Here is a 115,343-nt window from a genome sequence, read left to right on the forward strand (position 1 = left end):
AGGATTTAAACTGTACTTTCATAGCTTTATTGGTGGAACCTCAAGTTAACAAAATTTGAGGACAATAAAAAAAATCCCCGACAAAAAACATGTCGGGGATTATACCAAAGACCTTTTTAGACAGCCTCTTTTTATTCCTCTACAAAATTTTCGCTTTTAGGGATCTGGTTGACCAACTTAACAATATTTTCAGGTAATGTTGTTAGCTTTCGGGTTTGTAAATCAAACCAAGCACCATCAACATTTACGGTTGCGCTTTTGGTTCCATCGGATTTATAAACAAAATGAGTGATCGAAAAGCGATTATTTGAAATGGTATGTTTAGTCATTTCAACAGCTACAGAAATTTCTTCATCCATTTTAATTTCTCTGTGAAAAATAGTTTCTTCCTTAAAAAGAATAGGAGCAATACCATATTTTGCACATTCGTTAACCGATAAACCTATATGAATCATTAGATTGTTACGAGCTTGTGTGCATAAATCGCTGTAAGCAGAATGACGTAAATGTCGGTTTGCATCAATCATGCTCCATAAAACCTGACCTTTAAAGAAAATATTTTTCATAATTTTACAAAAGTTTCAAACAAATTTACAAAAAAATCGAGCAAGATGTTTTTTTGGCACGATTAATGAAATGAAGATTAATATAAAAGATATTTTTAAACATTTAACAACAATACATCATGAAAAAGATAGCACTACTTTTAACAGCATTCATAGGTATATCAGCATTACAAAGCTGTACTATTGAAGAATATTATAATGAAGAAAACTATGAAGGATATTCACAGGTTTTCGAACTACCAAACGAAACTTTAAGCACATTAGAAGATGCTTATACCTATTCTGCAACTTGGAACTTTACTACCCCAATTTTTGACGGTGATAATGTGTTAGTTTACAGATGGCAAGGAAACTCTTGGACGCTGGTTCCGGTTTCGTATAATTTAGGAGGAAGCGATATGGTAAAATACGATTATGATTTTACTCGTTACGATGTAAAAGTATATTTTTCGGCTAATTTCCCTGTAGCAGAATTGTCAAATGCAGAATATAACGACTTTGTATATCGCCAAACGTTCAGAGTGGTTGTAGTACCAGGTAATTTTCAGCAAAAAATGAATTTCAGTGATTATAATGCTACAATTTCAGCATTAGGTTTGGAGAATGCCCCTGTAAAAATACTACAAACAAAAAAATAATTAAATGTTTTAAAAACACCCCCTAAATTTTAGGGGGTGTTTTTATTTTTAATCAATTTTTTATTTAATTTTGCATGGTATAACTACACAATACAAAAAAATATGGCAACTTTTCGTTTCGAAGCTTTAAAAGCAGCAAGCAACCGTCCGCCGGTAGCGGTTTCTGAAATCGGTAAAAAATCAGAAATTTTTGGAAGCAATGTTTTCAATGACAAAGCAATGCGCCAGCATTTAACTCCAGAAGCATACAAAGCAGTACGATCTGCAATGGATCAAGGTATAAAAATTGATCGTAAAATGGCAGATTATATCGCTTTAGGTATGAAAGAATGGGCAATGACTAAAGGTGTAACACACTATACACACTGGTTTCAGCCTTTAACAGGAACTACTGCAGAGAAACATGATGCCTTTTTTGAAACTTCTTTTGATGGTTCAGATCCGGTAGAGAAATTCGGTGGTTCGCAATTGGTTCAGCAAGAGCCTGATGCATCGTCTTTTCCAAACGGAGGAATCAGAAACACATTCGAAGCTCGTGGTTATACTGCCTGGGATCCTACATCGCCTGCATTTATTTTTGGAACAACATTATGTATTCCAACCGTATTTGTATCCTACACAGGTGAAGCATTAGATAACAAAGCACCTTTATTAAGAGCCTTGTCTGCAATTGATGAAGCTGCGACTGAAGTTGCTAAATTCTTCGACAAAAATGTTAAAAAAGTAACTCCGACTTTAGGTTGGGAACAAGAATATTTCTTAATTGATGATGCATTGGCAGCATCTCGCCCTGATATTTTACAAACCGGTAGAACATTGTTAGGACACGTTTCGGCTAAAGGTCAGCAATTAGAAGATCACTATTTTGGATCGATTCCTACAAGAGTTTTAAACTACATGCGCGATTTAGAAAACGAATGTATGTTGTTGGGAATTCCGGTAAAAACGCGTCATAACGAAGTTGCTCCAAATCAGTTTGAATTAGCTCCGATTTTCGAAGAAACCAATTTAGCGGTAGATCACAACTCATTATTAATGGATGTAATGCAGAAAGTTGGCGAGCGTCACCACTTTAAAGTGTTATTCCACGAAAAACCTTTTAAAGGCGTAAACGGATCGGGTAAACACAACAACTGGTCGTTAGCTACCGATACCGGCGTAAACTTATTGGCACCAGGCAAAACACCAAACAGCAACTTACAGTTTTTAACATTCTTTATAAACACCATTAAAGCAGTTTCAAACTACGAAGAATTATTGCGTGCATCTATCGCATCGGCATCAAACGATCACCGTTTAGGAGCAAACGAAGCACCGCCTGCAATTATATCGATCTTCATTGGTCAGCAATTGACAAAAGTGTTGGAAGAATTAGAAGGTGTATCAACAGGAAAATTATCGCCTGAAGAAAAAACCGATTTAAAATTGAACGTTGTTGGTAAAATTCCAGACGTATTGTTAGATAATACTGATCGTAACCGTACATCTCCATTCGCGTTTACAGGAAATAAATTCGAATTCCGTGCAGTTGGCTCAACAGCTAATTGTGCTACTTCAATGACTACTTTAAATTCGATTGTTGCAAAACAGTTGATCGATTTTAGAAAAGAAGTGGAAGCTTTGGTTGAAAAAGACGGATTGAAAAAAGACGAAGCGATCTTCAACGTATTACGTGAATACATCAAAGAAACCAAAGACATTTTGTTTGAAGGCGACGGATACAGCAAAGAATGGGAAGAAGAAGCGGCACGTCGCGGATTATCGAACCATAAAACAACTCCGGCTGCATTAAAGGCAAAAGTTTCTAAAAAAGCTTTTGATTTATTTGCTGAATTAAACGTGATGAATCATACCGAAGTAGAATCGCGCTACGAAATTGAATTGGAAGATTACATCAAGAAAGTTCAGATCGAAGGTCGTGTATTGGGTGATATCGTTCGTAACCACATTATTCCTACAGCGTTTAAGTATCAAAATTTATTAATTGAAAACATTAAAGGTTTAAAAGATATTTTTGGCGACAGTTATGAGGAATTGGCAGCAGAACAAATTTTGATTTTGAAGAAAACGTCTATGCACGTGAACGAATTAAACGCAAAATTACACGCAATGATGGATGCTCGTAAAGAGGCAAATTCATTAAATTCTGTTGAAAAAATGGCACATGCTTATTGCGATAACGTGAAACCATATTTTGACGAAATTCGTTACCACGCTGATAAATTAGAGTTAATGGTTGATAATGAATTATGGACGTTGACTAAATACCGCGAATTATTGTTTACAAGATAATTTCATCGGCACTTCGAGTAGCAATGCGTATCGAGAAGTTTTATAAATTATAAGTTCTCGACAAGCTCGAACTGACGAAAATCTGATAGTTTCTGTAGATACATTGTCAAGAATTATCATTACATACAGAAAAACCTCCGTTTTGAATCATCAATTCAGAGGTTTTCTCATTTATTGGATTAGATTTATTGAAATTATCTGTTGAAATTAAATACAAAGGTATTTCCGCCGCCGGTGTAGGCTCTACGTTCCCACAAACCAAACTGATCGCGTGTTAAAATGGTTCGTAAATCTCGGCGTAATCTGCGTTCGTAATCACGTGGTCCGTAATTGTTGGCAACCATAAAGTTTAACGAAACCTGTAATTGAGATCTTTGTGCACGTGATAATCTTAAAAAATCATATCGGCTCATTTCACGATCTACATGATAATGGTAATCTCTGCGGTCATCGTATCTTACAACTCTTCTTTGGTTGTGACGGTAATGGCGGTCGTCATCTCTGTGATGTTTGTGTGTATAATGTTTTTTGTGGTGTTTTTTATGTTTGTGGTGACCTCTATGATGTCCCGGCTGTGCACTTGCAATTGTTGTAATGGCTAAAAGTGCTAAAGTGAATAACGTTTTCATAACAAGTTTGTTTAAAAAGATTGATAATTGTTTTGTTAGTAAGCAATTTTCAAAGTGTGTGCCAAAAAATGTTAAGAAATAAAAAAGACGCTACTTTAACAATAACGTCCTTAAATATTGAATTTTGAGTTGTGTTAACTCTGTTTTTTTACATATTTCGTAAGAATTACGATTTGCTGACCATCAATTTTTCCTTCGATTTGTTCGGTGTTATCATGAACCAAACGAATATTTCTTACCGCAGTACCAATTTTTGCATTTAAAGTAGATCCTTTCACATCTAAATCTTTAATTAAAGTAACGGTATCGCCACCAATTAAAATATTTCCGTTGCAGTCTTTGTGTAAATCAATACTTCCGTCGCCTTCATGATCTCCGGTTTGTTTTGCCCAATCTAACGTTTCATCATCTAAATACATCATATGCAATAAATCGGCAGCCCAGCTTTCGTTTCTAAAACGATTCAACATTCGCCAGCTTACAACCTGTACCGGAAGATTTTCGTTCCACATAGAAGTTGACAAACATTGCCAATGGTTTGCATTTAATTCTTCTTTCTTTTCGATTTGATTTAAACAGGTTTCGCAAGCTAATATTTCTCGATCTGATAAATTACTTGCTGTTGGCGGAACATCGTAAATTGATAAATTCTCTGTTGCTGCACATAATTCACATTGATTGCCGCTGCGTGTCGTTAATTTGTCTAATGTTTTCATGGAGTATAAGTTATAAATTTTGGCAAATATATTAATTCTGTTTATTATTTTGTATAAACTGAATCAAATCAATCAATCGGGAAGAATATCCAATTTCGTTATCGTACCAGCCCACAATTTTTACCATTCTTCCTAAAACAGTTGTCAGTTGAGCGTCAAACAAACAAGAATGAGTATTGCCTAAAACATCTACAGAAACAATTGGGTCTTCTGTATATTCAATGATTCCTTTTAACTGATTTTCAGCTGCATTTTTAAAAGCTTGATTTATTTCTTCGACCGAAACATCGCGGTTTACATAACAGGTAATATCGGTTAACGATCCATCGGGAACAGGAACACGAATGCCGCCGCCACCGATTTTTCCTTCAAATTCCGGAAAGATTTTGGTTAATGCTTTTGCTGCACCGGTTGTAGTAGGAATGATTGATTGTGCTGCTCCACGAGCTCTGCGTAAATCTTTATGAGGTTGATCGTGCAGACTTTGATCTGTTGTGTAAGAATGAACGGTGGTGATAAAAGCTTTGTCTAGCCCGCACAATTCATCGATTATTTTAACCATTGGCGCTGCGTTGTTGGTAGTACAGCTTGCGTTAGAAACAATTAATTCCGAACCATTCAGAATAGATTCGTTAACACCAAGGACAACAGTTTTAATTTCGTTATCATCTGGCGGAACAGATAGAATTACTCTTTTTGCTCCATTTTTTATATGATTTTGAAGTAATTCTGCTGTTTTGTGTTTTCCGGTAGCTTCAATTACAAAATCAAGATCAAAAGGTTTCCAGTTTAGTTTTGTAATATCTTTTTCGTGCAGAAATGCAATTTTAGTATCATTAACTATCAAATGATCTTCATTATGCGATACGTTTTCAGATAATTTCCCATGCACACTATCGTACTTTAACAAATGCGCCATTGTTGCGGTATCGGCTAAATCGTTAATGGCAACAACTTCAATCTGCGGATGATTAATCAATAAACGGAAAAGGTTTCGACCAATACGACCAAATCCGTTAATAGCGATTTTTATTTTCATAATTTATTATAGAAAACAAGTAGGTCGTTCTTAAGAACGACCCGATATTATAAAATATGTTTTTGTGCTTTATAAGAAGATCTAACCAAGGCACCGCTTTCTACGTGGCGGAAACCAAGATTTAAACCTATTTCTTCATATTTTTTGAATTGATCTGGCGTAATGAATTCCTTTACAGGCAAATGTTTTTTACTTGGTTGTAAATACTGACCAATTGTTAAAACATCTAAACCAACATTTCGCAAATCGTGCATGGTTTGTATAACTTCTTCTTCGGTTTCGCCCAAACCAAGCATAATACCTGACTTCGTTCTTTTAGCTCCGTTTGCTTTTAAATAGCGTAAAACTTCTAAACTACGATCATATTTTGCCTGAATACGCACTTCGCGTGTTAATCTGCGAACGGTTTCCATATTATGCGAAATCACTTCGGGAGCAACTTCTAAAATTCGGTCGATATTTCTTTCGATACCTTGAAAATCAGGAATTAATGTCTCCATGGTAGTTCCCGGACTCATTCTGCGAACCGCTTTAATAGTTTCAGCCCAAATAATTGAACCGCCGTCTTTTAAATCGTCACGATCAACAGAAGTTAATACCGCATGTTTAATGTTCATTAACTTAATAGAACGGGCAACTTTTTCAGGTTCATCCCAATCTACCGTTTCTGGGCGTCCGGTTTTTACACCGCAAAATCCGCAAGAACGCGTACAGATGTTTCCTAAAATCATAAAGGTAGCCGTACCTTCGCCCCAGCATTCACCCATGTTTGGGCAGCTTCCAGAGGTACAAATTGTGTGAAGTTTGTATTTATCTACTAAACCTCTTAATTCTGTATATTTTTTGCCGGTTGGTAATTTTACACGTAACCATTTTGGTTTACCAGTAGCCGGTTTGTTTGCTTCTAAAACCGATTCCATATATTGTTCAATCTAATTAGCAAAGATAATTAAAAAGTGTGGTATAAAATTGCAAAATGTTCAATTTGTACGATTGTTCTTGTTTCAAAATTGTAATTCCTGTAATTTCGCTTTTCATCAACCATAAAATTGTAATCATGAATTCTAAATCGACTTTATCACGAATTTTATCAAACGAAAAAGCTCCGGGAATTTTACTGATTTTATGTACGATCTTTTCATTAATTGTAGCGAATTCTACGTTTGGTGATGCGTACCATCACTTTTGGACAACCATGTTACCTTTGGGAAATATTGAATTTTGGATTAATGATGGTTTAATGGCGATCTTTTTTCTGTTTGTTGGTTTAGAGCTAAAAAAGGAAATTTACACAGGCGAATTATCAAACTTAAAAGCGGCATTGCTGCCTGTATTTGCTGCAATTGGTGGGGTTTTGGTTCCGGCTGCAATCTATATGTATTTTAATCACGATACATCAACGGCGCATGGTTGGGGAATTCCAATGGCTACCGATATTGCTTTTGCTTTGGGAATTTTATCGTTATTAGGAAGTAGAGTTCCGTTAGGATTAAAAGTTTTTTTAACCGCTTTGGCAGTGATCGATGATTTAATGGCAATTTTGGTAATCGGCTTTTTTTATACGTCGAATTTTGATGGAACTAACCTGCTGATTTCATTAGGAATTTTAACCTTACTTTTTGTTTTAGGAAAACGCAATGTAAATTATTTGTGGCTTTATCTAATATTGGGCGCTTTTGCGTGGTATTTCATGCTACAATCGGGTGTTCATGCAACAATAGCCGGAGTTTTACTGGCATTTACCATTCCGTTTAGTAAAGTAAAAACGCAATCTTCATTATCAACAGATTTAGAACATAGCTTGGCAAAACCGGTGTCATTTATCATATTACCATTGTTTGCTTTGGCAAATACCGCGGTTTTGATTGATACAACTGCAATTAACGGATTGCTGCACAACAACGCATTAGGAATTTATGGCGGATTAATTTTAGGCAAACCTTTAGGTATTACCTTATTTTCATTCTTTGTAATTTCATTAGGTTGGTGCAAATTGCCAAATGCCGTTAACTGGAAACATTTGTTTGCGGTAGCCTGTTTAGGTGGTATTGGTTTTACTATGTCGATTTTTATAACAAATCTTGCTTTCTCAAATCAGGAAGATATCGTAATATCAAAACTCGCTATTTTAATATCTTCTACAATTGCCGCTTTGTTAGGATATATTTTGTTGCAGTTTACTTTAAAGAATAGTGAAATTGAAAAGAAGGTTTGATAAATTAATGTTTGCTTGTTTGTGTACTTGTTAAAAAATGTTAATTTTATCGAAATTTTAAATTATAACCAAATGAAAAAACTTTTACTTCTTGCTTTTTTAGCAAGTAGTCTTATGACTCTGCAAAGTTGTGGAGGAGATGATAGTGTTACCCAAAACGGAGGTGGCAATAATAACGGCGGTATCAATGGCGGAGGCGGTAACAATGGCGGAGGCGGTAACAACGGCGGTGGTAATAACGGCGGTGGTAATAACGGCGGTGGCGGAAATACTACAACAGCTAATTTGCCTATTTTTATTGACGGTGATTTAAATGGAGATACTACAATTGAGTATGATTCTAAAGATAGATTCAGTAAAATAACTGTCGAAAAAAATAATGTTAATGTTTCAATTACTGAATTTAAATATGATAATGATGTTTTATCAGAAATAAAAAAATCTTCTGGAACAATATCAAACCCGGTAACTGAATATCATACATTTACTTATTCAAATAACAGTGTTAGAATTAATATTAATGGTAAAGATGATTTTGAAATATCAATTGACAATCAAGGTTTGGCACTTCAGACAGCTTTAATTTCGTTGAATCCTCCTTATATTACAAGTTATTTATACGATAGTAATAAAAATGTTATATCATCTATTGCACCTCGCTATAAACAAGATATGACTTATGATAATTCAAATGGTATCTTTAAAAATGTTAATATGCCGCAATGGGCTATTTTTTATACATTAACTATGTCTGTTAATCTCATTTCATTACCTGTTAGCATTTATAATAACTTGACAGAAATATCATACGTGCCGGAACCTTATGTTTTTCAATATACTTACAATAGCGACAATTATCCAATTACTTTCGATTCAACTTATTATGGACAAAAGGGAAATATAACTTATAGTAAATAATAAAACTCTAAAAAAGGTTCCAGAATGGTCGGTGTTTTAAAGATTGATATTCTTTAATAGTTAATTATAGATACTATTTTAATATCCTCTACCATTGCCGCTTTATTAGGATGAAATATTTTGTTGCAGTTTACTTTAAAGAATAATAAAAATTAAAAAGTAGGTTTTGTAAATTAATATCTACTTGTTTGTTTAGTTGTTAAAAAAGTGTAATTTTATTGAGATTTTAAACTTTAACCAATGAAGAAACTTTTACTTGTTGCTTTTTTAGCAAGTAGTCTTATGAGTCTGCAAAGTTGCGGAGGAGATGATAGTGTTACGCCAAATGGTGGAGGCAATAATAATGGCGGTAATAACGGCGGCGGAGGAAACAACGGGGGTGGTAATAATGGAGGAGGAAATAACGGCGGAGGCTGTAATACTACTACAGCTAATTTGCCTATAGAAATAGAATTAAATTACGGAAAACTTATTTATGAATATGATTCTACAGATCGTTTTCATAAAGTTACTTTCGAAAGCAAGGGTTCTACAGACATTATCACTGAATTTACATACAGCAATGATGTTTTGACTGAATTGAAACAAACAATAGGACCCGCTAATGATCTTAAAGTTGTAACTCATAGTTTTACTTATTCAAATAATATAGTAAATGTGACTATTGATGATGATTATTCATACAATATCAGACAAATATTCACTGATAATCAAGGAATATCTTTAAAAACCATTTATACTAGTTCTAGGTTTAATACCACTTATAATGAAGAGTACTCATATGATAATAATAAAAATATGATTTCTTTTAAGATAGATAAAACTACTCAAGGAATGAAATATGACACTTCTAATGGTATTTTTAAAAATGTAAAGATGCCTCAATGGTCACTTTTTTACAGTTTATTCCATATTAATAAAGTACTCGCGTTGACTATCAATAATAATCCAATTGAAATATCATTAGGTCCTGATCCATATATATTTCAGTATACCTATAATATTGATAATTATCCAATTACGTATAACTCTAATTACTATGGGGAAACGGCTAAAGTAATATACAGTAAATAGAAAATTATACAAACCACTTGCTTAATTGAGATGTTTTATTTTAGAAGAATACAATCAAAGTCAAAATATTACTTAAACAATTCATAATACAATAATTTAAAAGCTAACAAACCGTTAGCTTTTTTTTATCACATCTTATTTTATCTTTGCACAACTTATTTTTTTAAAAATGATTACAGTAAACGATATTGCCGTAGAATTTGGCGGAACAACACTTTTCAGCGAAGTAACTTTCGCCATTAATGAAACCGATAAAATTGCCCTTATGGGTAAAAATGGTGCGGGAAAATCTACCTTACTTAAAATTGTGGCGGGTGCAAACAAGCCAACGCGCGGAAATATTTCGGCGCCGGGCGATGCCGTTATTGCCTATCTTCCGCAACATTTATTAACCGAAGACAACTGTACGGTTCTTGAAGAAACTTCTAAAGCGTTTTCGTCGGTTTTAAATATGAAGAAAGAAATCGACGATATTAACGAGCAATTAACCGTTCGTACAGATTACGAAAGCGACGAATACATGAAATTGATCGAAAGAGTTTCAGAATTATCTGAAAAATATTATTCGATCGAAGAAGTGAATTACGAAGCTGAAGTAGAGAAGATTTTAAAAGGACTTGGGTTTGAAAGAGAAGATTTCAATCGCCCAACCAAAGAATTTTCGGGTGGATGGAGAATGCGTATCGAATTGGCAAAAATCCTATTGACAAAACCAGATCTTATTTTGTTAGATGAGCCAACCAATCACTTGGATATGGACAGTATTGAATGGCTTGAGGATTTCTTGATCAATCAGGCAAAAGCCGTAATGGTAATTTCACACGATAGAGCGTTTGTTGACAATATTACCAATAGAACTATCGAAGTAACAATGGGACGTATTTACGATTACAAAGCAAAATATTCTCATTATTTGGAATTGCGAAAAGAACGACGCATTCACCAACAAAAAGCTTATGAAGAACAACAAAAATTCATTGCAGACAATCAGGCATTTATCGATCGTTTCCGTGGAACGTTCTCTAAAACCGAACAAGTGCAATCGCGCGTGCGTATGTTAGAAAAAATTGTTCCTATCGAAGTAGATGAAATCGATAATTCTGCTTTAAAATTAAAGTTTCCACCATCGGTTCGCTCAGGCCAATATCCGGTAATCGTGAAAGATCTTGAAAAGTCGTACGGTGATAAACTAATTTTCAAAGATGCCAATTTGGTAATCGAGCGCGGACAAAAAGTAGCTTTCGTTGGTAAAAATGGTGAAGGTAAATCAACAATGATTAAAGCCATTATGAAAGAAATCGAGATTAATGGTGGTTCGGTCGAAGTTGGTCATAACGCTCAAATTGGCTATTTTGCACAAAACCAAGCCGCATTGTTAGATGAAAATGCAACTATTTTTGAAACAATAGACAGAATTGCAGTTGGCGATGTTCGTACACAAATAAAAAACATATTGGGGGCGTTCATGTTTCAAGGCGATGATATTCACAAGAAGGTAAAAGTACTTTCGGGTGGCGAAAAAACACGTTTGGCAATGATTAAATTGCTGTTAGAACCTGTTAATCTGTTGATTTTAGATGAGCCGTCCAACCACTTAGACATGAAAACCAAAGACATTATTAAAGATGCTTTACGCGATTTTGATGGAACTTTGATTCTCGTTTCGCACGATCGTGATTTCTTAGACGGATTGGCAGAAAAAGTTTTCGAGTTTGGAAACAAACGCGTCAAAGAACATTTCGAAGATATTAAAGGTTTCCTTGCAAACAAAAAAATGGATTCTTTAAAAGAAATAGAAAAATAACAGGTTGTAAATCGCACAAGAAATCCTCTCATTTTTTTGAGAGGATTTTTTGTCTTAATAAACTTCGGCTGATTCAACTTTTGTACCATCTTCACGAGTTATAGAAACTCTAACCGATGTAATTTTAAAGTTTTCATCTTCGATTTCTTTAACCGTTTTATTAACATCTTTGAAAATATCGTTCAAAGTTTTGTAATCGTCGTTTAATAGTTTTTGGTCTGATTTTTTGTTTGAAACAACGATGGTCTCCTTTCTTTTAGTTAACAGTTTTTCTCTTAGTTCTTCTAACTCTTTTCTGCGTTGTTGAGCTTTTTCTGAAATTTCGTTTCTTTTCTTTAAAAATTGCTGACGACTTTTTTCTCTTTCTTTTCTATTTTGTATAACTTCATTTCTTTCGGCAATAGCCTCATTTCTTTGCTTCATTGCCAATTCTCTTGCTTTTAAGGCTTGCGTTTTTTGTTGTAACGACACTTCTTTTTTAGCTTTTGTAGTAATTAACAGAACTCCATTTTTTGCTTTATCTCCGTATTTTTCAATTGCTTTTTTATCTTTTAAAACATCAATACGTTCACTATCACTGGGGTGAATTTCCCTGAAATCGCCAGAATTTTTTCTTTACCATCAACAATATAAAAAATGTTTTTTGAAGCATTGCCCTGTAAGTATACCCGTGTAGGATTATGAGCTACAATATTTCCTTCTTCTGTTACAATCATTCCATTATCTGTTTCAATTACATTATCGGGATGATCAACTTCAATATTATCTTCATTAATAGATATAGTTGTAAAGGATATTGTTTTATTTTTATCGTATTTCTTGTCTGTATCTGTAGCTTTTTTAAAGGTGTAATGTGTTTTATCTGAAGTCAACTCTTTCGTTGAAATATTTAGTGTGGTAATTGCTTTTTTTCCAGTATGATCAATATTTATATTCATGGATTTTATTGTTGTATTGTCGAATTTTTTAAGATCTTTTTTAGACATTAATTCGCCATCAACTACAATAGGAAACTTCGTTGCTACTTCATCAAAAACCTTTCTATCGGTTTGTAGCGTTTCTGTGGTAAATGATAAAGTTTTGTCATCTTGCTTTTTATTAAATTTGCCCACAACAATTCTTTGTTGGATATTACTTTCTTTCGAAACCGTTTCAATATAATATTTGCCAGTATTATTTTTATAAACATAAAGACGGAATGGTTCAATCGGTTTGCTAGACTGTTTTTTTTCATTCAAAAAATATTGAGTATCATCTTTACAAGAAATTTTAATAGATGTTAATTCACCATCTTTATTACGCTTTAAATTATCAATAGTAACATCTAAATTACATTTTTCACGAAGCATTTTCACAGTTTTTTTGTAATATTCGTCATCGTATTTACTGTGAATCATTACATAAAAAGAATCTTCTACTTCGTCGTTTTCAAAAACTTCCTGTACTTCAAGTGTTTCTGTAACTTGTGCAACAGTTTCAATTTGAAATAGGGCAAAAAACGCTACCAAAGCCGGTGTTGCTAATAAAAATTTAAGTTTTTTCATATTGGTTGATTTTTTAGAGTTTATTTGTAAAATGCGGTTTTTAATTTCGCTTGCATTGTATGAATTCACAAATTGAATGGCGTGTTGCGTTTGAAACTGCAAAAGATTTTTTTGATATAAAACACTTTCGCTGGTTTCAACCATTTTTTGATCTACGATAAATTCCAAATTAGTGTTTATAGCGCTGCATTACTTTTACCAACGGATTGAACCAGAAAACCGCAGCAACCAATTCAATTAAAATAAGATCAAATGTATGTTTTTGGTTTAAGTGGATGCTTTCGTGGTCTAAAATCAGTTGATGATTTTGCCATTTAAAAAAGTTCTCCGGTACAACAATCCATTGATAAAAAGAGTAAACAGTTTTGTTATCTGCAGTAATTTTGATGTTTGATGCACCTAAACTCGGCAGCTTTTTTATGGAACGATACAGTTTTGTAACCGCATATATTTTTCGAATTATTAATAGGATACTTATAAAAAGAATCAGATAAACTGCAACTTGTTGCAAATCGATGGTTTCTAAAAACGACGGTTCTTTAACCACTTCATTAATAATCACATTTTCACTATCATTTACATAAAATTCAACCGGAACTGGATCAACAAAAACAGTTTTTGTAAAAGTGATGAGCGGAGCAGTAATCGAAACAATGATCGATCCTATAAAATACCAACGGTTTAACTGATAAAATGTTTCCCGTTTTAGAAAGATCAGATAAAAAACTCCGAAAAAGATCAGCAGTAAATTCGCTTTTAAAATATAATCAAAAAACGGATGCATAGACTATTTTTTTTGATTGTTTTCAATAATTTTTATCAGCTCGTCAATTTCGGTCTGTGATAATTCTTCTTCCTTCACAAAATAATTGACCAGATTTGAAACCGAATTGCCAAAATATTTTTTAATAGAATCTTTTACAAAAACACCTCGATAATCTTCTAAACTGATTGTTGGATAATATTGATGGGACTTCCCGTAGCTTTTATGTGCCAAAAAACCTTTTTCTTCCAATAAGCGCACAATGGTCGAAAGTGTATTATAATGCGGCTTGGGTTCGGGCATTTCGTCTAAAATATCATTTACAAAAACTTTTTTTAGTTGCCATATAACCTGCATTATTTCTTCTTCTTTATTCGTTAGCCTTTCCATATTCAAAATTAATATTACAAATATAAACTAAAAATTTAGTTATACAACTAATTATTTAGTTTGTGAACTATTTTTTTAGTTTATTTTCTTTGGTTATAAAAAAAGCCCTATAAAAATTAGGGCTTTTGTATATCACTTCTCATAAAATTTAAATCCAATTCCATGTAGATTTTCAATGGAAACAGAGTCATCATCTGCAAAGATTTTACGAAGTCTTGAAATAAAAACATCTAAACTTCGTCCCATAAAATAATCATCGTCGCCCCAAAGCGCTTTTAGTATTTCTTCACGTTTTACGACTGAATTTTTATGATCAATAAAATATTTAAGCAATTCTGATTCGCGTTGGGTGAGCGTTATGATTTCTGATGCGTTTGAAAGCCTGTAATTTTTTGAATCAAAAATATATTTTCCGACTTTAGGAAGATACGTTTCAGAATTATTTTTCTGTGTGCGTTTTAAGAAAATTTCAATCTTCAAAATTAATTCTTCAATGCTGAAAGGTTTTATCAAATAATCATCTGCGCCAATCTTCAAGCCTTTTATTCTATCTTCTTTAAGTGTTTTGGCTGAAATAAAAATGATGGGAATTTCAGAATTTAAATTTCGGATTTCTTGTGCCAATTCAAATCCATCTAATTTCGGCATCATGATATCAAACAAACAAATATCAAACGGTTGTGATTTAAAGATTTCCAAAGCCGATTTTCCGTCAACACAATATACCACTTCATAATTTGGTTGTAAACTGTCCTGCGTTAAAAATGCAATTGTTTCGTCATCTTCGGCATATAAAATTCTGTATTTCATTTTTTAAGAATTTGGAAAAATTATTGAAATTGTTAAACCTTTATCGGAATTATTTCTGGCAGAAATTTTCCAGTGATGTTGTTGAATTATCTTTTTTACATAAAATAACCCCAAACCAAATCCGTTCACTTCATTACTTTTTTTGTTGGAAATCCGATAAAATTTATCAAAAATAAAGGCAAGATTTTTCTGCGGAATTCCAATTCCATTGTCTGTAAAATCTAACTTTAATTCTTTGTTGTTCCTAATTGAAGTAATTTTTATTTCAGGATTATCTTCGCTGTATTTGATCGAATTATCCAATAAATTATGAATCACATTAGTGAAATGAAATTCATCTGCAAAAATTGTTTCATCAGGATTTACGTCAATTTCAATTTTTAAATTTTCATGTTTCAATTTCAGCGGTTCTGCAATTTCACTTAAAAATGGAAATAATTTAATTTTTACTGGACTAATTTCCAGTGCCGATTCATCGTTTCGGGCAATATTTAAGATTTTTTCAATGTGATTATTGAGTTTTTTTCCTTGTGTGGTAATAATTGATGTGTAAGTTTCTAGTTTTGAATCATTTTTAATTGAATCCTGATTGCTCAAATAATTTGAAGCTAATAAGATAGATGAGAGCGGCGTTTTAAATTCATGTGTCATATTGTTGATAAAATCACGCTGAAGCTCCGAATATTTTTTATGTTGAATAATGGTATAAATTGAATAAACATAAACCAACAATATCACAATCAACGCAAAAGATAGTAGAAACCAAAACTGCAAAGAGCTAATAAGATATGATGTTTCCTGTGGAAATCGAATTGCAAAATAATAAACCAGATTATTTGATTTCGGGAATTCAATTGTTTTCTTTGGAGCCAAATCATCATCAATCGAAATGTATTTTCCGTATATCATATCGTCACTCTCGCAATTGTAAATTGCATATTCATAATCTGTTATGATATTGAATTTTAAAAATTCAGTTTTGAGGTAATGTTCTAAAACTTTTGGCTCTATATTATCATTTACATTTACAACATAATAGTCATTTGAAACTCTTTGAATTAAATCTTTTGCCAAAAATTCGTGCCCGTTACTTTTATACAACTCTCGCGCGACTTCAAGCAAGGCAATGTGGATTTTCTGCGAAAATTTCTTTTCTTCTAGTGTAAATGCTTTGTAAGTCCAAATTAATTGCGCAATCAGAATCCCAATTGTTGCAATTAATCCTAGAACAATAATGATATTTAGTTTTTTAATTTTCAATTAAATTTCTTCTGTAAAAATGATTTCCTAAAACAATATTAATTAAAAACAGTTGAGTTTGTTTACGATTAACAACTCATTAACAAAAGATTGAAAACTGTTAACAACACTTAAATTTCAGAGAGCATACTTTTGTTTTATAACAAATCAAAATTAGTTTAATCTTAAAAATTATTTATTATGAAAATTTTAAAAACTTCTTTAATTGCACTTTCATTGGTAGTAATTCCAGCTTCAGCTTCAGTTTTAAATGTAAGTAACATCATAGAAAATTTTGCGGATGCAGTTATTTCATGGAAATCTGAAACAATTGATGTTGGTGAAATTCCACAAGGAACACCAAAAACCATTAAATTTGAATTCACAAATGCTACTTCAAAACCAGTTTTAATAACAAATGTAAAAGCATCTTGTGGTTGTACAGCAACTGATTATAGTAAAGAATCAATCGCACCGGGTAAAACAGGATATGTGAATGCAATTTACAACGCTGCAAGTGCGGGTGCATTTACAAAAAGTGTGACTGTAACTACAAGCGATAATGATGCAGCTAAACAATTAACGTTTAAAGGAACGGTTGTTACAAAATAATTAACTTACTCGTAGAGGTTCTAGTTTACAGAAAAAAGACGCTTATAAAGCGTCTTTTTCATTGTTCATAAATTAAATTTATTGGTTTGATTCAATGATATAAAATCACGAATTTTTATTGGTTTATCAAAATAAACAAATCACTCAAAATTGTACATTTGCAAAAAGCTTTTTTTATGAGTGCTGAGTTGAATTTAGGTATCGATTATTTTAACGACAGTCCGTTTTATTCGGTCATTTCTTTTCATAAGGTTATTGATGCTTTGAAAGAAATCGCCAAAGAAACCGAAACACCTTATCGTGCCATTTATGCGCAATCATTACTTGAAGAAGTTGCTAAAGTACCTGAATTATATGACGGCATTACCTCTAAAAAACTTATTTACGACAATTTACCCTTGATTCATAACTTGCTGGCAGATTTGTTTCCTACGGCTTTAACGCACAATGAGATAAAAGCGGTGAGTTTGCCTTTTCAAAATTTCAATTTTAATTTCACGCAGCGCTTTCAAAAAATAATTAATGAAGCAGGAGAGGAGTTCGAAATTAATTTTCGCGATTTTAATAATGAGCAATATTATATTTTTAGCTGCTGTTTGATTTTAAATAGTTGTTACGGCGAAAATATTGATGTATCTCGACCTTTATTTTATGATATTCCAGATAAAAACGGCATCGTAAAGCACTATCGAATTACGTTTAATGCCGATTTTACAGAATTGATTCCTACCGAAAAATCATTAAAAATTACGTCAGACGATATTAAACTGCTAAAGCGCAGTTACAACGATATTACTGTTTGGAAAGAAAAATTCCCAGTACACAGCTGGATTTTGAAAGGTTTTGGAATTATTACGCTGACCGATGTTACCACTGAAAATACTTTAACCAACATAAAAACCAATCTGCTAAAAAATAAGCAAGATGCCATTGATGTTTTAAACGCACAAGAAATATTCAGGTCTATTTTTAAACTAAAGACTATTAATTTTGGAATTTTTTTTATTAACGATCTTACCACAGATTTTTTTGAATTCCCAATTATTTTTGATTTTAAAAGCGTGTTTAAAGTACCCGAAAACGAATCAAAAAGCATTAAAGCGGCTGCTACAAAGTTCTTAAAACAATTGAATAATTCAACAGAATATTACTGTGTGAGCGATATTTTAGAACTTTACAGCAACAAAGAATGGATACCATATTTAGATTTTTTGCAAACCAAAAATGTACGCAGTTTTATATTGGCACCTGTAAAAAAAACCGATGGTTTTCAGGCATACATAGAAATTACAAGCGAAATTCCTTTTGAATTACACACTGTAAACGCTAATAAGCTAAACGATGTGATGCCGCTTATTAATGATACATTTGAAAAGTATCAGACTGATGTAAAAAACGAACTGGATGCCATTATTCAGCGAGAATATACCACATTTCACCCAAGCGTTAACTGGAAGTTTGAAGAACAGGCAAAAAACTATTATTTTGCCAAAACACATAATACCGAAACGGTTTTAAAGGAAATTGAATTCGAAAATATTTTTCCATTGTATGGCGAAACCGATATTCAGTCTTCGACAAAGTTCAGAAACAAAGCTATGTTGACTGATTTGCGCAGGCAGTTAAAAGAAATTCTGAATGTGCTGGAATTTATCAAACCGAAAGAAGAAACTTTGTTGTTTCAGCAGCGCATCAATGAAATTGTTTTCTTTCAAAATCAGTTAAAAGTACATCAGTTTGTAGCCGAAGCACAGATCCATCGATACATAATTGATACCATTCACCCGTTGTTTAAACAATTAAGCGAGAAAGAAGCATATCAAACAATTATTCAAAAATACAACGAGCAGTTAGATGAAAAGCATCAACGTTTTTGGCATCAACGTAAAAAATACGATTTAGCCATACAAACCGTTAACAAGCAGTTGACCGATGTTTTAGATACCGAACAAATTGCGGTACAAACCGTGTATCCGCATTATTTTGAACGTTTTAGAAGCGATGGTGTGGAACACAATTTGTTTATAGGCAACAGCATTACACCAACCCAGATTTACGATTCTATGTATTTGTATAATCTGCGTTTATGGCAGCTGCAGGTTATGTGTAAAGTGGTAATGATGCATCAAAATTTAAAACCGAATTTAAGTTTTGATATGGATTTAACCAGCTTGATTTTAGTTTATAACGAACCTATTTCGATTAAATTTAGAATGGATGAAAAGCGTTTTGATGTTGAAAGTAACGACGATATCCGTTTTGAATTGATGAAAAAACGTTTGGCGAAGGCAATGGTTAAAAATACCGACGAACGTTTGGTACAAGCCAATAAAGTGACTATTGTTTATTTGAATGAAACCGATAAAAATGATTATTTAAATTATATCGATTTTTTAAAGGATCAGAATTATTTTACTGGCGAAACAGAATATTTAACGGTTGAAGATTTGCAGGATATTACCGATTTAAAAGCGTTGCGCATAACCATTAATACCGATTTTACTATCGATAATTTTAAAATATTCTCTTACACAGATTTTATCAATTATCTGACTAAATTCGTATAAAAGCGATACAAAAAGCGGCTACCGAAATAATAATTCCGTACATAAAAACCGTGTATGAAACGCTCAACATTCTGTATTTTTTGTTCAATACCAAACCTAAATAATACAAATCTTTTATCAAGGTATCATACAAATAATCACGGTCTTTCATTAAATCGTTCATGGCATCATTAAAATCGTTTAATGGTAATTGATGAAAGTTCCCGAAAAACAAAAGATTCACTTTTCTTTGTTCAATCTCCTTTTTAGTAACTGTATTTGAACTCACTTTTGGTTTGGTTGCTAAAATGGTATAAACAATAGTTATAACACTAAATATCAATAAAATAAATGTTGGGATGATTAAATGTGCATTACGCGGACTGTCTAATTTCGGAATAATCGCTGTTAATGAAATTGATATCAATATAGAGTTTACCGATAGTAAAATATTGGCTTTACTGTCTGCAATAGCACTTAATTGCGTATGATTGTTTAAAGTTGTACGAAAAAGTGTATCGATTCCTCTTTCCGGGCGATCTAATTTTTCCAGCTTTTTCTCCTTTATTTCTTTATTTTTACCTTTTTTATTGCCTTTTAATTTTTCTAAATTTTCACGCAACTTAAGAATATTTTTCTCCTTTTTAGGTTGCCAGTTCGCTTTGGCATAATCTGTAAAGTAGTATTGATTTTTAGTTAAAACCGTTAAGTTTTCTTTACACCAGTCAATATCTGTGAGTTGTTTGGTACAAGTAGTCTCAATTTCTTGCTTCAATAAATCGCCCAATTCCTGATAATTATCTAACGTAAAATGATAAAAATCGGCATCCTTCATGCACATCTCCAATAAATTTGTTGGAAAATGAGAACATTTTGTTGCTAAAATCAAACTGCAAACCTGATCAATATCTACATTTTCAAAAGCATTGTCTTTAATAAAATCTTTGAAAATGTCGCAACTTCTTTCTTCATGATTTACAGGACCGTTTATATAACCCGCATCATGAAACCAAGCTGCAAGCCTTAAATGTGTAGCATTTGGCTCTAAAATATGTTCGCCATTTATCAGTTCATTTACCGCAGTTACAACGCGTAAAGTATGTAAATAATCATGATAAATATATTCAGAAGATAGTTTATCTTTGAACAGGTTGAAAATATATGCTTCGGCTTTTAATAAAAGTTCCATTGATGAATTTTTTACAAATTAAAATTATGAAATTTAACTTACATATTGCAAAGATTTCTGTTTTTGCTTTTGCCATTTATTTGTTAAATGCCTGTGCATCTTTTCATGAACAAATTGGAAAGGATTTTTCTCGCGATATGATTACTAACGAAGGTAAAGGCAAATTATTGCATGAAATTGTGGTTGTGGGCGATGCCGGAAATGCCAATGAACCGCAGGGTCAACAATTACTGCAAATAGTTGAAGGTTATTTAAAACAGAACGATAACAACAAAACCTTACTTTTTATAGGCGATAATATTTATCCGTTGGGAATGCCGAAAGTTGGCGATAAAGATCGATTATTAGCGGAAGAAAAACTGAATGCACAGATAAATTTGGCACAATTTGTAAACGGAAAAACTATTTTTCTGGCTGGAAATCACGATTGGTATCATGGTTTGGATGGTTTGTTGGAACAAAAAGCTTATGTTGAAAGTAAGTTGGGAAAGAAGTCGTTTCTGCCTAAAAAACACGATGCAATTGATGTAGTTGAGGTAAATGATAAATTATCAATTATAACGGTTGATAGTGAGTGGTTTATACAGAATTGGGATAAATATCCGAACATAAACGAAGAAAGCATTGTTAAAAATCGAGAGGATTTTTTTGAGGAATTCCGCAGTTTAATTAATAAAAATCAAAATAAAGTTACGGTTGTCGCTATTCATCATCCAATGATTACGAACGGCAATCATGGCGGGTATTTTTCTCCACGAAATCATCTCTTTCCATATAAAAAAGTTCCGTTGCCAATTTTGGGTAGTGTAGGCAATTATTTGCGAAAAACATCAGGAGCAAGTCCGGCTGATATGCAGCACACTTATTACCGAATGATGGTTGATCGATTAAAAACCCTTACAAAAGATAAAGAACAGGTGGTTTTCGTTTCGGGTCACGAGCATAATTTGCAATATATTGAAAATGATGGAATTAAACAATTAATCAGCGGAGCAGGATCTAAAACCGAAGAAACCAGAAGTGTTCAACCAACCAGCTACACCATTGGCAGCTTGGGATTTGCAACATTAAAAGTTTACGAAGACAATCATGTGGATGTTTTTATTCATAAAATGACCGACTCTGGCGAAGAAATTGTTTTCAAGAAAACCATTATGTGTCCTGATGATTATAGCGGGAATTATCCTGAAGTTACCAAAACAACCACAATGGCATCGGTTTATCCGCCAGAAGAAACAAAAAAATCAAAAACCTACCGCTATTTATTCGGCAACCATTACCGCAGTATTTACGGTACAAAGGTGAATACACCCGTGGCAAATTTAGAAACATTGTACGGTGGTTTAAAGCCGATTATATCAGGTGGTGGCAATCAGTCGTTATCGTTGTGGTTAGAAGATAAAGAAGGCAAGCAGTATGTAATGAGAGGTTTGCGTAAAAGCTCGAAACAGTTTTTGCAATCCGCAATTTTTAAAGATACGTACATTCAAGATAAGTTGGAAGATACTTTTGTGCTGACATTTATCGATGATTATTACACCACTTCGCATCCGTACACTGCATTTATTTTAGGGCAATTGTCTGATGCTGTTGATCTGTATCATACCAACCCAAAACTATTTTACGTTCCCAAGCAGAATGCTCTCGGAAAATATAATGCTACTTATGGAAATGAGTTGTATATGATCGAAGAACGTCCACACAAATCGCAGGCAAACATTCCTTCGCTGGGAACTGGCGATGATATTATTGGAACACAAGAATTATTAGCCAATTTAGAAAAAGACGAAAAATATAAGGTTGATGAGAAAATGTATCTGCGTGCCCGAATTTTCGATTTTTTAATTGGCGATTGGGATCGTCATTCCGATCAATGGCGTTGGGTTGAGAAGAAAGTAGGGAAGGATGTTATTTACCAGCCCATACCAAGAGATCGCGACCAAGCATTTGCAAAAATCGACGGAAAATTACTGATGCTTGCAAATAAGCTGAATCCGTTGCGACACATGCAGCATTTTAAAGGCAATTACGGGAAACCACGGTGGATCACAAAATCGGCATTTCCGTTAGATAAAGTTTTTCTTCAAAACACCAGTTTGCAAGATTGGCAGCATGCGGCAGAAGATGTTGTAAACGGTTTGAACGATCAGGTTATTGAAGATGCTTTTAACAGTTTACCAAAAGAAATTCGTAACCAGTACAGCGATGATATTATCGAAATTCTAAAAGAACGCCGATCTAAATTAGTCGATTTTTCAGGCAAGTATTACAAAGAATTGTTCAAATACGGTATTGTGGTCGGGACCAATAAAAAAGATACGTTCATTGTAAATACATCGAAAAATGAAGTTGTTGTTAACCATTACCGCAATAAAAATTCGGGCGATACGCTAATGGCAACCTATAAATATATGCCAAAAACAACCAAAGAAATCTGGGTTTACGGGTTAGATGATGATGATAACATCAAAGTTGTTGGCGATAAATCTAAAATTCGTTTAAAATTAATCGGCGGAAAAAATAACGATGTTTACAATGTAGCATCAAAAACAAGTACAAAAATTTTCGATTACGCATCAAAACCAATTACAATCGAAGAAAAAGGCAATGCAAGCGTTGTTTTGCGCGATCAGTACAATTTAAATCAGTACGATTACCGCAAAGCACCTTTAAATGTATTGGCTATTTTACCAGATGCAGGTTATAACCGTGATAACGGTGTCATGTTGGGCTTAAACGGAACTTACACCATTAAAAAGTTCAACCAAAATCCGTATTCGCAAAAGCATCAGTTGCGTGTGAAGTTCAATTTTGCGACATCGGGCGTTTTTGCTGCATACAAAGGTAGTTTTAAAGATTATTCGAACACCGGATATTGGAATGTGGAGGCTTTGGCAACTTCATCAAACTTTACAAGAAACTTTTTTGGGGTTGATAATTTAGCTACGTACGATAAAAGTGCTTTCAGAGATAATTATTACCGAGTTAGAACGTCGCAAATGGAGTTTAAACCGGCGTATGAATGGAAAGGTCGCAACGGAAGTTCGTTTTTGATCGGAGCAACGTATGAATCAACAAAAATTGAAAAAACGAATAATCGTTTAATTGATGAACAGTTGTTTACACGTTTAAATGATTCATACAATACCAGCGATTTTGTGGGTGCCCGATTGAAATATCAGTTTGAAAATTACGATAATACCCAAGAACCAACTGTTGGTTTAGGATTTATGCTTTTGTTTGGGAATCGTTTTTTTGCAGATGATTTTAATAAAACGCATCAATATTTGAATTCTAAATTAAATTTTGTAGTACCAATTTCTAACGATAAAAAATTAACATGGTCATCAACTTATTTGTTAGAAAAGATTTTTGGCGACGATTATCATTTTTATCAGGCGGCTACATTAGGGGCAAACAATGGCTTGCGTGGTTACCGTCAGCAGCGTTTTATGGGCGATACCTCGTTTGTAACAAGTCAGGATATCCGTTATAAAATGAAACACATAACTAACGGAGTTTTACCTTTAAGTTATGGTTTTTATGCAGGATACGATGTTGGTAAGGTTTGGAATAAATGGGATCCCAACAATCAATGGTATCACAGCTACGGTGGTGGTTTGTGGTTAAATGCGTTGGATTCGTTTACGGCTTACGGCGGTATTTTTACCAGTAAAGAAAATAGTTTGGTAAGTTTTGGTATTGGATTTACTTTTTAGTTTCAAATATTAATTTGTAAGTTTTTTACTTGATAAAGTTTTTAAAACTTTCGTCAGTTCGAGCTTGTCGAGAACTTATTCATATAGAAAACTTCTCGATACGCTTCACTACGTTACGCTGCTCGAAGTGATGACTTTTCTAAATAATAATCAGATGAGCAGATAATATTAGTTTAAATCCAACATAAAAACTTTTCCGCCTTTTTTACCTTTTTCGCTTTCATCTGCCATAAAAAGTTCTTTATCGCTTTTAAAAGTAATGGCTTCTTTTTGCGAATTATGACCTAATTCTTTTATTGTAATATTTTCTTGTTTAAAAGAATTATCGTTCACAAACGGAATCAACAACACCTTATCGTGCGTTAACAAAGCAATTTGGTTTCCGTTTTTATTAAGCGCTGCACCGGTAATTGCACAACTTTTATACTGACCGCAAGTTTCTAAAGTCGCAATTTTTTCGGCTTTAAAATTTCCATTTTTGTTAGGCACTTTGTAAACGTAAAAAGTTCCATCAAAACCTTTTGATCTGTTTTTTGTGAACAGATAAAAAGCATCATTTGTGGCTACAAAAGCTTCGCAATCGTACAATAAATTACTTTTTTTAGGTGGAAAATCGGTTTGATCTTCGTAATAAAAAGTCGTTTCTTGCGATATATTAATTGAATTAGAAGTTAAATCAGATCCATCAACTTTTAAAATTCGCAGGTCTTTACGTTTGTTGTCGTTATTGCCAAAATTGCCAATATAAATGTTGCCATTGGTATCTTGCGATAAATCTTCCCAATCGGTATTTTCCTGATTATTCACAGTAACCGTATTTTCAAAAGTTCCATCAACCGAATAAACATACAATTCCGACGGATTTCCTTTATCCTGTAACATCCATAATTTCTGGGTTGGTTGGTGAAAAATCATTCCCGAAACTTCGGTATGCTTTTTATCTAAGGTAAAAACTTCTTTAAAATTGTTTTCTTGCGATTTTGTAGAACACGCATACAATAAAGAAAAACTAAAAAACACGATATATTTTTTCATTGCGAAATTTTAGGGTAAAATTAAAAAAAGACTGAGAAAGTCTTTTTTATTTGGTTAGATAATTTGATAAACGATGTCTGTTGAAGTTCCAGAGCGATCATTTTTATTGTTTTTAATTGAAAATTTTCTTGTTTCCTTTCCTTCTTTTTTATCGGTTGAAAATGAAATACTAAAAGGCAATAATCTTAAATTATCAGTTCCAAAAGTCAATGTTTCCCATTTTCCGTTATTTTGGTACAAAAGTTCGGTATATTCCAGTTGATTTCTATTGTATTTTTGATTTACAAATGAAATGCTGATTCCGTAATCTTGTGCTGTTTTTTCAATTTCTTTTAAATCGTTTAATGTAGAATTTCCCGAAACTGTTATTAAACCTGTATGAGAACCTGTGAATTCAATCGATCTAACAGCGTAAATTCTTTGTTCTGGTTTCTCTAATGTTACTTTTGTTTCTTGCGCGTTTGCAAATAATCCGGTTAACCCAATAACGCAACAAATAAGTTTCTTCATGTTTTTATGTTTTTAGGATATAACGTAAAATGAACTTGTTTTATTTTGACTGATTTTCGTTTTTTGGTTCGGAATCACTTTTTAATTGCTCTGAAGTTTTATCAGCTTCTTCTCTAAAATTTTTAAAAAGCTCATGAAATCTCTGTTGCGAAGCCATCATTTCTTCGTACATTTTTTTCATTTCGTTGTTTAAATTCAAAAAATCAGATTGTAAACTTTGGGTATTTTCAGACAACGAATCAAATGCTGTAAAAGCATCACTTCCAAAAAAGTTTAATGGACTTCTTTCAGAATTTCCTTTCACACTAACATAATGTTTTCCGTTGTCACCTGTAAGATTAATCGAAAACGGATCAATTGGTCGGTTAACATTATCAATAGATTTCATAAACGACTGATTTCCGTTCACAAGCTGCATGCGGATCGATACAATCTTTTCATCTACAATCTTTACATTCTCAAAATTTACCGTTACGTTGTAATCATCTTTCAGCATTTGTTCGATCTTTTTAAGATCATCCAACGTTGTATCGGCATTAATTTCAACAGAAAAGGTGGTTTGAACAGCTTCCTGATTATTTGCCGGTTTGCTTTCTTGTGCAAAACTGTTAAATCCTAAAAAACCAAAAAGAGCAATAAAACAAAGACTTTTAAAATTGTTCATGATAATTAATATTTAAAAGTTAAACAAAATAAATAGTAATTTTGAAAAAAAATAATATGCGAAAATTACTGATTTTTTTCCTTTTGTGCAGCAATTTAACTTTTTCTCAACATAATGAAAAAGAAGTTCTTGAATATCAAAAAGAACTGAATGAATCCTATTTAAATATTGAAACGACTCCTTTAAAAGAGGATGAGTTGAAAGATTTTAAAGGATTGAATTTCTATCCTTACAACGAAAAATTTGTGGTTAAAGCTACTTTGGAACGATTGAAAAATCAGCCGGTTTTTAAAATGCCGACTTCGGGTAAAAATCAGGCAAACTACAAGCGTTACGGTATTTTACATTTTACGATTAACGATCAGAAATTTCAGTTAGAAGTCTATCAAAACATCGATCTGATAAAAATGAAAGGTTACAAAAAGCATTTGTTTTTGCCTTTTATTGATGAAACCAGCGGAAATGAAACTTACGGAGCCGGACGTTATCTGGATATTGAAATTCCTAAAGGAAAAGAAATTGTATTAGATTTTAACAAAGCGTATCATCCTTACTGCGCTTATACTATTGGTTATTCTTGCCCAATTACGCCCGATGTTAATTTTTTGAAAACTGAAATTTTAGCCGGAGTAAAATTCTAAATTATGTATTACAATATTCATACACATACGTTTTCAAACAATAGCGAAATTGTAGAATTGGTCAATCAATATCCAAATGAAATAAATACGGAATTACCCAATTTTACTGCCGGTATTCATCCTTGGTACTTGAACGAAAATACTTTTTTAGATGATTTAACTGCGATTGAAAATACAATTCAACATCCAAATTTTAAAGCGGTAGGCGAGTGCGGTTTAGACAAACGGATTGAAACTTCGATAGAAATTCAAAAAAAGATTTTAATTCCGCAGTTGCTTTTAGCCGAAAAATATAAAAAACCGGTAATTTTGCACTGCGTTGCGGCTTATCAGGAAATCATTGAAATCAAGAAAGAACTAAAGCTAACCATTCCAATGGTTATTCACGGTTTTTCAAAGAATAGTCAGGTTGCCGAAAGTTTGATTAAGAACGGATTTTATTTATCGTTTGGAAAATATCTGTTGCAAAATCCGGAATTGGAAAATGTACTAAAGACCATTCCGTTAACTCAACTTTTTTTAGAAACCGATATGATCGATCAAACGATTTTTGAAGTGTACAGCAAAGCAGAACGTGTTTTAAATAGAAATTTAGAACCTATAATTAACGAAAATTATAACAGAGTTTTTAACCAGTAAAAGGGAATCGATTTTTCGATCGAAGAAATTTACACAATTTATCATTAAATGGCTGTTTGGCAGGAAAGAGCAGAATTATTATTTAAACCAGAAGGAATTGAGATTTTAAAAAATGCAAACGTTTTAATTGTCGGTTTAGGCGGAGTAGGATCGTTTGCAGCCGAATTTATTGTACGTGCAGGTGTTGGTAATGTAACGATTGTTGATGGCGATACGGTTGATATTACGAACGTTAACAGACAATTGCCCGCGTTGCATTCAACCGTTGGACAACCAAAAGTTGAAATAGTTGGCGATAGATTAATGGATATAAATCCGGAATTAAATTTAACGCGAGTTCAGGAATTTTTATCGCCCGAACGTGCTACCGAAATTGTTACAAAAGATTTTGATTACGTTTTAGATTGTATCGACAGTATTACTCCAAAATTAAATCTAATTGTTGCTTCAAAAAAAGCAGGAGTTAAGGTGATTTCAAATATGGGTGCGGGTGGTAAAATGCTTGCAAGCAAAGTGGTTGTGAAAGACATTAGTAAAACCGATGTTTGTCCGCTTGCCAAAGTAATTAGAAAAAGGCTGAAGAAAATGGGAATAAGCAGCGGAGTTAAAGCCGTTTTCTCTTTAGAAAAACCAGACGAAAGCAGTTTAAAAATGACCGATGGATCGAACTTTAAAAAATCGTTTTTTGGAACAAACAGTTGGATGCCCGGTTTATTTGGGCTTCACAGTGCCGAAACAGTAATTAGATATTTGTTGAATAGATAAAAAAATTCCTACATTTTGCAGGAATTTTTTTGTTATTTAATCTGAGCTTTTTTCAATTCAAGCTCTTGTTTGTTTACTTTTAGTTTAAGTTCAGAAACTTTTGTTTCCATTTTAACTAATTTTGATTTCTCTTTAATTTCCTTTTCGAAATCCATTTTGTTTTTCAACTTTTTACGCTCAAATTCATTTTTAGATTCTTCCAATTTCATTTCAGCTTTGCGTAAATTGTTTTCAGCTTTTTTAAGGTTGCTTTCTGCTTTAGCAATATTTTTTTCTTTTTTAGCAGCTTGTTTCTCTACTTTTATTTTTTGCTTTTGCTCTTTTTCAAACTCTTTTTGTTTTTTCTGTGCAGCTTTAGCTTCTTTTTCTGCTTTTTTCTTTGCACGTTTAGCTGCATCTGCTTCTTGTTTTGCTAATTTTTCTTCTGCTTGTTGGCGGGCTTTTTCTGCCTTTAAAATTTCAGCATCGAAATTAGTTGCAGTTGTAACAGCAGTTGCGGTAGCAGTAGCTGCTGTTGTATTAACAGCCGTTTCTACAGCCGGTAAAGCATTAAGGGTATCGTTAGCAACTGTTTGTGTGGTTGCGTTTACTTGTGCCTGCATTGTAAAATTTATGCCCATTACAACACAAGTGAATAAAACAATTTTTTTCATCTTGTACATATTTTTTGTAAAATTAAAATTTTATTCTGATTAGACAAAATGTATGCCAGCTAGCTTACCATTCGTTTACTTTATTGGCATCTAACTTTAAAAAGATGAACAATAAAAGGGTGAAAGCAATTAAACTTGATCCACCGTAACTGAAGAACGGTAAAGGAACCCCGATGGTTGGGAAAATACCTATAAGCATGGATACGTTTACAAAGAAATGCATAAACAAAATAGCGGCTACGCAATATCCGTAAATCCGGGCGAAATTATTTTTTTGTTTTTCCGATAAATAAACAATTCGTAGTACTAACGTTATAAAACAGGTAATTACAACTATTGATCCGGCAAAACCCCATTCTTCGCCCACGGTTGTAAAAATATAATCGGTATGTTGTTCAGGTACAAATCCGCCTTTTGTTTGTGTTCCTTCTAAAAATCCTTTTCCGATCCATCCTCCAGATCCAATGGCAATCATTGACTGATTTAAATTGTATCCTTCTTTCTTCATATTCACATCATCGCCTAACAATACATTAATACGGTCTTTTTGATGTGATTCTAGAACATTGTCAAAAACATAATCAACAGAAAAAACAAAACCACTCATGATAACTGCTAAAATGGCATAGATAAAAGGATTTCGACTAATGTTTTTATTATAGAAAAAATGTATTACGCACCCAGCAACTATTAGAAGAATAAGAAAAACAGGTTGAATGACTAACGCTAAAATGAACAATAGCATGGCTAAAAAACCTGTCCATAAATACCAACCCGGAAAACCTTCGCGATATAACACCAAAAATAAAACAGCAAAAATCATTGCTGATCCGGCATCGGGTTGCAGCATGATAAAAGCAACAGGTAAAAAAATGATTCCCATTGCAATGGCTTGCTCTTTTAGTGTTTGAAAGGTAGTTTGACTTTCGGTAATGTATTTAGAAAGAAACAAAGCAGTGCCTATTTTAGCAAATTCCGACGGTTGTAAACTGATTCCGCCAAACTGATACCAGTTGGTTTGACCTTTAATGGTTTTACCGAAAACGAATAATCCCATCAATAGAACAATGCCAATAACATAATAAATAAGGGAATATTTTTCATAGACTTTGGTGTCTAACGAAAGCAGTACGATGATCATAGGGATGGTTAATCCTATAAACAATAGCTGTTTTCCGTAAATCTGACCTAAATCAAAAATAGATGTTTCTTCTAAAGGTAAAGACGCCGAGTAAATGTTCATCCAGCCAAAAATAACAAGCACGGCATACAAAAATATGCTTAGCCAATCTACATTGGCAATGACGCTTTGGTTTTCTAAATGTTTAGTTTTTACCATTTTGCTTGGCTTTTAATTTTAACTGACGTTCTTTTTCTAAACGTATTAAACGGTCTTTTTCTTCTCTTTGTTTATCCGAAATATCTTTTAAAATATAATTTGCAGATAAATCACCTTCTAACATACGTTTTTCTAAATCGTTTCGGGTAATTTCTTTCTTCAGATATTTTTCGATCATTAACGAAGCAATAGGTCCTGCCCAACTTGCTCCCCAGCTACCGTTTTCAATAAAAACCGCTATAACAATTTTAGGATTTTCTTTAGGTGCAAAAGCCAGGAATACCGAGTGATCTTGTAGTTTTACTTTCTCACCATCAACTGTCGCAAAGTTTTCTACCGTTCCCGTTTTACCGCAAATATTAATGTCTGGAATTTGTAATCGGCTTGCAGTTCCTGTTTTATAAACTTCAGCCAAACCTTCAATTACAGGTCTGAAATGTTGTTTATCTATCGTAGTTTGTTTTTTCTGAATGAACGATTTATCAATCTGTTTATTCTCGATTTTTTTGATAATGTGGGGCGTATAATAATAACCTTCGTTTGCAACGGCACACATCACATTTGCCAATTGTATAGGCGTCATTACAACTTCGCCCTGACCAATTGAATTTGAAACAATTGTAGAACTTTTCCAGTTCCAGCCTTTGTATTGTTTGTTATAATAATCTGATGTTGGAATTCTACCTTTTTGACCAGATGGCAGATCATAACCCATATACTGATCTAATCCAAAGCTTTTTAAATGATTATACCAGGCATCGACGCCTTGTGATGATGTTGGATATTTATTGATAATGCGCATATAGGTTTGTGCAAAATAGGTGTTACAAGATTTAGCAATAGCAGGGTGAAGATTCCATGTTCCAGCGTCGTGACATTTCATAAATCTGCCTCCAACATAAAAACCATGGCTACATGAAAATCCCGTTTGTGTATCAATCACTTCTTCTTGCAAACCGATTAATCCAGTTAAAATTTTAAAAGGAGATCCTGGAGGAAACTGTCCTTGTAATACTTTATCAAAGAAAGGTTTTCCCGGAATAGTGTCAATTTTGGTGTAATTTTTTGAACGATCACGACCAACCAACATCCCCGGATCGTAAGACGGAGCTGTAACCAATGCCAAAATTTCACCTGTTTTAGGTTCAATAGCTACAATTCCACCGCGTTTACGAATCATTAATTCCTCACCGTATTTCTGTAAATCTTTATCAATTGTAATAGTAACATCGTTCCCTTTTACGGCAACGGTATCATAAATTCCTTCTTTAAAAGGTCCTATTTCTTTGTTAAATTTATCTTTTTGAATGTAATGAACACCTCGAATTCCGCGTAAATCTTCTTCGTAAGCTTGTTCAACACCGCGCATACCAATCAATTCACCCGATTTGTAGTATGGACGTTTTTTTAATTCCATTTCGTTGATCTGACGAATGTATCCAAAAACATTCGCTCCAAAATCAACCTGATAATCACGTAAATTTCTCTTTTGAATATAAAATCCTTTAAAATGACGGATTTTTTCCTGAAAAGCAGCAAATTCGGTTTTGGTTAACTGTGCCAAAAACACCGAAGGCAATCTTGGGGAATATACTTTTGCTTTTTCTAATTTTTTAATATAATCGTCTTTCGTAATTTCAAGGATAGAGCATATTTCAAGCGTATCAATATTTTTTGCTTCGTTAGGAATAACCATGATATCGTAACTTGGCTGGTTTGCTACCATAAGTTGCCCGGTACGATCATAAATATAACCGCGTTCAGGATATTCGTACACTATTTTTAGTGCATTCATATCTGCCTTTTTCAAAAAAGAATCATCGACAATCTGTAAATAAAAAAGCCTTGCCACAATGATTATTGCAGCGGTAATTACAATTATGGGAAACAAAAGTTTTCTCATTTTCGAGGCGATTTAATTAATCCGATGATTAAAAATATTAGGATAATTGTAAAGGCAGACGATGTTACAATGCGTAATAAAATCTCCAGAATAAAGTTAAAGTTAAAAACTTCTAAACTAATTAATAGTGTATGATGAATTAAAACGCTGGTTACAACATAGGTTACCAATTCTGATGAAAATTTATCGGTAATGCGCATCATGTGAAATTCGTAACTGTAACCAAATGCCATTTTTAACAGGTTTTCTCGGACAAATGCCAACGTTATGCAGGCTGTAGTGTGCACACCACCCGAATTATTAAAGATATCCAGAATTAATCCCAACAAAAAGCTAAAAATCAAAAACAAATGTCGGTTTGTGTTTAAAGGATACAAAAGGATAAATAAAATGTACGGATACGGCGTTACAAATCCAAAAAAATGGATGTTATTGAATACTGTTACCTGAAAAAATACAAGAACAATAAAACGGAATGTATTTAAAATTGTGGTATTATTCATCGCTTACTGTTTGTTCTTCTAATTCTGTAATTTCTTTAATGTGAACGTGTTCTATTAAATAAACCGAACTAATATTCGTCATATCATTAAACAAGCGCACGCTGATGGTATAGAAATTTGAATTTTTAGAGGTAAATACTTTATCAACCAAACCAACCGGAACATTTTCAGGAAAAATAGTAGAAATTCCACCCGTTACAATAGAATCGCCTTTACGCAATGCTGCCAATTTTGGAATATCCATTAACTGAACATAACCTGCATTTTTTCCGTCCCAAGTAATAGTTCCAAAGTGATTAGTATTGCTCACTTTTGCACCAATTTTAGTATGCGTATTTAAGATACTTTGTACGGTAGCGTAATTTTTTGAAACATTTTCCACAATACCAATAACTCCTTTAGAGTTAATTACACCCATATCTTTTTTAATGCCGTTAACTTTACCGCCTTTAATGGTTAAATAATTTTCTTTCTTAAAATACGAATTTTTAATGATTTTTGCATTAAACAATTTATAATCTTGAGCAAAACGTATTTCCGGATTCACAGCAAAAGTACTATCAATAATCAATTGACTATTGTACAAGATTTGTTTCATTTTGGCATTTTCTTCTGCCAAACGGTTATTTTCGTCTTTTAGATGTAAATATTCGGTAATGCTATTGGTTTTTTCATAAATAGTACCAGACACAAAATTGGCACTGTGCAGCATTTGACTTTGATGATACGAGTGCGTTTGTACGGTGAGATACAATGAAACTACTAAAAGCAGCAAAAACAGTAGCTTAGTACTGTTTTTTGTAATAAAATATATGATTTGCTGCATATAAAATGTGCGGTTTTATTTTATTAAGATGCTTTTGAATTTTTCGATATTTTTAATTACGATTCCTGTACCGCGAACAACTGCACGTAAAGGATCTTCTGCAATATAAACCGGTAAATCTGTTTTTTGAGAAATACGTTTATCTAAACCTCTTAACATAGATCCACCACCTGCTAAATAAATACCGGTGTTGTAAATATCGGCAGCTAATTCCGGTGGCGTTTGCGATAATGTTTCCATTACGGCATCTTCAATACGCTGAATTGATTTATCTAATGCTTTCGCGATTTCTCTGTAAGATACGTTTACCTGTTTTGGTTTACCTGTTAACAAGTCACGACCTTGAACCATTAATTCTTCTGGTCCCTGATCTAAATCTTCGATAGCAGCACCAATTTCAATTTTAATTTTTTCTGCTGTTCCTTCACCCACAAATAAATTGTGTTGTGTACGCATGTAGTAAATAATATCGTTAGTGAAAACATCACCGGCAATTTTAACCGATTTATCACAAACAATACCACCTAATGCCAAAACAGCAATCTCGGTAGTACCACCACCTATATCAACAATCATGTTACCTTTTGGTTGCATAATATCAACACCAATACCAATAGCAGCTGCCATAGGTTCGTGTATCAAATATACTTCTTTACCGTTTACACGTTCACATGATTCTTTAACGGCACGCATTTCAACCTCTGTAATTCCCGAAGGAATACAAACAACCATACGCAATGCCGGTGTAAATAATCTCTTTTTTAATGCAGGAATGCTTTTAATGAACAGGTTGATCATTTTTTCAGAAGCATCAAAATCTGCAATAACACCATCTTTTAACGGACGAATAGTTTTAATGTTGTCATGTGTTTTTCCTTGCATTAAGCTGGCTTCTTTACCCACAGCGATTATTTTTCCCGAAACACGGTCGCGAGCTACAATAGAAGGGCTGTCAACTACAACTTTTCCGTTATGTATTATTAAAGTATTTGCAGTACCAAGGTCCATAGCGATTTCCTCGGTCATGAAATCAAAAAATCCCATATAAATTTTAAAATGGTGTTAAGTTAAACTATTCCGTTATGTTTTTAATGTTTAAAGTGACGGATACCAGTGGTTACCATGACCATTTGGTTTTCGTTACAATAATCAATGCTTAAATTGTCTTTAATTGATCCGCCTGGTTGAATAACAGCTTTAATACCTGCATTTTTAGCAATTTCCACACAATCAGGGAAAGGGAAAAACGCATCGCTTGCCATTACGGCATCTGTTAAATCAATACCAAACGCATTTGCTTTATCAATTGCTTGTCTTAACGCGTCTACACGAGATGTTTGTCCGGTTCCCGAAGCACACAACTCTTTATTTTTCGCCAAAACAATCGTGTTCGATTTGGTGTGTTTACAAATTTTCGATGCAAACAATAAATCTTCGATCTGTTCAGCATCAGCTACTAAAGTTGTAACGTTGGTTAAATGTTCTTTAGTATCTGTTACGTTGTCTTTATCTTGAAATAAAATTCCGTTTAAACACGTACGAACTTGTGTTGTTGGTAATTTTACATCGTTAATTACTAAAATAATTCTGTTTTTCTTTTCTTGTAAAATAGTAATAGCTTCGGCATCATAGCTAGGTGCAATTACAATTTCGCAGAACAATTTGTTAACTTCTTCTGCTGTTTCTTTATCAATGTTGCCGTTTGCAATTAAAACGCCACCAAAAGCCGATGTTGGATCTCCAGCCAAAGCCGCCAAATACGCTTCTTTCATGGTTGGCTTTTGAGCTACACCACAAGCGTTGTTGTGTTTTAAAATAGCAAATGTAGGTGCATCGCCTTTAAATTCGTTCATTAAATTAACGGCAGCGTCAACATCTAATAAATTGTTGTAAGATAACTCTTTTCCGTGTAACTTCTCAAACAATTCGTCAAAATTTCCGTAGAAAATTCCTTTTTGATGTGGGTTTTCTCCGTAACGCAACGTTTGCGCTTCACTTTCACTAATTTTTAAAACCGGTTCGTTTATTTCCTGGTTGAAATAATTAAAAATAGCTCCGTCATAATGCGATGAAGTATGGAACGCTTTTGTAGCTAAATATTTACGTTGAGCCAAGGTTGTAGATCCGTTTTCTTCTGTATAAAAATTCAAGAATGTTTCGTATTCATCAACCGATGCAACAATCACGGTATCTTTAAAATTCTTAGCACCTGCACGGATTAATGAAATTCCACCGATATCTATTTTCTCGATAATTGCCGCTTCATCAGCACCCGATGCAACTGTTTTTTCAAACGGATACAAATCAACAATAACTAAATCAATCTGTGGAATTGCATAATCTTTCATTTGTTGAACATCGGTTTCGTTGTCCTGACGGTTCAAAATTCCACCAAAAATTTTCGGGTGTAACGTTTTTACACGTCCGCCTAAAATTGATGGGTATGAAGTAACGTCTTCTACTGGTACAACCGGAATTCCCAAATCTAAAATAAACGTTTCGGTACCGCCTGTTGAATAAATAGTTACGTTGTTTTTGTGCAATTCTCTAACAATTGGCTCTAATCCGTTTTTATCAAATACTGAAATTAGTGCCGATTGAATTTTTTTAGATGTACTCATTATTGTTGTTCGTTGTTTTTAAGCTGCAAAAATAGTATATGTTATTGATTTAATGAAAATTATTTGTGATGATTTTTTGCCATTTTGAAATATTTTTTGTGGTTATTTTCAACAGAAATTTTTTTAATTAAAAGTAAGAAAAATAGTTCTAAATAGTTCAAACAAAAAAAGCAAGAACTTATTTAATTCTTGCTTTTTTTCTATACATCCTTGGAAACGATTTTACTGGATATTGTCTTTTATGTGGAATATTATTAAAGATAAGCGCTGCAATAAATAAAATGGTAACACCAGTTAAAACAGGCGAAAAAACATATTCATACCCTAAATTAGTGATTGATGGTCCGCCAGTAACTGCAATTAAAGCCGTTGCGCCACCAGGCGGATGCAGCGATTTTGCCATTTGCATACCGATGATTGAAAGTGAAACTGCCAACGGACCGGCAATCCAAACATAATCACCTAAAATTTTGTAGCAGGTAACGCCGATTATTGCAGAAATTAAGTGTCCGTTAAAAAGGTTTTTAGGCTGTGCCAGCGGACTTCCGATTGCTCCGTAAATCAAAACGCAACTTGCCCCGAAAGATCCAATCATCAATGTCAAATCATATTTTGATAATCCTTCAAAATGCAGAAAACTTATGGTTCCCAAACCAACGAAAGATCCTACAAAAGCCCAAAAATGTTCTTTAAAATCAACTAACGTTTCTTTGTACAACAAGTAACGTGTTCGGCGGTAGGTTTTGTTTCTTTTGATCGACATATTATTAAACTCAAAATTCTTAAAGTCGAAAGTTTTAAAGCTAAAACCAACAACTAAAAACGATGTTACTACTTCTTTTTAGAAACCATTTTTTTGATTTCGTTCAGTTTCATCAAAGCTTCAACCGGAGTCAGGGTATTGATATCTAAATTTGTTATTTCATCGCGAATTTCTTCCAAAATAGGATCATCTAATTTAAAAATTGATAGTTGTAAATCGTCTTGTTTTAACGCTTCGGCAGTTCCTTCGGTTTTGTGACTGGCTTCTAATTTCTTCAATATTTTTTGTGCTTTTTGAACCACCAGATTAGGCATTCCTGCCATTTTTGCAACGTGAATACCAAAGCTGTGAGCGCTTCCGCCTGGAACTAACTTGCGAAGAAACAACACGTTGTCTTTTAATTCTTTAACCGAAACATTATAGTTTTTAATACGGCTGAATTGTTCGTGCATATCGTTCAATTCGTGATAATGTGTTGCGAACAACGTTTTTGCTTTTTGCGGATGCTCGTGAATATATTCTGCAATTGCCCAAGCGATAGAAATGCCGTCGTAGGTTGATGTTCCGCGACCTATTTCATCTAACAAAACCAAACTGCGGTTGGTTAAATTATTTAGGATAGATGCCGTTTCGTTCATTTCTACCATAAAAGTAGATTCGCCCATTGAAATATTGTCTGATGCACCAACGCGAGTAAAAATTTTATCTACAATGCCCATTCTTACTGAACTTGCCGGAACAAAACAACCCATTTGCGTCAACAAAACAATTAATGCAGTTTGACGTAATATTGCTGATTTACCCGACATATTTGGTCCGGTAATCATAATAATTTGTTGCGAATCGGTGTCTAAATACACATCGTTTGCAATGTAAGGTGTATCAACCGAAAGCTGTTTTTCGATTACCGGATGACGACCATCTTTTATTTCCAACACATGATTGTCTTCTAAAACTGCTCGCACGTAATTATTTTCGATAGCCAATTGCGTGTACGATTGCAAACAATCTAACTGCGCAACTAAATTAGCATTCATTTGCACTGGTTGAATGTACTGCGAACACCACATCATGAATTTTTCATAAATATCGGCTTCAATCTTAGAAATGCGTTCTTCGGCTCCCAAAATTTTTGCTTCGTATTCTTTTAGTTCTTCTGTAATGTATCGTTCGGCACTAACTAAAGTTTGTTTGCGAATCCAGGTATCGGGAACTTTATCTTTGTGGGTGTTTCTAACTTCGATATAATAACCGAAAACGTTGTTAAAAGCGACTTTCAACGAAGTAATTCCAGTGATTTCACTTTCACGTTTTTCAATTGCTTCTAAAAAAGATTTTCCTGAGTGCGATATATTTCGTAATTCATCTAACTCTTCATTAATCCCGTTTGCAATGGCGTTACCTTTATTTAAAGCGACAGGAGCATCGGCAGAAATGGTTGTAGCGATTTTCTCACGAAGCAATTCGCAGGCATGTAAATTATCGCCAATAACTTTCAACGCATCGTTTTTAGATTTCAACGCGGTTTCTTTCAAAGGAATAATTGCATCTAAACTTTCCTTTAAAATAACGAATTCACGAGGCGATATTTTTCCTGTAGCCAGTTTTGAGATCAATCGTTCTAAATCTGAAATCTGTTTGATTTGATACTGAAAATTCTGTAAAATTTCACTGTTCGATTTAAAATAATCAACCACATCAAAACGCTTATTGATGGCATCGATATCCTTTAAAGGCAACGCCAGCCAACGTTTCAACAAACGTCCGCCCATTGGCGACAATGTTTTATCGATCACATCTAAAAGGGTCGTGGCATTTTCGTTTGCAGAACCGTAAAGCTCTAAATTTCGAATGGTAAATCGATCCATCCAAACATAGGCATCTTCGGCAATTCGCTGAATATTTGTTATATGCTGGATTTTATTGTGCTGTGTTTCAGAAAGATAATACAAGATTGCTCCGCACGAAATAATTCCTTCTTGCAACTCATCAATTCCAAAACCTTTTAACGATTTGGTTTTGAAATGATTGGTTAAACTTTCGTTAGCATAATCGTCTTTAAAAATCCAATCTTCTAAATAAAACAGATTAAAATCGCTACCGAAATTGTGCAGAAAATGATTTTTATTTCCTTTTTGAACCAAAACTTCGCTCGGTTTAAAATTCTGCAACAATTTGTCAATATATTCTTCGTTTCCCTGCGATGTTAAAAATTCGCCCGTTGAAACATCTAAAAAGGAAATCCCAATATTTTTCTTTCCAAAATGCAAAGCCGCCAAAAAGTTGTTGCTTTTAGATTGTAACACTTCGTCATTAATGGCAACACCGGGCGTAACTAGTTCGGTAACTCCACGTTTTACAATGGTTTTGGTAGTTTTAGGATCTTCTAACTGATCACAAATTGCCACACGCAAACCCGCTTTTACTAATTTAGGCAAATACACATTTAAAGAATGATGAGGGAAACCAGCAAGTTCGGTTTCGCTGGTAGAACCTGCACCACGTTTTGTTAAGGTAATACCCAGAACTTTTGAGGTACGAACAGCATCTTCGCCAAAGGTTTCGTAAAAATCGCCCACACGGAAAAGCAGACAAGCATCGGGATACTTTGCTTTAATCTGATTGTATTGCTGCATTAACGGCGTTTCTTTTTTCTCTTTTTCCTTTGTAGACATTGTTCTGAAAATTTATAGGATTACAAATATACCATATCTAAAACACAAAAAAAATGCAACTTAAACAGGTTGCGTTATTTTTTATTAAATTTTTGATAAAGAATTGATGTTGTAATGTTTGCGCAATTTTTTAATGACGATTGATGTAGAAACCGTAATAGTTAAACCAATAAGGCAACCGCCTGCAACGGTTAAAAATCGAAAGATAGGTGCAATTGATTCATCTAAACTGTGTGATTGTAGCATTACGATTAAAAATGCGACAATTGCAACGCGACTCATATTCATTACTTTAAACAGATAACAGATAATTACGGTAGAAATAATTCCGCCAATTAAAACATACAAGTTTGTTGAATAAATCAAATGACACAATAACCCAACGATAGACCCTATAAAGTTCGATCGAACTCGGTCAATGGTCAGTTTTTGGGAATCTTTTCCTTCGGGTGATATTACTAAAATTATGGATAACAACGTCCAGAATAATTCAAACTTTGGAAATTGCATCATTAGGAAATATCCGATTAAAAAGCCCAGTAAACATCGAATTGTATATATGATAATTTGCGATGTAATGATATGTTTTACAACGTAAGCGAACATATTTTAGATTTTTCGTGCAAAGGTATTACCTTTATAGCTTTAAAATTTTAAAATGAAAAAATTAATTTTAGACGATTTAAACCGCAAAAATACTGAAGAATTTAAACAGGCAGTAAAAACGCCGATTATTGTTGTTTTAGATGATATTAGAAGTTTGCACAATATTGGATCTTTTTTTAGAACGTGCGATGCTTTTTTAATTGAGAAAATTTATTTGTGCGGAATTACAGCAACACCACCCAACAAAGAAATTCATAAAACAGCTTTAGGTGCCACCGAAACGGTTGCTTGGGAATATGAAAAAGAGGTAATGCAGGTGGTTGATCGTTTAAAAAAAGAAAACGTAAAAATACTTTCGGTAGAGCAGGTAGAAGGATCTGTAATGCTAAATAATTTCACTGTTGAAAGTAATGTAAAGTATGCGTTGTTTTTTGGTAACGAAGTAAAAGGAGTATACCAGCAGGTTATTGATAGTAGCGATGCTGTTATTGAAATTCCGCAATTAGGTACCAAACATTCTTTAAATGTATCAGTAAGCGGCGGCATTGTAATTTGGGATATTTTTCAGAAAATGAATGTATTGTAAATGAGAAACTTCAAAAATTGTATATTAATAATTACATTTCTGCTGATACCGATTTTTGCAATTGGCGGAGTGATGTATTTTAATGATTTCTCTTTAAAACTTATCGCAAAGGAATTATTATTCAATAGTGCAATTTTAGTTTTCATTATATTATTTACCAATTTAATTAATCAAAAAATACTTAAAAATATTGTAAGCTTAATTCTATTAATACCATTTTACAGCATTTTATTTATAAAGATTTTTACTTTACTTAATTTCTTTAATTTTATTGATAATGCCGTTCTTTATACTGTTTTTGAAACAAATTATAATGAAGCGAAAGGTTTTTTTAACAGTTACTCTAAGTGGTATCATGTTTTAATTGCCGTTATGTATATTTTTACACTTACAATATTAATTTTTAAGGTAGAATCTGGCATTAAACTTAAACGTACTTATTATATTGAGGTTATTGCTCTCATTTGTGTGGCTATATCTTACCGATTCTACGAAAGAAGTTTGTCTTTATTGGTTTTTAATACTTATTTGGAATATAAAACGTTTTCAGCAGAAATTTCAAAGGATATTTCCAAACGTACTTCAAAATATTTTACCAATGTTACAAATAATGATGAGGAAGCCTTGTATGTTGTAATTATCGGCGAATCAACTACCCGAAATAACATGGGGATTTACGGATATTACAGAGACACAAATCCAAATCTTAACAAAATAAAAAACGAATTGCATTTATTTAAAAATGTTATAAGTCCGCATATACAAACTATTTTGTCTTTAGATAAAATTTTAAGTATGGGCGATTATCAACATCCTGAAAGCAATAAGTTGGGAACAATTATACAATTGGCAAATCAGGCTGGGTTTGAAACGTATTGGCTGTCAAATCAAAAACCAATCGGGGCTTATGAATCGTTGGTTTCATTGTATGCAAAAGCAAGTAAAAACAGATTTTATGTTTCAAATATTTATGAAGACACTAATAAATACGATGAAATTTTGCTTCCTAAATTAAAGGAAACAATCAATAAAAAAGCATCAAAAAAAATGATTTTTTTGCATTTAGAAGGAAGTCATATAAGTTATCATAAAAAATATCCTGAAAATTTTAATTTTTTTACAGATGAACCTCAAACTCAGTTTAAAACAGAAGAAGCACATCAGATAATTAATGAATACGATAATTCAATAAGATACAATGATTTCATCGTAAGTCAGATTATTGAAACGGTTAAAAATGCCAATAAAAATAGTTACGTGATTTATTTTTCTGATCATGGTGAAGAAGTTTTTAAAGATTATGAATATTTTGGTCATCACGAATCCATTGGATCTAATGCTATGTTTGAGATTCCTTTTATCATTTGGACTTCAGATAGATACAAAGAAAAATCAACAATTAATTTTAGCAGTCAATTAGAAAGAAAGTACAATTTAGAAGATTTTATTTACAGTTTTTCTGATTTATCTCGTATTAAGTTTGATCAGTTTCAGCCAACAAAAAGTATTTTTAATACAAATTTTCAGTTTAAAAAACGAATTGTTTTAAAAGATGTAAATTATGATGAGCGTATTAAAGAGAAATAAAAAGAAAATAAATTTTATTATTGTCTTAATTGTAGCAGTTACCGCTTATGTTTTTAATCCATATAAATTAGAATACGTTGGATATCAATCAAAAGTTTGGGCTCATCGTGTAAATAGTTTAGAAAAACTGAACTACACCCAAAAGTTTTATAAAGGCATTGAATTAGATTTGGTTTTTGATTCGATTAACAATACGTTCGATGTGAATCATCCACCGGCTGAGTCAGTAAACTTAAATTTAGACACTTATTTTTCTAAAATAAGCGATAAAGATTTAAAATTGTGGTTAGATTTTAAAAATCTTTCGGAGATCAATGCTGAAAAATCTGCAGAAATACTAGATCAACTAACAAAAAAGTATTCGTTGAAAAATGAAAATATTTTGGTAGAATCTACAGAGATGCATAATTTGAAAACCTTTAAAAATAAGGGTTTTAAAACTAGTTTTTACTTACCACCTTTAGTTGGTTTAACAGATGAAAATAAATTAGTACCAACTATAGATTCTATTAAGCAATTGTTGATTCAATATCCAACATCAGGAATTTCTTGTAATGCTAATGCTTACGACGTTATAAAAGAATATTTTAAGGAAGAAAAAAAATATTTGTGGCATATTTACAAACCATATTCGCGCCATCAAGTTAAGAACTACCAAGATTTTAGAAAATATGTTTCCGATCCAACTGTAGAAGCTATATTAATTCAGGTTGCTTTACCTGTTGGGAATAGATAATATTTTATCATCTATAAGCTTCAATATTTCCAAATAATCTTCGTGATTTTCAACAAAATCTTTTTGGGAAACATCAATAATCAACACATTTTCTTGTGGTAGGGTTTTAATAAACTCACTGTAACTTTGGTTGATTTTATCTAAATATTCAGCTTGAATATTTTCCTCGTAAGTTCTGCCTCGTTTTTTTATATTTTTAAGTAGATTTTCTGTATTTTGATATAAATAAACATACAAATCGGGTTTTGTGGTTTCTTTATTCATAACATCGAAAATGGTTCTGTACAGCAAAGCTTCGTCGGTATCCAACGTAACTTGTGCAAAAATTAACGACTTATAAATGTAATAATCGGCAACTATAAAATCGTTAAATAAATCGTACTGACCCAAACCTTCATTTAGCTGGGAATATCGATCGGCAAGGAATGACATTTCCAGCGGAAAGGCATATCGCAACTGATCCTCGTAAAATTTTGGCAGAAAAGCATTATCTGCAAAGCGTTCTAAAATAGTTTTTGCATTAAAATCTTGTGCAATTTTTTCAGCTAAAGATGTTTTTCCAGATCCTATATTTCCTTCAATTGCCAGAAATCTTATAGTTCTAATGGTAAAATCATCTTTCGGTAAATCAATATGATCTACTTTTTTTATTTCAGATTCATCATAACACATCAATAATAATTCTTCGGTTGATTTCTGTAAAACGGGATGTTTCCAATCGAAAATTAAATCATTTAAAGGAACTAAAACAAATTTTCTGTTTTGCAGTTCTTTGTGCGGAATGTTTAAATCAACCGAATCAAAAACAAAATCGTTAAAATAAACAATATCAATATCAACGGTACGTGCTTCGTAATTATCAGTCGTTTTGGTTTTTCTGCCCAATAATTTTTCGGTTTGTTTTAGTTCAACCAACAATTTTTCGGGCGATAAATTTGTATGAATCAAAATGCACATATTATAAAACTGAAAACTGTCAAAACCCCACGAAGGCGTTTCGTAAATTGCCGATGCCTGCGCTACGAAACCAATATAATTATGTATGTGGTTTATGGCATTTTGCAGATTTTCTTTCTTGTTTCCTAAATTGCTTCCTAAAGCTAAAACTACTTTATTGTATGTGTGCATGCTGCAAAAATAAATAATGTTTTAAACTTTTGTAACATTTTCTGTTTTCATATACTAACCTAAATATAGATTAAAACAATAAAAATGAATTTTATAAAAAATGTACTGGCAACATTTGTAGGAATCATCCTATTTTGTATGATGTCTTTCTTCTTATTGCTGATAATTGGCGTGGTTGCATCGGCAGGTAGTTCGTCTTCCGGAAAATCGACCAAAAGCAATTCGGTTATTAAGTTAGATTTAGAGAATGTTTCTAACGATTACGGCGGAAGTGTTTATATTGAAGATTTTGATTACAAAGAAACCAATAACGACGGATTGATCAACGTTTTGCAGGCAATTGATTATGCAAAAACCGATGATAAAATCAAAGGAATTTCAATTGAAAATAATGCAACAAGTTTAGGATCAACACAGCGTAAAGCAATTGTTGAAAAGCTGGCTGAATTTAAAAAGACCGGGAAATTTGTTGTTGCTTATGCAGATTATTATTCACAAGGCGAATATTATCTGGCATCGGTAGCCGATACGGTTTACATGAACCCAATGGGAAGCATCGATTTTAAAGGTTTGGCTTCTGAAGTTCTGTATATGAAAGATCTGCAGGAAAAAACGGGAATTCACATGGAAGTGATCCGTCACGGTAAATACAAAAGTGCTGTTGAACCGTTTTTACAGCAAACTATGAGCGATGAAAATCGTGAGCAGTTAACCGTTCTTTTAAATTCTATTTGGGAATCTTATGTGGGCGATATTTCTAAAAACCGTAAAATTTCGGTTGAATCATTAAATACTATCGCAACAAATTTAGATGCACGTAATGCTAATTTGGCTCTTCAAAATAAATTGATTGATAAGATTGCTTATTTAGATCAATACCAAAACGGAATTAAAAAAGCATTGGATATTAAGTACGATGACGATATCAACGAAATTGAAATTTTAGATTATATTAAAGATGTCAATTTAAATATTAAGAAAGTTTCAGCTAAAGATCAAATAGCCGTGATTTTTGCTCAAGGAGAAATTCAAGGTGGCGAAGGAAATGTAAACACCATTGGCGAAGGATCTATAAACCGTGCATTGAAAGAAGCGCGTAAAAACGATAAAATTAAAGCGGTTGTTTTGCGCGTAAATTCACCGGGAGGTAGTGCGTTAACTTCTGATATTATCTGGAGAGAAATTGAACTGACCAAAAAAGTTAAACCGGTAATTGTTTCAATGGGTGATGTAGCGGCTTCAGGCGGATATTATATTGCGTGTAATGCCAACAAAATTTTTGCAGAACCAGGAACAATTACAGGATCTATTGGAGTTTTTGGTATGGTGCCGAACTTTAAAAAGGTTGCTGATAAATTCGGTGTAAATGCCGAAGCGGTTAAAACACACGAAAACGCAACTGGTTACAGTGTTTTTGAAGAGATGTCGCCAAAATACAAACAGACACTTACAGAGAGCATCGAAATTATTTACGATACATTTATTTCTCGTGTTGCCGCTGGTAGAAAAATGGATAAAGCTAAAGTTGATGAAATGGCTCAAGGTAGAGTTTGGACAGGTACTATGGCTAAACAATTAGGTTTGGTTGATGAATTAGGTAGTTTAGACGATGCCATTGCTTATGCAGCCAAATTAGTTAAAACAGATGATTACAAAGTTTCGTTATACCCAGAATACGAAGTAGAATTAGCAGATTTATTCCGCAAGTTTTTAGGAATGTCCGTATCAAGCGTTAAAGAAGATGCTATTAAAAGCGAAATCGGTACAGAAAATTATGAGTTGCTACAACGTATGAATTATCTTAAACAAAGTAAAGGTGTTCAAGCAATGATGCCTTATCATTTAAACATTAAATAGTTTAGTGTTAATTAATTCTCTTTAAACTCTTCCAGTAATTATTGGAAGAGTTTTTTTATTTGATAAATGGAAAGGTATTTTGCTGATAAGTGTTTAAATTATATTTTTATTGTATGTTTATTGAATTTTGTTAAAACTAATGTTATATTTGTTAAAATTCACTACATTTTATGAAACATTTATATTTCCTGATTTTCTTGTTGTTTACAACCAACAGTTTTGCCCAATACTATACTCAACATTATATTGCACCAGCACCTTGGCAATATTGGAACGATGCAAACGAAATTGTAATTGGTACCGTGGAACCTGGTACCACTGTTACAGTTGATATTAGTAAAAGTGACGGAACGTTTATTACCACTTTAACCGTTACAGAAAACAATCCGATATCATACCGTTTTGCAGGTGCTATAGCGGCTTCTCCCAAAAATGCATTAAACCTTATTGAGAATGACAAAGGTTTAATTATTGAAGCAAGCCACCCGGTAATGGTTAATTTACGAAATATAGCGTCGGATACTGCAGGTAGTACGGTCGCTAACATTAAAGGTAATGCATCTTTAGTTAGTTTTGGTCGTGAAGGATTAGGAATAGAATTTCGAGTAGGTTATTATCGTACTTCAGTTCAAGGGTTAGATACTGGTGCACCGGTTTATTCGGTTATGGCTACAGAAGATAATACCACAGTAACTTTACCAGCTGCTACTATAACCTTAGATAGGGGACAAAGTTATTTGTTTAATGCACTCATAGGTTCATTGGTTTCGGCAGATAAGCGTGTGGTTATGAATACAGGTAGTTATGGAGATATTCCGCAAACCTGTGGAGGCAACGGTGAAGATGGAACGTTTGATCAGATAGCTCCTTTACAATCATTGGGTATCAGATACTTGGTGGTTAGGGGTGAAGGTACACCGGCAACTCCACAACAGGCACAGCAAGGGTTCGGGTCAGAACAAACTACTATTGTAACAACAAGAGACAATACAATTATAAATGTTCAAAACTTCAACCCAAACGGCACGCCTTTTGGACCTCCATTTAATATGAATTTACCAGTAGCAGGTAATTCATATACTTTTTATCATGGTAACGGTATCGATTTATTTTCATCGTCTTTAATAACTGCAGAAAATCCCGTTATTGTTTATTCGGGAACTGCTGTTGATTGTGAAACCGATATATCAACCGTATTGCCAATTGGCGGTTGCGCAGGATCTTTAAATATACAAACAACAAAATTTATAGATTATGCTAACGGAAACCTACCTTACTTTGGGTTTTGTGTAATAGAAAGTAATACAGTTCCCGTTTTTGTAAACGGACAAAATATTGAAGTTGTAACAGGTAATCTAAGAGTGCCTATTGGTACTACTGGTTTTTATCTGATTACTTTTGATAACACACAAATTAACAATCCGGCGAATTTAATCATAACATCGGCTATGCCATTAACAACCAGTTTGGTACAACAAGGCGGTGGTTTCTCTATGTCGGCTTTTTTCTCTTCTTTCGGGGAAGCAGCTGATCCGCCTGTATATGCTAAAAGGAACAACGATTGTAGTGTAACTTTAGAGGCAGAAGCGGGATATAGCGAATATGTTTGGTATAAAGATGAAATATTGTATGAAACAACCACAAGAAATACGCTAATTGTAACCGAATCAGGGTCTTATACCGTTCAGGTACGGAGAGATTGTGGTTTATCTGGTAAATCTATTGCTTTAGATGTAGAAGTTGTTCCTTGTTCTGATTTGGAGGTTATTAAAGAGCGTACTTTTCAAGACGATTTAGATATTACTTTTACAATCACAGTAACCAATTTAAATCCGTATTTTACAGAACCTAACGCAACGGTGACCGAATTACTTCCTACGGGTTTAATTTATGTGAATTCAAGTGTTTCTAAAGGAACTTATAATAATGTTACCGGACTTTGGAATATTGGATCTTTAGCTCCGGGACAAAGTGAAACCCTGGTTGTAGATTGTAGAATTGGAAATTCTGGTGAATATATCAATACGGCAACAGCGAAAGGAGATTTAGAAGATACAGACATGAAAAATAACAAAAGTTCTGCTACAGTTGATGCTTTTGTTGCAGATATCGATGCCTTTAAAACCGATGGCAAAGAAATGTTTTTTACAGACGAATATTTAAACTATACTATAAGAGTTGTTAATAATGGTCCACAAAAAGCATTGAATGTTGAGGTTAATGATCCAATGCCACATCAAACAACAGAAATGACTTGGGAAGGAAACGGAAAATCTGGAACAGGCGATTTGGTTGATGTGATTAATTCTTTAGATGTAAAACAAGAAGTTATTTATACAGTTAAATTACGTGTTCCAAAAGATCATAAAGGGTTGTTTACAAATACGGTTAATATAAGTTCTATTTATATTGTTGATCCTGTTGAAAGATGTACAGGATGTTCTGATACGAACTTTCCACATTTCGAAATTCCAAAAGGTATTTCTCCAAACGGCGACGGCGAAAATGATTATTTAGATCTGTCTGATTATTTTGCAAGCAAACTAACAATTTATAACAGATACGGAAATGCCGTTTACACCAAAGACGATTATAGAAATGAATGGCACGGGCAGGATAATAACGGTAAGATACTTCCATCCGGAACATATTTTTATTCAGTTTTTATGTTGAATAATCCATACAAAACCGGATATATTCAAGTAATTAGGGAAATGAAATAAATTATAAAACAAAAAAGAGAAAACTAAGTTTTCTCTTTTTTTATATACCTACTGTTATAAGCTATACACCTCATTTTTTATTGAATAATATTAATATCATAATCTATATTGCTTTAAATTATATATTTGAAAAAAAATTATCAAAAATATTTAATTTTCAAATACTTAAGTTGCTCTAATAACGTTGTATCATTAAAGAATGAATTTTCAGCATTATAAGAAGACAGGTTATGTTGTTAATTCAATAGAAAAATGATTTTGTACTTTATAACAAACTGATATGAAAAAAATTACCTTTTTATTATTCATTTTACTGTCAAATTTAATTAGTGCACAACAAGATTGTAGTACAGCGTTAAGTATTTGTGGTAATTCAAATATAAATTATTCTCCAATAGGTTATGGCAATGTTTATGAGTCGTTGGGTGGATGTTTGTCAACAGGCGGAGAAAATAATTCTGTGTGGTATAAATTTCAAGTTGCTACAAGCGGAACTTTAACTTTTGTTATTTCACCTACTGCTGCGGTAGATTATGATTGGGCTGTTTTTGGACCCAATGTAAGTTGTAGTAATATTGGATCGCCTATTCGTTGTAATGCTGCAGGAACTTATGGTAACACTGGGTTAAACATGACCAATACCAATACCGTTGGTGCACCTGGATCTAATGTTCCTTTCTGTAAGTATATGGATGTTATTGCTGGCGAAACCTATTACTTGTTTATTGATAACTGGGTAGGATTAGGTTTTAACGGAGTAGCACCATTTAGTTTAATTTGGGGAGGAACGGCTACGTTGCATGATCCTTTTTTGAATAGTACAACTGCTCCAAATCCTTTTTTACCTCCGGGAAATGTGGGATCTACTGCAGGTACACCAAGAGAAATTAATTTATGTAGTAACTCCTTGTTGTTTGATTTTAGTACGTTATCGGCTTCAATCTTAAATAACAATCAAAATTTTGCTGTTAGCTATCATACAACATCTAACAATGCATTATCTGGAACAAGCCCGATAATTTCGCCTATTACTGTTAACACATCTACAACTTATTATTATAGCATTAGTTATCAAGATCCAAATGGAAGTACGGTTTCTTGCAGACAAATCGGCGCTTTTAAGTTTGTTGATAAATCTATACCTTTAGCAATAACTGCCAGTTCTACAAACTTATGTCCTGGCGATGTAGCAACGCTTACATCAAACATGTCTACCGGAAACACATGGTCAAACGGTGCAACTACACAATCAATTACAGTTGCGAATGGAGGAACTTACTCTTTAACGAATACAAATGGAATCTGCACAAGTACGGCAAGTGTTATAATTAATTCAAGTGTTGATCCAAATGTTCAAATATCGGGCGATCTTACTTTTTGTGATGGATCTTCAACAACATTAACAGCTTCAGGTACTGGCAGCGGACTTTCGTACTCATGGTCAACAGGTGCTACAACTTCAAGTATTACTGTTGCAACAGCTGGAAGTTATACCGTTAATGTGACCAATAGTAATAATTGTACTTTTTCTAAAACGGTGGTTGTAGATAAAAATCCTTTGGCAGCTGTTCAGAATGCTTCTATAACAATCTGTTCAACTTCTGCTACTACACTATTCGATCTTACTTCGGTTCAATCTCAAATAAGTTCTGTTCCGGGTATTACTTTTAAATACTATCAAAATCAAACCGATGCAGCTGCAGATAATACGAATACTATTACAAATCCTGTTGCGTTTTCATCGGGTAGTGGAGTAGTGTATGTTTTGGTAAAATCGGGCAATTGTTCAAAAATAGCAACAATTAATCTTACGGTTACCTTAACACCAACGATTATAACACAACCAACTAACAAATTGGTATGTATCGGTGGTACCACATCATTCAGTACAACTACCATGAATGAAATTGGTTATCAGTGGCAGGTTAATATGGGTAGCGGTTTTGTAGATTTAGTAAATGATGCTACTTACTCTGGTGTAACATCAAACACTTTAACCATAACAAACGCAACCAGAACTTTAAACGGATACAGCTACAAGCTTGTGGTTGAAAGTAACTGTTCACCGAATTTAGATTCTAATACAGTGGTTTTAACTGTACCCGAAGTGAATGCAACACTTACATCTGTAAATGTATCTTGTTTTGGACAATTAGACGGATCTGCAACAGTTGTTACTTCTGGTGGAACAGCACCTTACACTTATGTATGGTCAAATGGATCTACAAATTCAGCTATCAGCAATTTAGCACCTGGAACTTACAATGTTGTTATTACAGATGCAAACGGCTGCACGGCAAACAAAAGCGTAATAATTACCGAGCCTGCAGTGATATCAAACACCTTAAAAGTTAAAAATGTTAGCTGTAACGGAGGGAATGATGCGAGTATTGAAGTTACATCTTCTGGTGGAACTGCTCCGTTTACTTATTTATGGTCACACAATAATGCTACAACTGCAACAATTACGGGATTAGTATCGGGTACTTATAATGTTCAGGTTAAGGATGCAAATAATTGTATAAAAACCGAGCAAATTATAATAACGCAGCCAGATATTTTAACAGCAACAATTGCTTCGAAAAATGTTAGCTGTAATGGAACCTATACCGGAGAAGCTACTGTTAATGTAGTTGGCGGAACTGCACCTTATACATACAATTGGAATAATGGCATTACTACTGCAACGAACAATGGTTTACGACCGGGAACTTTTTCTGTTACAGTGACCGATGCAAAAGGCTGTACAGTAAACGGCTCTGTTACTATTATAGAACCAACTGCATTAACTGTTTCAACCAAACAGACAAAAGCTGGTTGTAATGGTGCCACAACCAATTCGGTTATTGCAACTCCTTCAGGCGGAACGCAACCTTATACATATTTATGGTCTAATGGTTTAACCACTGCTAACGCTGATAATTTGTTGCCGGGAACTTATAATTTAACCGTTACAGATGCCAACGGATGTAAAGTGAACGAAACCGTTTCTATTGTTGCTACTGCAAATTTATCTTTAAGTTTTAATAAGAAAAATATCAGTTGTAACGGATTAACAAATGGTAATGCAACAGCGGTAGTTACTGGTGGAAAAGCTCCGTTTACTTACAGTTGGTCAACAGGATCAATCAATCCGTCTATAAATAATTTAGGAGTAGGAATTTATACTTTAACGGTTACCGATGATTACGGGTGTTCTGTTACAGAAACTGTTGATATTACTCAACCAGATGTTTTAACAGCTACACATCAGCAAACAAACGTTAATTGTTTCGGATTGTCAGAGGGAAGTGTCTCTTTGTCGGTTTCAGGCGGAACGGCTCCTTATGTGTATCAATGGTCAAACGGATTTAAAACAGCGTCGTTGAACCACCTTCCGGCAGGAACTTATACAGTGGTGGTAACCGATAGTAATAATTGTACATTGGCTCACACAGTAAATATCACACAACCAACAGATGTTGCTACACCAACAGCAGTTAATCAGGTTTTTTGTGTTAATAATAATGCAACCGTAAGTAATTTGATTGTTAGTGGAAGTAATATAAAATGGTATAGATCAGCAGTTGCTGGTACACCTTTAAGTCCTAATGATTTATTGGTTTCAGGAGATTATTATGCATCGCAAACCATTAATGGTTGTGAAAGTTTTGCAAGAACAGGAATAAATGTGGTGATTAATAGTACTCCAATTCCATCAGGATATAGTGTTCAGGAATTTTGTGAACCTTTCGTACCAAAAATTTCCGATTTACAACTAACAGGAACCAATATAAAATGGTACACAGCAGCTGTAGGCGGCACGCTTTTAACAAATGCAAGTACATTGCTTAATGGATCAACCTATTATGCGTCACAAACACTAAACGGCTGTGAAAGTACTACAAGATTTGCAGTAAAAGTAAATGTTTACCCAAATGCACAGCTTGTTACGAGTCATTTGGCAATTTGCGATGTGGCAACTATTAACGATATTTCTATTGAAGGATATACAAGTTCACAATTAAAATGGTACAGCAGTTTAACGGCAACAACGCCATTAAGCCAATCGCAAGTGTTAACAAGCGGAACTTATTATATCAGTACGTTTAACTATAATTTATGCGAATCGGTACGTAAAGCAGTTCAAATAGTAGCATCTAACAATGTACCTATTCCTACAGTAAGTACATTGCAAGCTTTCTGTAGTAGCGCAACAGTTGCAGATTTGGTTGCAACGGGTATTAATGGAGCATCAATAAAATGGTATAATTCAGCACAAGCAACAACTCCGCTTACTGCAAATACACCTCTTTACAGCGGTACCTATTATGTGGAGCAAGAAATGATGCCTTGTAAATCTCCAAGAATTGCAGTTGCGGTTCGTGTGGTTTCTCCAACAGCTCCAACCATGACCGATTTTAAATTATGCGAAGACGCTACTGTAGCAGATTTGTATTTGGCAGCATCTACATCTACAAAATATGTATGGTATTTAAACAGTACAACAACTACAAAACTACCTGATACCTATGTTTTAACCAGTGGTTATTATTATGTTGCAATAGAGTCGTACGGATGTATTTCTAATAGAACAAGTGTTCATGTACAAGTAAATAAACGACCAGCTTCTCCTACAGGTAGTTTGGTTCAGAACTTTAATTATCAGGCAAAAGTTTCTAATTTGGTAATGAATCAGCCTAATATTGTTTGGTATTTAAGTTATAACGATGCTATTAATAAAATGAATGCTTTAGATACATCGGATTTGTTGGTTGATGGAACTACTTATTACGGAGTTACAGTCGATGCGAATTCTTGTAACAGTTACCCAACCGCTGTTAAGGTGGGAGTTACTTTAGGAACAAACAATCTTGATTTGGAACAACTGAGATATTATCCAAATCCGGTAGATAGTGAATTGGTAATAAGTTATATTGATCCTTTAGAAAATGTAGAGATTTATGATGTTACCGGTAAACGTGTTTTCAAACAGAAGTACGAAAGTAAATCTATCACTATTGATTTTTCTAGGTTTAGTTCGGGAACTTACATGGTTAAGGTAATGACTTCAGAAGGATCTCAATTTATCAAAATCATTAAAAAATAATAAGAATACATATAAAACAAAAAATCCGTTTCAAGTAAGAAACGGATTTTTTTATGATAGTAAGTAAAATTATTTACTCAAATACATTTTTCTGCGAGAGTATAAATCGTAGAAAGCATCGTCTTTTAAATTATCAATAAACAAAATACTTTCTCCAGTTGATTTCATTTCAGGCCCTAATGCTTTGTTTACACCTGGGAATTTATTAAAAGAAAAAATAGGTTGCTTTATAGCATATCCATCCAATTTTGGATTAAAAGTAAAATCGGTAACTTTTGCGCCCAACATTACTTTAGTTGCATAGTTTACATAAGGTTCGCCGTACGCTTTAGCGATAAACGGAACCGTACGAGATGCACGTGGATTTGCTTCAATGATATAAACCGTATCATCTTTAACAGCAAACTGTATGTTGATTAAACCTTTTGTTTTTAAGGCAACCGCAATCTTTTTAGTATGATCTTTTATCTGTTGTAAAACAAATTCACCTAAATTGAAAGGAGGCAATGTAGCGTTTGAATCGCCCGAGTGCACACCACAAGGTTCAATGTGTTCCATAATTCCAATGATGTAAACATTTTCACCATCGCAAATTGCATCAGCTTCTGCTTCTATAGCTCCAGCTAAATAATGGTCTAACAACAATTTGTTACCTGGAATCGATTTTAATAAATCAATTACGTGCTCTTCTAATTCTTTTTTGTTGATTACTATTTTCATTCCCTGACCACCCAAAACATAAGACGGACGTACTAAAAGAGGAAAATCTAATTCATCGGCTAACTTCGATGCTTCGTCTGCAGTGGTTGCCACACCAAATTTAGGGAACGGTATATTTAATTCGGTTAACAATTCAGAGAAACGTCCGCGATCTTCCGCTAAATCTAAAGCTTCGTAGCTTGTTCCAATAATTTTAATTCCGTATTTATCTAACTTTTCAGCTAGCTTCAAAGCAGTTTGTCCGCCTAACTGTACAATAACTCCTTCTGGTTTTTCATGACGGATGATGTCGTAAATATGTTCCCAATAAACAGGTTCAAAGTACAATTTATCAGCCGTATCAAAATCAGTAGAAACTGTTTCTGGGTTACAGTTGATCATAATAGTTTCGTAACCACTTTCTGATGCTGCCAAAACGCCGTGCACACAAGAATAATCAAATTCAATACCTTGTCCAATTCGGTTTGGTCCCGATCCTAAAACAACGATTTTCTTTTTATCGGTACGAACAGATTCGTTTGCAGAATAAGTTGTTCCGTCTGCTTTTTCGATATCAGCTTCAAAAGTAGAGTAGTAGTAAGGTGTTTGAGCTACGAATTCTGCCGCACACGTATCAACCAATTTATAAACGCGGTTAATATTCATTTGTTCGCGCAATGCATGAATTTCGCTTTCTAAACAACGTAACATGTGAGCGATTTGGCGATCTGCAAATCCTTTTTGTTTCGCTTCTAACAACAAATCTTTTGGTAATGAAGTCAATGTGTGTTTAGAAACTTCTTGTTCTAAAGCATACATTTCTTCGTACTGCTTTAAGAACCACATGTCTATTTTTGTAATCTGATGAATGGTGCTTAAAGGAATTCCCAATGCAATAGCATCATAAATCACGAAAACGCGATCCCATGAAGCATGTTCTAATTTATCTAAAATTTGATCGTAATTCGTGTATCCTTTACCGTCTGCACCAATTCCGTTACGTTTAATTTCTAACGATTGTGTTGCTTTTTGTAAGGCTTCTTGGAACGATCGACCAATTCCCATTACTTCACCAACCGATTTCATCTGTAAACCTAAGGTACGATCTGCACCTTCGAATTTATCAAAGTTCCAACGAGGAATTTTTACGATAACGTAATCCAAAGTTGGTTCGAATAAAGCTGAGGTTGATTTTGTAATTTGATTTTGTAATTCATCTAACGTATAACCTAACGCCAGTTTTGTAGCTATTTTTGCAATTGGATATCCCGTTGCTTTTGATGCCAATGCAGATGAACGAGATACACGCGGATTGATTTCAATTGCCACAATGTCTTCTTTTTCGTCTGGAGATACAGCAAACTGAACGTTACATCCACCAGCAAAGTTACCAATAGAACGCATCATTTTTATTGCCATATCGCGCATACGTTGAAACGTACGGTCTGATAACGTCATAGCGGGTGCAACAGTAATGGAATCACCTGTGTGAATTCCCATGGCATCCATGTTTTCAATGGTACAGATAATTACAACGTTGTCGTTTTTATCGCGCAATAACTCTAATTCGTATTCTTTCCAACCCAATAACGCTTTGTCAATCAATACTTCGTGAATTGGCGATGCTTCTAAACCGTATGTTAGTAAACCGTCAAAATCTTCTTCTTTATGTACAAAAGCAGCACCTGTTCCACCTAAAGTAAACGAAGGACGAATTACCAAAGGAAAACCGAATTCTTGAGCAATTTCCTTTCCTTCTAAAAACGAAGTAGCTGTTTTAGCCGGAGCAAACGGAATATCGATTCTTGATAATAACTGCTTAAACTGTTCGCGATCTTCGGTTACGTTAATGGCATTGATATCAACACCTATTAATTTCACGTCAAAATCTTGCCAAATACCTTTTTCATCTGCTTCCAAACATAAATTTAAAGCTGTTTGTCCGCCCATTGTTGGTAAAACCGCATCGATTTCCGGATGCGCTTTTAAAATTTCAATGATAGATTTGGTATTTAAAGGCTTTAAATATACATGATCCGCCATGGAAGGATCGGTCATGATGGTTGCAGGATTTGAATTGATCAAGATTACTTTGATTCCTTCTTCACGTAAAGAACGCGCCGATTGCGACCCTGAATAGTCAAACTCACAAGCCTGACCAATGATGATTGGACCAGAACCAATGATTAAAACTGTTTTAATTGAATTATCTTTAGGCATTGTAAATAATTGGTGTTGTTATTTAGGTAAATTTATTGATAATTAGTTGAAATTCATCTTAAAAAAAGAGAAAAACGAAAAGGTATAAAAAAAGGCGATACACTTAAAGTAACGCCTTTATTTATGATGAAACATCATTATTTTTTATGTCTTGGTTCGCTAGAAACCGTTAACTTATGTCTTCCTTTAGCTCTTCTGCGTGCTAATACTTTTCTACCGTTAGCGCTAGCCATTCTGTCCATGAAACCGTGTTTGTTTCTTCTTTTTCTTTTTGATGGTTGAAACGTTCTCTTACTCATTGCTTCTTATCTTTAAATCTATAAATTTTACAAATGTTCAGCTTTGAAATCAAGCAGCTTCAAAACCGAGTGCAAATATACAAATCCTTTTAAAACCTACAAATTGTTTTTTAAAATAATTTTACTTTTATGTTACTAAATGTACTATAATTTAAAAACACCTTTTGTTGCTTATAGGATTTTACTACATTTGCAAAATTAAAAATAAAACAGACATGATTAACAAGAATATAAAAATTATAGTTGCAGCCCTTTTATTAGCTACAGCAGTTTGGCAGTTTACAGAAAACAATATTGGCAACGGTATATTTTTAATTATTTTGGTACTGTTAATTGTACTGATTTATTTTAAGAACGAAATGCTGATTATGACCTTGTTTAAGTTTAGAAAGCAAGATATGGATGGCGCTAAAAAGATTTTGTCTAAAATTAATCCCGAAACGGCTTTAGTTAAAAATCAACAAGGGTATTACCATTATTTAAACGGTATCATCAATGCGCAAAACAATTTAAATCAGGCAGAAAAAGATTTTCGTAAGGCAATTGATTTAGGTTTGAACCAGAAAGAAGATTTGGCTGTATCTAAATTGCAGTTGGCAGGAATTGTAATGAGCAAAAATCGTCCGGCTGAAGCGCAGAAATTAATTGCCGAAGCAAAACAACACGATACCAAAGGAATGCTTAAAGAACAGATTTCGATGATCGAAGGGCAAATGAAACAAGCCCGCGGACAAAAAGTGCCAATGTGGTACAACCATAGCAAAAAAAGAGGTTTTTAATTTCTTTAAAACATAAGTATTAAGCCATTCGTTTCTAGAGTGGCTTTTTTTGTAAATTCAGTTTTTATCAATAACATTCAATATTTAACCTTAAAGCAAACACTAAAATGTATCATAAATTAATAATTAGTTTACTTTGTATTTTCTTTATTAGTTGTAATAAATCTGAAAATAATAGAACTATTGATTTTTCTAAAGACCGCGATTTTAGAATTATCAATATTTTTAATGAACAAACCTATGCCGATTTAGAACAAAGGCTTCCAAATAACATCAAACCCAATGCTGAAAGTGAAGAATCGTATGCCTTTTATTCTTACTTATCTCTAAAACCTAACAAAGACTATACTTTTTTAATAGGTAATAAATTTATGTACGGAACTTATTCTGTAATCAATAAAGATGAAATCTTATTAAAGTCAGAAGAATTCGGAGATATTCCTTTAAAAATTATGAAGGAAGCAAATGGTTGCATTCAAATTCATGGAGATTTTAAAGCTTACAAAAGCGATATGATGTTGGAATTAGACGGAAATACGAAGTATTATTTAAACTTAAATACCGATTTTGAAAAACTGGGAAAAGAAAACGATATTCGATCTGTAGCATTCAACCAATGGCGTTTTCAACCACAACAAAAAGAAACCGATGAAGAAATTAAAAACCGATTAATTTTAAACTTAAAATATATCGCTGCTTACATGCGTGTGCACATGTACGGCGGATTCAATCAAATTCATACAGCTGGTATTCATTCGCCTTTTCTGTATGCAAGAAACGGATTGTTTTTGTATGAATGGCAACGTGTACCTTATTTTTGGAAACATGTTTTTTATGATGAAAAAGATGCTGAAAAAGCCTTTAAACTTTTACGCAACACATTTAGAACAGCAGAACCTCCAAAGTTTATAGACAATTGGCTGGCTTATAACGAAAGATGTTTGCAAACTGTAATTAAAAATCTGGAAGAAGAAGATATTTAAGAATACAAAAGCCTCAATATTAATTGAGGCTTTTTTTATAAATCACTTTCTTTTAAAACCTTCGGTAGGTATTTGTATATTGTACGTTTTATTAGGTTGAACAATCAACGAAGTATCAATTAACCAAGGATTGTACAACTTTAAAAGTTTGTAGTTAATACCTTGATCCAATGCCCATTTTTGCAGGTCATCAATATTAGCATTTACTGCAACGATTTTGGTTTTCACTGGCTGATACAATTCATCTTTACCAAAAACATAACCATATTTATCTGCATTGGTCATAATTTCTTTCAATGCCAGAATTCTAAAAACGTAGCGCGATGTTTCTTCGTTCAAATACAAATCGTAATAATCGGTTACACCTTGCGCAATTTGTTGGCGTTCAATACCCGCCATTCCTCTGTTGTAAGCAGCCGCAACCAATGTCCAGCTTCCAAATTTTGCGTAAGCTCTTTTTAAGTAAACACAAGCAGCTTCTGTAGCTTTAATAACATCGTAACGTTCATCAACCGTACTGCTTACTTCCAAATTATATTCTTTAGCCGTTTCGGGCATAAACTGCCAAAAACCTTTCGCACCTGCAGTAGATGTAGCGTTGGTCAACGCACTTTCAATTACGCACAGATATTTAAAATCGTCCGGAATCCCGTTACGTTTTAAAATAGGTTCAATATCAACAAAATGTCTGTTTGCCCTTTTAATAATCAGACTTGTTGCTGAATGCAGGTTAATGTTAACCATCATTTCGCGATCTAAACGTTCTTTCACATCAATAATTTCCAATGGCACACGTTCACCGCAGAAATCAGCATTTTTTATGTAAAAATTTGTTTCAGATGCATTTCTTTCAACAGTCGTAAACTGATAAAAACCAGCCGACAATGCAACTACACCAACTATTAAAGCAATTTTTTTATACGTCTTTTTCATATTTATTTTTCTAGAATTTCCAATAGCTTTTTATTGATCCATTTAGCGTTTACAAGCACCATAACATGTGTTCCATTCTCCAAAAACTCGGCATTTTTAATTCGTTTGTGCGGAAAAATATGATCCTTTGTTCCGTGTAAATGATATACGTTTTCAACCGGATTTATATTTTCCCAAGAAATAACAGACTTAAATGCCCAATCCAAGTAATTAACCGAACGTACCGACAAATATTTTTGATACATATCGATTCGCTGATGGATTTTTTTTGAAGATACTATTTTTTTTGTAACATTTTCAATTAAATTGATATATGATGTTGGAAAAAAACGATACAGTTTCCATTTTTTAGCCCAATGTATTCTAATAGGAAATTCCGATGGATCTTTTACGCTTGATATGATAACCACTTTTTCAACAGCTATAATTTTGGCAATTTCCTGCACAATGATCCCTCCAAACGAAACGCCGATTAAAATAGGATTTTCTAAAGTAATTTGCAGAGCAATACGCTCGCTGTATTTTTGTAGCGATTCATCTTTCTCTGGTTCCAACCATTCAATAAAATGAAGATTGTATTTTGAATTATCGAGTTTAATATTTTCAAAAATGTCACAATTTGCAGCCATTCCCGGCATAAAATAGATGTTTTTCATCTAAAATAAATTTGTAATTATAATAACTATTTTGCATTATTAAAAACTATTTCATTAATTTGCAATCAAAATAAATAAGAAATTATATTTTAATTTTTAATAATGCTTTATTTTCATTAAAATTCATTTCTTACCGAAAGAACCTTTGAAATATATAAAAATAGAAAAAATTGTTATATGGAATTTAAAAACAATGAACTGTTAAGACAGTTTGAGTGCAGATGTGGTGATAGACTGATTATTATTGAATATTCTATACAGGAACGAAAGTTGTTTTTAACAAAACTAAATCCTAATGGGTGCGAGGACGAAGTTTTAATAAACGATTTTATTAAAGGAATTTTAGATCAGGCAGAAGAAAAACGTTTGAAAATTGTTCCTGTAAATTCTGGAATTGTATCATTCTTTAAGAAAAACCCAAGCTATCGCGAACTATTGGCTGCAGGTATAAAAATATGATAAAAAACAGATCCCTTTAAAATTTAAAGGGATTTGTTTTTTTATGAGGATTTAAAATTTAGATTTTCAATCTTTTATATTCTCTAATCAAATCTTTAAGCTGTCTGTTAGAATCTACATCAATGTCCTTATCAGATAAGAAATGTTTAAATTTAAAATTTCCTGAAATTTTTTGGTTCACTAATTCTTTTTCAACAGCTGTGAGTTTTTCTCTTAAAAGTATTTTTTCTTGCTCTAATTCTTTTAAAGCAGTAAATTTCTCTTTAAAATCTCTTCTAAACGTATTGGTGCTGAATGGAACAGAATTTAAAATTTGCATTTGCTTTTTAGATCTTAGATCCAGAAAAGCAATTATTTCTGTTGTACTATTTATAAGTTCTGTTTTATCTAAAGAATCAAAATTAGATGGTAGGGCATATATACTTTTTAAATTTCCTTTCTCAACCGATTTTTTTTCTTTTTGATTAGAAGATTTTTCCATTGAAGGAGTGTTAACATATCCGCTACCGAAACATTTTTTGCAGTTAGAATTTAAACCTTGACAAGAACAAATTTGAATTGACATATTTTTAGTTTTTCAAATTAAACTGCTACATTATGCTCACGCAATGCATCGTTCAAAGATGTTTTTTTATCGGTACTTTCTTTACGTTTGCCAATGATTAAAGCACAAGGAACTTGATATTCTCCTGCAGGGAATTTTTTAGTGTATGATCCAGGAATTACAACAGAACGCTCTGGTACATATCCCTTAATTTCTACCGGCTTTTCTCCTGTAACATCGATAATTTTTGTTGATGCAGTTAAGCATACGTTTGCACCTAAAACAGCTTCTTTACCTACACGAACACCTTCTACAACAATACAACGAGATCCGATAAAAACATTGTCTTCAATAATAACCGGAGCTGCCTGTAAAGGTTCTAAAACGCCGCCAATACCAACACCACCAGATAAATGTACGTTTTTACCTATTTGTGCACAAGATCCAACTGTAGCCCAAGTATCAACCATAGTTCCTTCGTCAACATAAGCACCAATATTTACGTACGACGGCATTAAGATAACACCTGCAGAAATATACGCACCATGACGCGCAACGGCGTTAGGAACTACGCGAATACCTTTTTCAGCATAATTGCGTTTTAAAGGCATTTTATCGTGGTATTCAAAAATTCCTGCTTCTAATGTTTCCATTTTTTGAATAGGGAAGTACATTACTACTGCTTTTTTAACCCATTCGTTAATTTGCCAACCTCCATCAATAGGTTCTGCAGTTCGTAATTCACCGTTATCTATTAAGTCGATAACTTTTCTAATAGTATTTTGTGTAGCTTCTTGTTGTAACAACTCTCTGTTTTCCCAAGCTTGCTCTATAATGTTTTTTAATTCTTGCATGCTGTTTTTTATTTTTACAAATATATCAAATCTTTCTGTTTGATATAAATTCATTACTGAGATATAAACAAAAAAACCTGCTAAAAAGCAGGTTTTTTATATATGTAAGTAAGATAAACGGGTTTTACAAACGTTTATTTAATTTTATTAACGATAGCTGTGAAAGCTTCTGGGTGGTTCATTGCTAAATCTGCTAAAACCTTACGGTTTAATTCGATGTTGTTAGCTTTGATTTTTCCCATGAATTGAGAATAAGACATTCCGTGTAAACGTGCACCAGCGTTAATACGCATGATCCATAACGCACGGAAATTTCTTTTCTTTTGTTTTCTGTCGCGGTAAGCGTAAGACATTGCTTTTTCTACCGCGTTTTTAGCTACTGTCCAAACGTTTTTACGTCTTCCGAAGAAACCTTTGGCTTGCTTCAAAATTCTTTTTCTTCTTGCTCTTGATGCTACTGCATTATTTGCTTTTGGCATAATTCTTAAATTTTTTGTAGTAGGGCGGATGTTAGAACATCACTTTTGATCGAAATTTTTAAAGATCAGCCCACTCCAGGGTTATTAAATTGTTTTTAACCGAAAGAACGATTACATTATTCTTAATTGTTCTTTAATGCTTCTTTCGTCTGCTTTATGTACTAAACCAGAGTGAGTTAAAGCTAATTTACGCTTTTTAGACTTCTTTGTTAAGATGTGGCTTTTAAAAGCGTGTTTTCTTTTAATTTTTCCAGAACCAGTAACGGTAAAACGTTTCTTAGCGCTAGATTTAGTTTTCATTTTAGGCATTTGTTCCTAGGTATTTATGTTATCTTACTTAACAATATTTTGCAAAAATACTAATTTTTCTTTTTAGGTGCAATATACATGGTCATTCTTTTACCTTCAAGAACCGGCATAGCTTCTACTTTACCAAATTCTTCAAGATCTTGTGCTAAACGCAATAATAAAATCTGACCTTGTTCTTTATAAATGATTGAACGGCCTTTAAAGAATACAAATGCTTTTAATTTTGAACCTTCTTTTAGAAACTTCATGGCATTTTTCTTTTTAAACTCGTAATCATGTTCGTCTGTCTGCGGACCAAAACGAATTTCCTTAACAGAAACTTGAGCAGTTTTTGCCTTCAGCATTTTGTCGCGTTTCTTTTGTTCATAAAGAAATTTCTTGTAATCGATAATTTTACAAACAGGTGGAGCTGCGTTTGGAGAAATTTCTACCAGATCTAATCCTTGAGCATCGGCCATAGCCATTGCTTCAGAAGTTTTATAAACTCCAGGTTCAACATTATCGCCTACTAAACGAACTTCAGGCACACGAATTTTATCGTTTGTTCTGTGTGCATCTTCCTTTTTTTCCAGAGGTTTAAAACCTCTTCTGTTATTTACTGCTATGGGTATATAATTTTATGCTTGTTGCCAAGCGGTTACACTTAAAATTGTTTTATTGTTTTACTAACTTCTTCTTCTATTAAAGATACAAATTCTTCAATTTTCATAGAAGTGTTCGATTTTCCTGATTCTCCTTGTTTACGTACAGAAACGGTTGCATTGTTTTCTTCATCCTCGCCAATAATCAGCATAAACGGATACTTTTGCAATTCTGCTTCACGAATTTTCTTACCAATAGTTTCGTTTCGGTCATCAAGTTTGGCGCGAATTTCGTTATTTTCTAACAAAGTTAAAACTTTTTTAGCATAATTTTCGTATTTCTCGCTCAAAGACAGGATAATAACTTGTTCAGGCATTAACCATAACGGGAAATGACCGCCTGTATGTTCTAACAAAATAGCTATGAAACGTTCCATAGAACCAAAAGGTGCACGGTGAATCATTACAGGGCGATGCAATTTATCGTCAGATCCTTTATAAGTTAAATCAAAACGTTCCGGTAAATTGTAATCTACCTGGATGGTTCCTAACTGCCAGCTACGACCTAAAGCATCTTTCACCATGAAATCTAACTTAGGACCGTAAAAAGCCGCTTCGCCAGATTCAACTACATAATTCAAACCTTTATCTTTTGCTGCACTTATGATAGCATTTTCTGCTTTTTCCCAATTTTCAACATTTCCGATGTATTTATCAGGATTGTCTAAATCGCGTACAGAAACCTGTGCTGTAAAGTTTTCAAAACCTAATGATCCAAATACATAAAGTACTAAATCGATTACTTTTTTGAATTCTTCATCTAACTGATCCGGTGTACAGAAAATATGTGCATCGTCTTGTGTAAATCCGCGAACACGAGTTAAACCATGTAATTCTCCCGATTGTTCGTAACGATAAACCGTTCCAAATTCTGCATAACGCTTTGGTAGATCTTTATAAGACCAAGGTTTTGCATTATAAATTTCGCAGTGGTGCGGACAGTTCATTGGTTTCAATAAAAACTCTTCGCCTTCTGCCGGTGTATGAATTGGCTGGAACGAATCTGCACCATATTTAGCATAGTGACCCGATGTTACATACAATTCTTTTTGACCAATGTGCGGAGTTACAACTTGCTCGTAACCTGCTTTCTTTTGTGCTTTTCGTAAAAATTGTTCTAAACGGTCGCGTAATGCAGCACCTTTTGGCAACCATAACGGTAAACCTTGACCCACACGTTGCGAGAAATGAAACAATTCTAATTCTTTACCTAATTTACGGTGATCGCGGCGTTTAGCCTCTTCAATCATTTCTAAATATTCGGTAAGATCTTTTTGTTTAGGGAACGATATACCGTAAACACGTGTTAACTGCTTGTTTTTTTCGTCTCCACGCCAGTAAGCACCCGCAACAGAAAGAATTTTTACAGCTTTTATAATTCCTGTATTTGGAATGTGCCCACCACGACATAAATCTGTAAACGTAGCGTGGTCGCAGAAACTAATTGTTCCGTCTTCTAAATTCTGAATTAATTCGGTCTTGTACTCGTTATCCTTATATAATTCCAAAGCTTCTGCTTTTGTTGCAGATCGCATTTTAAATTCGTGCTTTTCTTTAGAAATTGCTAAAATTCTATCTTCAATTGCTTTGAAATCGTTTTCAGATATTTTGTTCTCTCCGAAATCAACATCGTAATAAAAACCATTTTCAATCGCAGGTCCAATAGTTAATTTAATACCCGGATACATTTCTTGCAACGCCTGCGCCATAACGTGCGAAGTTGAGTGCCAGAAAGCTTTTTTACCATCGGCATCGTTCCAAGTGTATAACGTTAAACTACCATCGGTGGTTAAAGGCGTAACCGTTTCAACGGTTGTACCGTTAAAGTTTGCTGAAATTACGTTACGTGCTAAACCTTCGCTTATACTTAAAGCGACATCGTGCGGAGTTATTCCTGAAGCGTATTCGCGCACCGAACCATCTGGTAATGTTATTTTAATCATCTTACTATTGAAATTTATCACGCAAATATACTAAAGAATTATTTTACGTTAACAAAAAATAGTACGCTTTCATTATGAAATGTTGTAGTTTTTGTTTTATTTCGTTGTTGTAATGGTTAAGAAGCATTCTATTAAAGTTATCAGGTACAAAAATCAGTTTAAAAGCAACTGGGATGATTTTGTAAACGAAGCAAAAAACGGCACTTTTTTGTTTCAACGTAATTTTATGGAATATCACAGCGACCGGTTTGATGATTTTTCGTTGCTATTTTTTTCAGATGATGAATTGGTTGCTTTGTTGCCAGCTTGTAAGATTGATACGGTTTGTTACAGTCACAAAGGATTGACGTATGGTTGTTTGATCGTAAAAAAAGAATGTAAGTTTCATTTATATAAAGAGATTTTTACGGTATTAATTGATTTTTTGAAAGATCAAAATTTTACGGAATTGATTATAAAAACGATACCATCTATTTACTGCGAAGCCGGGAATGACGAACTGCCGTTTTTGCATCAGTTTTACGAAGGTTCTGTAGAGATGAATATAGGATCGGTTATTTACAGTAGAAAAGAAATTTCTTTTTCAAAATCAATTGTTCGAAATGCAAAAAATGCTCAGAAGAAGGGCATCGAAATAAGAAAATCGAACGATTTTACAACCTTTTGGAATGATTTGTTAGTACCCAGATTAGAAGAACGTTTTAATAAAAAACCAATTCATTCGTTAGATGAAATAATTTATCTGAAGGAGCGTTTTCCTAATGATATAGAATTGTACGCAGCTTTTTTAAGCGAAGAAATGATTGCAGGAACTGTTTTATTCAATAATAAAAATTTTGTAAAATCGCAATACATTGCAAGTAAATCAAGCTATAACAAATTGGGAGGTTTAGATTTGCTCCATTATGAAATCATAAAAAATTTAAAGACAGATTATTTCGATTTCGGAACATCGTCTGAAGATTTATCAACTGCCGAAAATCCTAATCTGTTATCATGGAAAGAACAGTTTGGCGCACGAACCATCGTATTTCCAACTTATACCTTTAAAATTAATCAACCAAAAATATGATTCCGTATTTAAATTTAAAGAAATTGAATGAGCCTTATCAGGAAGCATTTCTTGAGAAAACGAAATTGTTTTTTAATAAAGGACATTATATTTTAGGTGACGAAGTGTTGAAATTTGAAGAAGAATTTGCCGACTACTGCAATGTTTCGCACTGTATTGGCGTTGGTAATGGCTTAGATGCGCTGGTTTTAATTTTTAAGGCGTATTTGGAATTAGGTATTTTAAAGGAAGGTGACGAAGTTATTGTGCCTGCAAATACTTATATAGCAAGCATTTTGGCAATTATGAATGCAGGTTTAACTCCAAAATTGGTTGATACTAATTTACTGAACTATAATTTAACCTTAGATGTTTTGCAACAGCAAGTTACACAACATACAAAAGCCGTTTTAATGGTGCATTTGTACGGACAAGTGAATGATGCTTTGAAAATTAAAACATTTTGTAAAGATTTTGGCTTGTTGCTGATTGAGGATGCTGCGCAGGCACACGGGGCAACGGCTGATAATATGAGAGCAGGAAGTATTGGTGATGCTGCTGGATTTAGTTTTTATCCCGGGAAAAATTTAGGATGTGTTGGTGATGGTGGTGCTGTTACAACCAATAACACCAAGCTGGCGAATTGTATTCGCAGTTTACGCAATTATGGTTCTGAATTAAAATACCATAACATTTACAAAGGAATTAATTCGAGATTAGATGAATTGCAGGCAGCATTTTTACGCTTGAAATTGCCTGATTTAGATTTTGATAATAAAACGCGACAAGGAATTGCAAAAAGATATCTTTCTGAAATTACAAATCCTTTAATTGCAATGCCTTTTGTGACGGATTTTAAAGCACATGTATTTCATATTTTTCCGGTACGAGTTGAAAATAGGGCTGATTTTCAAAATTATTTGATGCAGCACGACATTCAAACGCTGATTCATTACCCAATTGCACCGCACAAACAAGAAGCTATGCAGGAATTTAATGGATTGAATTTTCCAATTTCAGAATTAATTCATCAGCAAATTGTAAGTATTCCGTTAAATCCGTCGTTAACTGTAGAAGAACAAGATTTCATTATTGAAAAAATAAATGGTTATTAATGATGGATATTTACATAAAATCGTTTAATCGAGCTTATCTATTACACAGAACTATAGCCAGTATTTATCATTATTTAAATGGTTTTGATGGAAGAATTGTTGTTTTAGACGATGGGACTCCACAGAAATATTTGGATAAAATTGTTGAATTATTCCCCGATATTCAAATTGAAAAATCATCTTATTACGAGCAAAAAAGTAAAGATATTTCTTTAAATAAAGTCCCTGAAAAAGTAATTCCTGCTAATTTTTGGCGCGATGAAGTTTTAAAAGGATCGGAATATTTTATTCTTTTAGAAGACGATATGTGGTTTACCCAACCAATAAATTATAAAGACTTTACAAAAGAAGTTTATGATTTAAAGATGGATATGATTAAATTTTTATGGTTAAAAAATAACAAGTTGATTTCTGATAATATCATTCAAAAAACAGAATATTTCAATATAGTTCAGCCCAAAGTTCTAACTAGGAATCCGTTTTTATTTGATGCCGTTTTTAGAACAAACAAATTCAAATTAGGTAGTTTGGTTACTAAATTGTTCAATCATAAATTAGAACTTTTAAAATATTACCATTTATACATGGTTGCAGGCGGCGTTTTTTCCAAAAGATATTATCAGGCTTGCTGGATATCTAAACAAAATAATGTTGATGAGTTAAAACAGATTAGTCAGTTACTAAAAAGTAAAATTGATAGTAATATTGGAAATTCTAATACAGAATTTTTAAAAACAACATTAAAGACTACTGCCACGTTGATATCAAAAGAAAAATTAGGAACTATTGTGGATATCTTCAAAATTAATAGAATATTAAATGAAGAATGGTTAGTTGGGAATAGTTATAAAATTGATGATTTTAATTTAGATATTCCTATTGAGTGGATTAAAAATTGTATTTTAGAAAGCGATGTGAATTTATATTCCAATTGGGAAATTTGGCACGAAGCATTTAGTTTATCTTACAAAAAAATAGGCTCTGAAGTATAATGGCTAATTCAAATTATAAATCTTTATTTAAAGCAACGGGACTGTTTGGAATTGTAGAGTTCATTCGAATTCTACTTCGTATAATAGTAAATATGTTCGCAAGTAAATTTTTAGGTCCCGTAGGAGCAGGCTTAATTGGGCTTATTGAAAATACTACACAATTAATCATTTCTTTGACTAGTTTCGGTTTAAATTTTACTGGAATTAGAGAAATCGCTTCTAATAAATTATCAAACGATTTGCAATCTTCTATCAAGTTTATAAATTTATTTTCACTTACTACAGGATTTTTAGCCGCAATTATTTCAATTTTATTTTCTACTTATCTAAGCAAATTAACTTTCGACACCGATAGATATTCAATTTGGTTTGTATGTTTGGCAATTTATTTTGTTTGTACAAGTTTTGTTCAAAGTAGGACTATTATTTTAGAAGGTCTGCAAGAAATTAAAAAGCTGCTTGCGTTGAATATTATTACCAATGTTATAAATGTTATTATTGTAATAGGCTGTTATTATTTGTATGAAATTCAGGGGGTTATTTTATCAATGATTTTAACTTCGGTGTTAAATTTGATATTATTTTGGAGAGGTACCCAGAAATACAATATAAATTCATTAAAAATTCCTAAAGAGGAATTAAAGAAAAACTTTAAACGTTTTACAAAATCAGGTGTATTATTAGCTATAAATACTTGCATTGGTTTGTTGGGCTATTTATTAATTCGTTATTATTTAAAACCTATTGATGATGGTGTAGTTTTGGGATATTATCATGTGGGAAATATTTTAATGGTTTCGTACGTAGGGATATTATTTATTGGAATTAATAAATTTTATTTTCCAAAATTAGCTCATGCTTTAAAAAATGAAAGTAAATCTGAAACAAATAAATTAGTAAATAATCAGCTTGAACTATGCTTGCTAATTTTAATCCCTGCGATATTTTTGTTATATTTTTTAGGAGATTTTTTTATTAAGATATTATTTTCAGTAAAATTTTTACCAGTCTACAATATTTTAATTTTTGGGCTTGTTTCTATAATTTTTAGAGGTTTTAATTATATTGTAGGATATATCATTTTATCATATAATAATTTTAAGCAATACTTTTACATTAATGCACTTAGTGATATATTTAATATATTCTCTACTATCTTATTATATAAATACCTTGGATTATGTGGAATTGGGTTAGCCTTAACAATAAATTATATTTTGTCTGCTTTATATACTTACTATTTTGTGAAAATTAATTACAGTTTTGAATTATATAAACAATCAAAAAAACTTTTGTTTTCTGTTGTTACTATATGTTTCATAATTATTATAATTTATTTTTATTTTAATGAATTAACCTATCGTATATTTACTTTAGTTTTTTTTATATTATCAATAATTTATAGTGCTTTTAAGTTAGATAAATATTTATTAGATGAATTGTTAGTAAGAAAATTAAAATCTATAATAACGAAGTAACCAAAATAATATGAGCAAAATAATTACATTACCAAAAATTGAAGATCCACGAGGGAATTTATCTGTTATTCAAGAAAATACTATTCCTTTTAAAATTAACCGCGTTTATTTTTTGTACGATGTACCGAGCGGAGCACAACGTGGCGGACATGCGCATAAAGATCAGCAGGAATTTATAATTGCAGTTTCGGGTAGTTTTGAAGTGGTTTTAAATACAGGAACAGAAGAAAAAGTATATCATTTGTTTAAACCCAATGAAGGTTTATATGTTCCTGTAAACACTTGGAGAGAGTTGCGAAATTTTTCATCAGGATCGGTTTGTTTGGTTGTTTCTTCTGATGAGTTTGATGAAAGTGATTACATCCGCGATTTTAATGATTTTATCAGCTATTTAAAATAACTGAAATCTGCATTTTAATTCAATCACTGAAAGTTTTAAAAGGTCTAACCATTGCTTGTTTTTAAAAGATTGTTCCATGCTGTAATGAATTCTTTTTAGCAAAGTTTTGTTTTCTTTTTTAGATGTATTTCTTACAATTGATTCATTGTAAATCTGTCGAAGTGATTGATTTATCTTCTTGGAGAATTCATCGTTTTTATGAAATTGATTTCCCAAAGAGTTCTCTAAAAATCTTTTTTCAACCAAAAAATCGTCTAAAAATTTAATTTCATATAATCTCGAAAGTCGCAACCAATAATCTAAATCTTCAAAAAACAATTCTTCATTGTATCCTTTCAGCAATTCAAAATGCTTTCGGGTAAGCATTGATGCAACCGAGCACATCACAATTCCTGTTGAAAGTAACCTTAGGTAATTTGTTTCGTGTAACAATAAATCGATTGCTTTATTTTGTCCATCAACTTTAAAATAAGGTTTTGTACGGTTTCCATTCTCGTTGATATGGTGAGCATTTCCAAAGATTAATCCTACATTATCAGTCTGTTGTGCAAAGAAATTTACTTGTTTTTCAATACAATCGTCTAGCAAAACATCATCTGCAGAAAGATCAATTAAATAGGTTCCTTTAGATTGCTTATATCCATAATTAAAAGCTTTAGTGGAACTTATAGGTTCAGTAAATTGAATATATTTAATTGATGTATTTTTGCTTGTTATATCTGTAATAACTTGATGAGAATTGTCTGAACTTGCATTGTTAATAACAATTAATTCTATATTTTTATAGGATTGATTTAATACCGAATTTATAGCTTGTTGCACAAAAGCTTCGTGGTTAAAACAAATACAAATTACAGAAACAACAGGTAATGACATTTTTTTAATTTACAACAAAGATATTGGAAAAAAATAAAATAGCATTGGTTACTTATTCTTTATCGTCTGGAGGTTTGGAGCGGGTAGTAGCAAACAGTACTTTTATGTTCAAAGAAATGGGCTACGATGTGCATTTGTATGTTTTAGAATCAAAAGTTAATTATCCTTTTACAGGAAAACTGCATCAGTTCAATATTGATCAATTAGGATTTTTATCTAAAGTCAAAGCTTACTTAAGTATTAAAAAATCAATAAAAAAAAATAAGATTAATTTAATTTTAGACCACAGATATCGTTTAAATTGGATTACCGAAATTATGTGGCAAAAGCTTATTTATCGCAAACAAAATGTTTTTAATCACATTCACAGTTCTCTTATTTACAGCTATTTGTTTAATTTTGATTTATTGAATCGATTTTTGTTTAAAAAGAGATTGTTTATTTGTGATTCATTAGGTATTGAACGAAAAGTAAACAGAGAATTTCCATTTTTAAAAACACAAACCATTTATAATTTTACAGATTTTAAAGCAATAGAACAAAGTGGATTAAATCTTGGAAACTATATTTTAGCTATTGCGCGAATGGATCATGAAAATGTAAAACAGATTGATGTTTTACTAGAATGTTATGCGAAAAGTAGTCTGCCCGAAAAAAAAATACGTTTGATTATTTTAGGAGATGGCGTTCGATTAGAAGAAATGAAATCTTTTGCAAAGGAATTAAAAATATCAGAATTGGTAGACTTCAAAGGTTTCATACCCAATCCTGAAAATTATCTAGAAAATGCCTTATTTACTGTTTTAACAAGTAAGTATGAAGGTTTCGGGATGGTTTTAATAGAATCTTTAATTATGCAAACTCCTGTAATTTCTTTTGATTGTGAAACCGGTCCCAACGAAATTATTATTAATCGATTTAATGGTTTATTGATCGAAAATCAAAATAAGGACAAAATGATTAAAGGTATGAATGAGTTAGTTTTTAATGAGGAATTATACAATTTTCTAAAGCAAAATTCCTTAACATCAGTCGATAAATTTCGAATGGATTCAATAAAAGAAAAATGGGAAAAAGTTATTAGTGATACACCGTAAAATCGATCCCGTAATTACGTAGATTCTGCTTTGTTCTAAGCATTAATCTTAAAACAAAAGGAGGAAGTTTGAATAGTAATTTTGTTTTAAAATTGATGTTTTTTTGATCAACATACTTTAAATATTCTAATGATTGCTCTTTTAAACCCAAAATATGATAATTTAATCCATATTCAATTCTGTAAACATCAAGAAACAATTTTAAACTTTCATTACTTTTCTCAATTTCAAAATATTGGTTTAAATTAGTCAGTTTATTGAATTTAGATTGATCTTTAGACAAACTTTTATTGGTATTGATAAAATTGTAAACCATTGTATTTTCTGCAGTTATAACAATTTTATATTTCAACGCAATTTTAATCCAATAATCTAAATCTTGGTCGCTTTTTAGTGTAGGATCAAATCCGCCAATCTCATTAAAAATATCTTTATGTATACAAACTGCCGATGTTAATGCAACTCTATTTATTAAACTACTTTTAAAAAAATCGGTTACATAACCTTCATAGTTTTCAGGAATATCGATGAATCTATTTTCAATAAATGTATTTTTTGAAATTTGAGTAACATATCTGCCACAATACATTTTTGGATCTGGAAATTTAGCAATGGTATCGTAAAAAGCCTTTAAATGATTTTCTTTCCAAGTATCATCGGCATCTAAAAAGCAAATATAATCTGCTTTGGCATTTTCCATTCCGGTATTTCGAGCGACAGAAACTCCTTGATTTTTTTGATGGATAATTTTTAATCTGTGGTCAGAAAATTCCTCTAAAAGTTCTAAACTCCTGTCAGTTGATCCATCATTTACAACAATAACTTCAAAATTATCAAATGATTGATTGAAGACACAATTCAATGTGTTTTGAATGTATTTTTCTTTGTTATAAAGCGGAATTATTACTGAAAAAAAAGGTGTCATTTACAATTGGCTAAAATATCCTAAACGGTAAATATCATAAATAAATAGGGAAGGTTTGCTGCCTAATAAGTTTTTTTTAAAACTATTTTTTCTCATTTTATAGATGAGATTAATTAAAAACAACAACTTTGTTTGTTTTAATAAATTATGAACAGCACTTATTTTTGCATAATCGGCTGGTAGATAGTTTTTTGATAAGAGAAATTTCAACCCTTTTAATGAATCATTTGTTTTGTGCATAAACACTTCGCTGGTTTCAATTCCATTATGAACTACTTGGTTATTGATGTGTTGTAAGGGAATTTTATTCTTCATTAAATCGAATGAAAACAATAAATCTTCGTAACGTAAATTAGGAATGTCTTCATTAAAACGAACGGTTTGAAAAACTTCTTTTTTAATTAAAAAATTAAGTGTTAAAAAGGAAACATATACATTTTCATTTCGTTTCTCGGCAGGTAATGCTTCACGTTTATTTCCGTAAATCCAACGCAATAATTGATTTTTTTCTGGGCGATTTTCCTGATATACAATTCCACCGTAAACAACACCGTAATTAGAATTACCTTTAATAAAACCTAAATAGTTTTTTATAAACTGATTACTGATTATGCGAACATCAGCATCTAAAAAAAGTAAATTATAAAACGATGCTTCTGTAGATAATAAATTTCTAATAGCGCTTCTTCCAATGTTTTGATTTAAAACAGAATAGCAGCAATTATCTAAACTATTAATTTTATTGTTTTCTACATGGAAATTTTGAGAAGCATCATCTAAAACAATTATTTCAAAGGTAATTTTTTCAATACAACACTGTTCGCTGACTTCTTTAACCAATGGAAAAACATTGTAATTATATGTAGGAATTAATATAGAAAGCATTTTATTTTTTTTGATAAAATCCGACTAAAAAATCAGGTTTGTTTTCTTTTAAATAATCATCTTCAATCATAAACAAATTATTTAAAACAGTCTGTTTTTCGGTATCCACATCAACAAAATGATACGCAATATCTTTAAAAACACTCATTAAAATATTTCCACCGAACGATCTTTCTTCAACTATCTTAAAATACTTGTAAACAGTTTCTAAAATATTTGCTGATGAAACACTTTCTGAAGGATCTGCCAAATAAACGCGAAATAAACCGTTGCCGTAAAATTTATTTTTTACCAAATTAGTAGCTCCTCTAACTTTATATTCTTTGGGAATTATGTCTAAAGCACTATTAATCGTCTGAATTTGCTTTTTTGGGAACTGAAATCTGTTTGCACCAACATATTCATTAATAAACAAGCATCCGTTATCTTTTAAAGCTGGAATTATTTTGTTTTTAAACAATTCATCTAACTGCGAAAAATGATGAAGCGATGCGTGAAAAACAACCAAATCATAATAATTATCTTTAAAAGTGGTTTTGTAAATATCTTCGCATTTAAAATGAATATTGTTTAATTGCTTTTCTTGTGCGATTTTTTGAGCTTTTTCTATGTTGTTTAAACCCAGATCGACACATAAAATCTCACTGAAAACATTCGTGAAACCTGCATAATAAATTTCATGCTGACAAGTGCCTGAACCTAGCGAAAGAACTTTTAAATCTTGTTTATCTTTTAAATGATGGTTGATTAAATAATCTCTGAAATCGGTTTTTTCATCGCCCGAAATCATTTTGTTCCAACGTGTTTGTACAGCCGGTACATCCCACCAATTGGTGTTTTCTAATCTGAAAGTATTGAAAGCACTGCTAATTCTCGACTCCTTTTTAAAAGAAAATTTTGATGCAATAAAACTCAAACCTCTTTGGTTAAGCTTGGTATAAACATCGATAAAATCTTCTTTTGTAAGTAATCGAATCATTTTAAACCGTTTTCTGAACTACTTCAAAAACCTTCCCTTCATCGCATTTCAACGTTTTGGCAGGATATTTCAACAACAAAGCATAATCGTGCGTTGCCATTAAAATTGTACGTCCGTTTTGGTTGATTTGCTGTAAAACCTCCATAACTTCTACGCTTGTTTGCGGATCTAAGTTACCTGTTGGCTCATCGGCTAAAATTAATTCGGGATCGTTTAACAATGCGCGTGCAATTGCCACACGTTGTTGCTCGCCACCTGATATTTGATGCGGCATTTTGCGGATATGCTGCAACATACCAACACGATCTAAAACGTCTTCGATACGTGCATTCATATCCACTTCGTTTGTCCAGCCGGTTGCTTTTAAAACGAACAATAAATTTTCGAAAATATTTCTATCGGGAAGTAACTTAAAATCCTGAAAAACAATTCCTAATTTACGTCTTAAAAAAGGAATGTCGTTTTGTTTCAACGTACGTAAATCATAATCAACAATAACACCTTCACCATCTTTCAAGTCTAAATCTGCATAAAGCGTTTTCATTAAACTACTTTTACCAGAACCGGTTTTACCAATTAAATAAATGAATTCACCTTTATGAATATCAATATTAACATCTGCTAAAATAGGTTCGGTATCTTGAAAAATGGTTGCGTTATGTAGTTTTAATATAGATGCTGACATGGATTTTTTTTGTAAAAATATCAAAAGTTATGCGTTTATAAAAATTAATTCTATTTAATAAGACTTATTTAGTAATGTTAAGGTTTTTCATATCACCATTAGGTGTTATAATTATATATTCTTTGTCATTAGGAGAAATTTGCTTTTTCTCTCTGTTAATAACTAACTTAACTTCATACATAACTTGAATTACAGGCTCTAAAATTGTTGAGTTTATAACAAAATCAAATTCTTTATTTATTATTGGTTGATAATATAAAGTTGGCGATTTGTCTGCAATATTTATGTTAGCCGATTTTTTTAAATTTAATGAGGAACTATTAAATGACTCATAAGATTTGTACATTTCTGCTGGGAGCATTACTCTGAAACCGTCAGTAATTCTCTTCTCGGTGTTCGCAAATGATGTTCCTAAAATAGTTTCATAATTTTTGATTTTTTCTTGTAAAGTAACTCTTGACTTATCTATCATTTCTTTTTTGATGTTATCAAGGGTAGATGAAAAATAATCTACCCTAACTAAATCATAAATTTCTTGATTAGAAAGAATTGTAATTAACTCATTAAGTTGATTTGCATCAGTATATTTAATGTGAATATTCTTTTTAAGTTCAAAACCTTTAGGAATTTCGTTGTAGCTTTTTTTACTGAAAGTTTTCTTTTCAACTTCAAATTCATATACAGGAACAAACGAAATCATATCAACAAAGGTTTCTATTCCCTTCTTCAGTTTTAGTTCAGTAAGAGCTTGTGTAATTCTTTTTTCCATTAAATCATTAACCTCTTCTGTAGATTTTCCAACTTGAGTTATACTAAAAATTGCTACAAAAGAATCTGCTTTAATATTTGCTAAACCTTTAGCACTAACTACAATGTCTAGATTAGAAGGTGTGCCAACGTTTATATTATTTTCGGAAAAACTAATTTGATTTTGATAATTGATATTTCCAGAAGCCTGACCAAAACTAATTTGATTAAGTAATAATGTACATGTAAATAGTGCTATCTTTTTCATTGTATTTCTATAAGTGGGTATTTAATTCAAGTTTCATTGCGAAACAAACAATTCCGTCTAATTTAATATAAAAATAGATTTCTTTTTCATTAATTGAAGAATAAATTGCCGCAGTTTGGTTATAAGTTACTTCTTTTAAGTAATTAATATCTATTGCTTTGATACAATTTTTCTCAAGAATATCAATAGGTAAACAATCTAAACACCATTCAATATACTTTACGTTATTTACATGGTTTAGTGCGTCTAAATCGGAAAATGCGACTTTATGCTGATTCACTAATGCTGCGTTTTGCGATAGATCAATCTTAGAGAATTTTTTTAACGTAGCTTTCTTTTCGGGATATTTTTCTAAATGATCGTGCGAAATTGCAATAGTTTCGGGTCTGCGTTTTTCGGTATTTAAAACTACCCAAAGACTGTTTCCGCCAATTATTTTTTTATCATTAAGAAAAACATCAAAATCGCGAATGGTTTTTATGCCCGCAAGTGTTTCAATCCAAGTTTCAATTTCAATAGTTTCGTGCCATTGCGGTAAATTTTCAATCTCGATACGCATGCTGCTTAACACCCAAGCCTGATTATTTTGCTGCATATCAAAATAACTCATTCCACCTAAATCTGAATGTTTTCCGGCAACTGCCTGTAATAAATTCATTAGATCGGTAATGCGAATTTTAGAATTTACAGAGCATTTATCGATTGTTACTTGGCACGAACCTTTGTATTTTGATGAAAACTTATCGGGTAAATTCATTTATATAGCTTAAAATATTTTTTATTGGGGTTTGATAAGAAAACCATTCGGTAGCTTCGTTGCGCTTAAACCAGGTAATTTGTCGTTTAGCGAATCGGCGGGTGTTTTTCTTGATTTCTTCTACAGCTTCATCTAAAGAAATCTTTCCATCGATAAAATCGAACAATTCGCGGTAGCCAACAGTTTGCAAGGCATTTAATTGTTGATTTTCCTTTAAATTGGCTACTTCAAGCAACAAACCATTGTTCATCATTATATCAACCCGTTTGTTAATTCGATCATACATAACATCGCGCGGAGCTTCTAAACCAATAATAATAGGAGTGAAGTTGCGTTTGTTTTTATCTTGATTTAAAAACGAAGAATAAGGTGCATTTGCCGCCATTGAAACCCCGATAAAACGTTTCATTCGCTGTTGATTTACTAATGTTTGTGGATTGGTCGTTTTTAGAAAATCAAAATAAAAAGGATCTAATTGCTGTAGTTTTTCCTGAAGATATTCAAAACCTTTTTCTTCGTAATTTTGATCAATTTCTGATTTAATTTCAGTTGAAACTTCCGGAAAGTCATCAAATCCTTTTAAAATAGCATCAACATACAAGCCTGATCCGCCAACAACAATCTGAATATTATTTTTTAAAAATAATCTATCTAACAAAGGCAAAACTTCTTTTTCGTAATCGCCAACACTGTAATTTTCGGAGATCGATTTATTCTGAATAAAATGATGCGTTGCTTGTTTTAATTCATCGGTTGATGGAACTGCGGTACCAATGGTCATTTCTTTGTAAAACTGTCGACTATCGCATGAAACGATATCACAATTAAAATGTTTTGCTAACTGAATTGATAATGCGGTTTTTCCAATAGCTGTTGGTCCTACAATTACAATTAGGTAATTATTCGTCGATTTTAACTTCTCCATCAATAAATTTTTCGCCACAATTGTAGCAATAATTAGCAAATTCGTTATAAATAAATGTTTTACAACGCGGACAATTGTTTTTTACGTTTTTGCTTCTGCGGTTTTTAGCTAACTCGGCAGTAACAATTCCGGTTGGCACAGCGATAATTCCGTAACCCATAATCATAATGAACGATGCTATTGCTTTGCCAATTGGTGTAATTGGGGCAATATCGCCATAACCAACGGTTGTCATGGTTACAATGCACCAGTAAATGCTGTTTGGAATGTTGGTAAACCCGTTGTGACGACCTTCTATTACAAACATAATGGTACCTAAAATCACCGACATTACCAAGATAAAATAGACAAAAACCACAATTTTGTTTGCACTTGCCCGTAACGATTCTTTTATGTGCGATGATTGATTTAATACCGGAATTAAGTCTAAAATAGCGAATAATCGTAGCAATCGTAATGATCTTATTACGCCCAAAGCTTCTGATCCCGGAAAGAAAAAACTTAAATACATGGGTAAAAGCGACAATAAATCTACAAAACCATAAAAACTGAAAATATAATTCAGCGGTTTTTTGTTACTTATAATTCGCAAAATGTATTCCAGCGTAAAAAATATGGTAATGATCCATTCGCTGATGATGAAAAAATCGTGATGCAGTTTGTCGTACCGAACCACACTTTGCATCATAATTAGAACAACGCTCAATAAAATTACGGCAAGCAATAGCAAATCGAACGTTTTTCCTGCAATGGTGCCCGATCCGTAAATTACAATGTAAATTTTCTGACGAAGTATTTCGTATTTCGATTTTATATGTTTCATTCCTAAAACGATATAATTTTATAATCTTTTTTTGTGTAAAGATAATGCTTAACCGTATTCAGCACATCTTTTGTGTAAATAAGCGGAATTAAGATTTTACTTAAAACCTGTGCGTTTAAAATTTGATAATTTAGATCGAAAAAGCAAAAGCCTTTAAAAATGCCGTTTTCAATAACAACCGCACTTTTTTCGTTTAAATTTCTTCCTTTTAAAATAATGATTATATTCTTGTATTTTAGTTGATTAGATGCAATTAATGAACCAAAAAGTTCATTGTGCAAAACGGTTGGATAATTGATGTTTTTTGCAGATGAAAGTGCGTTTTGAACTTCTTCTACAATTTCGTTTTCTTTATACAGATCATTGATAAACTGCAACGCACTTTTTTGATTTTTAAAAGATTGAACCGCGTTTTTACGACCATCGCTTTTATGAATTTTTAATGTTTCGTAGCCGTTTTCTAACTTTTCTTGATAAACCGACCATAAAAAAAGCGACTTGCGTTGTGTTGGATTTAAAACCGGTTTGTTGTGCAACAATTCTTCGCGTTCTTTTAACAATGCGATTAATTCGTTACCGGTTTCTTCAAAAGTCACAGTGTAAACTTCTTTTTGAATGCGTTTAGCAATTTTGGTATCGGCAGTAAAAATCTGATTTAACTTTTTACGGATATTATTGCTTTTTCCTATAAAAATGATGTTTCCTTTATCGTTATGAATGTAGAAAATTCCAATTGTTGTTGGAATATTCTCTAAAATATCGAACAGTTTAGGAGAAATTCCTTGATGAACTTCGTTTTTAATTTGCTGTTTAACAATTTGTTTGTCGATATCTTTATCTAACAACAACTTAAATAATTTAAGTGTAGCCATGGCGTCGCCGCTTGCTCTGTGTCTGTCAGCTATCGGAATTCCCAACGATCGAACCAATTTACCCAAGCTATACGCTTGCGCATCGGGTAACAAAACTTTAGACATTTCAACAGTACACAAAGTTGGCTTTTGAAATTTGTAACCTAAACGGTCAAATTCCAACTTTAAAATACGGTAATCAAACGGAGCGTTGTGGGCAACAATAATGCAACCTTCGGTAATTTCAATGATGCGCTTGGCAACCTCAAAAAACTTTGGAGCTTGGCGCAACATGGCATTATTTATACCGGTAAGTTTAACAACAAACGGCTGAATGGGAATTTCGGGGTTAACCAGACTTATAAACTGATCTACAATTTCAACACCGTCGAACTTATAAATAGCAATTTCGGTAATTCCTTCTTTATTAAATTGCCCGCCGGTGGTTTCTATATCTATTACTGCGTACACTCTGTTGGTTTGTCAGCCCAAAATAAGGCTGGTTTCTTAAAGGCTAAAATACAAAAAATGTTAATGGTATTTAGATGTGTTTATTTCTTATTTGTTCATTAAAGTGTTCCAGTCAAATTCATCTCTTGACTTAGTATTTTTAGTTGATAAATCTAAAAGCATTTTATCTAAACTGTTTTTATCGAACCATGCACCATTTATAATAATACCATTAATTTTTCTGGTGTTTTCGATTTTTACCATTGGATTTTCATCTAATAACACAAAATCAGCAAGTTTGTTTTCTTCAATCGTTCCAATTTTATTATCCATACCTAACCATATTGCATTTAGTCGAGTAGCAGATGATAAGGCTTCTTCTGGAGATAAACCAGCGTGTACTAAAAGTTCTAATTCATCGTGTAAAGAAAATCCAGATACAACTCCCGACACACCGGCATCTGTTCCTGCTAATATAGGTACATTCAATTCTTTAAACGCCTTAACTAATAGTATTTGAAATGCAGCTAATTGATTAAAATATGCAATTCTTTCTGGAGATGATTTCTTATTGTAACTATTGGCGTTTAACCATTTGCTTTGTAATAGAGGATGTGTGAATTGAATAGTTTTCGATGCTTTTAATCTTGTAAGTGAGCTTGTTTGGTTTGCAATCCAATCCATTGCAGTTAGTGTTGGTGAAACCCATGTATTATTTTCTTTTGCGATTTTTGCAAAATTTAATGCTTCTTGATAATCAAATTTTTTTGCGCTTTTAGAAAATTCTTCGGCATGCGCAACTAAATTAAAATGTGGAATAAATGCTTTTTCTATTTCATTTTGAAAAACATTTGGGATATGACCAACTGTTTTCATTCCCTGTTTATTAGCTTCATCAATAATGGCTTTGTAAGTTTCAATATTTAACCCCGAATAGAGTTTTATGAATTCATAACCATCATCTTTAGCTATACGTACAGTTTGTTTACCTTCTTCAGGAGTATTAGCTTTTTTTCCACTTCCATTACCGCCATCAATAAGTGCAGCAAGAGCCATTCGTGGACCGGTTATTTTTCCATTTTCAATTTGTTTTCTTTGGTAAAATGATTGAATATTCGCATTAAGATTTAGAATAGTAGTAACTCCATTTGCAATAAAAGGTGTCATTAAATCTTGAACATCAAATATAATATCTGGTTTTTGTGTAGTTATTTTAGGATTTAAGCTAAAATCGGTTGGTAAATGAACGTGTATATCAATAAGTCCAGGAATTAACCATTTTTTTTTCCCATTAATTATTTTAGCTTTTTTAGGAAGATCCCCGTTTATTGATTTTATTCTTCCATTCTCTACTACCAAATTTGCATTTTCGATAATTTTATTGGGCGATGTCATTGTAATGATATTTACATTTTTAATGACAATAGGAAGTGATTGCTGATTGGATTTTTGAGAATAACAATTTAAACCAATTATTAATATATAAACAAAAACAAGATGTTTTCCTAAAAAATAATTTTTCATTTTTTATCCTTTTTAAATCCAAATTACCTCCCTCCAAAAATACTGCTACCAATACGTACAATAGTACTTCCGCATTCAATGGCAATTTTATAATCGCCACTCATTCCCATAGAAAGTTGCTGAAAATGACAGTTTGGTAACTGGTAAGGTTGTAAATAATCGAAAATATCTTTTAATGATTGAAATTCTTTACGAATTAGGTCTGCATCTTCTGTGAAAGAAGCCATTCCCATTAATCCGATTATTTTTATGTTCTCTAAAGCTTTAAATTCTTCTGAATGAATCAATTGTAACAATTCATCGTGTGCCAAACCAAATTTCGATTCTTCGGTTGCGATGTAAACCTGTAATAAACAAGGAATTACACGTCGCCATTTTTTTGCCTGTCGATTGATTTCAACCAATAATTTTAAACTGTCAACACCGTGAATTAAACTTACATAAGGCGCCATGTATTTTACCTTGTTGGTTTGTACGTGACCAATCATGTGCCATTGAATATCTTTTGGCATTTGTTCCCATTTTTCGGTCATTTCCTGAATTTTGTTTTCGCCAAAAATTCGTTGTCCGGCATTATAGGCTTCCAACAAATCGGCAATAGGTTTTGTTTTAGAAACCGCAACCAAATGAACATGTTCAGGTAAAGTATTTTTAATATTTTGTAAGTTTTCAGCTATATTCATTTCTTAACCACAAAGTTTTTAAGTTTTTACACAAAGTTTACAAAGAACCATTTATGACTCTTTTTAAACCGTGTTTTAATAATACAACATTAAAGTTTATTAATAATCCAAGTTTGAAATTTCCTAATTTCATATAGGTTAGTGTTTGTGCTAAATGTACATCGTTTAGCGCATCAACACTTTTTATCTCGATAACTAATTTATTGTCAACAAGTAAATCCATTCTGTAACCACATTCAAGACGCACATCTTCAAAAACCAAAGGCATTGCTTTTTCTTTCTCAACAATTAACCCTTCTTTTTGAATTTTATAGAATAAGCATTCTTTATAGGCGCTTTCCAACAGTCCCGGTCCTAAAGCTTTATGAACTTCAATAGCTAAACCAATTACTTTATTAGACAATTCATTTTCAATCATACTTTTTGTTTCCTTTGTGTGAAATCTTTGTGCCTTTTGTGGTTCGACTTAAAATTCGTAAATAATTAAACCGTTGCGCAGTTTTGGTTCTATGTATGTACTTTTTGGCGGCATGGTTAAATCGTTATCGGCAAGAGTTTTAATTTCGTTTACCGATGAAGGATACAATATAAATCCGATTTTAAATTCGCCATTGTCAACTTTATTAACCAGTTCCATTATGTTTTTATTTCCTGGAATGTAAGTAATTCTGTTGTCAGTTCTTAAGTCTTTTATATTCAATAAAGGATTTAATATTAAATCGTAAAGAATCTGCGCATCTAAATTGTCTATTATCTGATCTTTGTTCGGAATATTCTTTAACGTCAACGAATAAAACGATCCTTCTAAATACATACCGAATGTATATTTTTTTGTCGGTTTCCAATATTCATGAACTTTTTCCACCGAGAATTTTTTATTTAATATGTTCAAAAATTCATCAGTTTCCATACCGTTTAAATCATGAACTAATCGGTTGTATTCGTTAATCTGTATCAACTTTTCACAAATTAGATAGCTCATAAAATAATTCATATTATCGCTGGCGCGTTCACCGTTTTCATTCAGCAATAAATTTGATGTTGCCGAACGATGATGTCCGTCGGCAATATATAAATTAGGAATTTCCTTAAAAGTCTGCTGAATAAAACTCAATTCTTCATCAGTATCAATTTTCCAAAGTACGTGTCTTTCGCGATTGGTTGTAGAAAAATCATACAAAGGAGTTTGACTCATTTTTTGTTCGATCCAAAGTTCCAATTCCTCACAATTCGGATACATCATTAAAACTGGTTCGGTATTAAACCGGGTTTCGTTAAAATAATCCTTTAAATTTTCAACGCGGTATTGCAACGTATTTTCGTGCTTTTTAATCACATTGGTTTCGTAATCTTTCAACGAAGTTCCTGCTAAAATTCCAACGAAATTATTTTTTTTCGATTTGATCTGATATAGATACATTGCCGGATTTTCTTCCTTAATCAAAATTCCGTCACGTTTAAAATCCTGATATTTAGTTGCTACCATTTTGTAACGGCGTAACGGATCGATCTTTTCCTGATTGATAAACGCTAAATTAACAATATGAAGAAACGAAAACGGATTGAAATCAAGCCATGAAGCCAATTCGGCTGCCGAATAATCATCGTACGGACGCGTAGTTACCAACGAAACTTTATCAGCCGCCGGGCGAACTGCTTTAAAAGGAATTATATCTGCCATTTATTTAAAATCAAATTAATAAATAGTATCTGTTATTGTACAGTAACTGTCAAGCTGAACCAAGTTCAGCTTCTCATCATATAAATTTCAAGATGTGATTCCGAAACAAGTTCGGAATGACAAAACATTTGAAATTAGTATTTATAAAGGTACTAAATGTATCTATTAAAAAAACAGAAAAGACAATTGAACAGCGTTCAATCGTCTTTAAAACTTTATTTTCTATCTATTTACGAAAACATTTTTGCAACTTTCTCTGCTTTTTTGCTTTCAGAATAATCGTAAAAACCTTCGCCAGATTTTACTCCTAATTTTCCAGCCATAACCATGTTTACCAATAACGGACACGGAGCGTATTTAGGATTTTTAAATCCATCGTACATTACGTTTAAGATCGATAGGCAAACATCTAAACCAATAAAATCCGCTAACTGTAATGGTCCCATTGGATGTGCCATTCCTAATTTCATAACCGTATCAATTTCGCTAACACCCGCAACACCGTTGTACAATGTTTCGATTGATTCATTAATCATTGGCATTAAAATACGGTTTGCAACGAAACCTGGATAATCGTTTACTTCGGTTGGGGTTTTTCCTAAAGCTACAGATAAATCCATGATTTTTTTGGTAACTTCATCGGTAGTGTTGTAACCACGGATAATTTCTACTAATTTCATAATAGGCACAGGGTTCATAAAGTGCATACCAATTACGCGTTCAGGGTTTTTAACAACCGCAGCAATCTGCGTGATAGAAATTGAAGAGGTGTTCGATGCCAAAATAACATCTTCACGGCAAACTTCGCTTAATTCTTTAAAGATGTTCAGTTTTAGGTTGATGTTTTCTGTAGCAGCTTCAACAACTAAATCTACATTTACAACGCCGTCTTTAACATCGGTATAAGTAATAATATTTTCAATAGTAGCTTTTTTGTCTGCTTCGGTAATTGATCCTTTCGCAATCATACGGTCTAAGTTAGACACAATGGTGTTCATTCCGCGCTCAATCGCTTTGTCTGAAATATCAATTAAACAAACTTTAAATCCTTTTTGTGCAAATGTGTGGGCAATTCCGTTACCCATTGTTCCTGCACCAATTACAGCTATATTTTTCATTTTTATGTTTTAATACGAATTTATGCGAATATACTTTTTTTAATTTATTTACCGAAACAATTAATGATTCTGTGAGCAATTCTTAACGCTTCTGTTCCGTCTTCCAAGGTTACAATTGGCGTTGTATTGTTGTTGATGGCATCGGCAAAAGTTTCCAATTCATCTAAAATGGCATTGTTGGTTTCTACCGAAGGATTATCGAAATAAATCTGCTTTTTAACTCCTTCTGCATTTTGAAGAATCAAATCGAAATCGCCCGGAACTTCAGGAGCATCTTTCATTTTTACCACTTCACAAATTTTATCTAAATAATCGACAGAAATATAGGCATCTTTTTGAAAAAATCGAGCTTTACGCATGTTTTTCATTGAAATTCGGCTCGATGTTACATTGGCAACACAACCATTTTCAAACTCAATACGTGCATTGGCAATATCGGGCGAATCGCTAATTACGGCAGTTCCCGTTGCATGAATGTTTTTAACCGGAGATTTTACAACGCTTAAAATAGCGTCGATATCGTGAATCATTAAATCTAAAACCACAGGAACGTCGGTACCACGCGGATTAAATTCTGCCAAACGGTGCGTTTCTATAAACATTGGGTTGTGAATTTTATCTTTCACCGCTTTAAATGCCGGATTAAATCGTTCCACATGACCAACCTGTCCTTTTACATTGTATTCTTTAGCAAGAGCGATAATATGTTCGGCTTCTTCAACAGTGTTCGAAATTGGTTTTTCCAGAAAGATATGTTTGCCCGCTTTAATGGCATCAACCGCACAATGGTAATGCGAAAGGGTAGGCGTTACTATATCAACCACATCAACTGCTGCAATTAAATCGCTAATGGTTTCGAATGATTTATAACCGAATTCTGCAGAAACTTTTTCCGCATTTTCTTTAGATGGATCGTAAAAACCGACCAATTCGTATTTAGATGATTGATTTAACAATCGCAAATGGATTTTTCCTAAATGACCTGCGCCTAATACGCCAACTTTTAACATAATGAATGTTTTTTGCAAAGTTAAAATATATTTGAAAACCGAAGTGTTTTATTAGCTGAAAGTTAAGTCGATGTTAAAAATTTCTACCGAAAACCTTGTGTTAACTTTGAAAATATATGTAATTTTGATGCACTGAAAAACTTCTTTAAAACGTGAAAGACACCGCAAAACATCAAGGTTTACGAAACCAGTTGGTTAAACTATTGGCAGAAAAAGGCATTTACGACACCAATGTTTTAAATGCTATGAATGCTGTGCCGCGCCATTTGTTTTTAGAATCGGGTTTTCAGGATTTTGCGTATCAAGACACTGCTTTCCCAATTGGTGCCGGACAAACAATTTCGCAACCTTATACGGTTGCATTTCAGTCGCAGTTGTTGCAGGTTAAAGCCGATGATAAAGTGTTGGAAATTGGCACAGGATCAGGTTATCAAACAGCTGTTTTGTGTAAAATGGGTGCAAAGGTTTTTACTATTGAACGCCAAAATGAACTGTACAGAAAAACATCGGTTTTATTGCCAAAATTAGGTTACAGACCAAGAGTTGTTTCGTTTGGCGACGGATACAAAGGTTTACCTAACGATGCACCTTTTGATAGTATTATTGTTACAGCCGGAGCTCCGTTTGTTCCACAACCTTTATTGGCTCAGTTAAAAATAGGAGGAAGGTTGGTAATTCCCGTAGGTGATGAAAAGCAAGTAATGACGTTATTAATTAGAACATCGGAAACGCATTTTGAACAACACGAATTTGGTGATTTTAAGTTTGTACCTATGTTAGAAGATAAGAATAGGTAGTGTTTACTCAAACCAACTGATTATTTCACCCAAGCCAAAAAAGAAGAACATTATAACTTAATAATAGATTTATGAATCAAGAAGAAGATAATATTATTCCTATTAGAGATAATCAGGTTCATTTTTTATTTAAAAGAGGTAAGAAAGAGCACATTGAAGCTTTATTTGAAAAAGGGGAAGTCTATATAAACTCTATAGATTCTATTAGAACATGGGATGATAACAAAGAGCGTTCAGATGAAGATGATGGTATCAATTTTAGAAAATATATCGGAAACGCAAAAATAATCATGTGTGAAATTGGCAAAGATGCTGAGAATGAAAGTATTGAATTAAATGCTATTAACACAACTATTAAGCAAGATAATATTACTAAAGGCAATATTTACTGTTTAACAGGTATTTATTCAGACGATTTACAAGGAGAAAGAAATGAAATCAAATACGAAACTCAATCATTTGGAGAAACTATAATCCTAATTCGCAAACCTCAAATTTTCTTAAATAGAGTTTTTAGCGAATTAGAAAAATTAGGTTATAAAAATTATAAATCCGGTAGAGTTTCTTATTATAAGAATGATTATTCTGGAGAAATTAATTTTTTTAAAAAACACGAAAAGTTCAAGTCTCAAAACGAATTCAGAATTTTTATATCAAATGATAAGAATATTCCTTTAAAGGTTACTATTGGAAGCTTAAAAGATATTGCTTGTTTAGTTAATGCAGCCGTAATTAAGATAAAATATACAGATGAAAGAGAACAATTTATTTACTTATAAAATACGTTTTCTAATAAGCTTTCTTTAAACGGGCTAAATCAATTTTATTGTCGCGGTCTTTAATGGTTTCGCGTTTATCGTATAGTTTTTTACCTTTTGCCAAAGCAATTTCAACTTTTGCCAAGCCTTTTTCGTTGGTAAATAAGCGCAGTGGCACAATGGTTAAACCCTTATTCTGCACGCTTTTATTTAACGATTTTAATTCTTTTTTATTTAAAAGCAATTTGCGTTCGCTTTTTGCTTTGTGGTTGTAATGCGTTCCAAACGAATATTCTTCAACATGCGAATTAATCATGAATAATTCGCCGTTTTGAAACTCGCAAAAACTGTCTGCAATAGATGCTTTCCCCAAACGTATCGATTTTATTTCGGTTCCGGCCAAAACAATTCCTGCCGTATATTTTTCAATAAACTCAAATTCAAATTTAGCACGTTTGTTTAATATGTTTATACTTTTCTGCATGATGCAAATGTACTAAAAGTTGGTGTTTTGTAAAACTATTTGTCTTTTTTCCAGATAGAATAAATAATAGCGATGCCTAAAATACCCGAAATTAAAAATCCTAACAAACCTAAAAATGAGTTTCCGAAGAAAAGCGGCGGAATATGTGCCATCATTAAAATAGACGATCCTATGGATAAAGCCGCAATAATTATAGCATACGTTAATCGGTTTGAAGCATTTTGAAGGGTTTTTCGCATATCTTCCAAACCTTCAACTTCAAAGTTTACTTTTAATTTATCGTCTTTTATTTTTTCTAATAAAACCGTTAAATCGTCGGGTAAATTTTGCAGGTTTGCCGCAAGTATCTTTAAATGTTTTAACGATTTTTGAGCGATTTGTTTTGGTCCGTATTTCTTTAAAGCTAGTTCGTTTGCATACGGACGCATGCTTTCCATAACGTTTAATTCGGGATCTAACTGCTTGCCAATTCCTTCAATAATCGATATTCCGCGTAAAAGCAAATAAATAAATTCGGGCATCAACACATGATTTTTTGCCATGATCGATTTTACTTTTGCAACAATATCGTTCACGTTTATTTCGTTCAAAGCGGTATGTTCCAGCATGTGGAAAATATCGTAAATTTCCCGTTCCAACGTTTTTTCGTCTTCAATATGGTATTCAATTGCCAAACGTTTCATTAATCGAATGATTTTCTTGGCATCCTGAATCAGAAAACTTTCAATAATTCCTTCCAACAATTCCATATCGCCTTTCATGATCTGACCCATAGATCCAAAATCGATAAAACAAATTTTTTGATCGTTTAGTATAAAAACGTTGCCCGGATGCGGATCTGCATGAAAAAAACCGTCTTCCAACACCATTTTCATAAACAACACAATGCCGGTTTGCGCTACATCTTTAGGTAGCATGCCGTTTTCAATGATTTTTTCTTTGTTGTTTACCTTAAAACCATCGACAAATTCCATGGTTAAAATGTTGTTGTTCGATAGTTCTTTAAATGTTTTTGGAACGTAAACTTCAGAACGGTTTTCAAAGTTTTTACGGAACTTTTCTATGTTATGAAATTCGTTGGTAAGCGATAATTCCCGATACATATTGTTTTCGAAGGAATTAATCAGCTGTGTTAAACTCATTTTTCGGGCAGCATCGTAATTTTTTTCAAGGATTTTAGCCAGATCTTTCATAATCATGATATCGGATCTGATAATTTCTTCAATAGAAGATCTTTTAACTTTGATGACGACTTTTTTGCCATTAACCAATCGAGCTACATAAACCTGCGAGATAGAGGCCGAAGCAATAGGAGTGGGGTTGATGTATTCAAAATGTTCATCGGGATTTATCAGCAGTTCATCGGCTATTTTTTTGTAAATATCCAATTCTTCTGGTGGAACATTATCTTGAAGTTCGGCTAATTCGGCTATCATTTCGGCAGGCAGAATGTCTTCGCGATTGCTGAACATTTGTCCTAATTTAACGTAAGTAGGTCCTAATTCTTCCAACACCAAACGCACACGCTTGTAAACGCCGAGTTTAAAAATTTCTTCACCACGTTTCGATTTTAAAAAACCTTTTGGCAGAAACTTTTCGGCACTTGTGCGTGCAATGATATCATCGAATCCGTATTTAGATAATATACTGATTACGTTGCCGATACGTTTAATTTTTCTGATCTGATTCATAGCCTTTTTTCCTAATTAAAAGGTATAAAAAAAGTAGTAAGGTTTTCTTACTACTTTCTTAAAATTTTATTGAATTATTTTTTTAAAGAAGAATTGGCGTTTTTAATAGTAACCTTTAAAGCTTCTTCGTCTTTAATTTTATCCATTAATAGCACATCATTTTCATGAATGTTTCCGTTGATAATTTCTTCTGCCAATAAATCTTCCACATACTTTTGGATGGCACGTTTTAACGGACGCGCTCCATATTGCTTGTCAAAACCTTTATCTGCAATGAAATCTAATGCTTCCTGCGTTAATTCTAACTGATAGCCTAATGCCATAACGCGCAGGTACAGTTTTTCAATTTCAATGTTGATGATTTTATGGATATGTTCTTTTTCTAAAGCGTTGAACACAACCACATCATCGATTCTATTTAAGAACTCAGGTGCAAAAGCTTTTTTAAGCGCATTTTCGATAACCGATTTTGTTAAATCGTCTTGTTGGTCTTGTTTTGCTTTTGTTCCGAAACCAACACCTGTTCCAAAATCTTTTAACTGACGTGCACCAACATTCGATGTCATGATGATGATCGTATTTCTAAAATCGATCTTTCTACCTAAACTATCGGTTAAATGTCCGTCATCTAATACTTGCAACAACATATTGAAAACATCCGGATGCGCTTTTTCAACCTCGTCTAACAAAATAACCGAATACGGTTTTCTACGCACTTTCTCTGTCAATTGACCGCCTTCTTCGTATCCAACGTATCCCGGAGGTGCACCAACTAAACGCGAAATCGCAAATTTTTCCATGTATTCACTCATATCAATACGAATCAAAGCATCTTCAGAATCGAAAATTTCTTTTGCGATCACTTTAGCCAACTGCGTTTTACCAACACCTGTTTGACCCAAGAAAATAAACGAACCAATCGGTTTGTTAGGATCTTTTAAGCCTGCACGGTTTCTTTGGATCGATTTCGCAATTTTAGCCACCGCTTCATCCTGACCAATAACTTTACCTTTAATTGCATCTGGTAACTTTGCCAGTTTTTTACTTTCGGCTTGAGCAATTTTATTTACCGGAATTCCTGTCATCATTGAAACGACATCGGCAACATGCTCTTCGGTAACGGTAATTTTGTTGTTTTTAGAATCTTCTTCCCAACGTTCTTGCGCAACGGCTAAATCTTTTTCAATGCGTTTTTCATCATCACGTAAAGCCGCAGCTTCTTCGTACTTTTGACGTTTAACCGCATCTGATTTTTTATCGCGCACTTCTTCTAATTCTTTTTCAAGATTTAAAATATCGTCCGGAACTTCAATATTTGTAATATGTACACGAGATCCAGCTTCATCCAACGCGTCAATAGCCTTGTCTGGTAAGAAACGCTCGCTCATATATCTGCTTGTTAGTTTCACGCAGGCTTCAATAGCTTCGGGCGTATAAATTACATTGTGGTGATCTTCGTATTTAGGTTTAATGTTGTTCAAAATGGTAATTGTTTCCTCTTCTGTTGTAGGTTCTACAATTACTTTTTGAAAACGACGCTCTAATGCTCCGTCCTTCTCAATGTACTGACGGTATTCATCTAACGTTGTTGCACCAACACATTGAATTTCTCCACGAGCCAATGCTGGTTTAAACATATTCGAAGCATCTAACGAACCTGTTGCGCCACCAGCACCAACTATTGTATGAATTTCATCGATAAAAAGAATGATATCGTCGTTCTTTTCCAATTCGTTCATTACGGCTTTCATACGCTCTTCAAACTGACCGCGGTATTTTGTACCTGCAACCAAGCTTGCCAAATCTAAAGTTACCACACGTTTGTTGAACAAAATGCGAGATACTTTCTTTTGAATGATGCGCAAAGCTAAACCTTCGGCAATAGCAGATTTACCAACACCAGGCTCACCAATTAACAACGGATTGTTCTTTTTACGGCGTGATAAGATTTGCGAAACACGTTCGATTTCTTTTTCACGCCCCACAACAGGATCCAGTTTGCCTTGTTCTGCCAGTTCGGTTAAATCGCGACCAAAATTATCTAATACCGGAGTTTTAGATTTTTTGCCTGTTTTGTTTTGTGCTGACGGATTGTTGAAATTATCTGACATACTGTCACCTCCTTCGTCATCAAACGCGCTATTGCGTTTCTGTTCGCTTAAAGATTCTGAACTAGACAATAAACTTACAAATTCTTCTTTTGCGTTATCATAGTCAACTTTACAACGATTCAACAAAATGGTTGTAGGATCTTCGGTATTTCTTAATATCGACATAAGAATATGACCTGTATTGATAACATCGGTTTTATAAAGTTTTTTCTCTAAAAATGCTCGTTTTAAAGCGTTTTCGGCTTGTTTTGTAAGATGAATGTTCTTCTTCTCTGTATTAATAATTTTATTAGGGTTTTCTGGAATCAATGCTTCAAATCGATTCTTAAGAAATTCTAAATCAATTGATAAGTTTTGTAATATCGTGATTGCTTCGCCCTGGCTTTCGCGCAAAATACCAAGCATGATATGCTCTGTACCAATATAATCGTGCCCTAAACGTAAAGCTTCATCTCTACTAAAGGTAATTACTTCCTTTACTCTTGGTGAAAAATTGTCGTCCATTTTATAATATTTAGGGTTTTTTATTTTAACATATCAAAATCTGTACCCTTTATTTCTGTGGCAGTGCTTTTTGATATTATCTAATTTAACAAACTAATTTCTATTATCCTACTATGTTAAAAGAAAAAAGATAGCTTAATTGCTATCTTGATTTATTGAGTTTATAATTGATGCTTCTTCAGGTGTATCATCTACAGGTTCAGCTTCATAGCCTTCATCATAATATTCTTCAGGTGAATTCATTGATTTAATTTCCTCATCGGTGTACTGATAATGCGAATTGAATTTCTTTGTTTTTTTGTCGTAAACCAACGCTTCTTTTCTGTAATCAGTCTTAATCATTAAACCTCCACAAGTTGCCGGTGTTAGTTTTGCTTCGTTTTCGTAGATTTTTGCACCAACTTTAAAAGCATTTATTGTAGGCAATTCGTTTTCAAAATTTTTAATGTACAAACCTTCGCCTTTATGATTAAAGATTACCAGCATACTGCTTGTATAATCGTTATTTTCAAACAAAACAGCTAAATCGTCTTCATCATTATCATCATCGGTAAAATCGCCAAATGCATAAACCGATTTTGCGCGATCGGCAATTTTGGTTAAAAAGTACGTTCCATCTAAATAACTGTTATGTGCTAAGAAATCGTAAATATATTCACGGTAATTTTCGGGAATGTTATCGTATTCTGCTACAGAGAAAATACTATTTATGGCATCTAAACGTTCTTGAGAATATTCTTTTTCATTTTCGATATTTGCCATTCTGTTTTTATAATCTAAATAGAAATATCCGCCAGCGCCAATTAATACAAAACCAAGTATTACAAGGAAAATGATCAAACCTGTTCTTGATTTCTTTGGTTTGATTTCTGTTTTACTTTCCTGAAAATTTTCATTATTTGTTTCCATGTCTTTTTCTGAATTTTTATCAAAAGTAAAAAAAACTTTTATTTTAACAATTGTTTTATTGACTATCTGAAATTTTGTATTGAAATATATTTGATAACCTTTTATATGTAATGACCTCACAGGTTTTTAAAACCTGTGAGGTCTGGAATATCAATAATTAATATAGTCAAAAAAATAAGTCCGATACAATTATCGGACTTATCTTTATATTTGGTTAGAATTATCTAAATTATGATAATGCTTCTTTAACGCGATCTGATGCTTCTTGGAATTCGATAGCCGATAAAATTGGCATACCAGATTCGTCGATAATTTGTTTAGCTAAATCTGCGTTTGTTCCTTGTAAACGTACAATAATTGGCACTTTAATATCGTCGCCCATGTTTTTGTAAGCATCAACAATACCTTGAGCTACACGGTCGCAACGAACAATTCCACCAAAAATATTGATTAAGATTGCTTTTACGTTTGGATCTTTTAAAATGATACGGAAAGCGATTTCAACACGTTTTGCATCTGCAGTACCACCAACGTCTAAGAAGTTAGCTGGTTCAAAACCTGCATACTTAATTAAATCCATAGTAGCCATTGCCAAACCTGCACCGTTAACCATACAACCTACAGTTCCATCTAAATCAACATAGTTTAAACCAGCTGCTTTAGCTTCAACTTCGATCGGACGCTCTTCTGTAACATCACGCATTTCAGCGTAATCTGCATGACGGTATAATGCGTTGTCGTCTAAAGTTACTTTAGCATCAACAGCAATAATTTTATCGTCAGATGTTTTTAAAACCGGATTAATTTCGAACATTGAAGCATCGCAACCAACATAAGCGTTGTATAATGCATCAACAAACTTAACCATTTCTTTGAATGCACCACCTGATAAACCTAAGTTGAAAGCAATTTTACGTGCTTGGAAACCTTGTAAACCAACAGATGGATCAATTTCTTCTGTAAAGATTAAGTGTGGTGTGTGTTCTGCAACTTCTTCGATATCCATTCCACCTTCGGTAGAGTACATGATCATGTTTCTTCCTGTTGCGCGGTTTAACAATACAGACATATAAAATTCTGAAATTTCACTGTCTCCAGGATAGTAAACGTCTTCTGCAATTAATACTTTGTTTACTCTTTTACCTGTTGGTGGAGTTTGTGGAGTAATTAAATCCATACCAATAATTTGACCAGCGATTTCTTTAACTTGGTCTAAATTTTTAGCTAATTTAACGCCACCGCCTTTACCACGACCACCAGCATGAATTTGAGCTTTAATTACATGCCAACCTGTACCTGTTTCTTCTGTTAATTGTTTTGCTACTGTTACTGCTTCTTCTGCTGTATTAGCTACATGACCGCGTTGCACACGTACACCATAACTAGAAAGTATCTGTTTACCTTGAAATTCGTGTAAATTCATTGAATTATATGTTTTTTAGATGTACAAAAATATAAAACTTGTTTTACATTGCCTAAAAAAAATGAAATATTGTTGTTTTGGTAATTTTGGTGTTCTATATTTCTGTGATTAATTATTTTGTTTTTAGTTTATATTATTAAATCGGTTGGTGTAGAATCGTCGTTAATTTCAACAATAGCAGGGTTTTCTTCGTTAACCTGTTTAAAGCCGATTTTGTTGATCGGCGGTTTTTTGGCTTGATACGATTCTAAATCTGCTTCTAATTCTAAAATTCTATGCGGGAAATCTTGTCCCACGTTTTGTTTTGCTTCAACCAAAAATACGGCGCAGCGTTTAATATAATCGGCATTTAGTTTTGCTTTTGCTTCGTTGAATGATGCTGTTAGAACTTTTTCGGTTAGTTCGATGTTCTTGCTTTCGTCTTTTCTGTAAAGTGCGTATAATCGTTTTTTTAATGATTGCGTAAAATCAATTACCATGGTGTTCGAAAATAATCTCATTTCATTTGCAATTGGTTCCCAAAACGATTTACACAAAGCGTTATGAGTTTTAAGAATCTTTAAAAGCGGAGAATCTTCTATTAAATTCTGCGTTAAATGATAAATAATCAATTGCGCACGCTCGTCTGAATTTGGCGGAAAAATTGGTATCTGCATATCAAATCTGCCCGGTGCCAAAACTTCGTCGTTAAACAAACTCAATATTTCAGCCGAACCAACCATTAACAATTCCTGATGAATATCTTTTTGTGTATGACGTAAAATGGTGTTTATCAATTCAATATTTTCTGAAAAGAAATTCTGCTCGCCATTTTTACTCAACAATTCATCTAACGAATCAATAAACAACATGGTTTTAGGATGTTGCATTTTTGAATTCAAGAAATGCGTAAAAGAATTTTTGGTGGTTTTTAAATTTCCTGCCAAATAATCTTTATAAACGTGAACAAATTCATAACCAATCATCTGTGCCATTTTACGTGCCCAGAAAATTTTTCCGCTTCCCGGCGGACCGTACAAAACAATTCCGGTTGGTTTAGAAATTCCCCAGGTTTTTGACTGGTCTTTGTTCATAAACGGATCCAACATATCGCTTAAATAGAAATACAAATCGGTGTAACCAACCAAACGTTTTGCGGCATAATCTTCTGTTTCAGGAAAAGCTTCGTCGATAAAAGGATATTCGCCGCCAATGTACAAATGTATCAGGTAGCTTGAAAGATTTGTTTTTATGTTTTTTGCAGCTTCTTCGGGAATTCCGTTTGATACAAAGAAATTTAAAACTTTTTCCTCGCTTTCATTGATCGCTTTGGCAATATCAGCCAAGGTTTTTTCTTTAGAATGATCTTCGGCATATTTCTTTAAAAAATCGATATTTTTCAAAGTAAACTGCTTAAAATTTTCGGTTACGTTGAATTGTTCATCAATGCAGATGCTTAAATCTATATTAAAATCGTATATGAAATTCTGTAAGCTTTCTAACGAAATTCCTAAATCATCGGATAAATCTTTTAATCTCATTTTTTATTTTTAAAGATACTAAATGCGTTAACTTAAATTACAAAGTTGTATTTGTTTTAACTTTTTTTGGTTGATAAAATCTGGTCTATTGCTTTGATAATATCGTTTTGCGACTGTTTTTCGGTATCTACAAACGTACTGCCGTTGCCATAAGGTGCATAAACTTGGGTACGTGTAACAGAAAAAAGTCCGATTGTTGGCGTTAATGCCGCACTGCTTAAGTGCATCATTCCGGAATCTGCTGCAACAACCAGTTCGCAGTTTGCCATTAACGATGCTATTTCACGAACGTCTTTACTATAATAAGTTGGAAGTTTTCGTTCTAACTGCGAAATATCTTCAACCGGTAAAATTTCAATCAAATTATATTCTTCGGCATATTTCGGGTAGAATTTTTCGTAAAAATCGTTCCACCATTCAACCGAATAACATTTTGCGCCTGTTGCAAACGTAAAAAATGCAATGGTTTTGCGGTTGTCGTTTTTGGTAACTTTTAATAAATCTTGTTTGCCTTGATTTAATTCTGTTGGTGATAATTTTAAATCTAAAACAGGAACATCGCCACTCAATGGTTTTTGATTTAAAACTTCCAAAAACCGACGGAAATTATAAACCGGATATTTCGCAATATGTTCTATATCGCTGTATATATCTTTTAATTCTTCGAAATCATCTCCATAAAACTTAAAATCTGCCGACGGAATTATTGTTGATATTCTGCCCGATGAAGAGCCTTTTTCTACATTAATTACCAAATCGTATTTTGTACGCTTTAATGAAAACCATACTTTTAGGTATTCCGAAAAATCTTTCAATGGTTTTTTAGGAAGTTCGATGATGTTTTTAACCTGCGGATAATTCTGAAAAATGATCGGCGTTATTTTCCCTTTCACAAAAAGATCTATGGTACAGTTTGGAAACGTGTTGGCTATTTCCTGAACCAAAGGCGTAATTAACAACATATTCCCTAAACGATGGTTTGGACGGCTTATTAATACGCGGTTTACTTTAAAGTTATGTGCTTTTTTCTGCATGTCGCCAACAGATTTTTTCCCAATGTTGTGGGTTAAAGAATGCATTAGCTTTCTGCGAACAATATTTGCTTTAGATTTTAAGCTCATTATTACGTTACGGAAATTATTATTGTTTGTTTTTAGAATTGAACTGGTTTTCGCGATGCGTGGTGTACAGATAAATATTGGTCATGAAAAAGAATATAAATCCGAATAAAAACCAATGTAAAACATTTGCTGTGCGTACAATTGCCTTGTTATAATCTTGTAAAAGTCTTAAAATTTGACTTTCATTTCTTATATCGCTTACTGTTTCCGGATATCCAAATGTTTCTAAAGCAGGGGTTGAAGGTAAACAAAGCCACAAAACCACAGCATAAATTCCGAAAAGAACAAGCGAGAGTTTCATTTTATCAAAAGCATCAACATTTTTGCTTCTAAACCTTACAAAATAGGCGATAAGGTACATTAAAAGTAGTGCCGCTACAACATATAATATGGGAATGTCTTTAAACATAAACATCATTTTTAATAAAGATAGCTTTTACAAGGTTTGCTAACTTAATTTTGACTGCAATTTATTGAAAACTATTTGATCTACTGGCAATGTAAACGGATTATTCGCTGTTAACGGAATCCAATTTACTTCCTGAATATTTTTATCAATGATTTCTAAATTGTGTAAATCTATAATTGTGACAAAAAAATACAGTGTTAAAAGCTGTTTGCCGTCTTTTGCCAGCGATGGTACAAAATCTTCCTGAATATAAAAAGCATCGCCAACCGTAAGTTCCAGATTCAGTTCTTCTTTAAATTCACGCTTTAAACAATCGGCAGTTCCTTCTCCAAATTCCAAACCGCCACCGGGCAGTTTCACAACCATATTTCCGGCAAAAGGTTCTTTTAAAGTTAAAAGTTCGTTGTTCACAATGCATAAAGCATACACCCGAATATTGAAACCTTTAAAGTTTTGTGTTTCCATTCTTCAAAAATATTCATATTTAACCAAATATTTTTAAGATTTTACTTTTAATTTAGATAGATCGTACAATAAAAAACAATTTCAGTTCTAATCAGATTATTCTAATTATCGGTTTTAAAGACGATATTCTAAATTATCGGTTAAATAGACGATATTTTAAACTATCGGTTAATTAAGCGATATTTTTTATATCTTTAGATATTCAATAACTATAAAATGGTTGCAATTATAACAGGCGATATTGTATCATCGCGCACTTTAAAACCTGCAGTTTGGTTAAAACATCTTAAAGAAGGTTTGGAAATGTTTGGGACTTCGCCCTTCAACTGGGAATTATACCGAGGCGACAGTTTTCAATTTAAAACAACTGTAGAAGATGCTTTATTACACGCTGTTTTATTAAAAACATGGATAAAACTGTTGAAAGAAATCGATGTTCGTTTAAGCATTGGAATTGGCGAACAAACGTTTGAAGGAACGAAAATTACCGAAGGCAACGGCACTGCTTTTGAATTGTCTGGCGAAGGTTTTGATGCGTTGGAAAAAAAGAATTTAACAATAAATACCCAAGATAAATTGTTGAACGACACCTTTAGGGTAATGACTGATTTAGCTTTGTTGATTATGGATAAATGGACAGATAAATCGGCTGAAATTATCTTTTTAAAGTTGAAAAATCCGGAATTAAATCAAACGCAGATTGCCGAAAAATTGAACAAAAAACAAAGTACCATTAGTGAAGCCTTAAAACGTGGCGGATTTGACGAGATTGATCAGTTTATAAATTATTACAACCAAACAATGAAACAGTATGTGGCTACTTCTTCTTAAATTTTTAGCGGCTCATTTTCTGGGCGATTTTGTTTTTCAGACCAAAAAAATGGTTCAGAACAAACACAAACCTGTTTATTTTGCAAGTCATATTGCCATTCATGCCGCTTTAATGTGTCTGTTTTTAGCGAACGATAATATGTGGTGGGCAATTATTCTGGTAACTGTTTTTCATGCTTTGTTCGATTGGATCAAACTGAAATTAGCATCAAAAATTAAAGCTCCAATACTTTTTATTGCAGATCAAATGGTGCATCTTGCTACAATTATCGTGGTTTTAATGATTTTTTCGACATTAGAAATCTCTTTCGATTTTATAAACAAACCGCAAATCTGGTTGGTTTTGGTTGCAGTTATTTTAGTTACGCAGGTAACTGCCATTTTAATAAGAATTTTACTATCGCCTTACCAGCAATATAAAAAGGTACAGGAACATTCGGTACAAATTACAGGCGAAAAAGTGCTGTTTAATGCCGGAAAATATATTGGTATTTTAGAACGATTGTTTATTTTTGGTTTTGTTGTCGCAAATTTTTGGGAAGGAATCGGTTTTTTATTGGCAGCGAAATCAATTTTTAGGTTTGGCGATTTAAACAATGCAAAAGAACGCCATTTAACTGAATACGTTTTAATTGGAAGTTTTTTAAGTTTTGGATGCGCCATTGCAGTCGGTTTGATTTTTAATTACGTTTTACACCATTTAATATGAACAATATAGAAGATTTTCGCGATTATTGCTTATCGTTTAAAGGAGCTACAGAGAAGTTTCCGTTCGATAAAACAACACTGGTATTTTACGTAATGAACAAAATGTTCTGTCTGGTTGATATTGAAGAGTTTGAGTATTGTAATTTAAAGTGCGACCCAGATGAAGCCGAAGAATTACGTGCCCAATACAACGGCGTAAAACCGGGTTACCACATGAGTAAAGTACATTGGAACAGCGTGTACTTTAACAGCGATGTTTCTACCAAACTACTAAAAGAATTAATTGTAAATTCTTACGATTTAGTGGTTAAAGGGCTGACAAAGAAAGATCAGGCTGCTTTAAATGAGATGTAGTTTATTGTTAGAAATAAAAAATCCCGCCAGTTGGTGGGATTTTAGACTATTAATTAAAATCTGATATTAAGCTCATTATTAAAAATCTTCCAGATGTAGTAAATGAAAAAGTCTTGCTTTGATCGGCTAATGTTATCATTTCGCCTAAATTATTTTTCTGAAATTTTTCAAATAATGCGTTCTCTATTGATTTAAGTGGTCTTTCATTGTTAAATAAAATTTGAAAATCGTTATTTTTAATTTCTTCCAATAATGTTAAAGGTTTTCTAAAACTACGAATTAAAAAATTTTGAATTTCTTTGTAGGTGTTAAAATCAATTATAATATTTTCTTCTGTATTAATAGATTTGGTATTGTTTGTTTTCTTTGTCGTGCTAAATTTAGGGTTTGATGTTGAGAAACTTAGGATTTTTTTATCAAGTTCTTTTATCAGTTCAGTTTGAGAGGTATTTGTTTCCTTTAAGTTTTCTATTTCAATATTATGATTTGATGTAATAGATTCGATTCTTTGTTCGTAAGATTGTTTGAGGTCGTCTATAGTTTTATTAAATTCTTCTTTCTCTTTTCTTCCTGATTTTATACTTTCTAGTTCTAGTTCGTGAAATATTTTCTCTCTTTCAAAAAGTTCTTTACTTCTTTTCGCTGCTTTTTCTGAGGTTTGATTAACCCTATTGATAAAAATAGTTAGATATGGAAATAAAATTGATGATATCACAGCAAATATTAAAGCGAATAGAAAGCAATTAAGATGATCATATATTGTAAAATTTTGAAACATACACCGAACGTAGGCTGTTCTGTCTTCGACCGGTTTTGATGAAAAGATTAAAATATATAAAGGTTCCCAATAGCTTAATACAAGTAAAGCTAAGTAATAAGGGATCATTGGCATTTTTAATCTGTCAACAGCAGCTTCTTTTGATTCGTGGTATAACATTAATGCTTTTATCCAAAAACTTTCGTTTTGTGTGTTTTCACTCATGTTTTATAAGGTTAGTGTTTATCTAGTTATAATCGGTGTAAGTTCTTCTTTTAGTGAAATTTATAAGCCAAACCAATTTGAAATGCTTGGTTTTTCATTTCTGTTGTGGTAATAACTTCGGTAGATTTAAACTGCTTATCTTCGTTGAGCATATTGTTTAAACCTAAGTAGTAACGGGCTTCAATACTTAAATTTCTTAAGAATGTATATGAAGCACCGAAAGTTATACCGTAGTTAAGTCTATAATAAAAGTCTGTTTCATCAATTTCTTTAACAAGAGTATTTTGATATTCCACAGGCACGTTTTGATAATCTCTTTCAAATTTTGCTTTAAGCAGATAATTAAACTGCGGACCTGCACCAATCTTCAATTTGTCTACAATTTTGTATTCAATAAATATTGGTAACGTCAAGTAGTTGTGGCTGTATGATTCTTTTACATTATTATAATAACCGTCACCTGCTGCACCCATTTGACTGTAAATAATTTCAGGTGTAATACTTAAATTTTCCGTAAAGTTGAAAGAATAGCCTGCACCTAAATATAAACCAATTTTACTTTTGGTTCTATCTTCGTAATTAAATTGCTTTAAAAGGAATACTCTTGTTTCAGCTTTTATAAATCCACTGATCGATGAAATGTTTGTACCAGCTTTAAATTTTAATTGTGCATTGGTAGTATTTACGCCTAAAATAGCTGTAAGTAATAAGAGTGTTTTTTTCATAAGGTTGATGTTTTATAAGAATTTTACAAATATAATTCTTTTTACGCTGAAAATATTAACAAAAAAACCACTCAAATTGAGTGGTTTTGTATCGTTTAAAAAGTTTTTATTGACCTGAAACTATATTGGTATATTCTGCAACTAAATAGCTTAAATGTTCCCACTTGATTGATTTGTAAGGGAAATTCTTCATAAATTCTTCGTTATCTCCAAAAAGAAAAGCGTAATGATCTTCAAATTCTCCTTTTTTAAGCCATAAAACATCATCGCCTTTTTTTACGTAGTACGATTTTGTTACACCACCCCCAAAAGACGGACTTCCGCCCACACTGAAAGAAGATGTTTCAGATGCAATCGGATCTGCATAAACTTCAATTAAACTACTGAAATCTGGATTAATTAATTGCATTAAGAATTCTTTTTCTTCTTTTTTGTTTTTCAACGAAGCTTTTACGTTTTTCACATATACTTCATCAGGATTCGTAGTTTTATTTAAACTTTTACGTCCCCAGTTTTTAGAATTTCCAAAATAGCTGTTTACTTTAGAAGCCTTTGCCATACCTGAAATTGGCAAATACATTTCGGCGATTTCTTCTGCTTTGTATTCGGTTTTTTTGCCCGATGCGTCTTTAATATCAATAGAATAAATTTGTCCTTTTTTTCTATTTATGTCAGTTGCCGATCCTTCAACTTTTCTACCATCCTTTAAAATAACAGTCGAGGTTTTCTTTGAAGAAACACCGGTAAACATTTCAATAAACAAATCATCATCCATCATTTTAAGCTGCTCTTTTGTAAATTTTACTTTGTCTTGAGCATTTACTTGAATTGTTCCTAATGTAGTTGCGGCAATTAAGCCAAAAAATAATATTTTTTTCATAAGATTAAAAATTTTGGTTAAAATAGTAATAATTAATTAAATAGAAACTATATTTTTTTAATAACCACAGATGCACAGATTTTTCTTATTGTTTATGAAAAGCAAATCATTATCTAAATGGGCATTTCAAGTATATATCTGTGAATCTGTGGAAAAATATCTGAATTTCATTCAAATGTAATTAGTCCAATAGATATAAATAATCAATCCCATATTTCTTGGAAATTTTTTCACCACTAACTTTTCGCATATCCGCATTGGGATTGTCTGTGAATTTTGGTAGGGGAGAAAGTCCTAATTTGTTTGCTTCCTGAGTATAAAAATCTCTTCGATTTAAATTAACAGGAGCTACAATATTAAAAACATCATTTGGAATTTCGTTTTCGATGATCTTTTCTACAAATCGAATAATATCAGTTCTATGAACCATATTAACCGGATTGTTCGCTTCTGTTACAATATCTTTTCTTACGATAAAATGAACCGGGTGACGATCTTCACCGATTAATCCACCCAAACGAAGAATGGTAGCATTAAAATTTTGGTTGTTTAGAAGTAGGTTTTCAATTTCGAAAATTTGTTGATCCATTTCAGAAACAGGAACAATAGGTGTTTCTTCATTCACATTTCCTTCCAAAGAAAGATAAACCGTGGTAGAGCTTGTGTAAATAACATTTTTAACACCGTGTTTTTCTATAAACGGAACAACCGCTTTTATTTTATCAACATAGTTATCTTCAACCTTTTGTGTTCGTCCTGGCGGAATGGTAATAATAAGGATATCGGTATCTGTTAATAAGTTATCAAGATTGTCTGTTTCAGGATTTGATCCTACATTCACAATAAAACTCTCTATTCCATTTTCGTTAAAAAACGAAATTTTTTCAGGAGTTGTTGTCGAAACTTTTAATTGATGTCCGTTTGAATTTAATTGCAATGCCAATGGATTTCCCAACCAACCTGCACCTAATATGCTGATGTTTTTCATAGATGATGTTAAAACTTATTAACCGTTTGGCGAATGGCAACCAGTTTTTCCATTAAAGGTTCAAAATGATCTAAATGTAGCATGTTAGCACCATCGCTTTTTGCATTTGCCGGATCAAAATGAGTTTCAATAAAAATTCCATCTACACCAACAGCAATTCCTGCTTTAGCAACCGTTTCAATTAAATCGGGTCTTCCGCCGGTTACACCACTTGCCTGATTTGGTTGTTGAAGCGAATGCGTAATATCTAAAACCGTTGTGGCATAATTCTGCATGGTAGGAATTCCACGATAATCAACAATCATATCCTGATAACCAAACATAGTTCCGCGATCGGTAACCATTACGTTTTCATTTTCGCAATCCAACACTTTTTGTACGGCGTGTTTCATACTTTCAGGACTCATAAATTGTCCTTTCTTTAAATTGACCGTTTTACCGGTTTTTGCAGCAGCCACAACCAAATCGGTCTGGCGTACCAAAAATGCAGGAATCTGTAAAACATCAACATAAGCCGCAGCCAAATCAGCATCAGAACTTTCGTGAATATCAGTAACCGTTGGTACATTAAATTCTTTAGAAACCTTTTGCAGAATTTTTAAAGCCTTTTCATCGCCAATTCCTGTAAAAGAATCAATTCTTGAACGGTTTGCTTTTTTAAAAGATCCTTTAAAAACCAATGGAATCTGCAAACGATCTGTAATAGTAACTAATCGTTCGGCAATTCTAAAAGCCATTTCTTCATTTTCAATAGCACATGGTCCGGCAAGTAGAAAGAAATTGTCGCTTTCTAAATGTTTAATATTTGGTATGTTCTGTAAATTCATCTTATTTCTTCTTTTTTGAGTTAGTAACAGGCACAACAACCGTATTTTTCTTGGTTTTAAAAACCCATGCGTACAGTGCAGAATAAATCACACCTAACGATAAAGCATTCATAACACCCTGGCGAATAGTAAAATTCATGTTGTGAATTAATTCTAAACTTTCGCGTGTTTGTCTGCCTTTCGATAATTGATATTCTATAATGTTGTTGAAATAATCAGGCGAAATAGTTTCGTAAATAATGTATTGAGCAATTGGGCTTAAAAGGGTGGTTAAACCGGTTAAAAATAACCCAAACTTAAAGGCACTTTTAAATTCCCAAATAGCATTTTTTCCTAACGATTTTTTTTTATCGATAAATGCAATTGCCCACAAAAAGGTCAAAATAATATAGTACACAAAGGCAATTCCTATAATATTGCTAAAATCTTTATGATACCCCAAAGCATTTTCTAAAGCAGCCCACAAACAGGAAAAAGCAGTGATAATTGCAGCCCATTTTAGTTCGATACCTATTTTATTCATTACTGTTAATTAAATTTTAACAAAAATAATCAAACTTTTACCACAAAAAAAATGATTGATCTTAAATAATACTTAATGATTTTTTTTATATTTAGTAAAATAAATATCATTTGTAAAAAATTGAATGTTATGAAAAAGTTGATATTAATTCGGCATGGAAAATCGTCATGGGAAATGCCTTTAGAAGATCACGAAAGACCTTTAACAAACAAAGGCATTAAAAATTCAAATTTCATTTTTGAAAAAATAAAAAAAGATCTTCCCGAACGATTTTTAATTTGGTCAAGCACTGCAAAAAGGGCACACGATACCGCAAAAATCTTTAACGAGGTTTTGAATATTCCGCAGGAACTAACCGTTTTAAAAAACGATTTATATACGTTTGATTCAGGCAGTTTAACCAAATCAATAAGAAATTGTAAAGATACCGTTCCAAGCCTAATTATTTTTGGTCACAACAATGCAATTACCGATTTTGTTAATACATTTGGCAACAAATACATTGAAAATGTTCCTACTTCTGGAGTTGTTATATTGGAATTCGAGGAAGAAAGTTGGGACATTATCAAAAACGGTAAAGTTATAGATACCCTGTTTCCAAAAGATTTAATAAATGCAAATTAACCAACCAAAATATATTGACAGAGAAAAAAGCTGGCTTGCTTTTAACGAACGTGTTTTACAAGAAGCTGCAGACCACACCGTTCCATTATTAGACCGATTAAGGTTTTTAGGAATTTTCTCGAATAATTTAGATGAATTTTTTAGAGTGCGATATGCCACTGTTCGAAGAATTTCTATTTCAAAAGACAACAATAAGAAATTAATTAACGGCGTTCAGGCAAAAACCTTGTTGCAGGAAATTACCGAAATTGTAATTAAACAGCAGGCAAAAAGTTTGTCTATTTTGCAGGAAATTGAAACCGAATTAGAGAATGAAGGCATTTTTATTGTTGATGAAACTCAGGTTACTAAAGAGCAAATAGACTTTATTCACGAATTTTTTATACATAAGGTAAGTCCGGTTTTAGTGACGATCATCTTGAATGATTTAGCTGAATTTCCTTTGGTACGGGATTCTTACGGATATTTAGCCGTGAAAATGGTTAAAAAAACTGCAGAAGATTCTGTGAAATCTTTAAAAAAGCGTACCCGTTATGCGTTGATCGAAATTCCTGCACAAATCAATCGTTTTGTAGAATTACCTGCGATAGATGGAAAGCAGTACATTATCATGCTTGATGATGTAATCAGAATGAATTTAGACAATATCTTTTCTATTTTCGATTATGAAAATATTTCGGCGCACATGATAAAAATCACTCGTGATGCTGAATTAGATTTTGATTCTGATTTACATAAATCGTTCCTTGAAAAAATATCGAATTCTGTTCGTGAACGTAGAGTGGGTGAGGTTGTACGTTTTGTGTACGACAGCGAAATTGATAAAGATACCCTTGATTTTTTCCTTGATAAAATGGATATTGAGGCGGTTGACAGTATCATTCCAGGCGGGCGTTACCACAACCGTCGTGATTATATGAATTTTCCTAATTTAGGCAGAAAAGATCTTACTATTGGTAAATTAAATCCGTTACCGGTTAGTGGTTTAAGTATCGAAGGAAGCATCATTCAACAAATAAAACATAAAGATTTTTTGGTACACACGCCATTTCAGTCGTTTAATTATGTAGTAAAATTCTTGCGTGAAGCGGCTTTAGATCCAAAAGTTACCAGCATAAAAATTACCTTGTATCGTTTGGCAAAAAATTCGCAAATTATATCGTCATTGATTAATGCAGCGAAAAACGGCAAACAGGTTACGGTGCAGATTGAATTACAAGCAAGGTTCGATGAAACCAGCAATATCAATTATGCCGAAATTATGCAGGCAGAAGGTATCAAGCTTATTTTTGGTGTAAAAGGATTAAAAGTTCACAGTAAAATTTGCGTCGTTGAACGTATCGAAGGCAAAAAAATTAAGCGTTACGGTTTTCTTTCAACAGGAAATTTCAACGAAAGTACGTCGAATATTTATACCGATGTAACCGTTTTAACATCAGACAGCCGAATTATGAAAGAAGTGAACAAGGTGTTTGAATTTTTCGAAGTGAACTATAAAATCTATCGTTATAAAGATTTAATTGTTTCACCACATTACACCCGATCAAAATTTACTAAATTAATTGATGAAGAGATTGAAAAAGCCTTGAACGATAAACCTGCAATGATACGCTTGAAAATGAATAGTTTGTCCGATTATAAAATGATCGATAAATTGTACGATGCAAGTCGTGCCGGAGTAAAAGTTCAGTTAATCGTTCGCGGAATTTGCTGTTTAATTCCTGGCGTTCCCGGTTTAAGCGATAATATCGAAGCGGTAAGTATTGTTGATAATTTATTGGAACATTCACGAATTTATATTTTCGGAACCGATGAAGAAGCAAAAGTTTATATTTCATCTGCCGATTTTATGACTCGAAATATCGATGAAAGGGTTGAAGTTACCTGTCCGATTTACGACGATGCCATTAAAACCGAACTGATTGATACCTTTAAAATTTATTGGAAAGGAAACGTAAAAGTGCGTTTGCATTCTGAACGATTAGAAAATCGTTACCGCCGCTTGGGCGAAGAGCGTTTTAAAGCACAAGAAGAGCTTTACAATTATTACAGAAATAAAATAGAAGTGGTTTTAGATTAATGATAAAAATAAAAAAATACGCCGCAATTGATATTGGTTCTAACGCCATGCGATTGCTTATAGCCAACGTTATCGAAGAAGAAAACAAGCCCACGCAGTTTAACAAAAGTCATTTAATTCGCGTTCCTATTCGTTTGGGTCAGGATGCTTTTACGGTAGGCGAAATTTCCGAAGAAAGTGCAGAACGTATGGTAAAAGCCATGAAAGCGTTTAAATTGTTAATGGATGTTTATAAGGTTGAACAATATGCAGCCTGTGCAACATCTGCAATGCGCGAAGCTTATAACGGTAAAGAGTTGGTAGATGAAATAGCAAAGAAAGCAAAAATAAATATTGATATTATTGAAGGAAAAACCGAAGCTGCCATTATTGCCAATTCCGATTTAGAATCATATATTAAAAACGACGGACATTATTTATATGTTGATGTTGGTGGTGGAAGTACCGAGTTTACACTGTTTTCAAACGGAAAACAAATTGTTTCAAAATCCTTCAAAAACGGAACGGTTCGTTTGTTGAACAATATGGTAACCGAAAGTGTTTGGCAGGAAATTGAAAAATGGATTAAAACCCATACCGAAAACTTGTCAAATGTTGAAATAATAGGGTCGGGCGGAAACATCAACAAAATATTTAAAATGTCAGGTAAAACAAATGATAAACCATTAACGCAAAGTTATTTGGTTCAGCGTTTTAAATACTTAAATTCACTATCGTACGAAGAACGTATTTATACCTTAGGATTGAACACTGATCGCGCCGACGTGATTATTCCTGCCATTAAAATTTACGTTAATGCAATGAAATGGAGTAATGCCAAACACATCTATGTGCCAAAAATCGGACTTTCAGACGGAATTGTAAAGGCAATGTACAACCAAAATACAAAAATTACGATCAACGAAATCCTTTAAGTTTTAAAGGATTTTATTTTTTGGGCTTGAAAAATCTTTTTTAATTTTACAGAATGAATTTCGAAGAACTAAAAGATTATCTTGATTTTAAAGCAGATCAGTACAACAATCCCAATTTTATTGAAAGCGATCCCATCCAGATTCCACACCGATACAAAGTAAAAGAGGATATAGAAATCAGTGGTTTTTTGGCATCTACAATTGCGTGGGGAAATCGTAAAATGATTATTAACAGCGCTACCAAAATGATGGATGCTATGGGAAATAATCCGTATGATTTTGTTATGAATGCCACAAATAATCAGATTGATTCCATTGACAACATTGTTCACAGAACGTTTAACTCCGAAGATTTTCGTTATTTTATAAAATCACTTCGAAATATTTACGAAAATCATGGGGGATTAGAAAATGTGTTTGCTGCCAACAATTCTATCAATTTACAAAACAGAATTTCAGCATTTAAACAAATCTTTTTTGAAATAGATCATCCGCTGCGAACTACCAAACACATTTCCGACCCTTTAAAAGGATCATCTTCGAAAAGGATAAATATGTTTCTGCGCTGGGTTTCAAGAAACGATGGAAAAGGAGTCGATTTTGGTATTTGGAAATCTGTTTCTCCATCAGAATTATCTTGTCCGTTGGACGTTCATTCCGGAAATGTTGCAAGAGCATTAGGTATTTTAAACCGAAAACAAAACGATCAAAAAGCATTGATGGAATTAGATTTAGCTTTACGAAAATTCGATCCAACAGATCCTGTAAAATACGATTTTGCTTTATTTGGTTTAGGCGTTTTTGAAGGAATAAAATAAACTATTTAAGTTGTTTAAACTTTTTATTTCCCTTTAAAAAGTAAACAAAAACAATATTATTGGTATAAAAATAATTCGATTTAGGATTTATTGCTTGCTTGTTTTTTAATTTTGAAAGATTGCCGTAATAAGCAAAATGTGCCTTAATAATTGCAAAAGTATGTAGTGGCTGTAAACTCAAAAAAAATTTTACTCCTGCTAAACCATCCAAACACAAACGTTTAAAAATGATACCAAAACGATTTTCTTTTGGTAGATTTTTATACAGCATAAACAACGAATTTCTAAAGTTTAGAAACGTTTTCTGCGGGTTAGATTTTTTTAAAGTAGCCCCGCCAATATGGTAAACCGTACTTTCGTTACAATAATACACTTTCACATTTTGGTTGAAAGCACGCCAACATAAATCAATCTCTTCCTGATGTGCAAAAAAGCTGTCATCGAAACCGTTTAACTGTTTAAAAACACTGTTTCGAATAAAAAAACAAGCTCCCGATGCCCAAAAAATTTCTTGAGTCTGGTATTGATTTTCATCCTTTTCTAAAGTATCAAAAATTCTTCCTCTACAAAATGGAAATCCATATTTGTCGATCAATCCGCCGGCTGCACCAGCGTATTCAAAATATTCTTTATTTTTAAAATCTAATATTTTTGGTTGAATAATTCCAATAGAATCATCTTTTTTAAACAAATCTAAAATGGGTTGTAACCAGTTTTCTGTAACCTCAATATCGGTATTCAGTAAACAAATATATTCTTCGTTTACCTGCTTTAACGCTTCATTGTAACCTTTTGCATAGCCGAAATTAGCAGCAAATTGTATCCATTTTACAGCCGGAAAATGATCGGCAACAAGCTGACTTGATTCATCTGTAGAATTATTGTCGGCAACGTAAATTACAGCTTCGGCAGAAAATTTTTCTACAACAGGTAAAAACTGTTTTAAAAGATCTAATCCGTTCCAATTTAATAAAACAACCGCAATGTTTTTCATTATTTTAAACGTTCAGAAATTTCTTTTTTAGTGAAATCTTTCAAATCCAAATAAAATACTTCGGCAGTAAAATTCTTATCATTTGCATAAAAATGTTTCAGAAACGATTTAGTAATTTCAGCAGAAATCAATTTAGGATTTTTCTTTACAAAAGTGATGTATTCCTGCTCGTTTTCAACATAAAGCTTTTTATTCGAAACCTCGAAAGCCGGTTTTGTTGAAGTTCCAAAAAGATACATCATAATAGCATCTGTATATGATTTTTTAGCGTAATCAATAAACTTGAAATCTTTATTTTTTACAATGAATTTTTCCCAACTAATAATTAAATTACGTTGCTGTTCTAACGTAATCTTTTCGTTATTGAATTGCGCATCATATAAAAGTTTATGTTCTGCGTAACGCAATTTTAAATATTCTTCGTACTCTCGGGTGATTTTTTTATGGAATAAATTGTAGAAATAACCAGGTTTTATTTTAAAATCGTAAGTTGTAGAATCGATCTTTCTAAAATATAAACCAACTTTGTCGTACGTGTTTTCTTTACGCAAAATGGTATCGTGTTTTTCGTTTCCTAACTTATGATACGTCTTTAAAGTGTTGGTTTCAGCCATGTTTATAGAATCTACAATCACGGTTAAACGCTTGTAATAATCAATAAATAATGCTTCGGCTTCTTTTTTATTTGCCTTTTTTAATTTGCGTTTCAGATCCTTTTGCTCGCTTTCTAAATGCTCAACCAATTCTTGAGCATTTTTGTTCGATAAAACATAATCGGGATCGCTGGAATAAAGAATTTCTGTAATAGTATCAAGGTTTGAATCGTTTGGTACCGATGTTTTTTCTTTATTGCAAGAAACAAAAACAGATGCAACCAACAATCCTATATATATGAAATTTTTACTCATATTTAACTTTTAAGGTAAATCAGTTAAAAACTGATATTTTTTATTTACATAATCTAATTTACAATAATAATGATTTAAACCGTTGGTAACCATTAAAAACTGTGCATTTAAGCTCAAATTATAACGCGCAATTTGATCAAAAACCGATTGGGTTATCTTTACCGATGGTTCTTTACATTCAACCAATAAAAAAATAGATCCTTTCGGCGTAAAAACAACCACATCGTAACGTTTGTTCATGTTGTTGATTTTAACTACTTTCTCAACGTTTATGTATGATTGTGGATACATTTTGACTTTTATCAAAAACTGAACCACATGCTGACGCACCCATTCTTCGGGCGTTAACAAAACGAATTTTTTCCTGATGTCATCGAAAATGAACCGTTTATTTTCATTATTTTTGAAACGAAATTGAAAATCGGGAAAATTTAAATCACGCATATTGCAAATTTATTCATTCTCTTTAAAAAATCTTTATAAATCTGTGAAAGTTTATGGTTGAACTAAAAAAAATGATTACTTCGTTTAAAAAAGACGGCTACAAACCGGTTTATTTTTTAATGGGCGAAGAACCTTATTTTATTGATTTTTTAAGTGATCATTTTATCAATAACGTTATTTCAGAAGAAGAAAAATCGTTCAATCAGGTTATTTTGTACGGAAAAGATGTTTCTGTGAACGATATTATGTCGCAAGCACGACAATATCCTTTTATGGGCGATAAAATGCTGGTTGTTGTTAAAGAGGCGCAGGAATTGGTTAAAACTATAGATCAATTTGCAGCTTATTTTAAAAGTGTTCAGCCATCAACTATTTTGGTTTTTTGTTACAAATACAAAACCCTCGATAAACGTAAAGAACTTTATAAAACACTTTCAAAATCTGAATTTGCTGAAATTTTCGAAAGTAATAAATTAAAGGATTATCAGGTTGAAGGATGGATAAAAACCTTGATTAGCGATGAAAAATTAGAAATTGAACCAAAAGCGGTGGCTATGTTGGTTGAATTTTTAGGAAACGATTTAAGTAAGATTTCTAACGAAATTGATAAGTTAAAGATCGTTTTAAAGAATGATAAATTGATTACTGCCGATTTGGTTGAAGAAAACATCGGGATAAGTAAAGAATACAATAATTTTGAATTGATTAATGCTGTTGCCTATAAAAATGAAGCAAAAGCTTTTAGTATAGCCAAATATTTTGCGTTAAATACAAAAAGCAATCCGTTTGTTGTAACAACGTCTTTGCTTTATAATTTCTTTTCTAAACTGCTGCAATATCACGGAATGATTTATAAAAATGCAGGTGCAAACCCGGCTGATATTGCCAAGCAATTGGGAATTAATCAATACGGATTGAAAGATTATCAGGCGGCAAGCAAGATTTATCCCATGAAAAAAGTAAGTCAGACAATCGCAGTAATCCGGGAAATCGACTTAAAAGGAAAAGGGGTAAACGGAAGCTTAACGCACGACGATTTATTGAAAGAACTTTTAATTAAAGTGCTTCGTTAATTTAAAATCTCAAATTATGTCATTAAATAAAAACAAAATATTAGGCTGGGCAACATTAATCATGGTTCTTATGGGCTGTATTTTAGTTGGTTTGGCAATTTATCGCTATGCTGATGTTGCCGGCTGGGGCTTTGGTGCAGTTGGCGTGGGCTTTTTTGCAATTGCCTGGGTTTTTAATGCGTTGAAAGGTAGGGTGTAGGTTTCTTTAAAATTTAGAAATAATAATGAAAATGCATAATTTTAGTTCCGGACCAAGTATTTTGCCACCAGAAGTTTTACAAAAAGCTTCGGAAGCCGTATTGAATTTCAATAATTCGGGATTGTCTTTAATTGAAATTTCCCACAGAGATACTTCATTTGTTGAAATTATGAATTCGGCTCGAAGTTTAGCTTTGGAATTATTGAATTTGCAAGGTAAAGGATATTCTGCTTTGCTTCTGCAAGGCGGAGCTAGTTTAGAATTTGTTCGAGTTGCCAATAATTTAATGAAAGTTGACGGTAAAGCAGGTTACCTTAATACAGGAAACTGGGCAAATAATGCAAAAAACGATGCTGCTTATTTTGGTGAAGTTATTGAAGTGGCATCATCAAAAGATAAAAATTACAGTTATATTCCCAAAAATATTCTAGTTCCTAATGATTTAGATTACTTACACATTACATCGAATAATACCATTTACGGTACGCAGTTTAAAGAATTTCCTGAGACTGATATTCCGTTGGTTTGCGATATGAGTTCGGATATTTTCTCTCGAAATTTAGATTTTTCAAAGTTCGATTTGATCTATGCTTGTGCCCAAAAAAATGC

General features: G+C 32.8%; 109 protein-coding genes (1 of these 109 running past the window's edge). 39 read left to right on the plus strand and 70 right to left on the minus strand.

Features of this window, described 5'->3' with window-relative positions; all coding sequences use genetic code 11:
• Positions 1–131: 131 nt before the first annotated feature.
• On the minus strand, positions 132–566 hold the full coding sequence (locus BM253_RS02910) for an acyl-CoA thioesterase (protein ID WP_091518822.1): 435 nt from the start codon (positions 564–566) through the stop codon (positions 132–134).
• 119 nt (positions 567–685) lie between these two features.
• On the opposite strand from BM253_RS02910, the gene BM253_RS02915 reads away from it, so the two are divergent.
• Positions 686–1,204 (plus strand): hypothetical protein, encoded by a 519-nt coding sequence (locus tag BM253_RS02915; RefSeq protein ID WP_091518825.1) that lies wholly within the window; start codon positions 686–688, stop codon positions 1,202–1,204.
• A 102-nt stretch (positions 1,205–1,306) separates the two neighbouring features.
• Positions 1,307–3,496, plus strand: coding sequence for a glutamine synthetase III family protein (locus BM253_RS02920; RefSeq protein WP_091518829.1), 2,190 nt, complete (start codon positions 1,307–1,309; stop codon positions 3,494–3,496).
• Between the two features lie 194 nt (positions 3,497–3,690).
• On the opposite strand, the gene BM253_RS02925 is transcribed toward BM253_RS02920, so the two are convergent.
• The 4 genes from BM253_RS02925 to lipA all read right to left on the minus strand — a co-directional run bounded on the left by BM253_RS02925 (position 3,691) and on the right by lipA (position 6,800).
• Entirely contained in the window at positions 3,691–4,125 is a 435-nt protein-coding gene (locus BM253_RS02925; RefSeq protein WP_091518832.1) for a hypothetical protein, read from the minus strand.
• Positions 4,126–4,259: 134 nt separating this feature from the next.
• Entirely contained in the window at positions 4,260–4,841 is a 582-nt protein-coding gene (locus BM253_RS02930; protein WP_091518836.1) for a PhnA domain-containing protein, read from the minus strand.
• A 31-nt stretch (positions 4,842–4,872) separates the two neighbouring features.
• Positions 4,873–5,880, minus strand: coding sequence for a type I glyceraldehyde-3-phosphate dehydrogenase (gene gap / locus BM253_RS02935; protein WP_177205707.1), 1,008 nt, complete (start codon positions 5,878–5,880; stop codon positions 4,873–4,875).
• Between the two features lie 47 nt (positions 5,881–5,927).
• Complete coding sequence (gene lipA, locus BM253_RS02940) at positions 5,928–6,800, minus strand: lipoyl synthase (RefSeq protein WP_091518843.1); 873 nt, start codon at positions 6,798–6,800, stop codon at positions 5,928–5,930.
• 137 nt (positions 6,801–6,937) lie between these two features.
• Between lipA and nhaA the strand changes: the two genes are divergently transcribed.
• The 4 genes from nhaA to BM253_RS02960 all read left to right on the plus strand — a co-directional run bounded on the left by nhaA (position 6,938) and on the right by BM253_RS02960 (position 11,891).
• The gene (gene nhaA, locus BM253_RS02945; RefSeq protein WP_091518846.1) at positions 6,938–8,095 is read left to right on the plus strand and encodes a Na+/H+ antiporter NhaA; all 1,158 of its coding nucleotides are present in this window, start codon (positions 6,938–6,940) and stop codon (positions 8,093–8,095) included.
• A gap of 72 nt (positions 8,096–8,167) precedes the next feature.
• On the plus strand, positions 8,168–9,013 hold the full coding sequence (locus tag BM253_RS02950; RefSeq protein ID WP_143095570.1) for a hypothetical protein: 846 nt from the start codon (positions 8,168–8,170) through the stop codon (positions 9,011–9,013).
• A gap of 240 nt (positions 9,014–9,253) precedes the next feature.
• On the plus strand, positions 9,254–10,087 hold the full coding sequence (locus BM253_RS02955; RefSeq protein ID WP_091518855.1) for a hypothetical protein: 834 nt from the start codon (positions 9,254–9,256) through the stop codon (positions 10,085–10,087).
• A gap of 169 nt (positions 10,088–10,256) precedes the next feature.
• Positions 10,257–11,891, plus strand: coding sequence for an ABC-F family ATP-binding cassette domain-containing protein (locus BM253_RS02960; RefSeq protein WP_091518858.1), 1,635 nt, complete (start codon positions 10,257–10,259; stop codon positions 11,889–11,891).
• 54 nt (positions 11,892–11,945) lie between these two features.
• Here the strand turns inward: BM253_RS02960 and BM253_RS02965 are convergent, their stop codons facing one another.
• From BM253_RS02965 to BM253_RS02995, 6 genes are all read right to left on the minus strand, one after another.
• Positions 11,946–12,362, minus strand: a complete 417-nt coding sequence (locus BM253_RS02965) for a hypothetical protein (protein WP_091518861.1) — start codon at positions 12,360–12,362, stop codon at positions 11,946–11,948.
• An 80-nt stretch (positions 12,363–12,442) separates the two neighbouring features.
• Positions 12,443–13,435 carry a hypothetical protein gene (locus BM253_RS02975; RefSeq protein WP_143095571.1) on the minus strand — a complete coding sequence of 331 codons (993 nt, stop codon included), beginning with the start codon at positions 13,433–13,435 and terminating at the stop codon, positions 12,443–12,445.
• Between the two features lie 169 nt (positions 13,436–13,604).
• Positions 13,605–14,219, minus strand: a complete 615-nt coding sequence (locus BM253_RS02980; RefSeq protein WP_091518867.1) for a hypothetical protein — start codon at positions 14,217–14,219, stop codon at positions 13,605–13,607.
• 3 nt (positions 14,220–14,222) lie between these two features.
• On the minus strand, positions 14,223–14,588 hold the full coding sequence (locus tag BM253_RS02985) for a BlaI/MecI/CopY family transcriptional regulator (protein ID WP_091518870.1): 366 nt from the start codon (positions 14,586–14,588) through the stop codon (positions 14,223–14,225).
• A 132-nt stretch (positions 14,589–14,720) separates the two neighbouring features.
• Positions 14,721–15,398, minus strand: a complete 678-nt coding sequence (locus BM253_RS02990; protein ID WP_091518875.1) for a response regulator transcription factor — start codon at positions 15,396–15,398, stop codon at positions 14,721–14,723.
• A gap of 3 nt (positions 15,399–15,401) precedes the next feature.
• Positions 15,402–16,658: a sensor histidine kinase gene (locus tag BM253_RS02995; RefSeq protein ID WP_091518877.1), complete on the minus strand. Its 1,257-nt coding sequence runs from the start codon at positions 16,656–16,658 to the stop codon at positions 15,402–15,404.
• Between the two features lie 180 nt (positions 16,659–16,838).
• Between BM253_RS02995 and BM253_RS03000 the strand changes: the two genes are divergently transcribed.
• Positions 16,839–17,249, plus strand: coding sequence for a DUF1573 domain-containing protein (locus tag BM253_RS03000; RefSeq protein ID WP_091518880.1), 411 nt, complete (start codon positions 16,839–16,841; stop codon positions 17,247–17,249).
• A 176-nt stretch (positions 17,250–17,425) separates the two neighbouring features.
• Positions 17,426–19,816, plus strand: coding sequence for a hypothetical protein (locus BM253_RS03005; RefSeq protein ID WP_091518882.1), 2,391 nt, complete (start codon positions 17,426–17,428; stop codon positions 19,814–19,816).
• Here the strand turns inward: BM253_RS03005 and BM253_RS03010 are convergent.
• The gene (locus tag BM253_RS03010) at positions 19,803–20,984 is read right to left on the minus strand and encodes a Pycsar system effector family protein (RefSeq protein ID WP_091518885.1); all 1,182 of its coding nucleotides are present in this window, start codon (positions 20,982–20,984) and stop codon (positions 19,803–19,805) included. The two genes, BM253_RS03005 and BM253_RS03010, sit on opposite strands and share 14 nt — an antisense overlap.
• Positions 20,985–21,010: 26 nt before the next feature.
• On the opposite strand from BM253_RS03010, the gene BM253_RS03015 reads away from it, so the two are divergent.
• Positions 21,011–24,703 (plus strand): metallophosphoesterase, encoded by a 3,693-nt coding sequence (locus BM253_RS03015; protein ID WP_177205710.1) that lies wholly within the window; start codon positions 21,011–21,013, stop codon positions 24,701–24,703.
• A 168-nt stretch (positions 24,704–24,871) separates the two neighbouring features.
• Here BM253_RS03015 and BM253_RS03020 read toward each other — a convergent pair whose 3' ends face one another.
• The 3 genes from BM253_RS03020 to BM253_RS03030 are packed head-to-tail and all read right to left on the minus strand — an operon-like array spanning position 24,872 to position 26,912.
• On the minus strand, positions 24,872–25,738 hold the full coding sequence (locus BM253_RS03020; protein ID WP_091518892.1) for a hypothetical protein: 867 nt from the start codon (positions 25,736–25,738) through the stop codon (positions 24,872–24,874).
• 54 nt (positions 25,739–25,792) lie between these two features.
• Positions 25,793–26,248 (minus strand): hypothetical protein, encoded by a 456-nt coding sequence (locus tag BM253_RS03025; protein WP_091518895.1) that lies wholly within the window; start codon positions 26,246–26,248, stop codon positions 25,793–25,795.
• Between the two features lie 40 nt (positions 26,249–26,288).
• Positions 26,289–26,912 (minus strand): hypothetical protein, encoded by a 624-nt coding sequence (locus tag BM253_RS03030; RefSeq protein ID WP_091518898.1) that lies wholly within the window; start codon positions 26,910–26,912, stop codon positions 26,289–26,291.
• Between the two features lie 56 nt (positions 26,913–26,968).
• Between BM253_RS03030 and BM253_RS03035 the strand changes: the two genes are divergently transcribed.
• Genes BM253_RS03035 through BM253_RS03045 form a run of 3 tightly spaced genes read left to right on the plus strand, consistent with a single transcriptional unit; the run spans position 26,969 to position 28,957 of the window.
• Positions 26,969–27,553: a DUF1684 domain-containing protein gene (locus BM253_RS03035; RefSeq protein ID WP_091518901.1), complete on the plus strand. Its 585-nt coding sequence runs from the start codon at positions 26,969–26,971 to the stop codon at positions 27,551–27,553.
• A 3-nt stretch (positions 27,554–27,556) separates the two neighbouring features.
• Positions 27,557–28,192, plus strand: coding sequence for a TatD family hydrolase (locus BM253_RS03040; RefSeq protein WP_091518905.1), 636 nt, complete (start codon positions 27,557–27,559; stop codon positions 28,190–28,192).
• A gap of 48 nt (positions 28,193–28,240) precedes the next feature.
• Positions 28,241–28,957, plus strand: a complete 717-nt coding sequence (locus BM253_RS03045; RefSeq protein WP_091518909.1) for a tRNA threonylcarbamoyladenosine dehydratase — start codon at positions 28,241–28,243, stop codon at positions 28,955–28,957.
• Between the two features lie 32 nt (positions 28,958–28,989).
• Here the strand turns inward: BM253_RS03045 and BM253_RS03050 are convergent, their stop codons facing one another.
• The 10 genes from BM253_RS03050 to BM253_RS03095 all read right to left on the minus strand — a co-directional run bounded on the left by BM253_RS03050 (position 28,990) and on the right by BM253_RS03095 (position 40,753).
• Positions 28,990–29,610: a hypothetical protein gene (locus BM253_RS03050; RefSeq protein WP_143095572.1), complete on the minus strand. Its 621-nt coding sequence runs from the start codon at positions 29,608–29,610 to the stop codon at positions 28,990–28,992.
• A gap of 64 nt (positions 29,611–29,674) precedes the next feature.
• Positions 29,675–30,949, minus strand: coding sequence for a rod shape-determining protein RodA (gene rodA / locus BM253_RS03055; protein WP_091518915.1), 1,275 nt, complete (start codon positions 30,947–30,949; stop codon positions 29,675–29,677).
• Entirely contained in the window at positions 30,936–32,852 is a 1,917-nt protein-coding gene (gene mrdA / locus BM253_RS03060) for a penicillin-binding protein 2 (protein ID WP_091518918.1), read from the minus strand. The genes rodA and mrdA overlap by 14 nt, the downstream gene beginning before the upstream one ends.
• Positions 32,849–33,355 carry a rod shape-determining protein MreD gene (locus BM253_RS03065; RefSeq protein WP_091518922.1) on the minus strand — a complete coding sequence of 169 codons (507 nt, stop codon included), beginning with the start codon at positions 33,353–33,355 and terminating at the stop codon, positions 32,849–32,851. The genes mrdA and BM253_RS03065 overlap by 4 nt, the downstream gene beginning before the upstream one ends.
• Positions 33,348–34,181: a rod shape-determining protein MreC gene (gene mreC / locus BM253_RS03070; RefSeq protein ID WP_091518926.1), complete on the minus strand. Its 834-nt coding sequence runs from the start codon at positions 34,179–34,181 to the stop codon at positions 33,348–33,350. The genes BM253_RS03065 and mreC overlap by 8 nt, the downstream gene beginning before the upstream one ends.
• Before the next feature lie 15 nt (positions 34,182–34,196).
• Positions 34,197–35,225 carry a rod shape-determining protein gene (locus BM253_RS03075; protein WP_091518929.1) on the minus strand — a complete coding sequence of 343 codons (1,029 nt, stop codon included), beginning with the start codon at positions 35,223–35,225 and terminating at the stop codon, positions 34,197–34,199.
• Between the two features lie 44 nt (positions 35,226–35,269).
• The gene (gene purH / locus BM253_RS03080; RefSeq protein ID WP_091518932.1) at positions 35,270–36,802 is read right to left on the minus strand and encodes a bifunctional phosphoribosylaminoimidazolecarboxamide formyltransferase/IMP cyclohydrolase; all 1,533 of its coding nucleotides are present in this window, start codon (positions 36,800–36,802) and stop codon (positions 35,270–35,272) included.
• Between the two features lie 178 nt (positions 36,803–36,980).
• On the minus strand, positions 36,981–37,565 hold the full coding sequence (locus BM253_RS03085) for an HPP family protein (RefSeq protein ID WP_091518935.1): 585 nt from the start codon (positions 37,563–37,565) through the stop codon (positions 36,981–36,983).
• Positions 37,566–37,633: 68 nt separating this feature from the next.
• A complete protein-coding gene (gene mutS / locus BM253_RS03090) occupies positions 37,634–40,240 on the minus strand; it encodes a DNA mismatch repair protein MutS (protein ID WP_091518939.1) in 2,607 nt (868 codons plus the stop codon).
• Positions 40,241–40,324: 84 nt separating this feature from the next.
• On the minus strand, positions 40,325–40,753 hold the full coding sequence (locus BM253_RS03095) for an FUSC family protein (RefSeq protein ID WP_245758437.1): 429 nt from the start codon (positions 40,751–40,753) through the stop codon (positions 40,325–40,327).
• Between the two features lie 145 nt (positions 40,754–40,898).
• On the opposite strand from BM253_RS03095, the gene BM253_RS03100 reads away from it, so the two are divergent.
• From BM253_RS03100 to BM253_RS03110, 3 genes are all read left to right on the plus strand, one after another.
• Entirely contained in the window at positions 40,899–41,432 is a 534-nt protein-coding gene (locus tag BM253_RS03100) for an RNA methyltransferase (protein ID WP_091518946.1), read from the plus strand.
• A gap of 372 nt (positions 41,433–41,804) precedes the next feature.
• Complete coding sequence (locus BM253_RS03105) at positions 41,805–43,019, plus strand: phosphoethanolamine transferase (RefSeq protein WP_177205712.1); 1,215 nt, start codon at positions 41,805–41,807, stop codon at positions 43,017–43,019.
• Positions 42,994–43,755, plus strand: coding sequence for a hypothetical protein (locus tag BM253_RS03110; protein ID WP_143095573.1), 762 nt, complete (start codon positions 42,994–42,996; stop codon positions 43,753–43,755). Before BM253_RS03105 ends, BM253_RS03110 begins: the two co-directional genes overlap by 26 nt.
• On the opposite strand, the gene folK is transcribed toward BM253_RS03110, so the two are convergent.
• Positions 43,735–44,883: a 2-amino-4-hydroxy-6-hydroxymethyldihydropteridine diphosphokinase gene (gene folK, locus BM253_RS03115; protein ID WP_091518955.1), complete on the minus strand. Its 1,149-nt coding sequence runs from the start codon at positions 44,881–44,883 to the stop codon at positions 43,735–43,737. The two genes, BM253_RS03110 and folK, sit on opposite strands and share 21 nt — an antisense overlap.
• Positions 44,884–44,967: 84 nt before the next feature.
• On the opposite strand from folK, the gene sppA reads away from it, so the two are divergent.
• The 3 genes from sppA to BM253_RS03130 all read left to right on the plus strand — a co-directional run bounded on the left by sppA (position 44,968) and on the right by BM253_RS03130 (position 54,552).
• Positions 44,968–46,740, plus strand: coding sequence for a signal peptide peptidase SppA (gene sppA, locus BM253_RS03120; RefSeq protein ID WP_091518960.1), 1,773 nt, complete (start codon positions 44,968–44,970; stop codon positions 46,738–46,740).
• A gap of 170 nt (positions 46,741–46,910) precedes the next feature.
• On the plus strand, positions 46,911–49,463 hold the full coding sequence (locus tag BM253_RS03125) for a T9SS type B sorting domain-containing protein (protein WP_091518963.1): 2,553 nt from the start codon (positions 46,911–46,913) through the stop codon (positions 49,461–49,463).
• A gap of 280 nt (positions 49,464–49,743) precedes the next feature.
• Positions 49,744–54,552, plus strand: a complete 4,809-nt coding sequence (locus tag BM253_RS03130) for an Ig-like domain-containing protein (protein ID WP_091518967.1) — start codon at positions 49,744–49,746, stop codon at positions 54,550–54,552.
• A gap of 69 nt (positions 54,553–54,621) precedes the next feature.
• On the opposite strand, the gene carB is transcribed toward BM253_RS03130, so the two are convergent.
• Together carB and rpmH are read right to left on the minus strand one after the other, a co-directional pair.
• The gene (gene carB, locus BM253_RS03135; RefSeq protein ID WP_091518970.1) at positions 54,622–57,471 is read right to left on the minus strand and encodes a carbamoyl-phosphate synthase large subunit; all 2,850 of its coding nucleotides are present in this window, start codon (positions 57,469–57,471) and stop codon (positions 54,622–54,624) included.
• 137 nt (positions 57,472–57,608) lie between these two features.
• Positions 57,609–57,770: a 50S ribosomal protein L34 gene (rpmH, locus tag BM253_RS03140; protein ID WP_008464848.1), complete on the minus strand. Its 162-nt coding sequence runs from the start codon at positions 57,768–57,770 to the stop codon at positions 57,609–57,611.
• Between the two features lie 215 nt (positions 57,771–57,985).
• On the opposite strand from rpmH, the gene BM253_RS03145 reads away from it, so the two are divergent.
• Both BM253_RS03145 and BM253_RS03150 read left to right on the plus strand, forming a co-directional pair.
• Positions 57,986–58,549: a hypothetical protein gene (locus tag BM253_RS03145; RefSeq protein ID WP_091518974.1), complete on the plus strand. Its 564-nt coding sequence runs from the start codon at positions 57,986–57,988 to the stop codon at positions 58,547–58,549.
• 107 nt (positions 58,550–58,656) lie between these two features.
• Complete coding sequence (locus tag BM253_RS03150; RefSeq protein ID WP_091518979.1) at positions 58,657–59,532, plus strand: hypothetical protein; 876 nt, start codon at positions 58,657–58,659, stop codon at positions 59,530–59,532.
• Between the two features lie 42 nt (positions 59,533–59,574).
• Here BM253_RS03150 and BM253_RS03155 read toward each other — a convergent pair whose 3' ends face one another.
• Both BM253_RS03155 and BM253_RS03160 read right to left on the minus strand, forming a co-directional pair.
• Entirely contained in the window at positions 59,575–60,465 is an 891-nt protein-coding gene (locus BM253_RS03155) for a lytic transglycosylase domain-containing protein (protein WP_091518983.1), read from the minus strand.
• A 2-nt stretch (positions 60,466–60,467) separates the two neighbouring features.
• Complete coding sequence (locus BM253_RS03160) at positions 60,468–61,121, minus strand: alpha/beta hydrolase (protein ID WP_091518986.1); 654 nt, start codon at positions 61,119–61,121, stop codon at positions 60,468–60,470.
• A gap of 177 nt (positions 61,122–61,298) precedes the next feature.
• On the opposite strand from BM253_RS03160, the gene BM253_RS03165 reads away from it, so the two are divergent.
• Positions 61,299–61,580 (plus strand): GNAT family N-acetyltransferase, encoded by a 282-nt coding sequence (locus tag BM253_RS03165; protein WP_091518989.1) that lies wholly within the window; start codon positions 61,299–61,301, stop codon positions 61,578–61,580.
• Positions 61,581–61,638: 58 nt separating this feature from the next.
• Here the strand turns inward: BM253_RS03165 and BM253_RS03170 are convergent, their stop codons facing one another.
• The 6 genes from BM253_RS03170 to thrS all read right to left on the minus strand — a co-directional run bounded on the left by BM253_RS03170 (position 61,639) and on the right by thrS (position 66,350).
• A complete protein-coding gene (locus BM253_RS03170; RefSeq protein WP_091518993.1) occupies positions 61,639–62,145 on the minus strand; it encodes a hypothetical protein in 507 nt (168 codons plus the stop codon).
• 17 nt (positions 62,146–62,162) lie between these two features.
• Positions 62,163–62,978: a 2,3,4,5-tetrahydropyridine-2,6-dicarboxylate N-succinyltransferase gene (locus tag BM253_RS03175; protein WP_091519462.1), complete on the minus strand. Its 816-nt coding sequence runs from the start codon at positions 62,976–62,978 to the stop codon at positions 62,163–62,165.
• 134 nt (positions 62,979–63,112) lie between these two features.
• Positions 63,113–63,457: a 50S ribosomal protein L20 gene (rplT, locus tag BM253_RS03180; protein WP_091518995.1), complete on the minus strand. Its 345-nt coding sequence runs from the start codon at positions 63,455–63,457 to the stop codon at positions 63,113–63,115.
• Between the two features lie 111 nt (positions 63,458–63,568).
• Positions 63,569–63,766 carry a 50S ribosomal protein L35 gene (rpmI, locus tag BM253_RS03185; protein WP_091518998.1) on the minus strand — a complete coding sequence of 66 codons (198 nt, stop codon included), beginning with the start codon at positions 63,764–63,766 and terminating at the stop codon, positions 63,569–63,571.
• Positions 63,767–63,816: 50 nt separating this feature from the next.
• Positions 63,817–64,338, minus strand: a complete 522-nt coding sequence (gene infC / locus BM253_RS03190) for a translation initiation factor IF-3 (protein ID WP_091519001.1) — start codon at positions 64,336–64,338, stop codon at positions 63,817–63,819.
• A 71-nt stretch (positions 64,339–64,409) separates the two neighbouring features.
• Positions 64,410–66,350, minus strand: coding sequence for a threonine--tRNA ligase (thrS, locus tag BM253_RS03195; protein WP_091519004.1), 1,941 nt, complete (start codon positions 66,348–66,350; stop codon positions 64,410–64,412).
• Positions 66,351–66,462: 112 nt separating this feature from the next.
• Between thrS and BM253_RS03200 the strand changes: the two genes are divergently transcribed.
• Genes BM253_RS03200 through BM253_RS03220 form a run of 5 tightly spaced genes read left to right on the plus strand, consistent with a single transcriptional unit; the run spans position 66,463 to position 71,386 of the window.
• A complete protein-coding gene (locus BM253_RS03200; protein ID WP_091519007.1) occupies positions 66,463–67,422 on the plus strand; it encodes a GNAT family N-acetyltransferase in 960 nt (319 codons plus the stop codon).
• Positions 67,419–68,516 carry a DegT/DnrJ/EryC1/StrS family aminotransferase gene (locus BM253_RS03205; protein ID WP_091519011.1) on the plus strand — a complete coding sequence of 366 codons (1,098 nt, stop codon included), beginning with the start codon at positions 67,419–67,421 and terminating at the stop codon, positions 68,514–68,516. The genes BM253_RS03200 and BM253_RS03205 overlap by 4 nt, the downstream gene beginning before the upstream one ends.
• The gene (locus tag BM253_RS03210; RefSeq protein ID WP_091519014.1) at positions 68,516–69,508 is read left to right on the plus strand and encodes a hypothetical protein; all 993 of its coding nucleotides are present in this window, start codon (positions 68,516–68,518) and stop codon (positions 69,506–69,508) included. The genes BM253_RS03205 and BM253_RS03210 overlap by 1 nt, the downstream gene beginning before the upstream one ends.
• Positions 69,508–70,986 carry an oligosaccharide flippase family protein gene (locus tag BM253_RS03215; RefSeq protein ID WP_091519017.1) on the plus strand — a complete coding sequence of 493 codons (1,479 nt, stop codon included), beginning with the start codon at positions 69,508–69,510 and terminating at the stop codon, positions 70,984–70,986. Before BM253_RS03210 ends, BM253_RS03215 begins: the two co-directional genes overlap by 1 nt.
• A 10-nt stretch (positions 70,987–70,996) precedes the next feature.
• Positions 70,997–71,386, plus strand: coding sequence for a sugar 3,4-ketoisomerase (locus BM253_RS03220; protein WP_091519020.1), 390 nt, complete (start codon positions 70,997–70,999; stop codon positions 71,384–71,386).
• On the opposite strand, the gene BM253_RS03225 is transcribed toward BM253_RS03220, so the two are convergent.
• Positions 71,378–72,262 carry a glycosyltransferase family 2 protein gene (locus tag BM253_RS03225; RefSeq protein ID WP_091519023.1) on the minus strand — a complete coding sequence of 295 codons (885 nt, stop codon included), beginning with the start codon at positions 72,260–72,262 and terminating at the stop codon, positions 71,378–71,380. The genes BM253_RS03220 and BM253_RS03225 overlap by 9 nt on opposite strands.
• Positions 72,263–72,285: 23 nt before the next feature.
• Here BM253_RS03225 and BM253_RS03230 point away from each other — a divergent pair, with 23 nt between their 5' ends.
• Positions 72,286–73,359 (plus strand): glycosyltransferase, encoded by a 1,074-nt coding sequence (locus BM253_RS03230; protein ID WP_091519026.1) that lies wholly within the window; start codon positions 72,286–72,288, stop codon positions 73,357–73,359.
• Here BM253_RS03230 and BM253_RS03235 read toward each other — a convergent pair.
• The 15 genes from BM253_RS03235 to BM253_RS03305 form a co-directional block, all read right to left on the minus strand.
• Positions 73,343–74,284 (minus strand): glycosyltransferase family 2 protein, encoded by a 942-nt coding sequence (locus BM253_RS03235; protein WP_091519029.1) that lies wholly within the window; start codon positions 74,282–74,284, stop codon positions 73,343–73,345. The genes BM253_RS03230 and BM253_RS03235 overlap by 17 nt on opposite strands.
• On the minus strand, positions 74,285–75,169 hold the full coding sequence (locus BM253_RS03240; protein ID WP_091519033.1) for a glycosyltransferase: 885 nt from the start codon (positions 75,167–75,169) through the stop codon (positions 74,285–74,287). It abuts the gene before it with no gap.
• A gap of 1 nt (position 75,170) precedes the next feature.
• On the minus strand, positions 75,171–76,148 hold the full coding sequence (locus BM253_RS03245) for a class I SAM-dependent methyltransferase (RefSeq protein ID WP_091519038.1): 978 nt from the start codon (positions 76,146–76,148) through the stop codon (positions 75,171–75,173).
• Position 76,149: 1 nt separating this feature from the next.
• Complete coding sequence (locus tag BM253_RS03250) at positions 76,150–76,833, minus strand: cell division ATP-binding protein FtsE (RefSeq protein WP_091519040.1); 684 nt, start codon at positions 76,831–76,833, stop codon at positions 76,150–76,152.
• 64 nt (positions 76,834–76,897) lie between these two features.
• A complete protein-coding gene (locus tag BM253_RS03255; RefSeq protein ID WP_091519045.1) occupies positions 76,898–77,848 on the minus strand; it encodes an SIMPL domain-containing protein in 951 nt (316 codons plus the stop codon).
• Positions 77,849–77,855: 7 nt separating this feature from the next.
• Positions 77,856–78,605: an acyl-[acyl-carrier-protein] thioesterase gene (locus tag BM253_RS03260; protein WP_091519048.1), complete on the minus strand. Its 750-nt coding sequence runs from the start codon at positions 78,603–78,605 to the stop codon at positions 77,856–77,858.
• On the minus strand, positions 78,589–79,530 hold the full coding sequence (miaA, locus tag BM253_RS03265) for a tRNA (adenosine(37)-N6)-dimethylallyltransferase MiaA (protein ID WP_091519051.1): 942 nt from the start codon (positions 79,528–79,530) through the stop codon (positions 78,589–78,591). The genes BM253_RS03260 and miaA overlap by 17 nt, the downstream gene beginning before the upstream one ends.
• Positions 79,505–80,353 carry an ion transporter gene (locus tag BM253_RS03270; protein WP_091519054.1) on the minus strand — a complete coding sequence of 283 codons (849 nt, stop codon included), beginning with the start codon at positions 80,351–80,353 and terminating at the stop codon, positions 79,505–79,507. Before BM253_RS03270 ends, miaA begins: the two co-directional genes overlap by 26 nt.
• 2 nt (positions 80,354–80,355) lie before the next feature.
• Positions 80,356–81,675, minus strand: coding sequence for an exonuclease domain-containing protein (locus tag BM253_RS03275; RefSeq protein WP_091519057.1), 1,320 nt, complete (start codon positions 81,673–81,675; stop codon positions 80,356–80,358).
• 87 nt (positions 81,676–81,762) lie between these two features.
• Entirely contained in the window at positions 81,763–83,178 is a 1,416-nt protein-coding gene (locus tag BM253_RS03280; RefSeq protein WP_091519060.1) for an amidohydrolase family protein, read from the minus strand.
• A gap of 23 nt (positions 83,179–83,201) precedes the next feature.
• The gene (locus BM253_RS03285; protein ID WP_091519063.1) at positions 83,202–83,861 is read right to left on the minus strand and encodes a YggS family pyridoxal phosphate-dependent enzyme; all 660 of its coding nucleotides are present in this window, start codon (positions 83,859–83,861) and stop codon (positions 83,202–83,204) included.
• A 37-nt stretch (positions 83,862–83,898) separates the two neighbouring features.
• The gene (locus BM253_RS03290) at positions 83,899–84,279 is read right to left on the minus strand and encodes a GxxExxY protein (RefSeq protein ID WP_091519065.1); all 381 of its coding nucleotides are present in this window, start codon (positions 84,277–84,279) and stop codon (positions 83,899–83,901) included.
• 48 nt (positions 84,280–84,327) lie between these two features.
• Positions 84,328–85,542 (minus strand): DUF1015 domain-containing protein, encoded by a 1,215-nt coding sequence (locus tag BM253_RS03295; RefSeq protein WP_091519068.1) that lies wholly within the window; start codon positions 85,540–85,542, stop codon positions 84,328–84,330.
• Positions 85,543–85,772: 230 nt separating this feature from the next.
• Entirely contained in the window at positions 85,773–86,660 is an 888-nt protein-coding gene (locus tag BM253_RS03300; protein ID WP_091519071.1) for a 3-hydroxyacyl-CoA dehydrogenase family protein, read from the minus strand.
• A gap of 44 nt (positions 86,661–86,704) precedes the next feature.
• Positions 86,705–87,670, minus strand: a complete 966-nt coding sequence (locus tag BM253_RS03305; protein ID WP_091519074.1) for a Gfo/Idh/MocA family protein — start codon at positions 87,668–87,670, stop codon at positions 86,705–86,707.
• Between the two features lie 152 nt (positions 87,671–87,822).
• Between BM253_RS03305 and BM253_RS03310 the strand changes: the two genes are divergently transcribed.
• Positions 87,823–88,467, plus strand: coding sequence for a protein-L-isoaspartate(D-aspartate) O-methyltransferase (locus BM253_RS03310; RefSeq protein WP_091519078.1), 645 nt, complete (start codon positions 87,823–87,825; stop codon positions 88,465–88,467).
• Positions 88,468–88,538: 71 nt separating this feature from the next.
• Positions 88,539–89,246, plus strand: a complete 708-nt coding sequence (locus BM253_RS03315; RefSeq protein ID WP_091519082.1) for a hypothetical protein — start codon at positions 88,539–88,541, stop codon at positions 89,244–89,246.
• A 10-nt stretch (positions 89,247–89,256) separates the two neighbouring features.
• Here BM253_RS03315 and smpB read toward each other — a convergent pair whose 3' ends face one another.
• The 9 genes from smpB to BM253_RS03360 form a co-directional block, all read right to left on the minus strand.
• Positions 89,257–89,709 (minus strand): SsrA-binding protein SmpB, encoded by a 453-nt coding sequence (gene smpB, locus BM253_RS03320; protein ID WP_091519086.1) that lies wholly within the window; start codon positions 89,707–89,709, stop codon positions 89,257–89,259.
• Between the two features lie 35 nt (positions 89,710–89,744).
• Positions 89,745–91,400, minus strand: a complete 1,656-nt coding sequence (locus BM253_RS03325; protein ID WP_091519089.1) for an ABC1 kinase family protein — start codon at positions 91,398–91,400, stop codon at positions 89,745–89,747.
• A gap of 74 nt (positions 91,401–91,474) precedes the next feature.
• Complete coding sequence (locus BM253_RS03330) at positions 91,475–94,015, minus strand: ATP-dependent Clp protease ATP-binding subunit (RefSeq protein WP_091519092.1); 2,541 nt, start codon at positions 94,013–94,015, stop codon at positions 91,475–91,477.
• A gap of 135 nt (positions 94,016–94,150) precedes the next feature.
• Entirely contained in the window at positions 94,151–94,924 is a 774-nt protein-coding gene (locus tag BM253_RS03335) for a hypothetical protein (protein ID WP_091519095.1), read from the minus strand.
• A 229-nt stretch (positions 94,925–95,153) separates the two neighbouring features.
• A complete protein-coding gene (sucC, locus tag BM253_RS03340; RefSeq protein WP_091519098.1) occupies positions 95,154–96,347 on the minus strand; it encodes an ADP-forming succinate--CoA ligase subunit beta in 1,194 nt (397 codons plus the stop codon).
• Between the two features lie 128 nt (positions 96,348–96,475).
• Positions 96,476–97,867 (minus strand): ATP-binding protein, encoded by a 1,392-nt coding sequence (locus tag BM253_RS03345; protein ID WP_091519102.1) that lies wholly within the window; start codon positions 97,865–97,867, stop codon positions 96,476–96,478.
• 56 nt (positions 97,868–97,923) lie between these two features.
• The gene (locus tag BM253_RS03350) at positions 97,924–98,988 is read right to left on the minus strand and encodes a glycosyltransferase family 9 protein (protein WP_091519104.1); all 1,065 of its coding nucleotides are present in this window, start codon (positions 98,986–98,988) and stop codon (positions 97,924–97,926) included.
• Between the two features lie 19 nt (positions 98,989–99,007).
• Positions 99,008–99,397, minus strand: coding sequence for a hypothetical protein (locus tag BM253_RS03355; protein ID WP_143095574.1), 390 nt, complete (start codon positions 99,395–99,397; stop codon positions 99,008–99,010).
• A 39-nt stretch (positions 99,398–99,436) separates the two neighbouring features.
• A complete protein-coding gene (locus tag BM253_RS03360) occupies positions 99,437–99,862 on the minus strand; it encodes an NUDIX domain-containing protein (protein ID WP_091519110.1) in 426 nt (141 codons plus the stop codon).
• 216 nt (positions 99,863–100,078) lie between these two features.
• Between BM253_RS03360 and BM253_RS03365 the strand changes: the two genes are divergently transcribed.
• The 3 genes from BM253_RS03365 to BM253_RS03375 are packed head-to-tail and all read left to right on the plus strand — an operon-like array spanning position 100,079 to position 101,755.
• Complete coding sequence (locus BM253_RS03365) at positions 100,079–100,693, plus strand: hypothetical protein (protein ID WP_091519113.1); 615 nt, start codon at positions 100,079–100,081, stop codon at positions 100,691–100,693.
• A complete protein-coding gene (locus BM253_RS03370) occupies positions 100,674–101,402 on the plus strand; it encodes a DUF3307 domain-containing protein (RefSeq protein WP_091519117.1) in 729 nt (242 codons plus the stop codon). The genes BM253_RS03365 and BM253_RS03370 overlap by 20 nt, the downstream gene beginning before the upstream one ends.
• Positions 101,399–101,755 (plus strand): MmcQ/YjbR family DNA-binding protein, encoded by a 357-nt coding sequence (locus tag BM253_RS03375; protein WP_091519120.1) that lies wholly within the window; start codon positions 101,399–101,401, stop codon positions 101,753–101,755. The genes BM253_RS03370 and BM253_RS03375 overlap by 4 nt, the downstream gene beginning before the upstream one ends.
• Positions 101,756–101,804: 49 nt before the next feature.
• Here the strand turns inward: BM253_RS03375 and BM253_RS03380 are convergent, their stop codons facing one another.
• From BM253_RS03380 to BM253_RS03405, 6 genes are all read right to left on the minus strand, one after another.
• The gene (locus tag BM253_RS03380) at positions 101,805–102,737 is read right to left on the minus strand and encodes a synaptonemal complex protein 1 (RefSeq protein WP_091519124.1); all 933 of its coding nucleotides are present in this window, start codon (positions 102,735–102,737) and stop codon (positions 101,805–101,807) included.
• A 50-nt stretch (positions 102,738–102,787) separates the two neighbouring features.
• On the minus strand, positions 102,788–103,462 hold the full coding sequence (locus BM253_RS03385; RefSeq protein ID WP_091519127.1) for a porin family protein: 675 nt from the start codon (positions 103,460–103,462) through the stop codon (positions 102,788–102,790).
• Between the two features lie 106 nt (positions 103,463–103,568).
• Positions 103,569–104,342 carry a hypothetical protein gene (locus BM253_RS03390; protein ID WP_091519131.1) on the minus strand — a complete coding sequence of 258 codons (774 nt, stop codon included), beginning with the start codon at positions 104,340–104,342 and terminating at the stop codon, positions 103,569–103,571.
• 181 nt (positions 104,343–104,523) lie between these two features.
• On the minus strand, positions 104,524–105,330 hold the full coding sequence (locus tag BM253_RS03395) for an NAD(P)H-binding protein (protein ID WP_091519134.1): 807 nt from the start codon (positions 105,328–105,330) through the stop codon (positions 104,524–104,526).
• A gap of 8 nt (positions 105,331–105,338) precedes the next feature.
• The gene (kdsA, locus tag BM253_RS03400; RefSeq protein WP_091519139.1) at positions 105,339–106,157 is read right to left on the minus strand and encodes a 3-deoxy-8-phosphooctulonate synthase; all 819 of its coding nucleotides are present in this window, start codon (positions 106,155–106,157) and stop codon (positions 105,339–105,341) included.
• A 1-nt stretch (position 106,158) separates the two neighbouring features.
• Positions 106,159–106,680, minus strand: coding sequence for a DUF4199 domain-containing protein (locus BM253_RS03405; protein ID WP_091519143.1), 522 nt, complete (start codon positions 106,678–106,680; stop codon positions 106,159–106,161).
• Positions 106,681–106,809: 129 nt separating this feature from the next.
• On the opposite strand from BM253_RS03405, the gene BM253_RS03410 reads away from it, so the two are divergent.
• The 4 genes from BM253_RS03410 to BM253_RS03425 are packed head-to-tail and all read left to right on the plus strand — an operon-like array spanning position 106,810 to position 111,116.
• A complete protein-coding gene (locus BM253_RS03410; RefSeq protein ID WP_091519465.1) occupies positions 106,810–107,304 on the plus strand; it encodes a SixA phosphatase family protein in 495 nt (164 codons plus the stop codon).
• The gene (gene ppk1 / locus BM253_RS03415) at positions 107,294–109,384 is read left to right on the plus strand and encodes a polyphosphate kinase 1 (RefSeq protein WP_091519147.1); all 2,091 of its coding nucleotides are present in this window, start codon (positions 107,294–107,296) and stop codon (positions 109,382–109,384) included. Before BM253_RS03410 ends, ppk1 begins: the two co-directional genes overlap by 11 nt.
• Complete coding sequence (locus tag BM253_RS03420) at positions 109,384–110,298, plus strand: Ppx/GppA phosphatase family protein (protein ID WP_091519151.1); 915 nt, start codon at positions 109,384–109,386, stop codon at positions 110,296–110,298. The genes ppk1 and BM253_RS03420 overlap by 1 nt, the downstream gene beginning before the upstream one ends.
• Positions 110,299–110,351: 53 nt before the next feature.
• A complete protein-coding gene (locus BM253_RS03425; protein WP_091519155.1) occupies positions 110,352–111,116 on the plus strand; it encodes a TIGR02757 family protein in 765 nt (254 codons plus the stop codon).
• 1 nt (position 111,117) lies between these two features.
• On the opposite strand, the gene BM253_RS03430 is transcribed toward BM253_RS03425, so the two are convergent.
• Genes BM253_RS03430 through BM253_RS03440 form a run of 3 tightly spaced genes read right to left on the minus strand, consistent with a single transcriptional unit; the run spans position 111,118 to position 113,462 of the window.
• A complete protein-coding gene (locus BM253_RS03430) occupies positions 111,118–112,110 on the minus strand; it encodes a glycosyltransferase family 2 protein (RefSeq protein ID WP_091519158.1) in 993 nt (330 codons plus the stop codon).
• A complete protein-coding gene (locus BM253_RS03435; protein ID WP_091519161.1) occupies positions 112,110–113,018 on the minus strand; it encodes a hypothetical protein in 909 nt (302 codons plus the stop codon). Before BM253_RS03435 ends, BM253_RS03430 begins: the two co-directional genes overlap by 1 nt.
• Before the next feature lie 9 nt (positions 113,019–113,027).
• Entirely contained in the window at positions 113,028–113,462 is a 435-nt protein-coding gene (locus tag BM253_RS03440; protein WP_091519165.1) for a type I restriction enzyme HsdR N-terminal domain-containing protein, read from the minus strand.
• Between the two features lie 53 nt (positions 113,463–113,515).
• Between BM253_RS03440 and holA the strand changes: the two genes are divergently transcribed.
• The 3 genes in view from holA to serC are tightly spaced (at most 25 nt apart) and all read left to right on the plus strand, a layout consistent with a single transcriptional unit that may run on beyond the window.
• Positions 113,516–114,535, plus strand: a complete 1,020-nt coding sequence (holA, locus tag BM253_RS03445) for a DNA polymerase III subunit delta (protein ID WP_091519168.1) — start codon at positions 113,516–113,518, stop codon at positions 114,533–114,535.
• A 16-nt stretch (positions 114,536–114,551) separates the two neighbouring features.
• Positions 114,552–114,734, plus strand: a complete 183-nt coding sequence (locus tag BM253_RS03450) for a CAL67264 family membrane protein (protein ID WP_091519172.1) — start codon at positions 114,552–114,554, stop codon at positions 114,732–114,734.
• A gap of 25 nt (positions 114,735–114,759) precedes the next feature.
• Positions 114,760–115,343: the 5' portion of a 3-phosphoserine/phosphohydroxythreonine transaminase gene (serC, locus tag BM253_RS03455; RefSeq protein WP_091519176.1), read on the plus strand. Its footprint extends 490 nt past the window's final position; only the first 584 of its 1,074 coding nucleotides appear in the window; the start codon lies at positions 114,760–114,762; the stop codon falls past the right edge of the window.

It is taken from the genome of Paenimyroides ummariense (assembly GCF_900115115.1).
Lineage (GTDB): Bacteria > Bacteroidota > Bacteroidia > Flavobacteriales > Flavobacteriaceae > Flavobacterium > Flavobacterium ummariense.

What these genes read in the sequence shown, in the direction of transcription:
- BM253_RS03125 (WP_091518963.1), top strand. Translation starts at nt 46,911, where the DNA reads ATGAAACATTTATATTTCCTGATTTTCTTGTTGTTTACAACCAACAGT.
- BM253_RS02920 (WP_091518829.1), top strand. Translation starts at nt 1,307, where the DNA reads ATGGCAACTTTTCGTTTCGAAGCTTTAAAAGCAGCAAGCAACCGTCCG.
- kdsA (WP_091519139.1), bottom strand. Translation starts at nt 106,157, where the DNA reads ATGAATTTACAGAACATACCAAATATTAAACATTTAGAAAGCGACAAT.
- BM253_RS03290 (WP_091519065.1), bottom strand. Translation starts at nt 84,279, where the DNA reads ATGATTGAAAATGAATTGTCTAATAAAGTAATTGGTTTAGCTATTGAA.
- BM253_RS03245 (WP_091519038.1), bottom strand. Translation starts at nt 76,148, where the DNA reads ATGATTCGATTACTTACAAAAGAAGATTTTATCGATGTTTATACCAAG.
- BM253_RS03300 (WP_091519071.1), bottom strand. Translation starts at nt 86,660, where the DNA reads ATGAAAAATATAGCTGTAATTGGTGCAGGAACAATGGGTAACGGAATT.
- purH (WP_091518932.1), bottom strand. Translation starts at nt 36,802, where the DNA reads ATGAGTACATCTAAAAAAATTCAATCGGCACTAATTTCAGTATTTGAT.
- folK (WP_091518955.1), bottom strand. Translation starts at nt 44,883, where the DNA reads ATGCACACATACAATAAAGTAGTTTTAGCTTTAGGAAGCAATTTAGGA.
- BM253_RS03385 (WP_091519127.1), bottom strand. Translation starts at nt 103,462, where the DNA reads ATGAAAAAAACACTCTTATTACTTACAGCTATTTTAGGCGTAAATACT.
- mrdA (WP_091518918.1), bottom strand. Translation starts at nt 32,852, where the DNA reads ATGAGAAAACTTTTGTTTCCCATAATTGTAATTACCGCTGCAATAATC.
- BM253_RS03165 (WP_091518989.1), top strand. Translation starts at nt 61,299, where the DNA reads ATGGAATTTAAAAACAATGAACTGTTAAGACAGTTTGAGTGCAGATGT.
- miaA (WP_091519051.1), bottom strand. Translation starts at nt 79,530, where the DNA reads ATGGAGAAGTTAAAATCGACGAATAATTACCTAATTGTAATTGTAGGA.
- BM253_RS02915 (WP_091518825.1), top strand. Translation starts at nt 686, where the DNA reads ATGAAAAAGATAGCACTACTTTTAACAGCATTCATAGGTATATCAGCA.
- BM253_RS03040 (WP_091518905.1), top strand. Translation starts at nt 27,557, where the DNA reads ATGTATTACAATATTCATACACATACGTTTTCAAACAATAGCGAAATT.
- BM253_RS03355 (WP_143095574.1), bottom strand. Translation starts at nt 99,397, where the DNA reads ATGTTTAAAGACATTCCCATATTATATGTTGTAGCGGCACTACTTTTA.
- BM253_RS03405 (WP_091519143.1), bottom strand. Translation starts at nt 106,680, where the DNA reads ATGAATAAAATAGGTATCGAACTAAAATGGGCTGCAATTATCACTGCT.
- BM253_RS03395 (WP_091519134.1), bottom strand. Translation starts at nt 105,330, where the DNA reads ATGAAAAACATCAGCATATTAGGTGCAGGTTGGTTGGGAAATCCATTG.
- BM253_RS03210 (WP_091519014.1), top strand. Translation starts at nt 68,516, where the DNA reads ATGATGGATATTTACATAAAATCGTTTAATCGAGCTTATCTATTACAC.
- BM253_RS02910 (WP_091518822.1), bottom strand. Translation starts at nt 566, where the DNA reads ATGAAAAATATTTTCTTTAAAGGTCAGGTTTTATGGAGCATGATTGAT.
- BM253_RS03065 (WP_091518922.1), bottom strand. Translation starts at nt 33,355, where the DNA reads ATGAATAATACCACAATTTTAAATACATTCCGTTTTATTGTTCTTGTA.
- BM253_RS03150 (WP_091518979.1), top strand. Translation starts at nt 58,657, where the DNA reads ATGTATCATAAATTAATAATTAGTTTACTTTGTATTTTCTTTATTAGT.
- BM253_RS03225 (WP_091519023.1), bottom strand. Translation starts at nt 72,262, where the DNA reads ATGTCATTACCTGTTGTTTCTGTAATTTGTATTTGTTTTAACCACGAA.
- BM253_RS03005 (WP_091518882.1), top strand. Translation starts at nt 17,426, where the DNA reads ATGAGTGCTGAGTTGAATTTAGGTATCGATTATTTTAACGACAGTCCG.
- BM253_RS03360 (WP_091519110.1), bottom strand. Translation starts at nt 99,862, where the DNA reads ATGGAAACACAAAACTTTAAAGGTTTCAATATTCGGGTGTATGCTTTA.
- BM253_RS03155 (WP_091518983.1), bottom strand. Translation starts at nt 60,465, where the DNA reads ATGAAAAAGACGTATAAAAAAATTGCTTTAATAGTTGGTGTAGTTGCA.
- BM253_RS03235 (WP_091519029.1), bottom strand. Translation starts at nt 74,284, where the DNA reads ATGACACCTTTTTTTTCAGTAATAATTCCGCTTTATAACAAAGAAAAA.
- BM253_RS03380 (WP_091519124.1), bottom strand. Translation starts at nt 102,737, where the DNA reads ATGAGTGAAAACACACAAAACGAAAGTTTTTGGATAAAAGCATTAATG.
- BM253_RS03030 (WP_091518898.1), bottom strand. Translation starts at nt 26,912, where the DNA reads ATGAACAATTTTAAAAGTCTTTGTTTTATTGCTCTTTTTGGTTTTTTA.
- BM253_RS02980 (WP_091518867.1), bottom strand. Translation starts at nt 14,219, where the DNA reads ATGCATCCGTTTTTTGATTATATTTTAAAAGCGAATTTACTGCTGATC.
- BM253_RS03450 (WP_091519172.1), top strand. Translation starts at nt 114,552, where the DNA reads ATGTCATTAAATAAAAACAAAATATTAGGCTGGGCAACATTAATCATG.
- BM253_RS03345 (WP_091519102.1), bottom strand. Translation starts at nt 97,867, where the DNA reads ATGAGATTAAAAGATTTATCCGATGATTTAGGAATTTCGTTAGAAAGC.
- BM253_RS02990 (WP_091518875.1), bottom strand. Translation starts at nt 15,398, where the DNA reads ATGAAATACAGAATTTTATATGCCGAAGATGACGAAACAATTGCATTT.
- BM253_RS03100 (WP_091518946.1), top strand. Translation starts at nt 40,899, where the DNA reads ATGAAAAAATTAATTTTAGACGATTTAAACCGCAAAAATACTGAAGAA.
- BM253_RS03075 (WP_091518929.1), bottom strand. Translation starts at nt 35,225, where the DNA reads ATGGGATTTTTTGATTTCATGACCGAGGAAATCGCTATGGACCTTGGT.
- thrS (WP_091519004.1), bottom strand. Translation starts at nt 66,350, where the DNA reads ATGATTAAAATAACATTACCAGATGGTTCGGTGCGCGAATACGCTTCA.
- BM253_RS03430 (WP_091519158.1), bottom strand. Translation starts at nt 112,110, where the DNA reads ATGAAAAACATTGCGGTTGTTTTATTAAATTGGAACGGATTAGATCTT.
- BM253_RS03390 (WP_091519131.1), bottom strand. Translation starts at nt 104,342, where the DNA reads ATGAAAAAAATATTATTTTTTGGCTTAATTGCCGCAACTACATTAGGA.
- BM253_RS03015 (WP_177205710.1), top strand. Translation starts at nt 21,011, where the DNA reads ATGAAATTTAACTTACATATTGCAAAGATTTCTGTTTTTGCTTTTGCC.
- BM253_RS03295 (WP_091519068.1), bottom strand. Translation starts at nt 85,542, where the DNA reads ATGGCAGATATAATTCCTTTTAAAGCAGTTCGCCCGGCGGCTGATAAA.
- BM253_RS03170 (WP_091518993.1), bottom strand. Translation starts at nt 62,145, where the DNA reads ATGTCAATTCAAATTTGTTCTTGTCAAGGTTTAAATTCTAACTGCAAA.
- BM253_RS03335 (WP_091519095.1), bottom strand. Translation starts at nt 94,924, where the DNA reads ATGGAAACAAATAATGAAAATTTTCAGGAAAGTAAAACAGAAATCAAA.
- BM253_RS03085 (WP_091518935.1), bottom strand. Translation starts at nt 37,565, where the DNA reads ATGTCGATCAAAAGAAACAAAACCTACCGCCGAACACGTTACTTGTTG.
- ppk1 (WP_091519147.1), top strand. Translation starts at nt 107,294, where the DNA reads ATGCAAATTAACCAACCAAAATATATTGACAGAGAAAAAAGCTGGCTT.
- BM253_RS03000 (WP_091518880.1), top strand. Translation starts at nt 16,839, where the DNA reads ATGAAAATTTTAAAAACTTCTTTAATTGCACTTTCATTGGTAGTAATT.
- BM253_RS03095 (WP_245758437.1), bottom strand. Translation starts at nt 40,753, where the DNA reads ATGATGCAATTTCCAAAGTTTGAATTATTCTGGACGTTGTTATCCATA.
- carB (WP_091518970.1), bottom strand. Translation starts at nt 57,471, where the DNA reads ATGCCTAAAGATAATTCAATTAAAACAGTTTTAATCATTGGTTCTGGT.
- BM253_RS03375 (WP_091519120.1), top strand. Translation starts at nt 101,399, where the DNA reads ATGAACAATATAGAAGATTTTCGCGATTATTGCTTATCGTTTAAAGGA.
- BM253_RS03010 (WP_091518885.1), bottom strand. Translation starts at nt 20,984, where the DNA reads ATGGAACTTTTATTAAAAGCCGAAGCATATATTTTCAACCTGTTCAAA.
- BM253_RS03160 (WP_091518986.1), bottom strand. Translation starts at nt 61,121, where the DNA reads ATGAAAAACATCTATTTTATGCCGGGAATGGCTGCAAATTGTGACATT.
- BM253_RS03035 (WP_091518901.1), top strand. Translation starts at nt 26,969, where the DNA reads ATGCGAAAATTACTGATTTTTTTCCTTTTGTGCAGCAATTTAACTTTT.
- BM253_RS03260 (WP_091519048.1), bottom strand. Translation starts at nt 78,605, where the DNA reads ATGAATTTACCCGATAAGTTTTCATCAAAATACAAAGGTTCGTGCCAA.
- BM253_RS02925 (WP_091518832.1), bottom strand. Translation starts at nt 4,125, where the DNA reads ATGAAAACGTTATTCACTTTAGCACTTTTAGCCATTACAACAATTGCA.
- lipA (WP_091518843.1), bottom strand. Translation starts at nt 6,800, where the DNA reads ATGGAATCGGTTTTAGAAGCAAACAAACCGGCTACTGGTAAACCAAAA.
- nhaA (WP_091518846.1), top strand. Translation starts at nt 6,938, where the DNA reads ATGAATTCTAAATCGACTTTATCACGAATTTTATCAAACGAAAAAGCT.
- BM253_RS03370 (WP_091519117.1), top strand. Translation starts at nt 100,674, where the DNA reads ATGTGGCTACTTCTTCTTAAATTTTTAGCGGCTCATTTTCTGGGCGAT.
- rodA (WP_091518915.1), bottom strand. Translation starts at nt 30,949, where the DNA reads ATGGTAAAAACTAAACATTTAGAAAACCAAAGCGTCATTGCCAATGTA.
- BM253_RS03440 (WP_091519165.1), bottom strand. Translation starts at nt 113,462, where the DNA reads ATGCGTGATTTAAATTTTCCCGATTTTCAATTTCGTTTCAAAAATAAT.
- BM253_RS03420 (WP_091519151.1), top strand. Translation starts at nt 109,384, where the DNA reads ATGATAAAAATAAAAAAATACGCCGCAATTGATATTGGTTCTAACGCC.
- BM253_RS03175 (WP_091519462.1), bottom strand. Translation starts at nt 62,978, where the DNA reads ATGCAAGAATTAAAAAACATTATAGAGCAAGCTTGGGAAAACAGAGAG.
- rpmI (WP_091518998.1), bottom strand. Translation starts at nt 63,766, where the DNA reads ATGCCTAAAATGAAAACTAAATCTAGCGCTAAGAAACGTTTTACCGTT.
- BM253_RS03205 (WP_091519011.1), top strand. Translation starts at nt 67,419, where the DNA reads ATGATTCCGTATTTAAATTTAAAGAAATTGAATGAGCCTTATCAGGAA.
- BM253_RS03315 (WP_091519082.1), top strand. Translation starts at nt 88,539, where the DNA reads ATGAATCAAGAAGAAGATAATATTATTCCTATTAGAGATAATCAGGTT.
- BM253_RS03050 (WP_143095572.1), bottom strand. Translation starts at nt 29,610, where the DNA reads ATGAAAAAAATTGTTTTATTCACTTGTGTTGTAATGGGCATAAATTTT.
- BM253_RS03365 (WP_091519113.1), top strand. Translation starts at nt 100,079, where the DNA reads ATGGTTGCAATTATAACAGGCGATATTGTATCATCGCGCACTTTAAAA.
- BM253_RS02975 (WP_143095571.1), bottom strand. Translation starts at nt 13,435, where the DNA reads ATGAAAAAACTTAAATTTTTATTAGCAACACCGGCTTTGGTAGCGTTT.
- BM253_RS03105 (WP_177205712.1), top strand. Translation starts at nt 41,805, where the DNA reads ATGTATATTTTTACACTTACAATATTAATTTTTAAGGTAGAATCTGGC.
- BM253_RS02960 (WP_091518858.1), top strand. Translation starts at nt 10,257, where the DNA reads ATGATTACAGTAAACGATATTGCCGTAGAATTTGGCGGAACAACACTT.
- BM253_RS03220 (WP_091519020.1), top strand. Translation starts at nt 70,997, where the DNA reads ATGAGCAAAATAATTACATTACCAAAAATTGAAGATCCACGAGGGAAT.
- BM253_RS03045 (WP_091518909.1), top strand. Translation starts at nt 28,241, where the DNA reads ATGGCTGTTTGGCAGGAAAGAGCAGAATTATTATTTAAACCAGAAGGA.
- rplT (WP_091518995.1), bottom strand. Translation starts at nt 63,457, where the DNA reads ATGCCAAAAGCAAATAATGCAGTAGCATCAAGAGCAAGAAGAAAAAGA.
- BM253_RS03110 (WP_143095573.1), top strand. Translation starts at nt 42,994, where the DNA reads ATGATGAGCGTATTAAAGAGAAATAAAAAGAAAATAAATTTTATTATT.
- BM253_RS03130 (WP_091518967.1), top strand. Translation starts at nt 49,744, where the DNA reads ATGAAAAAAATTACCTTTTTATTATTCATTTTACTGTCAAATTTAATT.
- BM253_RS02950 (WP_143095570.1), top strand. Translation starts at nt 8,168, where the DNA reads ATGAAAAAACTTTTACTTCTTGCTTTTTTAGCAAGTAGTCTTATGACT.
- mreC (WP_091518926.1), bottom strand. Translation starts at nt 34,181, where the DNA reads ATGCAGCAAATCATATATTTTATTACAAAAAACAGTACTAAGCTACTG.
- BM253_RS03025 (WP_091518895.1), bottom strand. Translation starts at nt 26,248, where the DNA reads ATGAAGAAACTTATTTGTTGCGTTATTGGGTTAACCGGATTATTTGCA.
- holA (WP_091519168.1), top strand. Translation starts at nt 113,516, where the DNA reads ATGGTTGAACTAAAAAAAATGATTACTTCGTTTAAAAAAGACGGCTAC.
- sucC (WP_091519098.1), bottom strand. Translation starts at nt 96,347, where the DNA reads ATGAATTTACACGAATTTCAAGGTAAACAGATACTTTCTAGTTATGGT.
- BM253_RS02955 (WP_091518855.1), top strand. Translation starts at nt 9,254, where the DNA reads ATGAAGAAACTTTTACTTGTTGCTTTTTTAGCAAGTAGTCTTATGAGT.
- BM253_RS03350 (WP_091519104.1), bottom strand. Translation starts at nt 98,988, where the DNA reads ATGAGCTTAAAATCTAAAGCAAATATTGTTCGCAGAAAGCTAATGCAT.
- BM253_RS03020 (WP_091518892.1), bottom strand. Translation starts at nt 25,738, where the DNA reads ATGAAAAAATATATCGTGTTTTTTAGTTTTTCTTTATTGTATGCGTGT.
- BM253_RS03250 (WP_091519040.1), bottom strand. Translation starts at nt 76,833, where the DNA reads ATGTCAGCATCTATATTAAAACTACATAACGCAACCATTTTTCAAGAT.
- BM253_RS03305 (WP_091519074.1), bottom strand. Translation starts at nt 87,670, where the DNA reads ATGTTAAAAGTTGGCGTATTAGGCGCAGGTCATTTAGGAAAAATCCAT.
- mutS (WP_091518939.1), bottom strand. Translation starts at nt 40,240, where the DNA reads ATGTCTACAAAGGAAAAAGAGAAAAAAGAAACGCCGTTAATGCAGCAA.
- BM253_RS03240 (WP_091519033.1), bottom strand. Translation starts at nt 75,169, where the DNA reads ATGCTTTCTATATTAATTCCTACATATAATTACAATGTTTTTCCATTG.
- gap (WP_177205707.1), bottom strand. Translation starts at nt 5,880, where the DNA reads ATGAAAATAAAAATCGCTATTAACGGATTTGGTCGTATTGGTCGAAAC.
- BM253_RS03255 (WP_091519045.1), bottom strand. Translation starts at nt 77,848, where the DNA reads ATGAAAAAGATAGCACTATTTACATGTACATTATTACTTAATCAAATT.
- BM253_RS02985 (WP_091518870.1), bottom strand. Translation starts at nt 14,588, where the DNA reads ATGGAAAGGCTAACGAATAAAGAAGAAGAAATAATGCAGGTTATATGG.
- BM253_RS03200 (WP_091519007.1), top strand. Translation starts at nt 66,463, where the DNA reads ATGGTTAAGAAGCATTCTATTAAAGTTATCAGGTACAAAAATCAGTTT.
- BM253_RS03330 (WP_091519092.1), bottom strand. Translation starts at nt 94,015, where the DNA reads ATGGACGACAATTTTTCACCAAGAGTAAAGGAAGTAATTACCTTTAGT.
- BM253_RS03215 (WP_091519017.1), top strand. Translation starts at nt 69,508, where the DNA reads ATGGCTAATTCAAATTATAAATCTTTATTTAAAGCAACGGGACTGTTT.
- BM253_RS03425 (WP_091519155.1), top strand. Translation starts at nt 110,352, where the DNA reads ATGAATTTCGAAGAACTAAAAGATTATCTTGATTTTAAAGCAGATCAG.
- sppA (WP_091518960.1), top strand. Translation starts at nt 44,968, where the DNA reads ATGAATTTTATAAAAAATGTACTGGCAACATTTGTAGGAATCATCCTA.
- BM253_RS02930 (WP_091518836.1), bottom strand. Translation starts at nt 4,841, where the DNA reads ATGAAAACATTAGACAAATTAACGACACGCAGCGGCAATCAATGTGAA.
- BM253_RS03435 (WP_091519161.1), bottom strand. Translation starts at nt 113,018, where the DNA reads ATGAGTAAAAATTTCATATATATAGGATTGTTGGTTGCATCTGTTTTT.
- BM253_RS03325 (WP_091519089.1), bottom strand. Translation starts at nt 91,400, where the DNA reads ATGAATCAGATCAGAAAAATTAAACGTATCGGCAACGTAATCAGTATA.
- BM253_RS03410 (WP_091519465.1), top strand. Translation starts at nt 106,810, where the DNA reads ATGAAAAAGTTGATATTAATTCGGCATGGAAAATCGTCATGGGAAATG.
- BM253_RS03270 (WP_091519054.1), bottom strand. Translation starts at nt 80,353, where the DNA reads ATGAAACATATAAAATCGAAATACGAAATACTTCGTCAGAAAATTTAC.
- BM253_RS03280 (WP_091519060.1), bottom strand. Translation starts at nt 83,178, where the DNA reads ATGAAAAATTATTTTTTAGGAAAACATCTTGTTTTTGTTTATATATTA.
- BM253_RS03285 (WP_091519063.1), bottom strand. Translation starts at nt 83,861, where the DNA reads ATGAATATAGCTGAAAACTTACAAAATATTAAAAATACTTTACCTGAA.
- smpB (WP_091519086.1), bottom strand. Translation starts at nt 89,709, where the DNA reads ATGCAGAAAAGTATAAACATATTAAACAAACGTGCTAAATTTGAATTT.
- BM253_RS03145 (WP_091518974.1), top strand. Translation starts at nt 57,986, where the DNA reads ATGATTAACAAGAATATAAAAATTATAGTTGCAGCCCTTTTATTAGCT.
- rpmH (WP_008464848.1), bottom strand. Translation starts at nt 57,770, where the DNA reads ATGAGTAAGAGAACGTTTCAACCATCAAAAAGAAAAAGAAGAAACAAA.